We start from the raw sequence: 115,343 nt of genomic DNA on the forward strand, positions 1-115,343 counted from the left end.
TGAAACTCACGATAGAGATATAAATGCAAGTATAAATATATTAAAAGAAGGATTAAGACTAATAACAGTTCAAAATAGATAACTTATGTAAGAACCGTAGGAACTACGGGGATAGCCTGTGGAGAATTGGTAAGACATATTTTAGTATGCAAAATTCTATGAAGCAGGAACCCTGTGACTTTAGTCATGGGAGGTTCAGAAATTAGAAACTCAAATTAAAGAAAATCAACCTAAGTTAATGATGTTTTGTACACCACATAATCCATCTGGAAGGATATGGACGATTGAAGAAATGACAAGAGTAGCAACTATATGTAAAGAAAATAATGTTATTTTGGTTGCAGATGAAGTACATGCAGAGCATATTCATTATGGAAAATTTAATTCAATACTTAAGATTGAAAAAGAGCTTTTAGAAAATGTTATTCTATTGACATCACCAAATAAAGGATTTAATCTTGGGGGATTAAAGACTTCTTATTCAATAGTTATAAATAAGGGTATAAGAGATACATTTAGAAATAAACTAAAGCAAAATTCTATAACTTCTCCAAATGTGTTTGGAATAATAGGATTGATAACTGCTTATAATGAATGTCGTGAGTGGTTAAGTGGTGTAAATGAATATATAAAATCAAATTATGAACTTTTAGAAACTTGGGTAAATAAATATAATAAGATTAAATTGATGAAGATGGAATCATCTTATTTAGCTTGGATGGATATAAGTGGATTAGGTATAAGTGCAAGTGAATTTACAGATAAGTTGGCTATTGATACAGGGGTATTATTAGAAGATGGAAGTCATTTTGTAAAAGATGGTGAAAACTATGTTAGAATAAATTTAGGAACTCAAAAAGAAAATGTAATTGAAGCTTTAAATAGAATGGATTTATTTTTAAAGTCTTTATAAAAATTAGTTGAATTAGTGTTTTATATAGATTTGAACTATTAATATGGTATATACATAAGTACAATTTGTTTTAGACTACTTAGTATATACCATATTTTATATAAAATTTAAATTTGCGTTAGTTATGTGATAACTATTTAAATTCGTGTGTATTTTGTACGTATATAGGTATAGTTATTATTTAAACTCATTATTTATTTAATTTTTCAATAGAAAAAGCTTCATTTGTAAGTTTAAAGTTATCTTTTATACCCTTAGTTAAGTATATTTTTTTATCCTTAGTTATAAATATAGCATCTACATTATCAATTCTATTAATTAAATCCATACCTTTCTCAAGTCCAAGTCCAAATGTAGAAGTAGATAAAGCATCACAATTAATAGATTTATCGGAGATTATCGTAACACTACTTAAGTTGTTTTCAAAAGGATACCCAGTAAATGGATTTAGCATATGATGATATATTTTTCCATCTTTTTCGATAAATCTTTCATAGATTCCAGAGGTAACAACAGATTTATTTGTTGTTTCTATGTTTCCTATAGACTCACCACTTTTACTAGTTGGGTCTTGAATACCTATTTTAAAAGGTTTATCATTTTTACCATTTTCTAAAGTAAATATATTCCCTCCTAAGTTTACTAAACCTTTTTGTACACCTTCTGATTTTAGATAAGCTACAATTTTATCAGCAGCATATCCTTTAGCTATGGCACCTAAATCAATTTTCATGTTTTCTTTGGTTAATTTTATAGATTTATTTTTTTCATCCAAGAGAATGTTTTTATAATCAATAAGAGGCAGAAGATTTTGTATCTCAAAATCACTTGGCACTTTAGCTTTATCTGTACCAATTGCCCATAAATTTGATATTGGACCAACTGTTATATCAAAATATCCATTTGATAATTTGGAATATTGTATGGATTCTTTTACAACGAAAAATGTATCATCTGAAACTTTGACAAATTTCTTACCAGCATTATCATTTATTTTAGAAGCATCACTTCCTGGTATATGAGTACTCATTTTGTTGTCAATATATCTTAAAATTGAATCACATTCATTTAAGATTTTATCACTTTTGGATTCTTTTACATTAAATACAGTAACTTCATTTACTGTACCAAGGTAGTAGCTAGTTTTACTATATTTAGTATTCTGGCTTGAATTCCTAAAAAATGAAAATAAAATTAATGCTAAAATCAATATCACAAAAATAAATGTGATTTTTTTCTTATTCATGGTATATTCCTCCTATGAAATTGTGTTATTATTTTATTATAACATAATTTCATAGGAGGACAAAAAATGAAGAAAAAAGACATTCTTCTTATTTTAGGCATTTTGGTTGTTATTACAGCATGTTATGGGGTAATAAATGTTATAAATTCTAAAAATGCTGGAAATATTGAGATTTATGTAGATAATAAATTGTATAAAACTGTTTCAATAAATGCCAAAGAAGAATTTAAAATAGAGAATAGAGGGGGGTATAACATAGTAAAGATTCATGATAAAGGGGTTGAGATAGTAGATGCTTCATGTCCTGACAAGGTCTGTGTACACACTGGGTTTATAAATAAGCCAAGTCAAAGTATAGTTTGTATACCTAATAGAGTGAGCATAAAAATAAATACAAATGAAAAGAAAGATAATCAAGAAGATATAATTTCTAAATAAAATAATAAAAATAATTGAAAGGAATTGGTGATAATTATGGTTAACTTAGGAAACGATTGGGATGAATTATTGAAAGAAGAATTTGAAAAAGATTACTACTTAAATTTAAGAAAATTTCTTATAGAAGAATATAGAACACGTCAAATTTTTCCAAATATGCACAATATATATGAAGCTTTAAAACACACTTCATATAAAGATACTAAAGTTTTAATACTAGGACAAGACCCCTATCATGGAGATAATCAAGCTCATGGTTTAGCTTTTTCAGTTCAACCACAAGTGAAAACTCCACCATCTCTGTTAAATATGTATAAAGAACTAAAAGATGATTTAGGGTGCTTTATACCCAACAATGGGTATTTAATGCCTTGGGCAGACCAAGGAGTGTTACTTTTAAATACTGCTCTTACTGTTAGAGCGCATGAAGCTAATTCTCATAAGGATAAAGGATGGGAAATTTTTACTGATAGAGTAATCTCTATTTTAAGTGAGCGTGAAGACCCAGTTATTTTTGTATTATGGGGAAGTAATGCACGTAAAAAAGTAGAGTTGATTGATACAAGTAAGCATTATATTTTGGAAGCACCTCATCCAAGCCCATTGTCAGCAAATAAAGGCTTTTTTGGATGTAAACACTTCTCTAAGATAAATAAAATTTTGGAAAAGTTAGGAAAAGAACCTATTAATTGGCAAATAGAAAACATATAAAAGTAAAAGGTAACAAAATGATAACAAAACAACAATAAACAATGACATTGTTGTAACTAATAGAAATATGCTTAAATAGTTGAAAATACTATATATGCATATTTCTATTTTTTTGTCAAGTTGACAACTCTTGAAAAAATAGTTACAATTTAGTTACACAAAAAACACAAATAAAAAAAGAAACTTACAAAGTAGAATTTTATGAAGCAAAATATATAGTGTAAAAAATCTTAGGGAGGAAATTTTATATGAATTTTAAAAAATTGAGTAATGCTAAAGTCTCGGTAATGGCGGTTGTTTTATCAGTTGGAATATTATCGGGATACTCTGCACTTAATAAACAAGTAACATTAGTAGTAAGGGGAGAAGAAAGAACTATATCAACGTTCAGTTCTAATGTAGGAGACCTTTTAGAATCTCAAAACATTAGCTATGATGCAAATGATATAGTTACTTTAGATGAAAATTCAAAGTTATCTAATGGAGATAAAATAGAAGTAATTGATGTAAAGGAAAAAACAGTTGTAGAAACTAAAGACATTCCATTTGAAGTTACAGTTGTTGAAGATGGTTCTTTATTAAAGGGAGATTCTAAAGTTAAAGAAGAAGGAAAGTCTGGTAAGAGTGAATTAATATATAAAGAGACTTATCACAATGGAAAGAAAGTAGAAAAGGAATTTGTGAAAAAAGTTGTTAAAGCTGAGCCAGTAAATAAGGTTGTAAGCAAAGGAACAAAGGTGGAAATGCAAGTAGCTTCATCAAGGGGAGAAAGCTCAAGAAGAACGGCTTCATCATCTAGTAGCAGTAGTAGCAACAATGGTAAAAATATGAGAGTGGTCGCAACTGCATATACTGGTCATAGTATAACTGCAACAGGAACAAAACCTAAGTGGGGAACAATAGCTGTAGACCCTAAGGTTATACCATATGGAACTAAAGTTTATATACCTCAATTTGATATGGTGTTTACTGCAGAAGACTGTGGTGGAGCAATAAAAGGAAATAAAATTGATATCTATATGAATGATTCAAAAACAGTTTATAACTGGGGAAGAAAAACTATAGATATACGTATATTAAAATAGTTAAATAATTTATATTTATACTGGAAATTATATTTTAATTATATAGAGAAGAAACTCTTTATAGATTCTTAAAATATAATTTCCAGTTTTTTAGTTTAGATATACAATAAAAGATGTAAATTTTAACCATGTATAGATAAAAGCTATTTAAATTATAATTTACTACCAGATAAATCTATAAAAATTGTTGCAAAGAGTCAAAATATATGATATTATAGATTTCGTTGAGAAGGATTTCATTATGGGAGTGGATGGGTGCCGGTGTGCCCTCTAGTCTTCAAAACTAGTATGAGGGGTTAAGAGCCTCTTAGGTGGGTTCGATTCCCACGCATTCCCGCCAGTATGTAAAAGGTATCTTTTAATATTAAAAGATACCTTTTTAAATTTATTTTAAGATAATTTACTTTTAATAATATATGATATTTTTGTATTATATAATGTAAATTTTCTAATACTATTATATATTTAGATAAAAGTCTAGGAGAGTGGAAAGATGGAAAATAACTTTACAACAAGAACTAGTTTTTTAGTTGGAGATGATGGGATAGAAAAACTTAATAATTCAAATGTAATAGTATTTGGAGTTGGAGGAGTTGGTAGTTTTACTGTTGAAGCTTTAGCAAGAGCTGGAGTAGGTAAGATTACTATTGTAGATTTTGATGATGTAGATATAACCAATATAAATAGACAAATACCAGCCTTACATTCAACTGTAGGAAGGTATAAAGTTGATGTTATGGAAGAAAGAATATTAGATATAAATCCTAATATTAATATAAAAAAAATAAGAAGTCTTTATAATAAAGATACTAGTGATGAAATACTTACTGAAAGATATGATTATGTTGTGGATGCAATAGACATGGTAAGTTCTAAAATACATCTAATTGAAACTTGTGAAAAAAAAGGATTAAAAGTAATAAGTTCTATGGGGATGGGAAATAAGTTAGACCCAACTAAAATAGTTGTTACGGATATACACAAAACAAGCACTTGTCCTTTAGCTAAAGTTATGAGGAAAGAACTTAGAGATAGAGGTATTAAAAAATTAAAAGTAGTATATTCTACTGAACAACCAATAGAACTTAAAAAGAAAGTAATGAATGGCAGAAAAGTAACGCCTGGTAGTGTATCATTTGTTCCCTCTGTAGGAGGGCTAGTAATCGCATCTGTAATAGTTAATGAACTATTAGGACAATAAGTTTTAAATTTTTTAATTTTATATACCAACTTAAAGGCTAGAAGCATGAATATAAAACAATTTTATATTCATACTTTTAGCCTAATTATTTTACATTACCTTATTTTATGTAGTTGTAGTTTTGTTTTTTATATTATGTATCTATCTCATATTTATGTTTTGTGAATATAATTTCTCCATCACTATAAAAAACAATATCTCCTATTCTGTCTGTTCTATAAATTGATACATGGTTTTGTTTTAGATTATTAATAACTTCTCTGTGTGGATGACCATATTGATTTTTATATCCACATGATATTGCAGCTATATCTGGACTAATTTTTTTTATAAATTCTAAAGATGATGAAGAATTACTTCCATGATGACCTATTTTTATAAAATTAATATTGTTTAATTCAAAAGAGCGTAAGATTTCTTTTTCATTCTGTTCTTCAGCATCGCCCATAAATAAAAAAGAGTTATCATTAAAAGTTAATTTGAAAACTATAGAATTTAAATTAGGTTCTTCTTGTATATATGATGGACTTAATACATATATATTTATATTGCTATCTATGTTTAAAACATCATCTTTGTAGAGGTACTGAATAGATAGGTCTTTATCAGTACAAGAATTTATTAGGTTTTGATAAGATTCACTATCTGTTGATTGTTCGGGCATATACACGGAATTTACATTAAACTTTTTTATAACATTGTCAAGGCTTCCTATATGGTCTGAATCTGGATGTGTAGCTATTATAATGTCAATAGTCTTTATTCTTTTTTGTCTAAGATAACTAATAATTATGTTTTCACTATCTTCATCACCTCCATCAATTAATATATTCTTGTTTGTGGGTGTTTGTACTAAAATACTATCACCTTGACCTACATCAATCATATGTACAGATAGTAGAGATTTTTTGTCACAACCGCTTAAAAGTGATATTATAATAAGTATTGATAAAAAAATTTTATTTCTCAATAAAAAATCACTCCATTCATTACATGTTTATATAAATTTATGATGGGTAATATAAGATATATATGACTTATTATATTTTATATTTTAAACAATATAAATGAAATTAATACCATAACAAAATTGGAGTTTTTATAGATACAAAATAAAATTTTTTAAAAATTAAGCAATAAAAAAAGGTAGGAGGATTTTATGTTTTTCAAAGATATTGAACTAAATTCAAAAAAAGAGTTAGACCCATATTTTGATTTAGTAGATTATGAAGCTTGTGAGTACTGTTTTAGTACTTTATATATGTGGCAACATGTTTATAAGACGGGATATTATATAGGTGAAGATTTTGCTGTTTTAGTTGGGGAGTATGAAGGAGATAGTTTCTCAATATTACCACTTGCTAAAAAAGACAAACTTCCAGAAGTAGTAGATTTTGTACTTGAATATTTTTCTAAAAATAATAAAAAAATATACCTAAGAGGTATTACTACTGAAGTAATAGAATTTTTAAAAGAAAAATATCCAGATAGATTTGAGTATATAGAAGAAAGAGATTTATTTGACTATATCTATGATGCAGAAAGTTTAAGAACTCTAGCTGGCAAGAAGAATCAAAAGAAAAGAAATCATATAAATTATTTCTTAAAAGAGTATGCAGGTAGATATGAAGCCAAGTTATTAGATAAAGAAAACTTTGATGAGTGTTTAGTATTAATGAAAGAATGGGAAAGTAATAAGGAAGAAAATAATGAATTTGATGAAAGTATGGATGATGAATTAATAGGTATCAAAAAGATATTTAACCATTATGATGTATTAAAAGACAAGGTAAAAGTGTTTGGTGTCTATGTAGATGGAAAATTAGAAGCTTTTAGTATAGGAGAACTTTTAAATAAAAATATGGCATTGATTCATATAGAAAAAGCTAATCCTGATATAAGAGGTCTGTACCCATTTATAAATCAGCAATTTTTAGTAAGTGAATTTAAGGATGTTGAATTTGTGAATAGAGAAGAAGATTTAGGTATTGAAGGATTGAGAAAAGCTAAACTTTCTTATCATCCTTGTAGATTTGTTGAAAAGTACAGTGTTAGGGAGGCTTAGTAGACTATATGGAGATTAGATATGCTAAAGAAGAAGAAATAGAAAGTATAAAAGATATTTGGAGCTATTGTTTTAACGACAGCGAGAGTTTTATGAAGTACTATTTTAGTGATAAATATAAATCTGAAAATACTGTAGTGGCTTTAGATGAAGGAAAAATTATTTCCTCTCTTCAGCTAAATCAGTATAAGTTATTACTAAATAATAAGGTATATAATACATCTTATGTCGTGGGAGTTTCTACACTTCCAGAAGGAAGAGGAACTGGGTATATGAGTAAAGTAATTAAATTTACTTTAAACGAATTGTATAAAAGAGGGCAATTAGTGTCTATATTGATGCCTATTGACTATAGACTTTATAGAAGATTTGGATATGAGCATTGTTATGACCAGATTGAATATACTATTAATACAGATGACTTAAAAAATTTTAAGTCAAGTGGAAGAATGATAAAGTCTGATTTATCACAAATTGATGATTTGATACGAATAGATAGAACTTTTTTAAATGAGGTTAATGGTAATGTGTTAAAAGATGAACATTATTATGAAAACTTATTTAAAGAGATTCAAAGTGAAGATGGATTTTTATACATTCATGAAGGAAATGAGAAGGATGGATATATAGTTTATTTTCTTCAGGGAGATAAAATATTTGTTAGAGAGTTATTTTATAAAAATATAGATGCTCTTAAATCAATGCTCAAATTTATATATAATCATAATACTCAATGTAAGATAGCTACTATATCTACTCCTATAATAGATAAGATAAGATTTATATTAGACAACCCTAAGGATAGTGAGATAAAAATAAAACCTTTTATGATGGGAAGAGTTATAAATGTAAAGAAATTTATTGAAGATATAGATACTGATAAGGATATTAATGGTTCAGTTAATTTATTAGTAGAAGACAAGTTTATAGATGAAAATAATGGTCTATTTAAAATTTCTGTACAGAATAAGAAGGTATCTGTACAGCAATTATATAAAAAAGATACAGAAAAGGTTCAAGAAGGTTTTGATATTAAATTAGATATAAATACCTTAACACAGTTAGCATTTTCCTATATAGATGTAAAAGAAGCTCTTTTCTTAAACGATATAAAAGATGTTTCAGAAGAAACGATAGAAATACTTAATTATATTTTCTCTAAAAAAAATAATTATATAAATGAATATATATAAGTAGAATACGTCAAAAGATTTTTATAACTTTTTGACGTATTTTTTTGTTTATATAATAATTTATCTTGTTTAAAAATTTACTATTTGAAAATAATCTAAATAATATGTTTTTATATAGGAGTGATTATAATTCAAATAAGAAGACCTTTATTAATTATATTAATATTTGTGATAGTTATATCATTTATCATAACGAATAATGTGAAAAGTGATGCAGAGCTTAATGATAAGATAATAACTATACAGGGAATAGTTAAAGGGCAAGTTAAAAAGAAAAAATACAATCAATATAAGGTAGGAGTTTTTCTGATAAATGATTATACGAGAAATAAAAATTTGAAAATTGGTCAAGAAGTTAGCATTACAGGCAAATTTAAAAGCTTAGACAAAATGAAGTATGATGATTTTGATTATGGAAGATATATAAAAAGCACTGGCTATAAAGGTATAATATATATAAATAACTATAAAATTATTGGTAAAAATAAAATTTATTCTTTAATAGGAAAAATAAAGTCTTATATTAGTAAGACTTATAGGTATTTATATAAGAAAAACTCAGACTTTATAAATTCTATATTATTAGCAGAAGTTGAAAATTTGACTGACGAACAAAAAGAAATTTTTACTAGAACGGGAACTAGCCATGTAATATCTATATCAGGTCTTCATACAGGTATACTATGTGTAATTATATCCTTTCTATTAAGAGGTATAAATAAATTGTATAAATTATTAATACTGTCGATTTTTACAACTTTATATTGTATAATGGTAGGTGCGTCTCCATCCATAGTTAGGTCTATAACATTTGTTATGGTTTTTTATTTATCAATATTCATTGATAGAAAAAAAGATGGAATATCGGCATTGTCTCTAATAGGGATAGTTTTAATTATGAATAACCCCTATGTTATATATAATGTAAGTTTTCAATTATCTTTTTTAGCTACATTTTCTATATTAATATTCTATAATAAAATAAATAGTATTATAAAATTAAGTATGGTATCATTGACAATATCATCAAATATATTAACTTTGCCTATAATTTATTATACATTTAAAGGTATACCACTGCTTTCAATTATAGGAAATTTAATTATAGTACCATTTGTAGGAGTAATGATGTATTTAAGTATTGCAAGTTTAATAGTATTTAAAATAAGTGTAGTAATAGCTAAAATTATATCCTTTTTTAATAGTACACTGATAGAAAGCATATTTTTTTTACTAGAGAAACTCAGTAATTTAAGCTTTGCATATATTAATATAGAGAATCCTAAATTTTATATTGTAGTGATTTATTACATAGGAGTGTTTTTTTACATATTTTACATAGAAGGAAAAGAGATAAAGGAGCAAGAGAATGAATTACAAGGATATTATAAGGAATGTAAAAGAGAAAAATTTTGAAAAAATGTATCTTTTTTATGGAAGAGAGTATTATTTAATCGAGAATGCAATAAAAGCATTTAAAGATAGTCTAAACGAGGGAATGCTTGATTTTAATTTAGATATAATAGATGGAAAGGAAATAGTCTTAAATCAGCTTATAAGCTCTATAGAAACACTTCCATTTATGGATGATAGAAAAATAGTAATAATAAAAGACTTTGAACTATTAAAGGGAAAGAAAAAGAATTTTACAGATAGTGATGAGAAATACTTAATAGAGCATTTAGACAATACTCCAGACACTACCACTATAGTTTTTGTTGTATATGGGGATGTTGACAAAAGAAAATCTCTAGTTAAGAAAATAGGGAATAATGGAATTGTTTTTGATTGTGACAAGCTTTCTGATATGGATTTATTTAAATGGATAAAAAAATCTTTTGCTTTAAATGACGTTATAATAGAAAATTCTCAAATAATGTATTTTATTGAACAAGAAGGATATAGAGATAAGAGTAGTGAAAAGACTTTATCTGATTTAGAAAACGAAATAAATAAAATAAGTTCATTTGTTGGTAAAGGAAATAACGTAACCAATGATGTAATTGATAAATTATCTCAAAAAAAAGTTGAGAACGATATATTCAAATTAATCGATTATATTGGAGAACAAGATGCTTCTAATGCAATGAAAATATTAAACGATATGATACAGGAAGGCGAGTCTGTTTTAGGTATATTTTCTATGATAGCAAGACAATTTAAAATAATTATGCAAGTAAGACAGTTACAACTTGATGGATATTCAACAAAACTTATAGCTGATAAATTAAAAATGCATCAATTTGTTGTAGGAAAAGCATTAAAGCAAACTAAAAATTTTTCTGATGATATAATTGTAGAAATATTAAATTATATATTAGAAAGTGATTATAAAATAAAGACAGGTCTTATAAGGGATACTTTAGCGGTAGAAATGTTGGTTAGTAAGTATTGTAAGAGAAAAGTTATATAAATTAACAGTATATAAAAAATAAATAGTAGGATTATTGTAGTTTAAAATAAAATAGACTAAATTGAGTTTAAGTATATAATACACTATAATATATCTAACTATTTATTTTTTATTGTATAAATTTTCAAAATAAAAAACCCCTACATAGGGGTCATTATATATAAGAAATATAAACTGGTAATTAAGCGTTCATACCGTTTAGTTTTTGAGCTAATTTAGCTACTTTTCTAGCTGCAGCATTCTTATGTATAGTTCCTTTAGAAGCTACTTGGTATATTCTTTTTTGAGCATATTGGAACTTAGCAACAGCATCCTCTCTGTTTCCAGCTGCAACAGCATCTTCGAATCTTCTTATTGCAGTTTTTATTTGAGATTTTCTAACTCTATTTAAAGCAGTTTTCTTTTCGATAACACTTATTCTTTTCTTAGCTGATTTTATATTTGCCACCGTGTTCACCTCCCTGTATTTTTTTATCATATTCATCGTCAACATATTAGATTTTAACAGAAATAAATCTAAAAATCAAGGATTATTATTTATATATTTTAATAATGTTCTTTATTTTGATTTTTTAGACTGTAGATTGTGTATAAATAATTTGCAATATCTTGTTTTTATGTTAACGTATTTTATTTTTTAAATATTTTAACTCATGTGAATTAATATTTTATTTTTATAACAAATATTTTGAAATAATACAAATTATTAACATACATTTTGATAGTATTTCCAATAATTATAAGATAATACAAGAAATTACTCATTTTTGTAAATTTAATGAAAAATTTATAAAAATATAAATTTATATGCTTAATTAAGATAATTTTTCCAATAATTAAAATGATTTTTTCATTTTATAGTATATTATTTAAGTAGAACTATAATATCTAGGTGGTATTTATATTATGAAAATGTATAAAAAATTATTAACTATGGGAATTTCATTGTCGCTAGTAATTTTTGCTTTTCCAATAATATTAAATGCACTAAGTTCAATTGATAGTATAAAGAGAATAATATGATTGAAGTAGTAAAAGAAAACCGTGTGCGTGGTACTTGAAAAGGTATATGTACTAAAGGAATATACTTATATCTTCTCCACCTATAGTTGATAATGATAAAACAAAATAACATTCATCTCATTTTTATAAAAGGTAGCACCTATATAAATAGTTTCTACTTTTTTATGTTTGTAAATAAATGATAGATATGAAAGTTTACTGGAAAATTACTGACCAAAGTCAATTTTCTTACATTGAAAGCCTTAATTTTACTTGTTTTAAATAAATTTATAGTTTTTTGTTATAAAATACTAAATTTTGTTAACAATTATAATTAGCATTTAATTTATACTGGAGGTTTATATGATTAATGTAAGAACAGATTTAGCTTTAGAAGCTAGTGAAATGTGTGAAAAGTCTCAAGAAGGAAGTAGTATTCCTGGTGTAAAAATAGAAACTAAAGAATTAGAAAATTGTATTGTAACTAAAGTTGAAGTAATAGACGAACAAGGCTCAGAAATAATGAATAAAGATATAGGAAAATATATAACTCTAGAAAGTAATCTTATGAAGTTTGATGATGATGAATCAAGAGAAGAAATGATAAGTTATTTGAAAGATGAATTGGTAGATATATTTGGACAAGACAAAAACAAAAAAACACTGGTAATTGGTCTTGGAAATAGAAATATTACTTCTGATGCATTAGGACCAAAAAGTGTATCAAAAACACTTGTGACTAGACATATCTTTAAAAATTATAATAAAGATTATGATGATGATTTTTCTGAGGTGTCAGCTTTAAGCCCAGGAGTTATGGGAGTTACTGGAATAGAGACTAGTGAAATAGTAAAGTCATTAGTTGAAAAAGTAAAACCAGATAGAGTAGTAGCAATAGATGCATTGGCTTCAAGAAAAATGGAAAGAGTAAACTCTACTATACAAATATCAACAGCAGGAATATCACCTGGTGGAGGTGTTGGCAATACAAGAAAATCTCTAACTAAAGAAACTTTAGGAGTAGATGTTATTGCAATAGGAGTACCAACAGTGGTTGATGCAGCAACTCTTACAATAGATGTTTTAGATATGGCAATAGACAATTTAATAGCTCAATCAGAAGAAACAGAAAGTTTTTATGAAATGTTGAAAAAACTTAAAGAAGAAGAAAAATATCATCTAATAAAAGATTCATTAGACCCATATGACAAGAATTTAATAGTAACACCAAAGGATATAGATGATACAATCGAAAATCTATCTATAATAATAAGCGAAGGTTTAAATAGGTCTTTGCATCCAGGTAGATTGGTATAAATAAGGAGGAACAATTATGTTTAAAAAATGCATTAAAGTAGTAACCTTGATTTTTATATTAGCATGCATTTTACCAGGAAAATCATTAGCTTTGAATCAGGATGATTTTTTAAAGTTTTTAGTAAATTCATCTTATCCAGAAGCTAAAGTCAAAGGAAATGATACAAAAGATAAAAAGAATAATAAAAATAAAGAAACAAGCAAAGAAAATAAGGAAGAAAGTAAAGAAGAAAACAATAAATCTAAAGATGCAAGTAAAGTTGATAATAAAAAAGAGAGTGAAAAAGAATATATAAAACTTTATGTTGGTAAAGAAAATGTTCCAGATATTGAGTCAAAAAATTCAGATACAACTGAAACTAACACGACATCTAGTTCAGATTATAAGGATGATTTAAGGGTAACTAAAGAAAATCCAAGAATCTTGATATATCATACTCATGGATGTGAAACTTATTCAAATTCACCTGCTGGAAACTACCATTCAAGAGATAAGAAAAATTCAGTAATGGAAGTAGGAAGTGCATTAACTAGTGCTTTAGATAGCAAGGGATGGGGTGTAGTTCATACAACTAAGTACCACGACTATCCATCTTATAATAACTCTTATGCAAGTAGCTTAAAAACAATACAAAGTATATTACCTAAATATAATTCAGTGGACATAGCAATAGACTTACATAGAGATGCTAGGGATTTAACTAATCCAGCCACTAAGGAAAAAGACCATTTAAAATATACAACTATGATAAATGGAGAGAGAGTATCAAAGTTCTTCTTTGTTGTAGGAGGCAAAAACACAAATAGAGCACAACTTAGAGCTTTAGCAGAAGATATAACTGCTTTTGCTGAAAAGAAATACCCTGGTTTGGTGTCTCCAATAGTAGAAAAAGACTATGCTAGATTCAATCAATTTGCAGTTAAGAATCATATGTTAGTAGAAATAGGAAATAATGCAACAAGTGTAGAAGAGTCTAAAGCTACTACAAAGTATTTAGCCGAGATTTTGGATGAATATTTTAAACAAAAAAATTAGAGCTTTAAGGTATAATTAGGAGCATGTTAAATGAGCCGATTAGAAAAAAATATAGAAAGTAAAAGTAAATTAAGAAAATACAAGTATATTATGAAAATTATGTTTTTGATTACTATGATTATAGGTACATCAGTTTGTGTATTTATAGTAGACAGTAATGCAAAAAGTATGCTAGGAATGAAACAATATGACTTTCCAAGTATTAAATTTGATATAACAAAATTTGATTTTGATATATAGAACTTTGATATACATGAAATCATCCATCAGAAAATTTAATAAGTAATAATAAGTGAATAAGGTTTATTGATTAAAATAAGCCTTATTTTAGTTATGTATTTTTAATGTATAAAATAAAAATTCATTAACTGTATTTTATAGGATTTACTTTAAGTTTACGATATTATATAATATTTAGTGTTAGACTTGATAATCCACATATAATGTGGATAATTTTGTTTAGTGCCAATTAGTTTATATTTAAAAATTTTAAATTTGGTATATAAAGAGTTTTTATATAATGTAAAATAATAACTATAAGAATAATCAAGAGGAGGGAATTTTAAGGTGGACAATAAACAAAGTAGAACTAGAAATTTTAGTATAATTGCACACATAGACCATGGAAAGTCTACCTTAGCTGATAGATTAATACAACAAACTGGGCTTGTTAGTGAAAGGGACATGAAAAGTCAATTACTTGACAATATGGACCTTGAAAGGGAAAGAGGAATCACTATAAAGCTTCAAAACATAAGATTAATGTATAAAGCGAAGGATGGAAATGAATATTACTTAAATCTCATAGACACACCTGGACATGTAGACTTTAATTATGAGGTATCAAGAAGTTTAGCTGCATGTGAGGGAGCATTATTGGTAGTCGATGCAGCTCAAGGTGTTGAGGCACAAACTTTAGCTAATGTTTATCTTGCTATAGAACAAGATTTAGAAATATTACCGATAATAAATAAAATAGATTTACCAAGTGCAAGACCAGAAGAAGTAAAAAATGAAATAGAAGATTTAATAGGGCTTGACTCAAGTGAAGCACCTCTTATTTCAGCTAAGACTGGTTTAAATATAGAAGATGTCTTAGAAGATATTGTAAAAAATGTTCCTCCACCTAAAGGAGATAATGAAGCTCCATTAAAGGCATTAATATTCGATTCTTACTATGATGCTTATAAAGGTGTTGTAGCTTATGTTAGAGTATTTGAAGGAACTGTTAAAAAGGGTATGACAATAAAAATGATGAATACCAATAAAAAGTTTGAAGTAACTGAAGTTGGTGTCATGGCTCCAGGTCAAACTGAACTTAGTGAATTATCAGCAGGTGATGTTGGTTATATTGCGGCTAGCATAAAAGATATAAGAAGTTGTCGTGTTGGTGATACGATAACAGACTCAAATAATCCTACAGAAGAACCTTTACCAGGGTACAAAAAAGCTACTCCAATGGTATATTGTGGTATATATCCAGGAGAAGGAGAAAAGTATGAAAATGTTAGAGATGCTCTTGAAAAGCTTCAAGTAAACGATGCTGCACTTGAATATGAAGCTGAGACTTCAGCAGCATTAGGATTTGGTTTTAGATGTGGTTTCTTAGGTCTTTTACATATGGAGATAATGCAAGAAAGACTTGAGAGAGAATTTAATCTTGATATAATTACTACAGCGCCATCTGTTATATATAGAGTTACAAAAATGGATGGAGAGGTTGTAATGATACAAAATCCTGCAAACTTACCAGAACCATCTGAGATAAAGATGATAGAAGAGCCAATAGTAAAAGGAGATATAATAGTTCCTAAAGAATATGTAGGTGTTGTTATGGAACTTTGCCAGGAAAGACGTGGAAACATGTTAAATATGGAATATATAGATGAGAGAAGAGTAATGCTTCACTATGACCTTCCTCTCAATGAAGTTGTTTACGATTTCTTTGATGCCTTGAAATCAAGAACTAGAGGTTATGGTTCTCTTGATTATGAGGTTAAAGGTTATGTAGCATCTACACTTGTAAAACTTGATATATTAATTAATAAAGAGCAAGTTGATGCACTTAGTTTTATTGTTCACGAAACTCGTGCTTTCCCTAGAGGAAAGGCAATGTGTGAGAAATTAAAAGGAGAGATTCCAAGACATCAGTTTGCTATACCTATACAAGCTGCTGTTGGTAATAAGGTTATTGCAAGGGAAACAATAAGTGCTCTAAGAAAAGATGTCCTTGCTAAATGTTATGGTGGAGATATATCTCGTAAGAAGAAACTTCTTGAAAAGCAAAAAGAAGGTAAGAAACGTATGAGACAAATTGGTTCTGTTGAAGTTCCTCAAAAAGCATTTATGTCTGTACTTAAATTGGATGAATAAATTTAGATAAAGATATTTAAAAGCTAGAGTGATTTTAGATTTATTTCTAAATTAATCTAGCTTTTTTGTGGTATATTTTAAGTAAACTCATAGAAAATATAAGTAAGAATATATTAAAAAAGAATAAAAAGGTGATATTTATGATTAATATAGAAATTCCTAAAAAAGTAGACTATATAATTAAAGAATTAGAAAAGAATGGTTATGAAGCTTATGTAGTTGGAGGATGTGTCAGAGATTGTTTATTAGAAAGAATTCCAAATGATTGGGATATAACAACTAGTGCTAGACCAGAGGTAGTAGTAGAATTATTTGAAAAAACAATTCCAACTGGTATACAACATGGGACTGTAACAGTTATGATTGAACATGAACCATTTGAAGTAACAACTTATAGAATTGATGGAAATTATAGTGATGGTAGACATCCAGATTCAATAGAATTTACAAATAACATAGTTAAGGACTTATCAAGAAGAGATTTTACTATCAATGCAATTGCATACAATCCAAAGACAGGATTAGTCGACCCATTTGATGGCTATGAAGATATACAAAATAAGTATATACGTTGTGTTGGAAACCCAGTAGATAGATTTGAAGAAGATGCACTTAGAATGCTTAGAGCAGTTAGATTTTCGGCACAACTCAATTTTAAAATAGCTGAAGGTACTAAGCAAAGTATTCATAAAAAATCAGCATTGATAAAAAATGTTTCTATGGAAAGAATACAGACTGAATTTAATAAAATGCTAGTATCTGATTCATCTAAATTAAATTTGTTAAATTCAACAGGTTTGTTGAAATTTATAATTCCTGAAATATGTGAATTAGAAGATGTTACTCAACATAATCCATATCACATTTATGATGTGCAAAAACACACTTTAATAGCCACAGAAGTAATTGAAGATGAACTGTATTTAAAACTTACAATGTTATTTCATGATTTGGGTAAAAAAGTAACTAAAACAACTGACAAAAATGGTATTGACCACTTTTATACTCATAGTAGAGAATCTGTAAAGATTGCAAAGAAGATTTTGAAGAGACTTAAGTATGATAATTGTACTATTAATAAAGTTTTACTATTAATACAATATCATGATTATAGGATAGAACCAAAAAGGAAAATAATTAAAAAGTTATTAAATAAACTAGAAAATGTTGAACTATTTGAAGATTTAATAAAAGTTAATTGGGCTGATACACTTGCTAAAAACCCAAAATATGCGAAAAAAAAGATATTGAACCTTATTGAGTGTGAAAAAGAATTCAAACACATAATAAATCAAAAGGAATGCTTTAATATTAAAGACTTAGCTATTAACGGAAAAGATTTAATGTCTATAGGTGTAAAACCAGGTAAAGACATGGGACATATCTTAAATAAGATGCTTGAAATTGTTATAAATAATCCAGAGTTAAATGAAAAAGAAATACTGAAAGAAAAAGTATTAAATATATACACATTTTAGATTCAAATATAAAAATTTGATTTAATCAATTTAAAAATCAAAAATACAATACTTATTTAGATAAAGTAAATAATTTTTAGAGTCTATTTTAGAAACTAAGATTATACAGTTTTTAAATATGTAGAAACTTAATCTAGAATTAGCAGATTAATATAAAAAAAAACTTTGGGAATACTATAACCATAAATTTATAAAATTAATATTTTATACACTATAAAACAGTGAGGAGGGACAGTATGCGTACTCAACTACAAAAGACTATTGGTCTTTCAGCAGCTCTTTCTACTGTTGTAGGTATGGTTATAGGTTCGGGAGTTTTTTTTAAGCCACAGGCGATATACACTACAACTAATGGAGCTCCAGGTCTAGGTATTATAGCATGGCTTTTAGGTGGTTTTATAACAATAACTGCTGGGCTTACAGCTACAGAAATTTCAGCTGCTATACCAAAAACTGGTGGTATGATGATTTATATCGAAGAGATATATGGAGAAAAATTAGGTTTTTTAACTGGATGGATGCAAACTGTATTATTTTTCCCAGGTACATCAGCAGCACTAGGAGTAATATTTGCTCAACAAGCATCTGAGCTTTTAGGCATGAGCCCAAGTAATATGTCTAATGTACTTCCTATAGCAATTGGAGTTATATTATTTCTAGCAGTACTAAATATAATAGGCTCATCTTTAGGAGGAAAAGTTCAGACAGTGGCCACTATTGGAAAGATGATACCTTTAATTTTAATAATAATATTTGGATTTATTAAAGGGCAAAGTAGTGAAGTATTAAATCCATTTGTAGGAGATGGTGTAAATGCATCAAATGCACTTGGACAAGCATTAATAGCTACTTTGTTTGCATATGATGGTTGGATAAATGTTGGAGCTATATCAGGAGAAATGAAGTCTCCAGAGAAAGATTTGCCAAGAGCAATAGTTGGCGGTTTATCATTAGTTATGGCAGTTTATATTATAATAAATATAGCTTATCTTTGGGTAGTGCCAGCAAGTGAATTAGCAACAGTTACTTCGCCAGCCACATTAGTTGCAACAAGATTATTTGGAAATATAGGTGGAAAAGTGATAACTGTGGGTATATTAATATCAGTATTTGGGACATTGAATGGATACTTATTGACAGGTTCAAGGATACCTTATACATTAGCTGAAATGGGAACTTTACCAGCATCTAAAACTCTTTTAAAAGTAAACTCTGGAGGTTCTCCTGTAAATTCAATACTACTTATAACTGTGTTAGCCTGTGTATATGCATTATCTGGTCAATTTAATCTTTTGACAGACTTAACTATATTTTCAATATGGGTATTTTATGTATTGACTTTTATAGGTGTTATGAGGCTTAGAAGAGAAAAGCCAGAGTTATACAGACCATATAAAGTTCCTTTATATCCAATAATACCAATTATAGCTATATTAGGTGGACTGTTTGTGATAATAAATCAAATAATGACTTCAACAGTAATATCTTTAGGTGGAATATTTATAACACTATTAGGTTTACCAGTTTATTATTATATGAAAAAAAATAACTAATTATTTTAAGTTAAACAAATTTGGATGAAAGTCAAGGCATACTTTTATCCAAATTTGTTGTAGTATTACATAATAAAAGTGTATGATTTCTTACTTGATGTACTATTTTGTTTGATTTATAATTTAGTAATTGCTATTTTAAGATAATTTAAGAAATGAGGAATATAAAATGTTAGGACTTTATGTGCATATTCCATTTTGTGTGAAAAAATGTAAGTATTGTGATTTTAATTCTTATAAAATGGACATAGATTCAAAAAAAAGATATATAGAAGATTTAAAAATAGAAATGGAATTATACAGCAACAAATTATATAAAGATAATAACTATAAGGAGAAAGAAGATTGTAGTTTAAACAAAACAGATACAATAACCAGTATATTTATAGGTGGAGGAACACCTAGCATTTTAACATCTAATGAAATAAGAGAAGTGTTTACAAGTATAAAAGAAGTGTTTAATATAGATGAAAATGCAGAAATAACTATAGAATGTAATCCTGGGACATTGACCCTAGAAAAATTAAAAGTTATGAAAGATGTTGGTATCAATAGGCTTAGTATAGGATTGCAAGCTGTTCAAGAAAAGCATTTGAACTTTATTGGAAGAATACATACTTATGAAGAATTTGAGAAAAACTATAAAGATGCATTAAGTGTAGGCTTTAAAAATATTAATATAGATTTAATGTACAGCCTTCCAAATCAAACTCTATGTGATTGGAAGGAAACTCTTCAAAAAGTTGTAGACTTAAATCCAACACATATATCAGCTTATTCTCTTATACTAGAAGAAGGCACTGAACTATACAATATGCATGAGAGTAATAAATTTGAACTTATAGATGAAAATATAGATATAGAAATGTATGAGTATACAATAAATTATCTAAAGTCAAAAGGGTATAATCAATATGAAATATCAAATTACTCAAAAGAAGGCTATAATTGTGAGCATAATATTTTATACTGGGAATGTGAACATTATATAGGGCTTGGAGCAGGAGCTTCTGGCTATATTGATAATAATAGATACAATAATCTAGAATCTTTAGAAGAATATCATTTAAGTTTGGTAAAAAGAGAAAAACCAATACAAGAAAGTGAAAATCTTTCTATAAAAGATATGATAGAAGAAAAGATATTTATGGGGCTTCGAATGAATAAAGGTATAAAATTTGAAGATTTTAAAAAAAAATTTGGAATAGATTTTAGAGAAAAATACAGCAAGCAAATAGAAATGCTATCGACTAGAAGGCTTATAAATAAAAGCTTTCAGGGTATACAGTTAACTCAAAAAGGAAGAGAAATATCTAATAGTATATTTATAGAATTTATGGAATAATTTTTAAAGTGTTGACAAAATAAATTTATAATGGTATATAATATATATAATCTTTTTAGCACTCGAACTTGGTGAGTGCTAACAGCTAGGAGGTATAATAATATGGAGTTAAATGAAAGAAAATTAAATATCCTCAAAGCTATAGTTAAAGATTATATAGAAACAGCTGAAGCTATAGGTTCTAGAACAATATCTAAAAGACATGATTTAGGTGTTAGTGCTGCTACTATAAGAAATGAAATGGCTGACCTTGAAGAATTAGGGTACTTAATTCAGCCTCATACTTCTGCGGGTAGAGTTCCATCTGAAAAAGGCTATAAGTTATATGTAAACTCTCTTATGAGTAAAAGCGAACTGGATGATAATGATAAGATTCTTATTGAACAGTGTATGAATCACAACATAAATCATATAAAAGAATTGATTCATGAAACTTCTAAGCTATTATCTCAACTAACAAACTATACAACTGTAGCAGTTACCAAGAGTTTAATAAATCAAAGTGTTATAAAGCACATACAGTTGGTTGCTATGAGTGACAATAATATTTTACTTATAGTTGTAACAGATAAAGGAGACTTAAAAAAAGCTAACCTTACAACTAATGTATATTTAGAACAATCTAAGTTAAATTTGATTTCTGATAATCTTACAAGGAAGCTCTTAGGTAAAAGTATAACAGATTTGGATGATAATCTAATTGCTTTTATTAAATATGAAATAAGTGAGTATTCTGGGCTTATAGATGAGCTTTTAAATGCTTTGAACTCAAATATGAAAGAAGAAGATTTTTCTCTATCATTGAATGGAGCTACTAATATATTTAGCTATCCAGAATTTAATGATGTATTAAAAGCAAAGTCATTTTTAAATATGTTAGAAAAAAAGGAAACGATAGCTGACATAATTAAATCAAAGGGAATACAAAAAGACAATCTAAATATAATAATTGGTAGTGATAATGATTGTGAATTGGCACAGGATTGTAGTATAGTTACAGCAACTTATAATGTAGATAGAGACTTGGTTGGGCGAATAAGCTTTATAGGCCCTACAAGAATGGATTATGCTAGAATTTACTCTATAATAAATTATATGAGTTTACTAATTAATAGAAAGTAAAGAAATTTTAAATTGCGAGGTGTAAAGTCTTGGATAAAAAAAATGAACAACAAGAAGTAAGAGAAGAAAATGATACTTCCATTAACCAAGAATCTGAAACTCAAGTAGAGTTAGAAGAAGAAGTTATTAATGAAGAATGTGAAGATTCAAGTGAAAAAACCGATGAAAAAGAAGTTGATGATGAAAATGTAACAGATATAAATTCTAAGTTAGCAGAAAAGAAATTGCAGGATGAACTAGATGAATTAAATGATAAATATCAAAGACTTCAAGCCGAATATGCAAACTACAGAAGAAGAACTCAACAAGAGAAAGAGACAATAGGTGTATTTGCAAATGAAAAGATAATAACTGAGTTAATACCAGTTATAGATAGTATGGAAAGAGCCTTAGATGCATGTGAAGATAAGGAGGATACTATGTATAAGGGTATAAGCCTTGTACATAAACAGTTGATAGACACTTTAGTAAAATTTGGAGTAGAAGAAATAGAAGCAGAATCTAAGGAATTTGATCCAAATTTACATTTAGCAGTTATGCAAGAAAGCGTAGATGGAGTTGAAGCAAATCAAATAGTAATGGTGCTTCAAAAAGGATATAAGCTAGGAACTAAAGTTATAAGACCTTCAATGGTTAAAGTTTCTTGCTAAGTATAGATTAAAGGTTAAAATATTTAACCTAATATAAAATATTCAAATAAGTAAAACTTAATTATATAATTACTCAAGGAGGATTTTAGTCATGGGAAAAATAATAGGAATAGATTTAGGAACAACAAATTCATGTGTTGCAGTATTAGAAGGTGGAGAAGCACAAATAATAGCAAATAGTGAAGGTATGAGAACTACTCCATCAGTAGTAGCATTTACAAAAGATGGTGAAAGAATAGTTGGAGAACCTGCAAAAAGACAAGCAGTTACAAATGCAGATAAAACAATAACTTCTATAAAAACTCATATGGGAACTGATTATAAAGTAAATATAGATGGGAAATCATATACTCCACAAGAAATATCAGCAATAATTTTACAAAAATTAAAATCAGATGCAGAAAGTTACTTAGGACAAACAGTAACAGAAGCAGTTATAACAGTTCCAGCTTACTTTACAGATGCTCAAAGACAAGCTACTAAAGATGCTGGTAGAATAGCAGGGCTTGATGTTAAGAGAATAATAAATGAGCCAACAGCAGCAGCACTTGCTTATGGTATGGATAAATTAGACCAAGAAAAGAAAATATTAGTATTTGACTTAGGTGGAGGAACTTTTGACGTATCTATACTTGAAATAGGAGATGGAACTTTCGAAGTTTTAGCTACAGCTGGTAATAATAGATTAGGTGGAGATGATTTTGACCAAATAGTAATAGATTACTTAGCAGAGGAATTCAAAAAAGCTGAAGGTGTAGATTTAAGAAATGATAAAATGGCTCTTCAAAGATTAAAAGAAGCAGCAGAAAAAGCTAAGAAAGAACTATCATCAACAATGAGTTCAAATATAAACTTACCTTTCATAACTGCTACAGCAGAAGGACCAAAACACTTAAATATAGATTTATCAAGAGCTAAATTTGAGGAATTAACTAGAGGTTTAGTTGAAAAAACTATGGAGCCAACTAAGACAGCTTTACAAGATGCAGGACTTTCTACAGGTGATATAGATGATGTATTATTAGTAGGTGGTTCTACAAGAATACCAGCAGTACAAGAAGCTGTTAAGAAATTTATAGGAAAAGAACCTCACAAAGGTATAAATCCAGATGAGTGTGTTGCAGCAGGTGCTTCTATACAAGCAGGAGTTTTAGCAGGAGATGTTAAAGATTTATTATTACTAGATGTTACTCCACTATCTCTTGGTATAGAAACTATGGGTAATGTAATGACTAAGATAATAGAGAGAAATACTACAATACCAACTAAGAAATCTCAAGTATTCTCAACTGCTGCTGATAATCAAACAGCTGTTGATATACATGTTCTTCAAGGTGAAAGAAGTATGGCTTATGACAATACAACTTTAGGAAGATTCCAATTAACAGATATACCACCAGCACAAAGAGGAATACCTCAAATAGAAGTTACTTTTGATATAGATGCAAATGGTATAGTTAATGTTTCAGCTAAAGATTTAGGTACAGGAAAAGAACAAAAAATAACTATAACATCAAACACTAATTTATCAGAAGCAGAAATAGAGCAAAAGATAAAAGAAGCAGAAATGAATGCAGAAGCTGACAAACAAAAGAAAGAAAAAATAGAAGCATTCAATCAAGCTGAATCTACTATATATCAAACTGAAAAAACTTTAAATGAACTTGGAGATAAAATAAGTTCAGGTGACAAAGAGGATATAGAAAAAGCTATAGCAGATTTAAAAGCTGTAAAAGATAATCAAGATGCTACAGCAGAAGAACTTAAGAAAGCTACAGATGAAGTAATGACTAAGTTCCAAAAAGTATCTCAAGAGATGTACCAACAAGCAGCTCAAGAGCAACAAGCAGCACAAGGTGCAGAACAAGCTCAAGACAATGGACCTAAAGATGACAATGTGGTAGATGCTGACTTTAAAGAAGTAGATGAAGATAAATAAGATATATAATATGTAATACTAAATGATAATTGGAGCATATATGATTTATGAAAATCATATAGTGTTAAAGATATATGGACAATACACATCATAAAGAATATAATATATCATAGATTATATAACTTAAAGTAGAATATAAGAATTAATGATAGCTTGTAGTTTATTATTCTACAAGCTATCGTTTTGTAAAACGAAGGTGGTGTCAATTTTTGAGTACAAAAAGGGATTATTATGAAGTCTTAGGTATCAGTAAAGGTGCGGAAGCCCAAGAGATAAAAAAAGCTTACAGAAAATTAGCAATGAAGTACCATCCAGATAGAAATCCTGGAGATAAAGAAGCAGAAGAAAAGTTTAAAGAGATAAATGAAGCTTATGAAGTGTTATCTGATGATACAAAGAGAAAAACTTACGACCAGTTTGGACATGATGGGCTAAATGGTCAAGGCGGTTTTGGTGGTCAAGGAGGATTTGGCGGTCAAGGCTTTGGTGGTTTTGAAGATATGTTCGGAGATATATTTGGTGACATGTTTGGAGGAAGCTTTGGAGGTGGAAGACAGAGAAGAAGAGGTCCTCAACGTGGTGCAGATATAAGACAAAGCGTTACTATATCTTTTGAAGAAGCTGCATTTGGTAAAAAGATGTCTATAAAATTAAATCGAAGTGAAGAGTGTGAAGAGTGTAATGGAACTGGAGCAAAACCAGGGACATCAAAGAAAACTTGTTCAACTTGTAGTGGAACTGGTCAAGTTAGAACTGTTCAAAGAACTCCATTTGGTAATATAGCAAGTTCAAGACCATGTAGTACTTGTAATGGGACTGGAGAAGTAATTGAATCTCCATGTAGTAAATGTCATGGAACTGGAAATACAAGAAAAGTTAAGACTATAGAAGTAGATATACCTGCTGGTATAGATGATGGTCAAATGATAAAACTTTCTGGTCAAGGTGAAGTAGGAGAAAAAGGTGCTCCAAGAGGAGACTTATATATTGTAGTTAATGTTAAGTCACATCCACTGTTTACTAGAGATGGAAATGATATTTATTTTGAAATGCCAATTACATTTGTTCAAGCAACTTTAGGTGATGAAATAGAAGTACCTACTTTGGATGGAAAAGTTAAATATAGTGTACCAGAAGGAACACAGACTGGAACTGTATTTAGACTTAAAGAAAAAGGAATTCCTAGAATTAGAGGTAATTCAAGAGGAGACCAATATGTTAAAGTTGTAGTTGAAATTCCTAAAAAATTAAATGATAAGCAAAAAGAACTATTGAGAGCATTTGCGAAGGAGTGCGGGTCGAACGTCCACGAAAAGAAGAAAACATTCGGACAAAAAATAGAAGATATGTTTAAGAAAAAGTAGTTAAAATAGCCGATATATAATCATATTTTTGAAGTCTTAGTTATTTATGAGATTTTCAATGAACATATTATGATTTTTATATTGGCTATTTTTGTATAAAAAAATAAAACTGAATATAGATAATTTTCTGAAAAATACTTGTCCTAAAATATATAATGTGTTATAATATAACCAAACAAAAGAAAGGGGTGATTCCAGTGGGAACGGATGTGGCACTGCCAAATGATGAAGAAAACTTTATTGTAATATGTAAGATAAAATTAGATGCTTTTAGTGCTAGATTAAGTACTGGAAAGACTCATAAGCTGGGATAATTATTGTAATTACCTAGACCTAAATTTTTAGCAGTAAAATAGTCATATTATATGGACAAAGCATCTAATTTTTAAATCTTTTGCATGAATTAAAATTTTTATAAAGGATATATCTGATTAGAATTTAGTTAGTGTAACCTAGTTATAAACTACTTTTAGTATATACATGTGTAAAAAGATATGTATGTGGTATTAATTGCTGTGTTAGATATGTATGTAAAGAAATATATATCTGGTTTAGGTATATGCAAATAAATATGCATATATTCTATATAAAGGTTTTAGTATAAATTACTAAAATATGAGATTATTTTTATAGAAAGTTAATTTATGCCAATTAAAAAACATGTTTAAGATTTGTTTGATGTTTAGTTATAAATAATATTGTATATAAAAAATAAGCAGAAACAAAGGTTTAAAATGCTTGCTTTAAATATAGCTTGTTTTGAACACTTGCCAAATTAAAATAATTAATAAAATAGGCATCTTCTCATAGTAAGAATATACTGTGAGAAGATGTTTTTGCTTTGTTTATAAACTTTTATGAAAAATTTGCATAGTATCACATTTTAATATACTATATATATAATAAAATATAGGTAAAAATTAAATAATTCAAAAGAGAAAGGTGAAAAAGGATGTATTATATAGGTGTAGACATAGGAGGAACAGGTATACAAGCCGGTGTAGTTGATAATTATGGGAAGATACTTTTTAGGTCAGAATGTAAAACAGTAATTGAAAAAGGTTTTGAAGGAATACTTTATGACATAAAAGTAATGATTGATAAGTTGTTGGAAGATAACAAGCTTACTATGAGTGACATAAAATCCATTGGATTTGGTGTGCCTGGATTTATAAACAAAGATGGGTTAGTAACTTGTGTAAATTTAAAATGGGATAGAAAAGACTTTAATAAGGAACTAAAAAGAATATTTCCAGATGTTGAAATTCATGGAGAAAATGATGCGACAGTAGCAGCACTTGGAGAAGCAAAGTTTGGAAGTATGAAAGGTGCTAATGTTGGTGTTCTATATACTTTAGGAACTGGTGTAGGTGGAGGAATAATAATTAATCAAAAAGTTTTTTCTGGAGCACATGGACTGGGTTCGGAAATAGGTCATCAAATTATAGGAGAAAACTATTTTAATTGTAATTGTGGAAATAATGGTTGTGTAGAAACTTTTTGTTCAGCAACTGCAATTATAAAGTATTCTCAAAAGCTGATACAAGAAGGAGAAAAGAGTAGTATCTTAGATTTAGCAGAAGGTAATTTAGAAAATATAAATGCAAAGATGGTGTTTGATGCATATAGAGAAGATGACTTAGTTGCAATTAAAGTAATAAATAGGTTTAAAGAGTATTTAGCAAAAACTTTTGCAAATACAATAAATTCTTTAGACCCGGAAATTATATCTATAGGTGGAGGTATTTCTAAATCTAGTGATATAATACTTGATGGAATAGAAGACTTGGTAAGAAAATTTGTATTATACAAAGAAGAAGATATAGCTACAATTACGTGTGCAACTTTAGGTTCAGACGCAGGAATTATAGGAGCAGCTTTTTTATAAGGTAAATAAACTGCTTATTGGAGGCGCGATTATGGGTAAAACAAATGCTAGAAGAACGCTTTTTTTGGTAGCCATAGGTTCAGGAACTATGCTGAACCCTCTTAATTCTTCTATGATTTCACTTGCTTTACATAGTATACAAAATGATTTTCATATTAGTTTTACAACGGTATCTTGGATTGTTTCAGCATTTTATTTAGCTAGTGCTATTGCACAACCAGTTTCAGGTAAGATAGGAGATTTAATAGGTAGAAAAGTTTTATTTTTGAGTGGTTTAATACTTGTAATTTTATCAGCATCTATAGTACCGTTTGTTCAATCGTTCTTTATATTGATTTTTATAAGAGTAATTCAAGCAATTGGAACAAGTACTCTATATCCATCTGGGGTTGCTCTTATACAAAATAATATAAAGGAAAGACAGTCTTCTGCATTAGCAGTTCTAACCATTTTTGCTTCAACTACAGCAGGGTTAGGTCCAACACTTGGAGGATTATTGTTGGATTTAGGAGGATGGCATGCTATATTTCTCGTAAATATACCTATTGTTATGGTTTCTATATGCCTAGGGTATTTTTTATTCCCCAAAGAGGCAAAAGAGAAGACATCTATAAAAGAGACTTTAAAAAGTGTTTTATCAAGATTAGATATTATTGGTATACTTCTATTTTCAATTGCAATGATTTTTATATTGATATTTATGCTATCTATGAAGGAGTCTTTTAATTTGGAACAACTTATATTAGGTATAATATTGATATGTCTTTTTATTTGGCATGAGTTGAAAACAAAATTGCCATTTATAGATATTAAGCTTTTTGTAAGTAACCCTAAATTGTCAAAGGTTTACTTACAGTTTATTATATTAAATTTCTTTAATTATATTTTGTTTTTTGGTCTTCCTAGCTATTTTCAAGATGCATTACATTATAGTGCAAAGTCGACTGGATTATTTATGTTATTTATGTCTGGTATAGGTATATTTATATCTCCATTAACTGGAAAATGGATAGATAAATCTGGAACTAGATTTCCTCTTGTTATGTCATCAATTTTTATGTTTATTAGTGCAGTACTTCTTTCAGTAATTTTTGTTCATATATCAGTAATAGGAAAAGGTATTATTTTATCATTAGCAGGTATTAGTTATGGAGTTGGTAATGTAGCATTACAATCCTCTATGTTTGAAGAAAGTCCTACTGACAGTATAGGGACAGCTTCTGGTCTTTTTCAAACTAGTCGTTATTTAGGCTCTATTTTAGCAACTGTTTTACTTGGAATGGTATTTGAGGCAAATATAACATCAGAACAATTTCAGATATTAGGATATGTGATGGTGGTCTTAGGTACGATAAGTTTTTTATTGAATTTTATATTAAAGAAAGAATTAAGAAAAGTAAAATAGTGGATTTATGAACTTAATAAGTATAATAGTTGATAAGTTTAAAAATACTGTTTGTAAAACATAACTGATTGGATATTTATGAACTCTAAGCTTTGAAGTATAGAGTATTTCATAAGTATACAATATTTTGAATTAAAATTAAGCAGAAATTTGAACTAGTCTTTCAAATCTCTGCTTAATTTAGTAGTTAAATTTTTTTATAGAGAAAATAAGATTTGACACTCAGATAAAAAATCATTGCACTTTCAAAGTTCTTTAAATCAAATCCAAGTATCTCGTTAATTTTTTCCAATCTATATACTAGTGTGTTTCTATGTAAAAACATACTAGTAGATGTCTTAGAAATGTTTAAGTCATTATTTATAAATTTTATTCCTGTATATAGAAGTTCTTCGTCAATAGATTTAATCTTATTAAAATCTATTAATTTATTGAGTATATTATCCTCATTAATTAAATCTAAAGTTTTATATCTAATAAGGTCAAATAAATTTAAAAACTTATTTTCAGCGTTGTCTTTTACAATATGAGGTAGTAAATCAGAACATAACTGTAATCTAAAATCAAAATCAAATTTATTATCTAATTCACCAAGATAAAAAATATAAGTACTTTGATAAGTTTCAGTTTCAATTATATTTTGTGTAGTTACATTGATATCTAAGTCATATTTAGAATTTACCACAATGAAACCATTGAGTTGTATTATATTTATATCATCATATAAGTTATAAAAAATATTTTTTATATATTCAAAGTCTATGTGAGATTGATAAATTAAATAAAAGTTACCTTTTAGATTATCAAGATTATTTTTATCTAGAAAATCAATAACATAAATAGCATTATTGAAAGTAACTAAATGGCTATTAGCATTTAAACGTTGATTTTCATATGGATAGATATTTATTTTTTTATTAAGTTGTTTTTCTAAAAAACCTTTTAACTCTTCCATAAAGTCTCCTTAAAAATAAGATTATATTCTTATCTTATAGCTAAAGTAGTTTCTTTGTCAAATATGTGTATTCTACTATTATCAACTGAAAGTGTTAAGTCATCACCAACATTAATTCTGTTTTTACTATCAAATCTAATTGTTATCGTATTTTCACCTAGTTTTAAGTGAGCATAAGTCTCTGCTCCCATAAGTTCTTTTATTTCAATCTTTGATTTAAAACAAGTATCTGGATTGGATTTAATAAAAGTATCTTCTACATGAATATCTTCTGGTCTAATACCTATAATAACTTCATTATTAATATAATTGTCTTTTATTAAATCATAGTGTTTTTCTTTATTCAATTTAAGCTTAATATTTTCATTTTGTGCATAAATTTCGTTGTTTTCTTCTATTAATGTTACATCAATGAAGTTCATCTGTGGTGCTCCAATAAACCCTGCAACAAATATATTAGCTGGATAGTCGTATACATCTTGTGGAGTTGCAATTTGTTGAACTACTCCATCTTTCATTACTACGATTCTATCAGCCATAGTCATAGCTTCAACTTGGTCATGTGTTACATAGATAAATGTAGTTCCAAGCTGTTGGTGTAGCTTAGTTATCTCTGTTCTCATGGCAGTTCTAAGTTTTGCATCTAAATTGGATAGAGGTTCATCCATTAAAAATACCTTAGGATTTCTAACTATTGCACGTCCTAAAGCAACCCTTTGTCTCTGTCCTCCAGATAGTGTTTTAGGTTTTTTGTCTAAAAGAGGTAGTAAATCTAATATTTTAGCAGCTTCTTTAACTTTTTTGTCTATTTCATCTTTGGGTAATTTTCTAAGTTTAAGTGCAAATGCCATGTTTTCATAAACAGATAAGTGGGGATATAAAGCATAGTTTTGAAAAACCATAGCTATATCTCTATCTTTTGGTTCTATATCATTGACAAGTTTATCTCCAATGTATAGTTCTCCTTCAGAGATTTCTTCAAGACCAGCAATCATTCTAAGTGTAGTCGATTTACCACAACCAGATGGTCCTACTAAGACGATAAATTCTTTATCTTTAATGTCTATGTTTATGTTTTTTACTGCGTTAAATCCATTTGAGTAAAGTTTTGATATATTTTTTAAAATTACTTCTGACATAGTATTCTCCTTAATATTTAAGTTTTAATTATATAGTATCAAATTTTTTTATTATATTAAATGTTTAAAATGACTAAATGTATTTGTATAGTGTGTATATAGAAAATTTAGAATAAGAGTTTTTTTAATTTAAAAAATGTATTTTAATTTAGAAAAGTTTTATGTATAATAGTATATAGCTTTTAGTTCAACAACATGGTATTCAAATGTCAATTTAATTTATATGGAAATAGTATTATATTAATAGTTTAGATTAACAATGAGGAGTATAAAAATAAAATCACATAATTAAAATTATATTGATTCTACATAATTAAATTTTCAATCAAATTAATTATGTAGAAAGATATTTATCCAGTCAATTTAATTATTTAGAAATAACATTGACTCTATGTAAGTAATATCATATAATGTAAATATGATTTAATAAATATAAAAATATAGAGGGGGAATAAATATGAATTTAAACAAAATAAAAGAAATAATTAAGAAAGGGTTAAAAAATTTTATGAAAATAGTAGTAAATTTATTTTGTAATAAATTATCTCATTACATGTTATATGTTATTTCTATTTCAGTAGTAATAAAAATTACAATGGACATAAATTTATACATATCTATTTTAAAATATTAATTATCTTATAAATATAAAAAATTCATAGATACATATATTTATGAATTTTTTATATTACAAACAGAGAATAATGAATTATACTAGAAGGTAGGAGGTGAAGGCATGAGTAGAATTTCAATTTTTATGGAATCATGTAATGGCAAATTTCCAAATGAAAATTCAATGTTGTCAGTTTCCTTTATAAAAAATATTCTAAATGCAGAAAACAAAGATTTTGCTAAAAGCATATTTAACTATGGGGAAGAAGGAAAAAACAATAAGCAAATAAAGGATATAAATACAGCCATTTACATACCAAATCTTATAAGGAGCAAAAATGAGTTACTTGTTGATGGAGATATAATATTTAATATAAGTTTTTATAATTATTCTATGTTCAGTAAATTATACAACGGAATTTTAAAAGTTAAGGAGCTAGAATATAAAGGTTATAGATTTAAAATAAAAAATATAAAAATACATAAAGAACATGAGATAAAAGAAAATGGTGTTATATTTAAAACTATGTCTCCTATAATAGTAAAGAATAAAGAAGGTAAATATTTAGATGTAGAAGATTCAAATTATATAGAATGTTTAAACTATATAGCTAATCTAACTCTGGAGAGTATAAGAGGTAGAGGGCTTATAAAGCCACTAGAATTTATACCTCTTAACTTTAAAAAAAGAGTTTTAAAAGAAAAGATTCGTGGATTTAAAGAAAGAGAATATTACTATATAAATGCTTATGCAGGAACATTTTTTTTAAAAGGAGACGTAAAAGATTTAAATGCACTGTATAAAATGGGTATTGGATATAGAAGGACGGAAAATGCAGGAATGGTTGATATATTAAAGTAGCGAGGTGAGAGCAATAAAAGCTAAATTTTATAGATCAGGTGATATTGTAAGAGATATTGGCATTGTTTACTTTTATGAATTACTAATGGATTTAAAAAACAAACTAGAAAAAAATGATTATAACTTAAAATTTACTTGTGAGTTAAATAGAAATTATTTGTCTTTAGAATATATAGACCCTAAGTACATATCCGACTATATATTAGAAAATCAACTTTTTAAGGTATTTAAAAATGGAAAAAAGGAAACTTTAGAAAAAATATTTAATAATATAGATAATTTGACGTATGTAAATTTTATTGAGGAATTAGATAAAGCTTCTGCAACTGAGAAACAAAAGGAAGGTATTAAAAAAGATTTTAAAAACAGAAGATTTCCATATGTTAGAAATAGTGGTAAATATGGATTAAACACGAGTTTAGAAAACATGGAAACAAATGTAAAAAAAATAGTCGATACTGTAATCAAATCAAATATAGAAATAAATAAAATTGATTTGACACAATATGAAGAAAAAGATAGTGTATGTAATGTTTGTAATATAAATAAAACAACAAAACTAGATATTGATTTAAGAGAACGAAAAGACTCTAAGTATAACTTTTTATTTAGAGGTGCAGAAAAATCAGGCTTTAAAAGAAGTGGACAAGTTGAAAGTAATATTTGTTTTGAGTGTGAATTTTTCAACTTAATGTGTCTTTTATATATAAATTTAAAAAGACCAATGGTTTTTGCATATACGAATGATTTAAGAGAATTAGCATTTTTAAATCATAAGATAATGCTTAAAAGAAAAATGTATTCAGATAAATCATTTTATAAAAAACTTTTGCATGAAAAAATAAGTTCAATTAGACTATATAGGTTTGATATTGATACGAATAAAGGTATAATTCTAAAGTTTGACTCTATTATAGAGTATAAAGAATTACTAAAAAAAATTGAACTTATAGATATTATAGATAATTATAATTTTTCAAGAGAGCCAGGGAATACTAGAAATTTGGGTAAAAAAATGATTGATAATGGGAATTTATCAAATTTAAAAGAATTATTACTTGACAATATAAGTGTTTTAAAGCAATCAACTGGAACTTCTCGAGAAATGGATTTTGTATCTAGCTCATATAATATCGGTTTATATATAAAATTGTGTTGGATTGTAGATGGAAGGGAGGAGTATAAAATGAAAAACTATACAGAAAGTAATTTAATATATTCAAGAGTAGGTAAAGACTTATTTAATAAAATGACAGATGAATCCAGAAGAAAAAATTTTTCTATGAAAGTGATTCAACTACTTAAGTCTAATGATAGAACTCAGCTATTTCAAACTATAATGCATGTGTTAGTTTCTAATGGAATCTTAATAGGAGAGGGGTTTGTAGAAGGTCTAATGCAGAGTTCTGAATTAGAGTTAAATACAAATGTAGGTCTATTTATTCAAGAAATCATGAAATAAAAAAGGGGGAAAATTTAAAATGAATGAAAAAAGAGTAAAAGGAGTAACATTAACTATACTGACAGAAAGCCCAGTTCCACTTTCATATGACCAAGGTTATGGAAATTATACACCAATAAAAAAAGAACAATATAGAGAAAAAATACATGCAAAAACTAGTATAGCCACAATAACATATGATTTAAGAAGAATGCTCCACCAAGAATATGGTTGGAATTTAAGTAATATTATTTTTGGAAAAAAAGGAAATATATATCCATCTATTAAGAAAAATGTAGGATGTGTAGATGAAAATGGATTAGAGACTGATGTATTTGGTTATTTGATACCACTTAAAGATAAAGGTTCTATAAGTAAAGCTTCTCCACTTAGAATAATACCTTTTAGGTCATTAAATCCATATAGAGGTTCAACACAGTTGATAACAAATAGGGGTTTTTTAAGTAGTGAATTTGGTAGAAAATATTATGATGAGAAGGAAGAAAGTGAAGTACCTAGAGATGAAAACTTTCCAACAACACAAGCATTAGCAATAGAAGAGACTTTATCAGATTACTACGTTTATACAATAACGTTGGAACTTGATAGGATAGGAGTAGTAGAAGTAGAAGATGGAAACTTGCTTTTACCAGAAGAAAGAAAATTTATGAGTAAGGAGTTAAGAGAAAAAGCAGTAAAAGATATATTAGATGCAATTACTGTGTTTACAAGAAACATAAAACATTCATCAGTACTATTAAAACCACTTGCAGTAATGGGTGGAGCTTTTGATAAAGTTGTACCGTTTTTTTGGAATGATGTAGATTATAACGCTGATAGTGGTGAGATAAATTTAGAGGGAGTCATAGAAACTATAGAAAGTTATAGCCTTAAAGAAAGTAATACAATACTTGCTATCAATGACAGATTAAAAATTTCTAATAAAAAGGAATTAAATAAGTTTAATTTAAGTAAATACCCTGTAAAAGAGATTAAAAATCTAGCAGATAGATTGGAAATTGGAGAAGATAATATGTGGTATTTAAAAGAGTAGGAGGTTTTTTGAATTATGAAAGTATTACAATGTAAACTTAAGCAACCAACTGCTCACTATAGAGACCCAAAAGTATTTCAAAATGAATATATAAGTACTTTAAATTTACCATCTAAGACCACAATAATGGGAATGATAACGTATTTATGTGATAGAAGATTAAACTCTGATATAGATATAGGAATAATTGGAACACATCATCATAGAGAACTAGAATTTTCAAGAGGAGAGAACATTGATTTTTGGAATGAATATATAAAAATGGGAAAAGGTAAAGATAAAGAAAAGTTTTTGCTTAAAGGAAACTACTATGATTACTATAAAGAGCATAAAGCTCAAAATAGCATATTAAACTATGAAGTTCTTAAAGAAGTAGAACTGACTATATTTATTTCTTGCAAGGATGATGAAGAACTTGAATTTATTAGAAAAAAGCTTGAAAGCCCATGTAAATATGCAAATTTAGGAAGAAAAGAAGATTTTGTAATACCAAGTGAAAAAGGATGTTTTGTAAAAGAAGTTGAGTTAAAAGAGGTTACACCTATGAATACTCGTGATGCTATAAAAGAAAATATAAAACTAAAGAATACATATGTAAGAGTTGACTTAAGAGATAAAGATAATGTCGAGACTATAATAAATCAAGGTTTATTGATTGCATTACCTCATAAATATAAAGATTTAGAAGCAAATAGAGATGATAGAGTTTATGAGTTTTGCCATTATATATATGTTGATAATGATGGTATATATCCTAAAAATATTAAGGTAAATGTGTGTATTGATACAAAAGAAGTTTTTACATGGCTTTAAATTATTTTGAAAGATAGGTGTTTATCATGCAAAAAGAAATATTAGCTAAGTCATACAATTTAAGAACTAATCAACGAGAGCAAACATTAGTTGAACATATTAAGGATTTATTTGAAGTATTAGAATCTATATTAGAGCTAAATTTATATTCAAATAAAGATATAGAGATACTGAAAATATGTTGTGCTTTGCACGATTTAGGAAAAATTAATTCAATTATGCAACGAAAATTAGAGATTAATAATAAAATATCGTCTAGTTGTTCAGAAAAAGAGAGGAAAAAATTAGAGTCTGACAAAAAATCTTTAAAAAAGATAGCAAGACACAATATATTATCTGGAGCATTTTTAAGAGATATATTAGAAAAAATGAACTTGTCAGAAGAAGATAAGTTATATATATATAAAAGTATAATGTTACATCATGGAAACTATGAAGATTATATGAGGTTAAGTACTAGTAAAGTTCAAGAAGAAATTTATGATTATATTGAAAAAGGCATTTTAGAAAAAGAAGAGTTTAATCTGAAAGATATAGAGATTTATATAAAGGACATTTTAAATGTAGATTTTAAATTTAGTGAAGATGTATTGGATTATGATTACATAGATAAATTAAGTGAAAGTATGGTTGTAGACAGTGATTATAACAATGGTCAAATAGAAGATTCAATTTTAAATTATAGAAAGTTTAAGTATATTTTATATAAAGGGATGCTGAACTTAATAGACCATAGTGCATCAAGTAGACAGAAAGGTATAAAATTTTATAACGATTTTACTGATGAAGAAATTGATGAAATGATTCTAACTGAGATATATAAGAGTCATGATAATTTAGACAAAAATAATATAGAATTTAACCCTATACAAAAAAGACTACGAGAACTTTCTGGAAGAAATGTTCTGACTGTTGCATTTACAGGTTCAGGAAAAACAGCTGCAGATTATAGAAAGACTTTTAAAAGAAAATTTTTTTTAGTACCAAATAAAATATCAGCAGAAAGTTTTTATAGAAAAAATATTTTTCAAAATAAAAATGATTTAGATACAAGAAGTAGTAATGATTACATTGGATTACTTCATGGAGATATAAACTTATATTCAGAAAATGAAGATAATGGAGAACATGATTTTGTATTGACATTAAGGGATATAGATTTGAGTATAAATTTTTGTAAACCTTGTGTAATTGCAACAGTTGACCAGTTATTGCTTAGTATGTTTAAATTTCCGGGATATGAAAAAATATTTGCAGCCGTAAAAAATGCATCTATAACTGTTGATGAAGTACATTTATTGGAACCAAAGATGTTTTTGATTTTGATATATTTTATGCAGTTTGCATGCAAGTACTTAGATGTTGATTTTCACTTAATGACAGCTACACTTCCAAAATCATATAAAGAGCAAATGATAAACAAGGGAATTATTTTTCAAGAAGAAAGTAATGAAAATGTTACTGATAAAGGAGAAATAGTTTTTATTGAGAGCAACAAGGAAGAAGAAATTTGTGAAGGTAAAGATGTAAAGGTTTCTTTTATAAAGGAAAAAGAAATCAAGTCAATAGTTGAAGGTGCTTTAGAAAATAAACAAAAAATTCTTATAATAAAGAATACTATTGATTCAGTGAATAGAACGTATGAGTTTTTAAAAGAAAATTTATCAGATAAGTATAGTGGTGTAGATATAGATGTTTTACATAGTAGATTTAAGTTCAAAGATAAAAAAGATAAATATAGTAAAATATTAAATGGAGAGGGTGATATTTGGATATCAACTCAATCAGTAGAAATATCTTTGGATTTGGATTTCAATACAATAATAAGTGATTTAGCAACTATGGATAGCTTGATACAAAGAATGGGTAGATGCAATAGAAATAATAAGTATGAATATGGAAATTTTTATATTCTACCTAGTGAAGATAAAATTTATGATAACAAACTTAAAAACACAACTAAAAACATCTTAAATAATGTGATAAAAACTAACTCTATTTTTACAATGGGAATTAGAAAAACTATTTTAGATGATTACTATGATAATAGTGTAGTTAAAAAATATTTTGAAGAGAATTTTATAAGTTGTGATAAAGAAATTAAAAATATTTATGGCATAAATAAAGAAGTTTTTGATGGATTGGATTTAATTTTCAATTTTGAGCCTTACAAAAATATTGTTGATAGTAAGAAGGAAGCAGTTAAAATTTTTAGAGATGTTGATGTTAGTTATAAAATTATTCTGGAAGAAGATTTTTATAGGGAAGATAGAGATTTACAGCAGGATTCTATTCAAGTATCAAAATTTATATTTAATAGATTATATTATTATGGCTTAATAAGCAAAGTAGAAGGATACATGGTACTAAAATCTAGTAGAAAGTTTGATTATAATAATACTGTAGGCTTAATTTTAAAGTGAGTATATGTTTAATATAATATGCCTTTAGACCTTGAAAATACAAAAAACACTACTGTAGGCTAAGTACAAAAACTATCTTTTAAAAAGAAAAATAAGCTGTGATATAGAGTGTTTCCAATGTGTCTAATAGATAATAAATTTGATGTTTAAGATTAACTAAGTGGATTTTTAAATATTGTGACTATTACCATAAGGAAAATTATTAGCTTGAATTTAAAACTAACAATATAAAACAACAAAATATTATATTTATGATATAATAAAAGTTATGGAAAAATAGGAATATTACTATAAAGAAGAGAGGTAAACTTATGAATAATTGGATAGAAGTAACTATAAAAACAACAACAGAAGCAGTTGAGCCTATAACAAATATACTATATGAACAAGGAGCTGGTGGGGCTGTAATAGAAGACCCAAAAGACTTTTTATTTCAAAAGAAAAATGAACTAGATTGGGATTATGTTGAAGAAGAAGTATTTAAAAAGAATGAGGAAGACGACGTACTTATAAAAACTTATGTTTCAGAAGAAAAAAATGTGATGGAATTTGTCGAAATAATAAAGCAAAAAGTTTTAGGGTTAAAAGATTTTGGTATAGATATAGGTGAAGGAAGTGTATCACTAGACCAAGTAAATGAAGCTGATTGGGCAAATGCATGGAAGGCATACTACAAACCAACAAAAGTGGGACAAAGGGTAGTGGTAAAACCTACATGGGAAGATTATACTATGCAAGAGGGAGATTTAATCATAGAGCTTGACCCTGGAATGGCATTTGGTACAGGGACACATGAGACTACTAGTATGTGCATTAGAGAATTAGAAAAGTATGTGAATAAAGATTCTAAAGTATTTGATATTGGTTGTGGTAGTGGAATTCTTGCAATAGCAGCAGCTAAATTAGGAGCAAAAGAAGTTGTAGCTGTAGATTTAGATGAAGTAGCAGTAAAAGTTGCAAAAGAAAATGTTCTTGAAAATAAAGTTGAAAAAAATGTATCTGTAATGCATGGTAATTTAACCGATGTAATAAAAGATAAAGCTGATGTAATAGTTGCAAATATAATAGCTGATATAATAAAGATACTTGCAAATGATGTGCAAAACTTTATGAAAGAAGATGCTATATTCATATCTTCAGGTATAATTTTGGATAAAGTAGAGGAAGTTAAAGATAGCTTAATTGAAAATAGATTTGAAATAGTTGAAGTTCAAAAATTAGGTGAATGGTCAGCAATAGTTTCTAAGCTTAAAAAATAGGGGATATGGTGACGTATAATGGATAGATTTTTTGTTGAAAAAAATAATATAAATCTACAAGATAGAACTTGCACTATAGAAGGTGAAGATGTAAAACACATTTCAAAGGTTTTAAGATGCAAGCCAGGTGAAAAACTTGAGATATGTGACAAGAATAATAATGAGTATATTTGTGAGATAATGAATATAGATAAGAGTATAGTTAATTTAAATATTTTAGAAAAAGTTGATATAAATAGAGAATCAAAACTTAAAATAAGACTATATCAGGGACTTCCAAAAGCTCCAAAAATGGAGATGATACTTCAAAAATTAACTGAAGTGGGTGTAGAAGAAATAATATTAGTTCAAACTAAGAGAAGTGTCGCTAAAGTTGATGATAAGAAAGAAGATAAAAAATTTGAACGTTGGGAAAGAATAATTTATGAAGCAGCAAAGCAAAGTAAAAGAGGTAAGATACCAAAACTAAGAGGTGTTTTAAGTTTTAAAGAAGCTTTAGAAGATATGAAAAAAAATAATACAAATATTTGCCCTTATGAAAATGAAAGAATCGTTTCAATAAAACATACACTTAGAAAATGTGATTCTAGTATAGATAGCATTGGAATTTTTATAGGTCCAGAAGGTGGATTTTCTGAAGAAGAAATAGAACAAGTACAAAAAAATAATTGTAGTGTTGTATCATTAGGGCCTAGGATATTAAGAACTGAGACAGCTTCTGTTGTAGCATCAACAATAGCTTTGTATGAGCTAAGTGATTTAGGAGGAGAAAAATAAATTGAAAAAAGTAGCTTTTTATACACTTGGGTGTAAAGTCAATCAATATGAAACGGAAGCTATGCTAGAACTATTTGAAAAAGATGGCTATGAACAAGTTAATAGTGAAGAATATGCTGACGTTTACGTTATAAATACATGTACAGTTACTCATATGAGTGATAGAAAATCTCGTCAATACATAAGACGAGTTAAAAAGAAAAATCCAAATGTAATAATAGCCGTTGTAGGATGCTATTCTCAAGTATCACCAGAAGAAATTTTGGATATAGAAGAAGTAAATTTAGTAATGGGTACAAATGATAGAAGAAACATTGTTGAAGAAATTAGAAAGATAGATGCAAATAAAAAAGTTAGTACAGTTGATGATATAATGAAGGTTAAAGCATTTGAAGAAATAGAAATTAGCCAAACTAATGGAAAGACTAGAGCATTTATGAAAATACAAGATGGATGTGATAGATTTTGTACCTACTGTATCATTCCTTATGCCAGAGGACGCGTTAGAAGTAGAGATATTGATAGTATAGTCGATGAAGTGAAAAAATTGGCTAATAATGGCTATAAAGAGGTCGTATTAACAGGAATACATGTTGCTTCTTATGGAAAAGATTTAAAGGATAAGGATATTAAACTTCTTGATGTAATAAAACGAATAAACGAAATAGATGAAATAGAGAGAATTAGACTTAGCTCTGTTGAACCAATTTTATTTACAGATGAATTTGTAAATGAAGTTTTAAAAATGGATAAAGTTTGCCCTCATTACCATTTATCACTTCAAAGTGGATGTGATGAAACTCTAAAAAGAATGAATAGACGATACACAACTTCAGAGTACAAAACTATTGTAGATAGATTGAGAAGTAAAATGCCAGATGTTGCAATAACTACAGATGTAATCGTAGGGTTTCCCGGAGAGACAAATGAAGAATTTAAAAAAACGTATGAGTTTTTAAAAGAAATAGAGCTTTCACAAATGCATATTTTTAAATATTCGCCAAGAAAAGGAACTCCAGCTGCAACTATGGAAAATCAAGTCGACCCTCAAATGAAACATTTTAGAAGTGAACAACTTTTAAATTTAAGTAAAGTAAATTTTAATAAATTTGCAAATAAATTTATTGGTCGTGAGTTGGATGTTTTATTTGAACAAAATCTAGAAGGCAATAAATATGAAGGACTAACTTCAAACTATATAAGAGTTGTTGTTGAAAGTGACAAAAATATACAAGGTCAGATATTAAAAGTGAAAATAAATGATGTAAAAGATGAATATGTAGAAGGAATTTTGCTATAACATGTAGAAATTATAATATTTATAAGATAGGAGGTGGAAAAAATGGATTGTATTTTTTGTAAAATAGCGAACGGAGAAATACCTTCAACTAAAGTTTATGAAGATGATAGAGTCTTAGCGTTTAATGACTTGAACCCAGTTGCTCCATACCATATATTAGTTGTACCTAAAAAACATTATGATAGTTTAATTGATATTCCTGATAAAGAGATGGACATTGTGTCACATATTCATGTTGTTATTAATAAAATAGCTAAAGAGAAAGGTTTTGACCAAACTGGATTCAGAATCATAAATAATTGTGGAAGTGATGGAGGGCAAGAAGTTAAACATTTGCACTATCATATTTTAGCTGGTAAAAAGCTTCCTAATTACGAAGCGGGACAAAACTAAACTAAATTATTGAAAAATTGAGTTTCTTCTTGATAAAAATACTTGATAAAAGTAAAAATTTAGTTTATAATAAACAAAGTGTTAGGTTGTAATGCATATTATGCAAAAAGAACATAGTTACAGTCCCAGCATAATTGCGCTATTGGAGGGAGGGAAAAAGAAATGTCAGAAGTAAGAGTTAGAGAGAATGAAACATTAGACAGCGCTTTAAGAAGATTCAAGCGTCAATGTGCAATGTCTGGCATCATGTCAGAAGTGAGAAAAAGAGAGCACTATGATAAGCCAAGCGTTAAGCGTAAGAAAAAAGCTGAAGCAGCAAGAAGAAAAAACGCTAAGAAATAGTAGTAAATAAGAATAAAGAGGTGAAGGGGATGTCCCTTAAGCAAAAGTTACAAGAGGATTTGAAATCTTCGATGAAAAACAAAGATACAGTGAGAAAATCTGTAGTAACTTTAATAAGAGCTTCTATAAAGCAGTATGAGGTTGATAACAGAGTCGAGCTTGATGAAGATGGAATTATCGATGTAATAGCAAAGCAATTAAAGCAACGTAGAGATGCATTAGTTGAATTTGAAAAAGCTGGAAGAGAAGACTTAATAAAAGAAACAGAAGTTGAAATTGAAGTTTTAAAAGAGTACCTACCTCAACAATTAAGCGAAGAAGAGTTAGAAGAAATTGTAAAATCTACTATATCTGAAGTAGGAGCAACTTCTATGAAGGATATGGGAAAAATAATGTCAGTTATCCAACCAAAGGTTAAAGGAAGAGCTGATGGAAAACTTATAAATAAGTTGGTAAAACAAAACTTACAATAGATTGATATAGCCTAGAGAGAAATCTCTAGGCTTTTTATAGTTTTTGGGAATAACAAGTCATATCTGAGCATATCTATAATCAAAGAAAATTTTGAAAGAAGGGGAAAAATTTGATTATATCAGTAAAAGAAATTAGAAATTTTTTGATAAACATATTGATACCATTAATAATAGGTTACTTAAGTAGCACTTTAGCAATGATTATTAGTGGTACAGATATTTCAACCTACTATTTGCAACTCACAAAGCCAAGCTTTGCACCACCAGCTTTTATCTTTCCTATAGTTTGGACTGTATTGTACATATTGATGGGTATATCTTCATACCTAATATTAAGAAAGGGTTACAATTTACCTAAAGTAAGAGATGCGATTTTTTATTATGTATTACAACTTGTATTAAACTTTACTTGGAGTATACTATTTTTTGGCTTTGGACTTAGATTTACAGCTTTAATAGATATAATAATAATGATTTTAGTTTCTATAATAATGATTTCGAAGTTTTCTAAAATAGATAAGAGATCTGGATACATAAATTTGATTTATTTAATGTGGCTTGTTTATGCAGGATTTTTGAACTATTTTATATGGTTTATTAATAAATAGAATGTAAAGATTTTGTAAATTACCCTGTACTTTTAATAATATCATAACAAACGAAAAATAAATAGACTATTAAAAATAATCATTTTCATATACAATAATATTAATTTAAATACAATAAATTTATAAAAATTGTATTTAAAGATTAACATATTAAAGTATTAGAATTGGAAAGGCTTGAAGGGAGAGGTTTTTATGCAAATAATAGTATCTGGGAGACAAATGAAATTAACTGACGGAATAAAAGGATACGTAGATGGAAAATTAAGTAGGTTAGAAAAATACCTTGATCCTGAATCAGAAGTGAAAGTAACAGTAAGTGCGAAAAAGGATAGACAAAAAGTGGAGGTTACAATAATTCCTATTAATGGGCAAATAATAAGAGCAGAAGATGTAGAAGACGATTTATATGCGGCAATTGACATTGTTTGTGACAAATTAAGTAGACAAGTTGTCAAATATAAAACTAAAGTTAAAGACAAAGGTCAAAATAATAAGAGCATAAGATTTGAAAATGTTGACTTTATAGATAATAGCAATGAATTTGATGATTATGATAATGAAGATGAAAATATAGTTATAGAGAGAAGAAAGAAATTTAATGTAAAACCTATGAGTTCTGAAGAGGCTATACTTCAAATGGAACTAGTAGGACATAATTTCTATATGTTTAGAAATCAAGATAATTTTGAAATAAACATAGTGTATAAGCGTAAAGCTGGTGGATATGGTTTAATAGAACAAGACTAATAAAAAAATTGTATACGTTTTAGATTTTATATAAAAAAATAAAAAGGTAATTATGTTGATTTTTTATCAATATGATTACCTTTTTATTGTTTAAATAATATATTGAATATTAGGCATTTATTATATAAAAATTTTAAAACTAATCTGTTACAACATCAATAAAGTGCATAAATACCTATTTCAAGCATAAAATTAATTAAGGGGGTAATGCTTATGTTAGAAATATCCACTGATTTACAAGTAAATCAACCAGTTATTACTGTTACAAGTAATACGTTTATTAGTATAGAAAATTATCTATCAATATTAGAATATGAAGTTGATTTAATAAGAATAAAGACTAAGGTTAAAACAATTAAAATATCTGGGGATAAACTTTCACTTAAGTATATTACTGATAGTGAGATAGGTATAAAAGGAATTATCTACAATGTTGAGTATGTTGATTAGGAGGAGATACACTTGATAAGTTTTATAAGGGGATACTACGTTATAGTTGTAGAAGGAGTAGGACTCGAACAATTTTTAAATCATCTTATAAGAAATGGTATAAGTGTTTACAATGTAACTAGAATAAAAAATACTAAAATGGAGTTTCATATAGATAGACAAGATATAAAAGAATTTAAGACTGTTTATAGAGGAAGTAAATTTGATATAAAAGTAAAACAAAAAACAGGTGTTCCTTTTATTATCAAAAGAGTTTATAAGCACAAAGGTATGTGGATTTGTGCTGTTGTCTCTTTATTTTTATTGATGTCAACATCACAGTTTGTGACAGATGTATATATACAATCTCCTGAAGGTATAAAAAAAGAAGCTCTTAGAAGTGAGCTTTACAAGGTTGGAGTAAGACCAGGTGTTTACAAGAAGAGTATTGATAGAAAAGAAGTTAGAGACCATATGATGTCTAAATTTAATGATGTGGCATATTTATCTATTAATGTAAAAGGAACAAATATATTTGTTACTGTCACAAAAAAGGCAGAATCCTTAAAATCTACAGACCAATCAAATTATTGTAATGTAATTGCTTTAAAAAATGGTATAATAGAAAAGGTAATCCCTAGAAGTGGTAAATCAGTAATTAAGTCTGGAGATATAGTACAAAAGGGAGATGTCTTATTAAATGGAGCTAATACAAAATCAATACCAGAAGTATGGGCAAGTACTTTTTATGAATCCAAAAAAAAGGCAAGTTATCTAGATACTGTAAATAAAAAGACTGGAGAAAAGAAAAATATATATACACTAAGTTTTTATGATAAAGAATTTACAATGAGAAAAAACATAAAATATAAAGATTATGTTGTTGAAAATAAAGAAAAAAAATTATCAATAGGAGACTATACTTTTCCGATAAAGATAAAGACGAGTACTTTTTATGAAACAAAAAAAGTTGAAGTAAAAAGGAATAAAGAAGAGTTAAAAAAAGAATTATCTGAAAAAGCTTTAAAAGAGTTAGAATACATAATCCCAGCTTCGGCTAGAATAATAGATGTAAAACATAATTTTAAGGTCAATAAAAATATGTTAGAATATTTAATAACAGTTCAAACTAGTGAAAATATTGCTAAAATTTATCCTCTTAGTAAATCAGAAGCAGAAAGGTTTATAAAGGAAGAAAGTAAACCAAATGAAGGTGAAGAGGAAGTTCCTTCCAATCCAGAAAAGAGACCATTAAATGATATAAGAAATGAATTTGATGAGGATAATAAGGATAATAAAGACCAAAACAATACTAGTGAAAATAATAGTAATCAAAATAGTAATAATAATCAAAATAATAATAGCAATAACAACTAATAAAATTAAACTTAAAATTTTAGGAGGACTAATTCAATTGATAATACAAAAGAAATTTACAATAGCAGACGGTAACTTTGAAAGAGAGTTATTTGGCAACTTTGATGAGAATGTAAAATTAATAGAGAAGACTTTAAATATAGATGTAATACTTAGAGAAGGAAATATAATTTTAATTGGAGAAGAAAAGAATGTAGATTCTGCATTAAAGCTTATGAATGAACTACATCAAACTGTATCAAATGGTAAGCATTTAGACAAACAGAGTATTTCTTATTCATTATCTCTTTTACTTGAAGGTAGTGAACAAAAAATAAAAGAACTTGAGGGAACAATTGTCATAACTCAAAGAGGTAAAGCTGTTCAACCTAAAACTTTAGGTCAAAAAGAATATATAAAACTTATAGAAAATAATGATATAACTTTTGGCGTTGGACCTGCTGGAACAGGAAAGACTTATCTTGCTGTTGCTATGGCAGTAAAGGCCTTTAAAAGAGATGAAGTTAGTAGAATTATACTTACAAGACCAGCTGTGGAAGCAGGAGAGAGTCTAGGTTTTTTACCAGGAGACTTAAAGGACAAAGTTGATCCATATTTAAGACCATTATACGATGCACTATTTGAAATGTTAGGTGCTGATAAATTTAATAAATACTTAGAAAGAGGTACTATTGAGGTCGCACCACTTGCATTCATGAGAGGTAGAACACTTGATAACTCATTTATAATATTAGATGAAGCTCAAAACACTACTTCTGAACAAATGAAAATGTTTTTAACTAGACTAGGATTTGGTTCTAAAGCTGTAGTTACAGGTGATGTAACGCAAACCGATTTACCACAAAATAAGAAGAGTGGTCTAATACAAGCTACAGAGATTCTTAAAGGAGTTCCAGGGATTGGGTCTATAATGTTAACAGATAGAGATGTTGTAAGACATGAATTGGTGCAGAGAATAATAAGAGCTTATGAGAAGCACAATAAAAGAGAAGAATTTAAAAAAGAAGAACGTAAAAAAGTGAAAATACAGGAAAAGACTTTCAAAAGAAAGTAAAAGTGTAGTAATATAGATATATAGCATTATTAATGAATAAAAAGTAGGTGTAGTTAATGGATTTGATATTAGATGATAGACAAGATAAATTAGAAGTAAACGAGGAGTTAATTGAAAAGATAAAGGATATAATCTTAGAATGTTTAGATTATGAAGGATATGATGATAATTATGAAGTGAGTCTTTCTTTTGTAGATAATAAAGAGATTCATGAATTAAATAGAGAATATAGAGGAGTTGATAGAGTGACTGATGTTTTATCATTTCCTCTTTTAAGTGATGATTTTGATGATGTTGAGTTAGAGGAAGAATCTCTAGGTGATATAGTAGTATCTCTTGAAAGAGCCTTAGAACAGAGTATAGAGTATAATCATAGTTTTGAAAGAGAAGTATGTTTTTTAATATGTCATAGTATGTTTCATCTTTTAGGTTATGACCACGATACAGATGAAAATGCAAAGGAAATGAGAGAAAAAGAAGAGCACATATTAAATAAGTTAAACATAACAAGGGAGTAGTTTTTATGAAACCAGAAAAAACTCGTCAAGGTATAATTAAAGCGTTTAATGCAGCTATAGAAGGGATATTGTATACATTTAAATTTGAAAGAAACATGAAAATACATTATTTAGGTTCGGTTGCTGTTCTTATAATAAGTTTGTTTTTTAACTTTTCAAAATTAGAAATGATAATGTTACTTATGGCCATATGTTTAGTTGTAGTTGCTGAGATGTTTAATACAGCTATAGAAAAAGCTGTTGATTTAGTAACTGATGAATATCATGTGCTTGCTAAGATAGCAAAAGATGTTGCAGCTGGTGGTGTTTTAGTAGCAGCACTAAACTCAGTAGTAGTTGGGTATATTTTGTTTTATGATAAATTGACAGATATATCTGGGATATTAATTTATAAAATAAGAGAATCAGAATTACATATAACCTTGATATGTATATTATTGGTTCTTATAGCTGTTGTAGTTGTAAAAGCATTGACTTCTACAGGTACTCCTCTAAAAGGGGGAATGCCAAGTGGTCATGCTGCTTTATCATTTGCCATAGCAACTGCAATTACACTTATGACTGAAAGAGTCGTTGCATCTACTCTTGCATATATAATGGCTGTATTAGTTGCCCAAAGTAGGATTGAAGGAAAAATACATACATTTTGGGAGACTATAGCTGGAGCTTTATTAGGTGTATTGATAGCTATATTAGTATTTCAGCTTGGAATGTTCTATAATTAAAATAAATGTACATAAAATATTTAAAATAAAACAAATCTGTGCTAATTAAATTTTTATGATATAATGTAGAGTATTAAATAAAAATAACTTTTAATTATTGTATACAGGAGGAATTGTTGTGGATAACATAGAATTGTTAAGCTTGGCAGAAGATGCCAGACAACATTCTTATTCTCCTTACTCGAGCTTTAGAGTGGGTGCAGCTCTTTTAACTAAGAGTGGTAAAGTTTATACTGGATGTAATATAGAATGTGCATCATTAGGTGGAACAAATTGTGCAGAAAGAACAGCTATTTTTAAAGCAATATCAGAAGGTGATAAGGATATATATAAAATAGCTATAGCAAGTGATAACTCAGAAAATAATGAGCAAACATATCCTTGTGGAATATGCAGGCAGGTAATTATAGAGTTTGGTTCTGATATAAAAATAATAACAGGATATACTAAAGGAGAGGTGTTTGAGCATGATATAAAGGATTTGTTGCCGAACTATTTCTCTGGAAATGATTTAAAATAGATTTAAAAAATATAAATAAATTTAAAGTAATTAAAACAAGAAGATAAAAAGTTAGGAGACAGTTAATGTTTAAATCAGGTTTTGTCAGTATAGTAGGTAGACCAAATGTAGGAAAATCTACTTTAATGAATAATGTAGTTGGAGAAAAAATAGCTATAATGAGTGATAAGCCTCAAACTACAAGAAATACAATACAAGCAGTATATACAGATGAAGAGATGCAGATAGTATTTTTAGATACACCAGGTATTCACAAACCAAAAAATAAATTAGGTGAATTTATGGTAAAGGCAGCAACGGAAGCCTTTAAAAATGTGGATTTAATATTATTTGTAGTTGATGATTCTAAAAAAATAGGTCCTGGAGATAGAAAGATAATAGAGGATTTAAGAAGTGTTAAAACACCAATAATTCTAGTTGTAAACAAAATAGACCAACTAGACCAAAAAGATGAGCTATTTGATATAATCAAAATGTATGATAATGAAGGTATTTTTAAAGAAATAGTACCAATATCAGCATTAAAAGGAAAGAATACGGATACTCTAATAAAAGTTATACAAAATTATTTAGAAGAAGGTCCAAAGTATTTTCCAGACTATATGATTACAGACCAGCCAGAGAGGGTATTAATAGCAGAACTTATAAGAGAAAAAGTTCTTCATTATCTTAATGATGAAATACCTCATGGCGTAGCTGTTGAAATTGAAAAAATGAAAGCAAGAAATGATAAAGAAATAGTAGATGTATCTGCCGTAATATACTGTGAAAGAGATTCACATAAGGGAATAATAATAGGAAAAAATGGTAGGAAACTAAAAGGGATAGGCAAATCAGCAAGACAAGATATAGAATTACTTTTAGGTTCACAAATAAATCTTCAATTATGGGTTAAAGTCAAAGAAAATTGGAGAAATTTACAAAATTATATAAATAATTTTGGATATAATGATAAATAAAGGTGGGTTATATGGATAGGAAACTGGATGCTTCCCAATATTTATTATATGAAGTAAAGTCATTAATTGATAATAATAAAGTATTGGAGTTAAGAGAATTAATAGAGGAATATCATATAATTGATATATTCGATATAATGGAAAATTTAGAGGAAGATATGAAAATTCAATTGTTTGAAGTACTTCCTTTAGACATGGCATCTTCTATATTAGAAGAAGGTAGTGTAGAGTTTTTTATTAGTATTTTATCTAAGCTGGATGTAGAACACTCAAAAAATATACTTGAACTTATGTCTCTTGGAGACATGGCAGACAAGTTAAGTGAACTTGAAGAAGAAGAAAGAGAACATATAATAAATCTTTTGAATCAAGAGAATGCTGATTATGTAAAAGAGCTATTATTCTATGATGAAGATTCTGCTGGTGGAACAATGACTACTGGATATATTTCTATAAATAAAGATATGACAGCTCTTGAGGCGATAGACCATATGAGAGAAGAAGCTGAAGAAGCTGAAACTATTTATTATATATATGTGGTTGATGATGAAGAAAAGCTAGTTGGAGTATTGTCATTAAGAGAATTAATAATAGCTAGAGATGCAAATATAGTAGAAGATTTGATGAGTGAAAATATAATCTCTGTTTATGTAGATGAGGATAGAGAAGAAGCAGTGAGATTAGTATCTAAATACAATTTAATAGCAATTCCAGTAGTAGATAGACAAGAGAAATTAAAAGGGATAATAACAGTAGATGATATAATCGATGTAATGGAAGAAGAAGCAACTGAAGATATGTATAAGTTTGCAGGAAGTTCAGAACATGAAAGAGAAGTTGCTGAAAAAGAAAATCCTACCTTGAAAGAGCAAATAATATCAGCACTTAGAGGAAGATTACCTTGGTTAATTATTACATTAGTAGGAGGATTGTTGGCTTCATTAATACTTTCTAACTTAGACTATGTAATGAATCCTGTATATGCTCCATTGGTATTTTTTATACCTGTAGTAATTGGTATGGGTGGAAATATTGGAACTCAATCATCATCTGTTACAGTAATAACATTATCTAATAAAGATTTGAATTTTAGCAATGTGGTTAGAGAAGGTATTGTAGGAATTATTACAGGTCTTTTATGTAGTATAATAACAGGTATTATAATTTACTTTGTTATGAGAGAGTTAGACATTGTATTAATTGTTTCAATATCATTATTTATAAATATGGTTTTAGGTGCAACAATAGGTGCGTTTATGCCTGTTCTATTAAAAAAAATGGATGCAGACCCATCTACAGTTTCATCACCAATTATATCTACAGCTCTTGATATAACTGGTATAGCAGTTTACTTTATAATAACAACGGCATTATTGTCAAAAATTGTTTAATAACTTTATGTATGATTTATCCTCTTCTTACTAAAAATATAAGTATAAATGTAAGAAGGGGGTTTTTTAAAAATGAACAATATAAGTTGGGAAGTTTTTAAAAAAACAGGTAGTATAGATGCATATTTATATTTCTGTGATTGCAAAAACATACATGAAGAAATTGAAGAAGTAAGGGAGAAAAAAGAAGACGATGATAATCCTGAACACCCAGGGGATAGTACTTAAAGCTATAAGGTATAAGGAAAGTGACATAATACTTACACTATTTACAAGAAAGCTTGGAAAAGTATCTGCAATAGCAAAAGGAGCCAAAAAAAATAAGAGCTCTTTGCTTTCATCATCACAGTTATTTTCTTATAGCAATTTTACCTTAAAAAAACAAGGTAATATGTACAAGGTTACTCAAAGCGAAATAATAAAAAGTTTTTATAATATATCCTATGATATAGAGGCATTTTCTTATGCTACATATATTACAAAATTAGTTGAAAATTCTATACTTGAAAATCAGACTAATAATAGGCTATTTATATTACTTGCACAGACTCTGTATTTGTATACACAGGAGAATACAGATAATAGGTTTATAACAGCAGCATTCGAGTTAAAATTTTTAGACTATATAGGATTTAAACCTATAGTAAATAAATGCATTAATTGTGAATGTAAAATTTTGCAAAACTCTGTGTTTAATATCTACGAAGGTGGTATACTATGTAGTAAGTGTAGTAAACTTTTTGATAATAATATAAAATTAGACTTAACAACTATAAGTCTTATGGAATATGTATTAAGGAATGATATTTTAACATGCAGTAAAGCTAAAGTATCAAAATATATAACACATGAGCTTGAGAATATTCTAGACAAGTATTTAAAAGTTTATGTCGATAATATTAATTTTAAATCATTACACGTATTACAAAGTGTAAAAAATAATAAGGGAGTGGATAATGATGAGTAGTAATATAACTATTGAAATGGTTGATTCAGTCTTTGAAAGAGTTCCAGGAGCAACTTATGCAGAAGCAAAAGAAGCATTAGTAATATGCGATGGAGATGTAATTGAGGCAGTAATATATCTAGAAAATAAAAAAAATACTTGTAATTGTAAAGCAAAATCTGCTAAAGAAACTATGGAAGAAGTGTTTGGTAAAGATGGAGAAAATATAAAATCTCAACTAAAAGAGCTTCTTAGAAAAAGTAGTGTAGTAAGAATAATAGTTGAAAAAGATGGAAAAACTATGATGAATATTCCTTTAACAGTTGGAGTTGTTGGATTAGCTTTTGTGCCATTAGCTACTTTAGTTGGATTGTCAGCTGCTGTTATAAGTAAATATCGTATAAAAGTTCAAAATGAAGAAGATGGAGAACTTGTAGATTTAGGTGAATTGAATGAAGAAAAACTTCATGTTTTGAAGAATATGATAACTAATGCAGCTAAAGATGTGAAGGATGTAGTGGTTGACAAAAAAGAAGATGACAAAGATGTAACTGATGACCTTATGAAAGAAGAATTTGAAAAGAATAAAGAAGACGAAGACGAAAATAAATAGATATAAAGAGACTTAAAAAAATGAAGAGAAGATAATTATAAGAATTATCGGTAACATTGACAAATTTTATAGAATTTGATATTCTAAAAGTTGTAGAAGAACTATTAAAATAGCCTTTCGTGTAGACGAGAGGCTTTATTGTTATAGGAGGGATTTTTATGAATTTTCAAGAGATGATACTGGCGTTGCAAAAATACTGGTCAAAGCAAGGTTGTATCATGATGCAACCTTATGATATTGAAAAAGGTGCAGGAACTATGAATCCTAATACTTTTTTAAGATCATTAGGACCTGAGCCTTGGCAAGTATGCTATGTAGAGCCTTCAAGAAGACCAGCTGATGGAAGATATGGTGAAAACCCAAACAGACTATATCAACATCATCAGTTCCAAGTTATACTAAAACCATCTCCAGATAATATACAAGAGTTATATTTGGAAAGTCTAAAAGAAATTGGAATTGACCCAAGTGAGCATGATATAAGATTTGTCGAAGATAACTGGGAAGCTGCTACAGTTGGTGCATGGGGACTTGGATGGGAAGTTTGGCTAGATGGTATGGAAATAACTCAATTTACGTATTTTCAACAAGTAGGTAATATTGAATGTGAGCTTGAGACAGGAGAAATTACATATGGATTAGAAAGATTAGCTATGTACATTCAAGAAGTTGATAGTGTTTATGATTTAAAATGGAATGATAAAATAACTTATGGTGAAGTATTTAATAAAGCTGAGTATGAAAACTCAATGTATGCGTTTGAATTATGTGATGCAGATATGTTGTTTAATCTGTTTGATATATATGAAAAAGAAGCATTAAGACTTATGGAAAATGGACTTGTAATACCTTCATATGATTATGTGTTAAAATGCTCTCATGCATTTAATACATTGGATGCAAGAGGAGCAATAGGAGTTAGTCAAAGAGCTTCATTTATAGGTAGAGTTAGAAATATGGCAAAGACTGTTGCAGAAACTTTTGTAAAACAAAGAGAAGAAATGGGATTCCCTCTTTTAAAGGAAGGTGACAAATAATGAAAAATTATCTTTTATTTGAAATCGGTGTTGAAGAAATGCCATCAAGATTTGTAGGCAGTACACTGGAACAATTAAAAAACAATCTTAGTAAATTATTTGATGAAAATAGAATATCTTTTGATAGAATAAATGCGTATGGGACACCAAGAAGATTGACTTTGGTAGTTGAAGGATTGAGTGATAGACAAAGTGATTTAGAAGAAGAAATAAAAGGTCCTTCTAAGAAAATTGCTGTTGATGCAGAAAATAATTTAACAAAGCCAGCTTTAGGATTTATAAAAAGCAAAGGATTAAGTGAATCTGATATATACTTTAAACAAGTTGGAAAAGATGAATATATCTTTGCTACTATAAAGCAAGATGGAAAAGAGACTTCAGAAGTATTAAAAGATATATTACCAGAGACTATAAAATCTGTAGTGTTCCCAAAAGCTATGCGTTGGGGAGGAAAAAATCTTAAATTTGCAAGACCTATAAGATGGATAGTTACATTGTTAAATGATAAAGTATTAGAGTTTGATTTAGAAGGAATAATATCTTCTAATATAACAAAAGGTCATAGATTTTTAGGAGAAAGTACAATAGAAGTCAATTCTATAGAAGATTATTTTGAAAAATTAGAAAAAAATTATATAGTTTTAGACCAAAATAAGAGAAAAGAAATTATAAGAAAGCAATGTATAGAAGTAGCAAATTCTTTGGGTGGAGAAGTTGAATTTGATGAAGATTTACTTGAAGAGGTAACTTACTTGGTTGAATATCCAACTGCTTTTTATGGAGAATTTGATACAGATTATATAAAACTACCAAAAGAAGTTGTTATAACTCCTATGAAACAGCATCAAAGATATTTCCCAGTGCTTAAAGACGGAAAACTATTACCTAATTTTATAGCTGTTAGAAATGGCGATTCTTACAAAATAGACAATGTTAAAGCTGGAAACGAAAAGGTTTTAGAAGCAAGACTTGCAGATGCTTTATTTTTCTATAGAGAAGATACTAAGAGAAACTTAGAAAGTTACATAGAAAAATTAAAAACTGTTGTATTCCAAGTAAAACTAGGAACTATTTATGACAAAACTTTAAGACTTGAAAAGTTAAGTGCTGATATACTTGATAGTTTAGGTTTAGTAGATGAAAAGGCAGATACTATAAGAGCTGCTAAACTATGTAAGGCAGACTTGGTTACTGGAATGGTAGGAGAATTTGATGAATTACAAGGTTTTATGGGAAAAGAATATGCAAAAGTTGGAGGAGAAAATGAGGTTGTAAGTGAAGCTATTTTTGAGCATTATCTTCCAAGATTTGCAGGAGATATGCTTCCTAAGACTAATGCGGGGGTTGCCTTATCAATAGCTGATAAATTGGATTCAATAGCAGGTTTCTTTGCTATAGGGATACAACCAACAGGTTCTCAAGACCCATATGCTTTAAGAAGACAAGCTTTAGGTATACTTAGTATACTTATGGATAGAAAAGTTACTGTGGATATAAAAGTACTTATTGAACATGCTTTAGATAATTACTCTGAATTAAATTTTAATAAAGAAAAAGTTGTTGAACAAATAATGAATTTCTTCAATGAGAGAGTAAAAAATCTATTTAAAGATTTAGGAATAAGATATGATGTTGTCGATGCTGTTTTAAGTTCTGATATAAATGATGTTTCTGATATGCATATGAGAGCTTTAGAGCTTAATAATTGGCTAGAAAAAGATGAATTAGTGGAGATGCTTACTGCCTTTAATAGAGTTTCTACTTTAGCCCAAAAAGCAGAAAGCGATAAGGTTGATAAATCTTTATTAAAAGAAGAGGCGGAAATTAAACTTTACAATGAGTTTAAACAAGTAAAGGTAAAAGTCGAGGAATTATTAAAAGATAAAAAATATGGTGTTGCTTTGGATGAATTTGCATCTTTAAGACCAGTAGTTGATAACTTATTTGATTCAGTTATGGTTATGGATAATGATGAAGATGTTAAGAATAATAGACTTGGTCTACTTAAACAAATATATGATACTATGCTAGAGATTTGCGATTTATCTAAAATTGTTTATAAATAAAATTCAAACCATTTATAAAAAATGAGATAGCTTATAACTATCTCATTTTTTATAAGTAAATATAATAAATTATATTTTTCCTAATCTAGTCTTACCTATTTCAAAACTACTTCCAACAAATAATTCAAATGCATCTGTAGATACACCATCAATATTCATCCTTTTACCATTCTTCCTTTTACCACATAAACCTATACTACCAACTTGGTGAACACCACATGAATTTAAACTTCTCCATTTAAAAACTTTGAAGAATATTCTTTAAAATTAGGTAGTTCATTTAATAATATTTTGTTTTATAAAATAAAATTAAGATAAATAGATAATTCATGGTATTATTCTAGAAGCAGGTACTACTGCAAACGTAATACCTGATATGGGAAAAGTAAGACTAGAGATAAGAGCAAAAGAACAAGATTACTTTGATGAAGTAGTAGAAAAAGTGAAAAATTGTACTGGAGGCGTTGCAATAGCTACTGGATGTGAGCTTGAATTTTATTTTAATTTATTTAAAAATCCAGAGTTATTGAAAAAAATGAAAGAAGAGTAGCGTCTAGACTATCTTTAATTTGTAGCACAAAATATCATGAATGATAACAGTTCGAATGATAAAATCAATTATAAGATATATAGAGAAGGAATAAATATATAGGATTTTGTTTTATGTAAAACTAAAATAAAGGGAAACTATGCATATGTAGGCACTACTGTTAATATACATATTGATGAATTTCATAAATTAGAACCACAATCAATGAAAAATTCTATTCATAGATATAAATTAATTAAAGAATATATAAATAACTCTAAAAAAATTGGAGAGAAAGAGTTAATGAATTAATTGTCTTCAAAGTATCCAAATGGCTTATATTGTAATTACTATAAGAAAACTAAAAAATAATTTGATTAAAAAATAGATGCTTATAAAAGGGCATCTGTTTTTTTATTTTTATCAGATTTAGATAATTTTAATAATAAAAGAAATAAAAATAAGTTCTTAAATTTCTAAGAAGAATTTAAATTATAGTCGAAATAAAATTTGTATATTTCTGAAAATTCTAATTAGTACAATTTTTTCCTTTATAAAGTTGAAAAAAGGTGTATTTATTTATCAAAAATATTATATTAAAATGATATTAATAAAAAAACATTTATAATAATATCGTATAGTGCAGAAAAAATGAGTAATTTGTAAAATTTATAGTGAGTAGTAAAATTAAAAATTTAAAAATATTATAGGGAGGTTATAATTTTATGGAAAACGTTATTACAGGTCTAAGTAAAGGTGCAGAGTGGTTTATCGGTTTGTTTCAGAAAGGGGGAGAACAATTTGTAGGTCTTGTTTCAGGTACTCTTCCAACGCTAATTGTATTAATGGTAGCTATTAATTCTTTGATTAAGATAATTGGTGAAGAAAGAGTTAATAATTGGGCTTCTAAACTAGGAAAAAATTCTTTTACAAGATATATTCTACTTCCACTAGTATCAGTATTTTTCTTAGGAAATCCTATGTGTTATACATTTGGTAGATTTTTAAAAGAAGAACATAAAGCTGGATTTTATGATGCAGCAGTTTCATTTGTACATCCAATTACAGGGCTTTTTCCACATGCAAATGCAGGAGAACTTTTTGTATGGTTGGGAATATCAGCAGGTTTGACTACTTTGGGTAAAGAAACTACTACACTGGCATTGTGGTATTTTATAGTTGGTCTAATTGTAATTTTTATAAGAGGTATAATAACAGAAAAAATGTATGCTTTTTTAACAAGAAAAAATAAAGTAACAAATAAGGCTTAGGAGGTAGATAAAATGGAAGAAAATAAAATATTAAAAATAGAAAAGGGAACTTCAGGTTGGGGAGGTCCATTGTATATAAAAAAAGAAGGCAATAGAAATAAGATACTATCAATGACTGCTGGTGGTATCCATGAAGTAACATTAAAAATAAAAGAACTACTGGGTTATGAAATTGTAGATGGATTTAAAACTGGAGTTTCTGATGAAGAAGTGGCAGTAGTTATTATTGATTGTGGTGGAACTGCTAGATGTGGAGTTTATCCAAAGAAAAAAATACCTACAATTAATGTAAATCCAGTTGGAAAAACAGGTCCTTTAGCAAAATTTATAACAGAGGAATATTATGTATCAGATGTTACTCCTAATTGCATAAGTGTTGTAGATGGAGAAAACATGCAAAAAAAATCTCAAGAAAATAAAAGTGAAAATAAGAGTTCTATTAGAAAGCCTGATAATTATGATGAGGTTAAGTCAAAAGCTCAGGGAGAATACGCTAAAAAGAATATAATACTTTCCATTGGTCAAGGGGCAGGACAAGTAGTATCAAAGTTTTATGATGCAGGTCGAGATACTATTCAAATGGTAATGAATAATGTAATACCATTTATGGCATTTGTAAGTATGCTTATGGGAATTATTTTAGCATCTGGATTGGGAGATTGGATTGCAAAAGTCATATCTCCACTTGCTGGTAATATCGGTGGATTATTAATTATCTCAATAATTTGCACACTTCCATTCTTATCACCAATATTAGGACCTGGTGCAGTTATAGCTCAAGTGGTAGGAACTCTTGTAGGTACACAAATTGGTCTTAGTGCAATACCAGCATATTTAGCACTTCCAGCTTTATTTGCAATAAATGGACAAGCTGGATGTGATTTTGTCCCAGTAGGACTAAGTTTAGGAGAGGCAGAACCAGAAACTGTGGAATATGGTGTTCCAGCTTTATTTTACTCTCGTTTAATAACTGGACCAATATCTGTTATTATTGCATATGGAATTGCAGTATTTGCATTGAGATAATATTTAATATCAAGATAAGGTTTGAAATTAATTAATAAAATTGTAAATATAAATTTAAGCTAGTCAAGATTTTTGCTAATGAAAGACTAGCTTTTATACTATTAATTAGCTGTAATTATCGATTTAGATTAATACTAAATTTTCCTTTATTAAAGTGAAATTTTATGTATTAATTTAGTTTCAAATTTGTACTAGAATGAAATCAAGGAGGAGATACAAAATGAGTGTAACTGAGAAAATTCCTTCTATTGACCGTAAGATATTTAAGATATTGATTATGTGTAGTAAAAAAGAGTTTGTAAGTATTAATTCAATAGCAAATGAATTGAATGTCACAACTAGAAGTGTAAGGACGTATATAAAACAATTGAATAAAGATTTAGGTAGTGATATAGCAGTAGTCAAATATATAAAGGGTCAAGGTTATAAACTGGAAATAAAAGATGAGCAGATACTCAATAATATTATTGATATGAATAGAAAAAATGTATTTTCATTAAATTCAAAAGAAGATAGGGTAGAGTTTATACTAAATTATTTGATAGAACTAGATGGATTTATTACACTTGATAGTTTGGCTGATGAGATGTGCGTAGGAAGAACTACTTTAGTAAATGATTTCCAGTATGTAGAAAAAGTTTTGGCTTCATATAATTTAAACTTAATAAAAAAACAGAATACAGGTATGAAATTGAATGGAAATGAACTTGATATTAGGCTTTTTATATTAAATCAGTTGTATAAAAATTCAAGGAAGGATTTCAATAATTCAAAGTATTTTAAGGGAATAAAAAAAGAAGAAATTATAAATTTAGAAGAAAAATTGTTCACTTTATTTAAAAAAAATAATTTTTATGTTACAGATGAAATGTTAAGAGAGGTTATTAACTACATAATAGTTTTAGTCTATAGAGTAAAAGAAACAAAGAAAGTAAAAGAATATGATGTAAAATTTGATTTACTTAAATCATATGATGAATACTTTATTGCTAGGGAAATAAAACATATAATATCAGAAATGTTTGAATGTATTTTAAATGATGAAGAAATTATTTATTTAACTATACCACTAGTGAGTGGAAATGCACCAGCATCAGAATGTGCTTTAAATAGTAGCAGAATTAGCAAAAATATTGATGAGTTGATGGAAAATATATTTAATCAAATATATGTTGATATGGGAATTTCTATAAATGAAGATGAATTAAGAGTAGGATTAGGATATCATCTTAGTTTTACTCTAAATAGGCTATTATTTAATATAAAGTTAAAGAATGTTTTGCTAGAAGAGATTAAGCAAAACTATATACTTCCATTTAAATTAGCACAAATAGCAGGAAGAGTAATAGAGAATAAGTATAACTTAGAAGTTTCAGAAGATGAGATTGGCTATATAGCAATTCACTTCAGTGGATATTTAGAAAGAAATAGTAGTAGGCTCTATTCAATAAAGAAAATCGCAATTATATGTAGTACAGGTCTAGGAACAGCAAAACTATTAAAAATAAGAGTAGAAAAATTGATAGGAAATAATCCTAAAATTGATACGCTTTCAAGTTTTAATTTGAGAAATATTAATTTAGATGAATATGATATAGTTTTTACAACTATTGATTTAGACACATCAAATATAAACACCATAGTATTAAAAATAAATACAATCTTTGATGAAAATAAACTAAGAGAACAATTAAAGACAGTATTGTGTTTGAGAGAAGGAAATATTGATACTACCAATTCTACAAATTTACTAATAAATAATTTACTGGATGAAGATAAATTTATGATATTGAATGAAAAGACTATAATTGGCTCATTAGAAAAAATGATGGATAATCTTATGGCTTTAGGATGTATTGATGATAAGTTTAGAAAAAATATAATCAATAGAGAAGAAAAATCTCCTACAGTCTTTGATAAGGGTCTATTATTCCCCCATTCTGTAAATGAAAAATCAGATAAATTTTTAATGGCAGTCGGAATTTTAGAAGAACCAATAGAATATGCAAATAGAAGTATAAAAATAATTCTTATGACAATGTTTCCATGTGAGAATAAAATAGATTCAGACTTATTGGTGAAAATTTATGAAGAAGTTTTAAAGATAGGACAAGATGTAAAATTGACAAATAAGATAAGTAAATGTAGAAGTTTTTTAGAATTTAAAAAGGTATTACTTAAAAGCCTTATGTAACTATCGTACAGAATTTATAGTTATTGTGCAAAATTAAAAAATAATATGATTTGTGGAAGGTGTATAAATATGAAACTACTTTTGATTTTATTTGTTGCTTATATTCTAAATACTATATTTATAATGAAGCAGAATAAATTGTATTTTAAAACCTTAAATAGAGCTAAAAAAAAGGGTGACATAGTCTCTACAGGTAAAAAGAAAAGATATTTTTCTAAGGGAAGTATAGCTATTATATCTTCAGATTTAGATGGATTTATAAAGTTTGGAGAAATTTTAAAGGGGCGTACAGTAATGGCTAAGTTTAAAAAAATTGAAGAAATAGAAGGATTAGATATATATAGTGCAGAGCAAAAATTTAAAGATGAAGAGAGTATTGTACAAGCTATAGAATTTATAAAAGAAAAAATAAATGTTTCTTTTAATTAACTTAATATAAATATAAATTATCAGGAGGAATGTCATGAAATATGAAGTTAAGATAAGTGGAATAGGTAGTTTAGTTAAAGAGTTAATAGATGAAAGTAATTGTCTTATTATATATGACGAAACAATTAACGATGAAGACTTAAAGGATATATCTGTAATTCATTCAGTATCGAAATTAAAAAGTGATGTTGAAATAGGGGATACACTTACTATAGGAAATAGAGATTATTGTATAGTTTCAGTTGGTGATATTGCTCAGAAGACCCTTAGAGAAATTGGGCACTGTACAATCAAATTTGATGGAAAATGTGAAGTAAACTTACCAGGAGAAATACATGTGGAAATAGGAAATCCAAACATAACTATTGGAGATTTAATAACTATTTCTTAATTTGAAAATAAAATTATTATAACAGGAGGAATTAGTATGTTAGATTTAAACAGAAAACTTGCAAAATTGGAGGAAGAAGGTAAAAAAATAAAAGTAGCTCTTATCGGAGCTGGGCATATGGGAAATGGAATGGTAAGTCAAATGGCAAATATGAAAGGTATCGAGGCTTCTATTGTTGTAGATATAAATTTAGAGTTAGCTCATAAAGCATTTACTGATGCAGGAATAGATGAAGAAATTATAGATAATGTAACAAATGAAAATGACGCAGAAATGAAATTACAAGAAGGAAAAGTACTGACATGTAATGATTTTCTTGTGGCTTGTAAAACTAAGTCAATAGATGTGGTTATAGATGCAACTGGTGGTATTGCAATTGGTGCAGAGATAGCATTAAATTCTATTTTAAATAAAAAACATATAGTTATGTTAAACGCTGAAACTGATTGTGTTGTTGGACCAATACTTAAAAAATTAGCAGATGATGCTGGAGTAATATTTACAGGTTCTGCAGGAGATGAGCCAGGTGCAGTAATGGAATTATTTGATTTTGCAGATGCAATGGGGTTTGAAGTTAGAGTAATAGGTAAAGGCAAAAATAATAAATTAGATTTAGATTGTAATCCTGATACAGTTAGGGAAGAAGCAGAAAGAAAAGGAGCTTCACCTCATATGATAGCTTCTTTTAAAGAAGGGACTAAAACAATGGTAGAAATGGCTTTAATGTGTAATGCAACTGGATTTGTACCTGATGTAAGAGGTGGTCATGGTATTGAGGCTACAGTCGATGAAGTACCTAAGAAATATGCATTAAAAAGCGAAGGTGGAGTATTAGATAATTATGGTGTAGTTGATTTTGTAAATGGTATAGCACCTGGAGTTTTCGTAGTAGTTGCTCATAAATTAAAAGCAGTTAATGATGAACTAAAATATTTAAGTATGGGTGATGGACCTAATTACATATTATATAGACCATATCATTTATGTAGTTTAGAGACTCCTTTATCAGCAGCTATGGCAGTTTTAGAAAATAAGGCTACAATAGTGCCTAAAGCTGGGTTAGTTGCAGAAGTTATGACTATAGCTAAGAAAGATTTGAAAAAAGGTGAATATATGGATGGGTATGGAGCATATACATGCTATGGTACTATAGAAAAATACGATGTAGCAAAAGCTATGAACGCTGTACCTATTGGCTTGATAAGCAAAAATACTAAAGTTGTCAAAGATATTAAAAAAGGTGAAGTTATAACTTATGACATGGTAGAGATAGAAAAAGATACTACTTTATATCATTTAAGACAATTACAAGAAAAAATATTTGGGTAAGATTCAATAGTAATATAAAATAGATATTAGTTAAAAGGGTTGATGGTTGTTTCTAAATCAGCCCTTTTAAATTTTTATATGTTCTTGTTAGGATATTTTCTCTAGAAGTATATTATAGGTTATTTGTAGTTATAAAAATTAATTTAAATTGGTTATGCAATTTTGTATTCATATTAAAATAATATTATTAAAAATTTTAATATAAAATGAATTAAAATGACCAATTATGTATTATAATATTAACTGTAATACTAATATAGTTCTATTAATTAAAGAAATATCCCCCATTAATATATAATAAATATCTTTAAGCGAGAGAACTTAGTAAAAAATATATCGTATTCAATAAAAAATCTGTTTACAGAATGGTATATATAGTTATATAATATACTATATAAGATGCGAAAAGATAAAAAGTATAGCACAATGAAAGAAGGTGATTATTATTCAGCTTAATGAAAGACAACTGAAAATTATAGATATAGTTAAGGAAAATGAACCAATAACGAGTGAAAGTATTGCCTCCAGCTTGAATGTGACTCGTGCTACACTTAGATCTGATTTAGCTATATTGACAATGACAGGAATATTAGACGCAAGACCAAAAGTTGGATATTTTTATTCAGGAGTTAGTGAAATTAACTTAATTGGTAAAAGTATAAAAGAAAAAACAGTAGAAGATATAATGAGCATGCCTGTACTAGCTAAGAAGGACGAAAGTATATATGATGTAATAGTCACTATGTTTTTATCTGATGTAGGGAGTATAGTTATTATAGATGAGAATGAAGAGTTATGTGGAGTTGTTTCCAGAAAAGACTTGTTAAAAGCAACTATAGGAGGTTCTGATATAAATAAGATGCCAATAGGTATGATAATGACAAGAACTCCAAATGTAGTCACTTTGACTAAAGGAGCAAGTGTGTTATTAGCTTCAAGAAAAATAATAGAACATGAAGTAGATTCGATTCCAATTGTTGAATATAAGGGAGAAGACAAAAATCATATGAGAGTTGTTGGGAGAATATCAAAGACCAACATAACTAGGCTATTTTTGGAAATAGTTGACAATTAAGGAGGTATGCTGGTGAAAAACCTAATTATATATGCAGTATCAGATTCAGTAGGGGAGACTGCGCAACAAGTTGCAAAAGCATGTATGTCTCAATTTTATGTAAATGAAACTTATGAAATAAAAAGATTTCCATACATGATTAACAAAGGAGTACTACTTGAAACTTTGGAGAATGCAAAAGCTGAAAACGCTTTGATTGTATATACATTAGTTGATGAAGAATTATGTAGTATTGTTGAAAGGTATTGTGAAAGAGAAGGTCTTAGTTGTATAGACCTTATGACAGATATACTAAGAGAAATAAGCAAGAGAACAGGAAGAAAACCTAAAAGAGAAGCTGGTATAATTAGAAAATTAGATGAATCTTACTTTAAGAGAGTTGAAGCTATAGAGTTTGCAGTAAAATATGATGATGGGAAAGACCCTAGAGGTGTTCTTCAAGCAGACATAATTTTAGTGGGAATCTCAAGAACATCTAAAACTCCTTTGAGCATGTATTTAGCTAATAAAAATATAAAAGTAGCTAATGTTCCATTAGTTCCAGAAATACCAATTCCTAAAGAAGTATTTGAGATAGATACTAAAAAGATAATAGGTCTTACTAATTCACCTGAAAAGCTAAATGAGATAAGAACTCAAAGGTTAAAAGCCTTAGGTCTATCCAGTAAGGCAAACTATGCCAATTTAGAAAGAATACTTCAGGAGTTAGATTATTCAGAAGAGATAATGAAAAGAATTGGATGCCCAGTAATAAATGTTTCAAATAAGGCAATAGAGGAAACAGCAGGTATAATTTTAGACATAATGAAAGAAAATGGCCTAAAGATATACAAAGAAATAGAAATTTAATAATGTCTATTAATAAAAATGATATAAATTAAAATAAAAAGATTAATGGGGGATTTAACAATGGAAACTAAGTATGTTTATAGTTTTAGTGAAGGAAGCAAAGACATGAAATCTTTACTAGGAGGTAAAGGTGCCAATTTAGCAGAAATGACTAAGATAGGTTTACCTGTTCCTCCTGGATTCACTATAACAACAGAAGCATGTAATGATTATTATGTTAACAATGAAAGTATAAGAGAAGATATAATAAAAGAAATAGAAGAGCATTTAGCCACTTTAGAAAAAGAATTAGATAAAACATTAGGATGCAATAAGAATCCATTATTAGTATCAGTTCGTTCTGGTGCAGTATTCTCTATGCCAGGAATGATGGATACAATTCTTAATCTAGGTCTTAATGATAATAGTGTTGTTGGTCTAGCAGAGGCTACACAAAATGAAAGATTTGCATATGATAGTTACAGAAGATTCATACAAATGTTTTCTGATGTTGCTATGGAAGTTCCAAAATATAAATTTGAAAATGTATTAGACAGAGTAAAAGAAGAAAAAGGATACACAGTTGATACAGAACTTACAACTGATGATTTAAAAGAAATAGTAAAAGAATTTAAAGCAATTTACAAAAAAGAAATAAAAAATGATTTCCCACAAGACCCAAAAGAGCAATTAATGCTTGCAATAGAGGCTGTATTTAAATCATGGAATAATCCTCGTGCAATCGTATACCGCAAGTTGAATGATATAGCTCATAACTTAGGAACAGCAGTAAATATTCAATCAATGGTATTTGGTAATATGGGAGAAACTAGTGGTACAGGTGTTGCATTTACTAGAAATCCAGCCACAGGAGAAAATAAATTATTTGGTGAATTCTTAATGAATGCACAAGGCGAAGACGTTGTTGCAGGTATAAGAACTCCTCAAAATATATCAACTCTTGCTGATGTAATGCCAACTGTATTTGATGAATTCGTAAAAATTACTCATATACTTGAAGGTCACTATAAAGATATGCAAGATATAGAGTTTACTATAGAAAATGAAAGATTATATATACTACAAACTAGAAATGGTAAGAGAACAGCAAAAGCAGCAATAAATGTAGCAGTTGATTTAGTTGAAGCTGGAATAATTGATGAAAAAGAAGCTATAATGAGAATTGAGCCTAATCAATTAGACCAATTATTACATCCAAAATTTGAAGATAACGCATTAAAAGAAGCTAAGGTTATAGCAAAAGGTTTACCAGCATCACCAGGTGCGGCAAGTGGTAAAGTTTATTTCAATGCTGATGATGTAGTAAAAGCAAATGAAAAAGGAGAAAAAGTAGTTTTAGTTAGACTAGAGACATCTCCAGAAGATATAGAAGGTATGATTAAAGCTGAAGGAATTCTTACAGCTAGAGGTGGAATGACATCACATGCAGCAGTTGTTGCTAGAGGTATGGGCAAATGTTGTGTTGCTGGATGTGGAGAGATAAAAGTTGATGAGTTTAATAAAGAAATAAGAGCACTTGATGATGTAGTTATAAAAGAAGGAGAATACATTTCTATAGATGGTTCTACAGGAAATGTGTACCTAGGAGATGTTAAGAAAACAGAAGTATCTTTAACTGGAAACTTTGAAAAATTGATGAACTGGGTAGATAAGCACAAATGTATGATGGTTAGAACTAATGCAGATAATCCTAGAGATGCTCGTGCAGCTATAGAGTTTGGTGCTGAAGGTATAGGTTTATGTAGAACTGAGCATATGTTCTTTGATGAAGCTAGATTGCCAGCAGTTAGAGAAATGATATTATCTAATACAGTAGAGCAAAGAGAAAAAGCACTTGAAAAAATATTACCAATGCAAAGAGAAGATTTTGTAGAGTTATTCAAAGTTATGGATGGGAAACCAGTTAATATAAGATTACTAGACCCACCACTACATGAATTCTTACCTCATGATGATGAGACTATAGAAGAACTTGCAGAATCTATGGGAATAAAAGTAAGTGATATTAAGAAGAGAATAGTTGACTTAGACGAATTTAATCCAATGCTTGGACACAGAGGTTGTAGACTTGCAATAACTTATCCTGAAATATGTGTAATGCAATCTAAAGCCATAATACAAGGTGCTATAGAAGCAATTAAAGCAGGTGTTAAAGTTTCTCCAGAGATAATGGTTCCATTAGTTGGAGAAGTAAATGAGTTAAAGATAATAAGAAAAATGATAGTAGAAACTGTTGATGCCATAATAAAAGAGGAAGGCGTAGAAGTTCCTTATACTGTAGGTACTATGATAGAAATACCTAGAGCTTGTTTAACTGCTGATGAAATAGCACAAGAAGCGGACTTCTTCAGTTTTGGTACTAATGACTTAACTCAAATGGCATTTGGATATTCAAGAGATGATGCTGGTAAATTCTTAAGTCAATATGTAGATGAAGAAATACTAGAAAAAGACCCATTCCAAGTACTAGACCAAAATGGTGTTGGTAAATTGGTTAAGATGGGAGCTAAATTAGGTAGAGAAGTTAAACCAGAATTAAAACTAGGAATATGTGGAGAGCATGGTGGAGAACCATCTTCAGTAGAGTTCTGTTATAGTGTGGGGCTTAACTATGTATCTTGTTCACCATTTAGGGTGCCAATTGCTAGACTTGCAGCAGCTCAAGCATCTATAAAAAATCCTAGACAATAATAGATTGTAAAATATATAATCCAAATTAAAATAATATCCCCTATTGTTCAATGTATCAAATTAAGTATTTGTAAGTTGAATATAGGGGATATTTATTATAAAAATTTAACTTATATAGTTGTAAGTGAAACGTATTTAATTATATTGCATATATTATTGTAGAGAGAAATTTTAACTATAATTAAATTGAGTTTACTGGAGGGGATAAAGTTGACAAAGTGTCCTAAATGTGGAAAGGAAGTATCATCACGTCCAGGTAGTGTATGCCCACGATGTGGATTTAAAGTAGCAGATGAAAGTCTAAAAATAAGATGTCCAGAACCTAGCTGTAGGGCTTTGGTATCTAGGAAATTGGACTATTGTCCTAAATGTGGATGCAAACTTAGAGGATATAATATTTCTGAATTTGTTAATATGGTGAGATGCAAAATAGATGAGACATTTGATAAAAGATAATTAAATTTAGAGTTAAGCTTTTGAGGGTGTCTCAAAATGAACTTTTTAGTTCATGAGGCACTCTTTTTTGTGTGAAATCAAATATATTTTTATTATTTAAATAATGAAAAAGAGGCTTATCTCTATTTTGAGATAGCCTCTATCAAAGTATACGGTTTTATAAGTAAATATATCTTTGCTAATCTATTTCTATTATTTGCCTTCTGAATCTTCCATGATTAAAGTTACGAGTGTGCATAGCTATTTTTTAATCAAATGTATGTTAAAGTAATCTTTCTATTTACTAGAATTGTTTCCAGTATTAAGTATCCAAGGCTTCTCTATACCATTTTTTAATGAGTTATAATTCACAATAAGTGTGTCATAGCTATTTTTAGCATCATCATTACTTACCACTTGTTTTTTATAATCAGTTAGAGTAATTAATCCTAAATCATATCTTAATTTAGTATTTTTTAATTGTTTTTCTGATAGTTCAAGTTGCTTTTTAGTAGTCTGAATTGTATCTTCTAAAGCAAGTAATTGAGCATAGCTATCAATTAATCCTTTTTTAAGAGCCTTTTTACTGTCTTCTAATGTTACTAAACCATTTTCAGTCTCATATTTACGTTGAAGATAATTTGCATATGTAGTAAGCTCAACAACATAACTCTTTCTGTATGCATCAACTTCTTTTTCATATTGCTCATAATCTTTTTTATACTTATCCATAAGAACATTATATTCATCATCAGTTAGACTACCTTGTTCTGGTTTTTTAGGAGCAACTGGTCTTGTAGGTCTATCTGGTAAATCTACTTTATTCTCATCATCATCATAAAAACTTTCTTCTGTACGTTCTAAAATCAATTGGTCATATTTTAAATATTTATTAACCTTACCTTCCATATATGAATCAACTGAGCCACCTACTCTAAAAGATTCAAATCTATATTCTTTATCTAATTGATAATTGTTTAAATCTATATTAGTTAACAATTTAAAATAGTCTTGATTATTTTTTAGTTCTTGAAGTTTGGCTTTTTGAGTATTTTGTAAGGTCTGAAGTTCAAGTTCAGCTGACTCAGTTTCTAAAGAGGTTACTAACCCTAAATCCTTTTTTAATTTCATATCTTTAATTTCTTTAGTTTTTATCTCAATATTGTTTTTTATCTTATCTAGTTCATTTTCTCTTGAGACTAAATCATTAAATTTATTAGTAATGTCGTTGGCTATTTGGTCTTCCATAAATTCTTTAGCTTGCTCACTTTGATTTTTAAGAAGTCCCATTTGGTCATATGGAAATGAGTTGTTACCTTCATCATACCTATCAATTTCATCTTGTACTTTTAACTTTTCTTTTAACATTTTTATTTCTTCTGATTTCATTTTTAATTTTTCACTATTTTTAAGTGCAGCACTTACAGTTTCTCTAGCAGTCAAAATTTCCTTTTCAGATGTTCTTTTATTTGATTCACTTACAATGGAATTATCAACTTTATTTATAGAAGAAGTATTATCATCTGCATAAATTGGTATTAGATTGGCTGTTATTATACCAACACCACAGCCAATTGCAACCATTTTGCTAACTCTTTTATTCAATACAATCACCCTCCATTCTATTTAAACTTTAGCTTTCAATTTTGGTTTCTTTATTATCTTGCGCTTTATACTTCCTATTTTATCTGTTATCTTACCAAATATTTTAGGCATTTTGTCTGAAAACTTATTTTCCCATTTATCAAATATTAAGTATATAGTAGGTATAAGTACCAAAGTTATAAGTGTAGATACAGTTAGACCACCCATTATAACTATAGCTAGTGGTTGCATTGTCTCCCCACCTTCACCAAGAGATAGTGCTGTTGGTAACATACCTAAAATTGTTGTTGCTGTAGTCATTAGGACTGGTCTTAATCTTGCTGCACAACCAATTGAAACCAAACCAATTAAATCATTATTACGATTTGCTTTTCTAAGTTGCTCTATGTAGTCAATAAGAACTATACCATTATTAACAACGATACCTATAAGTAAGATTATACCTAGCATACCGACAGTACTTAAACTTTGACCACTAACTAGAAGAGAAAGTACAACTCCAACAAATGCAAATGGAACACAGAACATAATTATAAATGGTTTACTAAATGATTCAAACTGAGCTACCATTACCATATAAACTAATGCTATAGCTATGACCATTGAAAATCCAAGACTCGCCATAGATTCATTCATCATCTCTGTTTCACCACCAACACCTATAGAGTAATCTTTAGGAATTACCATTTTGTTCGTTTTCTCTAATGCTAGTTTTGTAGCAGTACCAGCATCTAAATTGTCAAGTGTAGCAGTTATATTTACAGAAAAGTCTCCATCAGTTCTAGATATAGATTGTAAACCATCTGCCATTTTTATGTCTGAAAAAGCCCCAAGAGGAACTTCTTTTCCAGTTGCCGAATTTACTTTTAATTGCTTAATATCTTCTAGATTATCAATACTATCTGCTTTAAATTTTAGATTTACATCGACCTTGTAATCATCAATTGTGGCAGTAGTAACTGAATCACCATTTATTGCTGTACGTAATAATCCTGCAATTTCAGCAGTATTTACACCATATTCTTGAGCTTTGTGTTTGTCTATTGTAAATTGAGCCTCTTGTGTTGTATCTGCAAGAGACGTTTCAACGTTTCTAAATCCTTTTATAGAACTAAATTCTTTTTCAGCTTCTTTTCCTAATATCTTCAATACATCTAAATCAGGACCTTTCATTTCTAATGTGAAGTCTGCTCCTCCAGCTCCACCCATAACACTACTGTTTTGACTTACGTTTATTTTACAATCTGGCACAGTAGCAACTCTATCAATTATCTCTTTTTCTATTTCATCAGTAGTCCTTTTTCTATTTTTTTGAGATTCTAATTCAATTGCTATATTTGCTATATTATTGTTTGAATCTGATGTTAAAGTTGTTATTAAAGTTTTAACTTCTGGAATATCTGAAACTTTTTTCTCGGTCATAGATACATAGTAATCATTGGATTCTAGGTTAAGACCTTTTGGAAGTTCTATAGAAATAGATAATTCTCCCTTGTCTGCAGCAGGCATAAAGTCCATACCTATGAATCCCATTCCAAATAGGGAAGCTACAAAAATAAGTAAACTTGATATTACAACTAAACGTTGATGTCTCAAACATACACTTAATAATTTTTTATATGCTTCACTTACCTTATCAAATATAGGGCTATCTTTTTCTTGCATCTTTTGGCTATTTTTTCCTCTACTTAATTTTGCAAATACACTAGGAACAAGTGTAATTGCACCTATAAAAGAGAAGGCTAGGGAAGCTATTAGTGTTTTACCCAATGCTCCAAAGGTTATTTTGGCTATACCTTCTGTAAACATAATAGGCAAGAATATTGCTATAGTAGTCAATGTCGATGCAAGTATTGCATTGGTTACAGTTCTTGTTCCCTCAATAGCACAATCGTCAAGACTTAACCTACCACTTTTCCTATATTTAAATATATTTTCAATTACAACTGTAGCATTATCAACAACCATACCAACTGAAATTACCAATGAACTTGCAGTAATAAGGTTTAAACTTTCACCAGTAAAGTAGAGAATTGCTATAGCACCTATTATAGAAATTGGTATTGCAACTGCAACAACTAGTGAAGCTCTTACACTTTTTAGGAAAGCAAATATTACAATAAATGCAATAACAGCACTTATAAGTAAGTTGCTCATTACACTGTTTATTGATTCGCTTATGTATGAACTTGTATCGTTAGCAATTTTAATTTTAAATTGAGGATTTTCTTTATTCAATTCATCCACATATTTATATGCACTTTGCATAACTTTTACAGTATTGGCATCTTGTTGTTTAGAAATATCAATTACTAAACTGTCTTTTCCATTGTATCTATAAATACTGTCTTTGTCTGCGTATCCATAATCTACACTACAAAGATTATCTAATCTAACTGTATTTCCTCCCTTTACAGGAATTTGAATCTGTTTTATGTCATCTAAAGATTCTAGTTTATCAATTGCTCTTAGAACTATTTTATCCTCACCTTGAGTAATTGAGCCATAAGGGAATGTTTTATTACTAGATGATAAAATGCCCTTTATAGTTGATAAACTGACTCCATAATTTGAAAGAACCGCTGGGTCAGCTATTACATTAATTTGTGCTTTTTCTCCACCTTTAAGGTCTGCTGATGTAACACCATCTATAGATTCTATTTTAGGCTGAATTACATCCTCAGCATATTTTCTTAATGCCTGTGAACTATTTTCATTTCCTCCAGATATAACAAGCTGACCTATAGCTTGTGCATTCATATCTAATTTTAGAACTGTTGGTTTAGCTGCATCATCTGGAAGGCTAGTCTGCAATGCATCAACTTTAGACCTAACATCATTCATTATCTCATCTAAATTAGTTCCAAATTCAAATTGAGCCACTACCATAGAAACACTTTCTTGTGAACTTGATATAGTAGATTTTACATTTGAAACAGCTGATAAACTTTCGTCAACTTTTTGACTAATTTGTTCATCGACGTCTTGAGGACCAGCACCTGTCCAAGTAGTCATAACCATTACAACCGGTATTTCTATATCAGGCATTAGGTTTATTGACATTTTCTTATATCCAATACCACCAAAAACTATTAATACTAAAAAGACCATTATGATTGTGAGAGGACGTTTAACGGAAGTATGTGTTAAATTCATAGTCTAATTCTCCTTTTCTACAGGAAATATCTTAGTTCCATCAGAAATAAGACTTATCCCTCCAATAATCACTGTATCTTTATCACTCACACCACTTTTAATTTCTATTTTATCCTCTGTTACAATTCCAGTTTGAACTAATTTTTTCTTTGCTATATTATCTTTGTTTGTTATGTATACATATTTCTTTCCATTTTCTTCAAATATAGCCTTTTTAGGCACTGTAACAGCACCATTTTCTTTTTCGACAATTAAGTTTACTTGAGCAGACATTCCTGCTTTAAACTTGTTGTTTGTATTAGTAACAAGTACTTTAACAGGATATAAAGACGTCTGAGGGTCAACTACTGAGGGTACATAATCTATTTTTCCTAGAACTCTTTGGCCCTCAATCATAACATCTACATTTCCATCCTTCTTAAATTTGCCTATATCTGATTCTGCCACATTTAAATCAACTTCTAATATATTAGGATTAGAAATAATAAAAGCTGGCTGTGATTGTGTTATCATTTCTTTTGAATCAAAGTTTTTAGCCGTTATTGTACCATCTACTGGAGATGTTAATGTTAATTTATCTAAGTTACTCATTGCTAAATTATATGATACTTGAGCCTGATCAAGTTGTTTTTTAGCAAGTGATTTAGATTGAGGTATACTTTTTGAAATTACTGTATCATATGCTCTTTGAGCAGAATCTAGTTGTTGCCTTGATTGTTTCAAAGCAAACACTATTTTTTTTAATTGGTCTAAACTAATTACTTCCTGATCATAAAGAACCTTATTATTGTCATAATTTCTTCGAGATTCGTCATATTGAATCTTTGCATTATCAAGAGCTGTTTTTGCTTGATTTACCTGAGCTTCTAATGAGCCACCAGTGGCACTTGAATAACTTGCTTTTGCTAAATCTAGTGCTGCCTTACTCTGTTTTACACTATTTTCTAGCTCTGGACTGCTTATGCTCAATAATTCATCTCCTTTTCTTACATTTTGCCCAAGTTTTACATAAACTTCTTGAACTGTGCCAACAGTCTGTGCAGTAACAGCTGTTTCATCTTTAACCTTTGTAGTTCCTGAGAAAGAATTTGTGTTTTCAATTTCTCCACCTACTGCTTTTTGAACAGAGACTGCTATTGGTTTCTCAGGTTCAGATTCTTCTGTTTTTCCACATCCAACTAAAAACAGTGAACTACACATTAAGAAAACTATTAAATATCTTTTCATATTTCCTCCTATTATATATTACACACTAGCTTATTGTAGAATTTAAAGTGTCTTATAATTTAAGTTTAGTTTTAGACTAATTAAAAAACTTCCCTTTATTGGCAATTTATAATTCTCTAATTTGATTATAAATTTATAATTATTATGAGTCAATAACTTTTTCTTGTTTTAAATTTATTAATAGTTTATAATTTATACTATATTAAATAACGAATATTTTATTATATTATCTATTGAAGGGATGTTACAAATATGGATAACAACAAGATACTTAAAATAGCGGACTCTTTTTTAGACTTTTTATTTGTACTTGAGAATAATATATTTAAAGAAAGTGATTTGTTAAAAAAATTTCAAAATAACTCGGATATAATGAAAGCGTATTTTGAAGAATGTCCAATGGCTCCATCACATGCTAAGGTAATTCTTTATCTTATGACATCGAATTCATCATCAATCTCTCAAATAGCTTCTAATTTAGGAATTTTAAAATCAAACATGACACCGATTATTGATAGATTAGTGGAACATGGTTTAGTCAATAAATTTCCTGACCCAAAAGATAGAAGAATTCTTAGAGTTGAATTAACAGATAAGGCATTTGAATTATTTGATGTGGTAAAAGCCATTTTCAAAGAATCTCTAGTAAAAAAATTATCGAATCTTTCTGATGAAGAGCTAATTTTATTGGATGAACATACACTAAAGTTATCAGAAATAGTAAAGAAATTAGGTTAGCTATCACTATTTACAAAGTTAAAACTTTGCAAGAAAAGAAATGGCAGTAGCATAATATTCTATATTATACTACTGCCATTTCTTTTCTTATGAGTATTTAGTTATCAAACTCTATTTTCCAATTAAAATAGCCAGTATCTGGGTTTTTATTATATTTTAATGTAGCATCAAATTTATTACCGTTTTTAGCAGTTAAAGATTTTACTCTTGTTTCACCTTTTTTTAAAATATTTTTGACCATTGTTTTGTTAACTTTCTTTTTATAAAGACTTAAGTACTTATCATTTTTCCAAATAACAAATTTACATTCTTTGTGATTTTTACAAGCAAATCCTTTATCAAATTCAAGTACATCACCTTGACAAATAGGACATTTACCAAGGGATTGATTTTCATCATTATTTCTACCTTCTTTTTTAATGTCAGAATCTTTTGATATAGCAACTTCTTTTTCAGCATTAGTCACATCTTTTTTCTGTTTTTTTTCTTTTGTTTTGGTAAATTTTTTAGTTTTTGAATCAAAAGTATATGCTTCTGTATTTATATTTTTTGAAGCGTCTTGTTTTATAATATTTACATTTTGATATATAAAACTAATGATATTAGTAAGATATTCTTTTCTAGTGTATTTTCCTTTTTGAATATCGCTCAAGCTTTTTTCAAGTTTTCCAGTATAATCTACATCAAATAAGTCTTTAACAGGAAAAATTTCAACTAAATTTTTACCAAGGTCTGTTATAGAATAAGATTTTCCTTTTTTCTTTACATATCCTACTTGATTTATCTTATTTAATACATCAGCACGTGTGGCTGATGTTCCAATTGAATATCCAGACAGCACTGTTGTATCTTCTTCAGGCACATTTTTGCCACAATTTTTCATAGCTTTTAAAAGGGTGTCCTCAGTATATGGCTTAGGTGGAGTAGTTTGCTTAGTTAGTGGTTTTATTTCTAATACATCTACAATATCATCTTTATTCACAAGTGGAAGTAAATCGTTTTTTTCTTCCTTATTATATACTTCAAGATATCCTTTTGATTTAAGTACCTTACCTTTTGTTAAGAAAGTGCAATTATCTACTTCAGTCTTAATTTCTGTATTCTCGTATTCAGCAGGAGGCATAAAGTTTGCTATAAATCTATCTTTTATAGCATCATAAACTAATTGTTCATCCTTAGATAAGCTTTTTGGAATTATATAAGTTGGAATTATAGCACTATGGGAGTCTACCTTAGAAGAATCAAAGACCCTTTTAGTTTTGGAAAACTTAATTTTATTTTCGTATTCAAGGCCAACTTTTAACTTATCTAGAGTTTGAGAAGCTTTTGAAGCTAAACTTTCTTCCAAGAAAATAGAATCAGTTCTAGGGTAAGTTATATATCCACCCTTACCATTCCCCTCATAAAGAGATTGACAGACGTTTAAAACCTTGTCAGATGTAAAACTCGAATACTTAGAAGTTATATATCCTTGAAGTGATGTCAAACTAAAAAGTTTTGGTGCATATTCTTTTGACATAGTAACTTTTTTATCTAGTATTTTACCAGTTTCAGACGTAATTGAAGCTATAATTTTATTTGCATCTTCAAGTGTATCAAATTTACTTTCTTTGCCCTTAACATATTTACCTTTGTATTCACCAGTTTCAGCTTTAAAATGACCTTCTATTTCATAATAAGTTTTAGGAACAAAATTTAGTATTTCCATATCTCTATCATAGACTAATTTAACTGTTGGAAGAATTACTCTACCTATATTTAATAATTTTCCATTTCCATATTTTAATGTAGCAACAGAAGTGAAATTTATTCCAATCAACCAGTCAGTAATAAGCCTTGTATATCCAGCAGCTTGAAGATTTCTCATCTCATCTTCGTCCTTTAAGTTTTTTATACCCCTTGTAATATCTTCTGGTGTCCATTCATTTACCAAGATTCTTTTTACTGGTTTTTTATTTTTTGCAAGTAAAAATATTAAAAATGCTATAAGTTCTCCTTCTCGGTCATTATCAGTAGCATTTATTACATATTCCACATCTTTTCTATTTAAAAGCTTTTTTACAGTGTTGAATTGTTTTGTTTTAGAACTATCAATTTTAAATTTAAACTTATCTTCAGGAACAAATGGAAAATTATTCATTTTCCAAGAGCCAGAATATTTATCTTTATCATAATCCTTCATATCATATAATGATACTAAGTGTCCAACCGCATAAGTAATTATATAATCATTTCCTTCAAAGTAGCCATCTTGTCTGGTCTTTGCACCTAAAAATGATGCTATAGTTTTTGCCACAGATGGTTTCTCAGCAAGTACAAGTTTCATAAAAAATCCTCCTTTAAAACACTAATAATTATATTACCACAAAAAAATAAAAAACTTCAAGAGGTCGAAATTTAAGTTATAATATTTATAGAAAGTTGAAAGGAGATATAAAATGTACAATTTGAAAGTAAAAAAACTAAATGATGATGCTATAATACCTAATTTCGCTCATAAAGGTGATGCTGGTATGGATTTGTATTCTATAGAAGAGGTTGTAATACCTTCTGGAGAGACTAAACTTATTAAAACTGGAATATGTATAGAGCTTCCTGCTATGACAGAAGCACAGGTAAGACCTAGAAGTGGGCTTGCCTTAAAACATTCTATTACTGTGTTAAATACACCAGGAACTATTGATGAAGGATATAGAGGAGAGCTTAAGATTATATTAATAAATCATGGGAAAAATGATTTTAAGGTTGAAAAGCATATGAAAATTGCTCAAATGATAGTAAAACCTATCTATGATATTAACATAGAAGAAGTAAAAGAATTAAGTGACTCTGAAAGAGGAAAAGGTGGGTTTGGCTCAACTGGATTTTAAAAAGTTACAAAAAAGTTGAAAAATATAGCCATCTTTTAAAAAGGTAAAAGATGGCTATATTACTAAATTACAGGCTATTAATGATTAAAATTAATTCGTGGTAATTTATGGTAAATAAATATTGCTATAGACAAATAGTTACAAATTTGTAATAATATTAATATAAAAGAAATAATTGATATTTTAATATAGTGTCAATTATTTTTTTATATTTAGAAATGAAATAAAGAGAGTAGAAAAGAGGAGATGAGTGGAAAGTTATGAATTTTAATCAAAAGAGGATAGCAGCCAGTATAATGGCAACTGCGATAATAATGCCTACCATGGGTAACTTAGCATATGCTAATGAGTCCGAAATAGAAAGTGTAAGCATGGAAAGCAGAACAATAACAGGGAATGCGGTAAATTTTAGAAAAGGACCAGGTACAAACCATGAATCAATGGGGAAACTTTACAAAGGTGATAAAGTTGAGTACGTAGGAAAAGATGGTTCTTGGGTAAAAGTTAAATATAATGGAAACACAGGTTATGTGCATGGGAATTATGTAGCAATAAATAACCTTGGAAATAGTAATGAAAGTAACGATGCTTCAGTTAAGTCAACAAAAGTTGTAACAGCAAAGGGATTAAATTTTAGAACAGGGCCAAGTACAAGTAGTTCTAAAATATCTACACTAGGATACGGGACTGAAGTTGGATACATATCTGAGTCAAATGGATGGTCAAAAATAAGTTCTAATGGTAGAGTGGGTTATGTTTCAAGTAAATATTTAGGAACTAGTGTAAATGACTCTACAAATGAAAATGATGGAAACGGTTCAAATGACCTTGTAAAAGATACAAAGGTTGTAACAGCAAAGTCATTGAACCTTAGAACAGGACCAGGTACAGGTCATTCTAAAGTATCTACATTAAGCTATGGTACTGAAGTTGGAAGTATTTCTGAAAATGGAGGATGGACAAAAGTAAGTCATGACAATCAAACAGGATACGTGTCAAGTCAATATCTTGCTGAAAAAGGTTCTGTTGATACTTCAACTCCAGCTGATTCAACTAATTCTCCAAGTCAGGGAGCTGACAGTGTAATAAGTTTTGCAAAAACACTACTTGGAAAACCATATGTATGGGGAGCAGAAGGTCCAAATAGTTTTGACTGTTCTGGATTCACACAATACGTTATGAAAAAATCTGCAGGAGTTAGTATACCAAGAGTATCGAGAGACCAAAGCAAGTATGGAACATATGTAAATAGAGGAGACCTTAGAAGTGGAGATTTAATATTTTTTGATACACAAGGTTCAAACAATGGTTCTGTAAGTCATGTTGGAATATATATGGGAAATGGAGATATGATACATGCATCTTCAGGTTCATCAAAAAAGGTAACAATATCTAATATAAATAGTAGCTACTATTCAAGTAGATATGTAAACGCAAGAAGAGTTTTATAATTATTTTTTATTATGAAACTTAATAAATAGATTTTTCTTTATTGCTTATAATATGAAAGCAGGTACAATATTGATAGTAACATATATTATAATTTATGCTACTATTTGGTTGGTACCTGCTTTTTTTATTTATTTTCTCCGTTTATAGAAAATAAGTTGTATTTATATTTTTTTATAAATTTTAACACAAACAGTAAATTATAAATTATCAAATAGTAGTAGTTTATATAAATAAAAATTTTAGAATATTTTTTGAGATTCTTCTAACTCATAAGCGTCCATTAAAGCTTCTCCAAATCTCTGATAGTGAATTATTTCCCTTTGACCTAAGAATTTTAGTACATTTATAACATCAACATCATCTGTTAGATTTATAAGTTGATAATAAGTTGCAAGTGCCTTTTGTTCAGCTGCCATATCCTCATGTAAATCAGTTACAGGGTTTGACATAACTGCAATAGGTCTTACATCAAATGGAACACCATTTGAATCTGTTGGATAAAGTCCATATCCATTTTGAGCATAATTTGAACCAAGACCTGCAGCTTTTAGTTCTTCAGGGCTTGCATCAGAAGTCAACTGATAAACCATAGCACAGATAACCTCAACGTGAGCTAGTTCCTCTGTACCAATATCTGTTAAAAGTGCACGCATATTACCAGTAGGCATTGTATATCTTTGGCTTAAATATCTCAATGATGCAGCAAGTTCTCCATTTGGTCCACCAAATTGAGTTATAAGAAATTTAGCCATTCTAGGGTCGCAAGTTTTTATATTAACTGGGTGTTGTATAGTTTTCTGATATATCCACATAAATTCTCAATCCTCCAATACTCGATGTCTAATAATTAAATTCTCTGTCCCAAGGCCAAGGTTGGTCAGCCCATTGCCAAGGGCATCTACTTGGAGCATACCCAAAGTTAGTTAAAGGACCGTATTTATTTTCGTAAGCATATCTAGCTTGCGCAAATTGATTACATAATGAATTGTAAGTGTTGATAGCATTTTTATCGTTAGGATGATTGTCTAAATATAAGTTCATATCAACACATGCAAAAGATGTCTCCTGAATTTTTCTCATAAGTTCAGCTCTAGGTGAATCTTTCATTATCTTCTACCTCCTCTATATTTTTTTGGCTTAGCATATAATTCTTTGTTGTACATTTCAGATTCTAATAAGTTTAGTTCTGGGAATATAGTTCCAAATTTTAATGCATCAGAAAGGCAGTACATTTCTGTGAAAATTTGATTGTTAACATATGGTCTAGCCAAAGATGAACCACAATTTTTTTTGATATCTCTAGTTTTATTTTCCAAGATGAAAACCTCCTTGTTGTAAATAGATAGGTAACTCTATCTAGTGTATAATATTCAATCATTTAAAAATCGTTACTCATAATAAAATATTAAATGAGAAAAATAAAAAAGATAATAAAAGAAAGAGGTTATTTATGTTATTATAAGTTTATGTGTTATTGTAAACTATAAATTATTTATTAAAATTAAAGTAAAAATTATAGTATTTTGTGGATGAAGGTAGACTTTTTTGTAAAATATTATTAACATAAATATACGAGGTGATTAAATGAGTGAGCTATCAGGAAAAGGCTGTGAAATTATAGTTCCTTTTGAGGAAAGGCTTCCAGTAAGAGATATAGAAAAAAGTATAATAAAAAAGTATAGAAAAAATTTATGGTCCAAGTTTATGAAGGCAATAAGAGATTATAAATTAGTTGAAGAAGGGGATAAGATAGCTGTAGCAATTTCTGGTGGAAAAGACAGTATTCTTATGGCTAAAATGTTTCAAGAGTTAAAGAAACATGGACAAGTTAATTTTGATGTTGAATTTGTTGCTATGGACCCTGGATACCATGCAAATATAAGACAATTACTTATAGATAATTGTAAATATCTAAATATACCAATACATTTATTTGATTCAAGAATATTTGAAATAGCAGATGAAATAGCAAAAGATTATCCATGTTATATGTGTGCAAGAATGAGGAGAGGAGCATTATATTCAAAAGCAGAAGAGTTAGGATGTAATAAACTTGCATTAGGTCATCATTATGATGATGTAATAGAGACAACAATGCTTAACTTATTGTGTGCTGGCAATTTTAAAACAATGCTTCCTAAACTTAATTCCACTAATTTTGAAGGTATAAAAATCATAAGACCACTTTATTATATAAGAGAAGAACATATTATAAGATTTATTCAACATAGTGGTATATGGCCATTAAATTGTGCATGTATGGTTGCTGCTAAAAAAACAGGCAATAAGAGATATGAGATAAAAGACTTAATAAAGAGTCTAGAACCAAATTTTAAAAATGTAGAAAAGTCTATATTTAAGGCAGCAGAAAATGTAAATCTTGATTCAGTACTTGGATGGCAAAAAGATGGGGAGAAACATTCTTTCTTAGAAAATTTTGAATAAAAGTAATTAAAAAGAATCACTATAAACAATTGGAAAGGGTGTTTATATTGAAAAGAGTATATATAGATTTTGAAATGAATATGCCAAATTCTAAATCAAAGAGAGCAGTATTAAATTCTGATATAATTGCAATTGGAGCAGTTATGTATAATGAAAAAACAAAAAATATTGCTAAATTTAAATCTTTAATAAGACCGGTAAGTAATGATGAATTGTATCCTCATATACAGGAATTAACACATATATCTTCTGAAGAATTGAAGAATGCACCAAGTTATGAAGAGGTCATGAGAAAGTTTAAAAAATGGCTTGGCATATTTTCTGACATTAAAGGGATATATACTTTTGGTAATTTAGATTTGACATGTTTCAATAACACAGATATGAGAAGTTCTAAAAAAAATAATCATCCAAGATTTGTAAATAATATTAGAGATTTATTTGTAGATATAAAAGAAAAATATATAAACTGTGGTATGAGATGTATGAACTATATATCATTGAAAAATTTACTTGAATTTATTAACTTAGAGTTTAGTGGAGATGCTCATGACCCATTAAATGATGCATATAATTTATTTATTTTGGATGAAGCAATCACAAATAATATAGATATACAAAATCTTTTGATAATACGTGATATAATAAGACCACCATTCAATTCTATAAATTGTAATTTAGATAATTGTTTTGATAAATTTAAGGAGTCACTATATAAAAACGAAGGAAATTATAATATTGTAGATTTTTCGATTGAGATAATAAAAACTGTGAGAATGTACTTATCAACAATCATAGATGTAAATATACAAAATTTAGAGGTTGTGAAGGATATAAGTAAAAAATTGGATACTATAGATAAATTGAAAGATATAGCGGAAGGTTATTTTTATTTATTAGAAGATGTGTATTTCGACATGAAAGACATACTAGAAGACTTAATGCTTTATAGAGTGCATGAAGATGAGTATAAGTATGAGGTAGAAAATATAATAAAAATGTTTGATGAGGACTTATATAATGAAAAAATATATATAAGTGAATTTAATAACTTAAATGTTGCTAACAAGGTATAGGAAATTATAAGAGTACATATATTCAAATTTTTAACGATTAGTTTATATATTAAAAAGATGAAGGGTAGGATGAAGTCATGGGTTTTAGAGAAATAAAAATTGAGGAACTACAGTTTAATCCATTTACTAAGATTGGTAAAGAATGGTTACTTATAACAGCTGGTGATTCAGAAAAGTTTAACACAATGACTGCTAGCTGGGGTGGTGTTGGAGTATATTGGAGCAAAAATGTCGTTACAACTTACATAAGACCACAGAGATATACAAAAGAATTTGTAGATAATAATGATACATTTACAATTGCGTTCTTTGATGAAACATACAGAGAAGCTTTAAATATCTGTGGGACTATTTCTGGTAGAGAGATAAATAAAATAGAAAAAGCAGGACTTACGCCATATTTTGTAGATGATACAGTAGCTTTTGAAGAAGCTAATATGATTATGGTATGTAAAAAATTATATCATGGTACTATGCCACCAGAAAATTTTGACGCTAAAGAAAATGATAAAAAATGGTATCCAGAGAAGGATTATCATACTATGTACATTTCAGAAATTATAAAAGTTCTTGTAAAAGAATAAGTATAATAAAAAATATCTGAAAAGAATTCATTATAAGTAAATGACCGTGTTTTTTATCTACTATCTATGTAGGTACTAAGGGCTAAATAGATACTAATTTTAAATAAATATTATTATAAAAAAGATGAACTATATTTACTAGGGTTCATCTTTTTATTTATGTAAAGCTTATATAAGTAGAGATTTATTTGAAATATTTGGGTATACTTTATAAGTATTTTTATGTTAACTAGAAACTCTTAATTTGTTACCTTTATATTTGATTTATTTTAATACAAATAATTTCAAGGTTAATTTTATTCAATATAGTATTATAAAAGTATAAATAGCATTCAATAAAAATATATATTGTATTAGGTATCTTAAATAAATTTTTTAAAGGGTGATTTTTTATGCAAAATATAACTAGTTATTTTAGAACAATACTATGTGTATTTATATGCTTATCATCTATATTTATATTTACTCAACTAGTTAGAGTATTTATTAATAAGAAGAAGGTTAATCAAAAAATTAAATCAAAAAAAGGATTTAGGTATGATAGAGATTTGATTGAAGCTAGAAGAGAAGAAATGCATATAAATAACAACAATAGTAATAAAAATAAGAGTAGCAATAAGAAATTAAAAGAAGAAAAAGTATTTAAATATGATAATGGCGATTTATATAAAGGTGAATTTGTTGATGGGAAGAAAAATGGATTTGGGATATATATTTTTTCAAGTAAGGAAAAGTATGAAGGCTTGTGGAAAGATGATAAGATGCATGGAATAGGAAAATATACTTATAGAGATGGTTCAATATATACAGGTGAATTTAAATACGGATTAAAAAATGGTTTGGGGAAATTAACGTATCCCAATAATGATATTTATAAGGGCTATTTTTTAGATAATAAGAAAAATGGGAAGGGTGTATTATACAAAAATGATGGAAATAAACAGGCAGGAATATGGGAAGATGATGAACAGTGTAAAAGTTTAGATTTTAAAGATTTAAATAATAATAAAATAAGCAAGGTTTATCAAAATAGATTAAATAACAATAAAGCAAAAATTTAGTCATTATAATAAAAAATCTTTATTTATGGCGGAATATAGAATATATCTATGTTGTAATTTGTAAAATCTTTCTATATCATATAAAATTAAGTATTGATTAGTCTATTACATAAATATAGAATATAAATATATCCATTTGATAATAAGGAGAAGAGATATGAAAGAATATGTAGTTGTGGATTTAGAAACTACAGGATTGGATCCATATAAAGGTTGTGAAATAATAGAAATAGGAATAACAGAAATAAAAAATGAACAAATTGTAAAAAACTATTCAAGGTTGATAAAACCTAAAGGAATAATTTCTTCATTTATAACAGAATTGACACATATAAGTAATGAAATGGTAGAAAATGAAGAACCTTTAGAATTAGTTTTACCTAGATTTAGAAAATACATAGGTAATAGAACTATAATTGCACACAATGCGAAATTTGATTTAAAGTTTTTAAATTACTATCTTAGAACATTAGATTTAGAACCAATAAACAATTATATATGTACGCTAGAGTTATTAAAAAAGTGTAAAAGTTATAAAGGAAAAAATAAGAAGCTTGAAACAGCTTGTGCTTATTACAATATAGAGAATATAAATGCTCATAGAGCTGACAGTGATACTTTAGCAACTGCAAAACTATTTTTGAAAATAAAAGATGAATATTAATCATAAATATAGAGAAAATTAGTGAAAATATGTTTTATAAAATTTGACCCTTAAGCTTACAATTTTGTTCTTTGATTTATTTTGTAGAACAATGTATAATGTACCTTATATGAGGAAGGGAGACTAAAATGGGTTATTACAACGATGATGATAATAATAAAATAAGACGTAAAAAAGTCAGCAACAGTAAAGATAGTAATAAAAAATCTAAACATTCTAAGACAAGTTCTAGCAAAAGAATAAGTGAAAAAGTAGATTCACAGAATCTTATAAAAAGAGATAGAGATAGTTTTACAAGAGATAATGTAAGACCTTTAAATACAGATTATAATCAAAGAGAAAGAAGAAGAGGCGAGTATAAAGAAAGAGAGAAAAAATTAAAAAGTAAAAAAAGAAAAAAACAAAAAAGGATTAAAATAGTTAGGGCATTGTTATCTATTATGCTAGTTGCACTGATTGTATTTTCAGTGGTAGGTGCAGTATTTACAGTTTCAGCTATAAAAGGGTCACCTGAAATTACTAAAAAATTAATTAGGTCTAAATATATAAGTAGTGAGGTTGTAAGTATAAAGCAAATGCCAAATGATTTAAAGCACGCAATAGTTTCTATAGAGGATGAGAGATTTTATAAGCATAAAGGAGTAGATGCTATTTCTCTAGTTAGGTCAGTACTAAATAATGTGTTTACAGATACAACTCAAGGTGGAAGTACTATAGATATGCAAGTTTCAAAGAATCTGCTTACTAGTGATGATAAAAATATGAAACGAAAAATAAGAGATATGTATAATGCTAAGCAGATGAATAAGATTATGACTAAGGATGAAATTCTTGAAGCTTATTTAAATAATATGTATCTAGGCAAAAATGCATATGGAGCTGCAAAGGGAGCTGAAGTCTACTTTGGTAAAAAAGTTAGTGAATTAAATCTAGCTGAATGCGCTATGTTGGCTGGTATGACAAATAACCCTGCAAGGTATATTGACCATGGAGAGGCTAAGAAGAGACAGGTGATTGTATTGTATAAGATGCATGAGCTTGGTTATATAACTGATAAGGAGTATAGAATAGCAAAAGCTGATGACACTCCATTTAAATCTGAAATTGATTAAAAATGTAAAGAATACAGTGTTTTCAATAGATTGAATAGCTAGAGATATAACAAAATAGGTGATTTGTCACCCATTTGACACCGTAATTACAATCTGGTGGCAAATTGTTTTAATATATAAATTGGATAATAGAGTCTTGTTTTAAATACTATATTATGATAAAATTTATTTGTATTTTATCAATTAAAAAACATATAGTTTAGTTTTCTAGGGTTCCGCATTTTATAATGGTCAGGTCCAAGAGAAAACGCACAATTATTGTGTACACGGAAGGATAAAAGCCTGGGAGATATTTAATAATATTTCTATAGGCTTTTTTATTTTTACATATTTTAAATTTGAGGAGGTTTTCTAATGAAAAAATTTGTTGTTGAGGATGCGTTTTGGAATATATTTCCTAGTGCAAAGATTGGGGTTGTTATCTGTCAAGATATAGATAACTTTATAAAAGATGAAGACTATAAGAAAATAATTTTGCAGGGAGAAGAAGAAGCATTAAAACACTTGGAGAATTCAGAATTTAGCAACAACCAAGTGATTAAAGTATGGAGAGAAGCATTTAAAAAATTTAAAACGAAAAAAGGAGCAAGGTCGTCTATTGAGGCATTATTAAAAAGAGTCCATAATGGAAATCATATAGGAACTATTAACCCCTTAGTGGATATCTACAATTTTATCTCATTAAAATATGCATTACCTTGTGGAGGAGAAGATATAGATAAATTTATAGGAGATATTAGGCTAACTAGAGCAATTGGCAATGAGGAATTTATTCCACTAGGGACAGATGAAAATTCATCTCCATATGAAGGAGAGATAGTTTATAAAGATGATGCTGGAGCAATTTGTAGATGTTGGAATTGGCGTGAAGCAGTGAGAACTATGCTTACTGAAAATACTAACAATGCCTTTTTATGTATTGAATTAGTAGATGAAAGTAGATTTAAAGAATTTGAAAATGCTTTAAATGAATTAGCTAAAATAGTTCAAGAAAAACTAGGTGGGAGATGTAAAATTTCAATTTTAGATATTGACAATAGAGAAGTATCAATAAATTAATTTGGGGATGATGTTTGTAATTGGTTATTTTAGTTATAAAGATATTTATATTGAGGATGGGAAAATTTATTTTAGGTATAACGATTATCAAAGGATATAATGATGATGAGGATTCTATTGATAAGATAAAAAGTATTGTTTACAAATTATCTCAAGATAAAATAATTGTTGAAAGAATAAATGATGAAAAGTTTAAGAAAAAGCTTGGTTCATTTGACGAAAGATTTGAAGAAATTTCAAAGGAATTGTGTAATATTAAAAACATTTAAAAGCAAGAAACAATTAAGTATTGATATGACTAATTATGAATATGGTGAGATTTGATGTTGTAAGGGAAAGAAAGCTATAAGTTTAAAATGATTTATAGACATTATATCCTATTAAAGAAAATAAAAATCTAGAATATAATAAAAGCCTTTAAAATAATGAATGTATTTTAAGGGATTTTTATTATGTTCTTTTTTTAGAGGATAATGATTTAACTATTTAGGAGCTATGCCATGTCAATTATAGTTAATTTAGATATGTTTGTAAATAATCAATATAAAATAGATATTTTAATTAAGGTAAAGTGAAAATAAGGAGATTATTAAAATTTATTATATATTGCCCTAGTTTATTTTAAAAAAAAGTATTATAATATCCCTTGTGTGAAAATAACATTCTACACTATTATAACTAAATATATAAAAAGTAGAATATTTAAGCAAATATATTTTAAAATCTAACTTTTAATATTTTAATAAATTAGAAAATTAACAAAAAATACAAAAATTCACATTTTTTTCATAAAGTGTTTGACTATGAAATTCACATGTTGTAGAATTAAGATAGTAAAAGTTTTGAGGGAGGTGCAAATGATGATAAAGAAAATACCACAAGCAGAACTAAAAGTAATGAAATTCATTTGGAGAGTAGATGCTACAGTGACATCAAAAGAGGTTATTGAAGCTATGGGAAAAAAATATGGCTGGAAACAAACTACTACACTGACACTTTTATCGAGACTAGTAAAAAGAGGATTTTTAGATGCTCAAAAAATAGACAGATATACACATTACACAATAGTTATAAAACACAAAGAATATTTAAGTTTTGAGACAAAGGATTTCCTAACTAATATACATGATGACTCTTTGAAAAGCTTAATTGTAGCATTACATGATAATGAAAACATAGGTAAAGACACGCTGAACTTTTTAGAAAGTTATTTTGAAAATTTGAAGGATGAATAATTGTATGATATATATCTTTGAAAATCTTATACAGACAACTATTATATGTAGTATTGGTATTTGTCTGTTATTATTTTTGAAAAGATATGTGTTTAAAAAGTTTAGTAAGAGATTCAATTATTATATTTGGTTGGTAATAGTTTTTAGAATGTTACTTTTTCTATTTAATTATACTGTAACTTATGAAGTAAAGAAGAATAACAGAAATACAGTAGGAAATAGTATTACACAAATTGATATTCCTAAAGATAATAATCTTATGCTATATGTAGCTTATTTATGGGTATTTGTAGCAATAGTTATTGCAGTTTATACATTTATAAAGTATACAAGGTTTAAAAATCTTGTTGTTGATGTATCTTATGATATTGAGGATAATGATGTAAACTATCTCTATAAAAATTTATTAGAAGAATTAAACATAAAAAAGAAAATTGAGCTAAGAGGTTCTGATGAATTGATAAGCCCAGCAGGTATGGGATTATTTAAGTCATACATATTTTTACCAGATTATCCTTATAGTAAGGATGAGTTAACTTGGATTTTAAAACATGAATTGATGCATTTTAAAAACAAAGATATTCTAATAAAGTTTTTAGTGTTGTCTGTCAAAATAATATACTGGTTTAATCCACTTGTTTATATAATGAGCAGTAAAGTAAATCTAGATTGTGAATTATGTTGTGATGAGAGTGTTTTGACGGATTGTTCCTTAAAAGATAAGAAAGAATATGCATTAGCACTTATAAAGTCAATTAAGCTTAGTAAGAATTATAATAGTGGTATTTTGACAACAGAGTTTAATAAGACCAGTTTAGAAATGAGACTTAATAGTATCATTAAGAAAAAAGGTAGAAATGGCATTTTCATAGCATTTATTCTGATTTGTATATCTTTAATAACCTATTTTAATTTTGAAACAATCAGTTTTAATAACTTTAATACTTTAGGAACAATGGGAATCATCAATGATAAAAAAGCTAAGCCTAAAGGTGATAATGTATTAAATCGTAAGGTTATTTATTCAAGATACTAAATTAAAAAGTAAATATTTATATTTAATGTTTTTTATAAAGAACAGTAAGAAAATTTGTATACTCAAAAAACATATATTCGTATACCTTATACAATAATCATTAAACAAAAGAAATTTTTAAATATCAAATTAAAAGGATTTCTTAAGTAATATATAATAATTTTTGAAATGTTGAACTTAAGTATTACATGAAAAGAAGATATAAGCTGTATCTATTAAAAAGATATTTTATAATCTAGGGGATGAGCAATTATATGTTATATATCTTTGAAAAACTTATACAGTCAACTATTATATGTAGTATTAGTATTTGTATATTATTATTCTTAAAAAAATATTTGTTTAAGAATTTTAGTAATAAATTTAATTATTATATTTGGTTGATAATAATCTTTAGAATGTTATTTTTTCTGTTTAGTTATACAATAACATATGAAGTAAAAAAATCTAAAAGTAATTTTTTTGAAAAAAATATTGAACAAATCAATGTTTCTATAGATAATAATCTCATATTTTATCTAGCATGTTTATGGATAATTGTAACTATATTTATAGCAGTTTACACATTTATAAAGTATATGAGGTTTAAAGATTTTGTTGTTGATGTATCTTATGAGATTGAAGATGATGATATAAATTATATATATAAAAGTCTGTTAAAAGAGTTAAATTTAGGAAAGAAGATTATATTAAGAGGTTCTGATGAATTGATAAGTCCAGCAGGTATGGGATTATTCAAGTCATACATATTTTTACCAAACTATTCTTATAGTAGAGATGAATTAATTTGGATTTTAAAGCATGAATTAATGCACTTTAAAAACAAGGATATTCTAGTAAAGTTTCTAATGTTGTTTGTGAAAATAATATATTGGTTTAATCCACTTGTCTATATAATGAGCTATAGAGTAAATTTGGACTGTGAATTATGTTGTGATGAAAGTGTTTTAAATAACTGTTCTTTAAAAGATAAGAAAGAATATGCGTTAGCACTTATAAAGTCAATTAAGTTAAGTAAAAATTATCAAAGTAGGATTTTAACAACAGAGTTCAATAAAACAAATTTAGAAAAGAGACTGGATAGTATTGTTAAGAAGAAAGGTAAAAGTGGTATTCTAATAGCGTTAATTTTAATTTGTATGTATTCAATAACCTATTTTAATATTGAAAAAATTAGTTTTGATAATTTTAATACTTTAGGAACAATGGGAATTATCAATGATAAAAAAGCCAAGCCTAAAGGTGATAATGTATTAAATCGTAAAGTTATCTATTCAAAATATTAAGTTTAAAAGTAAATATTTATATTTAATATTTTTATAATAAAAACACTAAGGAGGGTAAAAGATTGAAAAAAATAACAAAAACTTTAGTAATTGCAAGTTGTCTAACTTTTGCATTTAGTAATATTGTGTTTGCAAATTCAGACAATAAAAATTCTAGCTATGTAAAGGTAGAAAATGAACAATCTGATGTAAAATCATTTATGGTATCAGGTTATGAATTTACTTATCAAAATGCACCAGAAGAAGTTAAGAAAGATTATGAGAAGAGTTGTGAGGAATTTAATATAAATCCTTCTCCAGATAACTTAATTTTTGTACCTGATTCAAATGCAAGTGCTTATGATTTAGACCAATATCAAGATGTTAGAAGTTTGTATGATATTGAGTATAATAAAAATGGTTACTTTAGAGTTCTTGGAAATGGTAAGAACTATACTGTAAGTACAAGTGTTACCGTAGGTTATGGGTATGTTCAATCTGGGAATCCTGTACATTTAGTTCAGATTTTATGTAATGAAATAGCCAATACTGATATTAAACCTGATAGCCAATTTGGAAGTAATACATATAATGCAGTGAAGAAATTGCAAGGTAAGCTTGGTTTAACACAAGATGGAATTGTAGGGAAACAAACTTGGGAAGCTGCAGCAAAAAGACTTCCATAAAGGTAAATTAAAGAAATAATAAACCTATAGGTTTATTATTTCTTTTTAAATTATTGAGTTGTATAAAGTAATATTAACAATTTACATTAAGTATCAATCATTTCCATATAACTCTACCATCTATATCCTTAACATTTTGACATCCAGTCAAAATCATAGTCTCACACAACTCATTTCTAATCTTGTCTATAAAAGACTCCACACCATCAATACCACCACCAAAAGAAGCAGTAACAAAAGGTCTCCCTATCAAAACAGCATCAGCACCTAAACCAAGCATCTTAACAACATCAATACCAGTTCTAACACCACCGTCAACAAGTATTGTTATATTTCCCTTTACAGCCTTAGCTATATCTGGAAGTACATCACAAGTACCAGGAGTATAATCAAGCACTCTTCCACCATGATTTGAAACTATAATAGCACTGGCACCAGATTCTACAGCCATCAAAGCATCATCTACAGTCATAATTCCTTTTATAATAAAAGGTAATCTAGTAGACTCAACCAATTCTCCAATTTCATCAATTGTCTTAGGAGAAAAAGGATTTTCTTGATGCTGTTTGTTGATTAATCCACAAGCATCAAGGTCTACACCAACTGCAAAAGCACCTGCTTTTTCAGACAATTTAATCTTTTCTATTATCTTTGAATTTTTCCAAGGCTTTATAAATACAATCCCATCTCCACCATTATCTTTTAATACATCTAAATTATCCAATAAAAAAGTATCTACATTAGTATCACCAACCATGGCATAAATTCCAGAATTGGAGCAACCTCTAACAACAGGTTTTATGTATTCTTTTTCAGAAACTTTACCGCCCATATTCAATATAGTACCTGATATGGGTGCAGCGAATATAGGAGAACTCATTTTTTTACCAAACAATTCTATAGATGTATCTGGATTTGAAACATTATGTATTACTCTCATATTTATCTTTATTTTTTCTAGACTCTTTCTATTCTCAATAAAAGATGAGCCACTTCCTTTACCACCCATACCAGGAACATTTCCAGCACAAGCTAATCCATTACAAATTTTACATACTTTACATGTTCCATTAAAGTTTTCTCTGGCTGATTTTAGCAGGTCATTATAATTCATATAAAAACTCTCCTTTTCATAATATTAAAATTGAGTATTACTATGTTGAAAATATCTTAATTGTAAATGTAGAGGTGATATTATGATGAGTTAAACTAGATAATACATATTAGATATTTTTATTCTTGTAGATACTTAAATTATAGCATATGAGATAGGTAAATTTTAGAAAAAATTAATTTATTTAAGTATACATTTTGAGAAAATTTAAAAAGGCTATATATAGATTTTTAGAGAATTCTATATATAGCCTTTAAGTTTGTGTCAATCTTTTTTATTAATGAATAAATAATATGGAATACAATATACAAAAAAGTTTCTTAAAATGCTAGGATAATCCCCACTTACAGAGTAACTTCATTATGCTGTGTAAATTTGAATCAACAATATTTTCACCATATCTAACCATAAAATCCTCTAGCTGTGTGTCAATAAATGAATAATATCCACTTAGACTATCAATGTATGCAGTCATTAGGTGCATACACTCATCACTCTTATCTTTATACATATATATCTCCCCCTATATACAATATATAAATTTAGATACTAAATCGTATCATATTAAATAGTTAAGTGTGTCACATCTATACAGTTCTATATTTATATCCTTATATTAATAGTTAAATTAAGTTTTGACAATAGGTTTTGGGAAACTGGATGCTTAAAACGCAAACTTGGATTTTAAAAGAATTAAGTTAGATGTATAGCAATATTTGTATATATGACTTAATTAATTGGAAAGATTATAAACAATTACTTTTATTAAGTTTGTTTAAGTGGTAGAATAACTTGGGGATTAATAATTATAAGGAGGATATAATATGAGTTTATACAAATTTATATATAATGATAAGGAATATTTATTAAAAGAGGATAACTGTAGCGCTTTAATAAATGATGAAGAAAATCCAGTTCAAGGAGTAAGTATTTCAAAAATAATTGATATACTTAATGAAGCAGAAGAAGTTGATTTTGATATAGAATATTATCAAGAAGCATGTCCACTGTGTTTAGAAGGAGTAAAAGAAAAGAAAAAATTCTTTCCATTTTTAGAATATCATTTTTATATTTTCAGTAAAGATGGAGAATACGTAATAAGTAATATATCTATTGATTATAAAGGATTATCTTTTAATAAATTATCAAGGGCAAATAAGGTTGATAATAGTTATATTGTAAGTGTGATAATTTGTGAGAATTGTCAGGATTATATAGTTCAGATAGAAAATTGTATAGTTTAGTATAAAGTATGTCTTAATTTAAGAGAAATCTCTAAATTGAGACATGGACTTTTTTTAAAATAGTATGGAAAATTACTAAATTTGTGAGATAATGTAAGTCGGAGGCGAGTTACAAGTTATCAATTAAACTAATAAGCGAAAACCAAGTTATAGTTATTGTAGATTTATAGGTAAATAATATAGTGAAAAATCATAAGCTAGAGAAAGCTATAAGTGAAGTAAGTTGGTCTGAGTTTAGAAGAATGTTAGAATATAAAACCAAATGGTATGGTAGAGAAGTTATAGTGTAAGATAAGAATCTTGCATCTAGTCAGTTATGTTCAGAGTGTGGTTATAAAAATCCAGTAGTAAATAACCTAGGTATAAGAAAATGGTAATGTCCAGAATGTAGAGCAATCTATGATAGAGATACTATAATTTAAAATTGAGGTGATTTTGTTGCGAAAAAAAATAGGAATTATAGCCTCTGATATTGAATTAAAAGAGAGAATAGAAGAATTATATAGAGAAGATGTAGAAAATGGAACTATAATAATTGACATACTTAATCTAGACTTAATGGAAAATCAAGGACGTATACTTGTTGAAAAAGGTGCTCAAGCTATAATTGGTAGAGGTGGAGGTTATAGTCTAGTAATAGATACAGTAAATGTACCTGTTATACCAATGAATATGAAATCAACTGACCTCTTAAGGGCAATAGAATTAGCAAAACAGTATTCTAAAAAAGTAGTATTAATTCTTGGGGATAACGAAGTTTCTTTTGATTATGTTGGCTGGAGAAATGTTATAAGTACTGAAATAACTGAAGAATGGTTTGAATCTAAGTATGAGATAAGAAGTAAAGTTGTAAAATATATAGACCAAAAAGATGAAGTAGTAATCGTAGGTGGAGGTCTAGCTTGTTCTTTTGCAAGACAATATGGCATTGATAGTGTATTTGCAACTGCTAGTGATGAATCTATAAGAGAAGCTGTTGAGTATTGTAAGAAATTATTGGATACATTAGGTGAAGAAAAATTTAATAATGAAGTGTTGCGAAATATACTCGATGGTATAAAAGATGGAGTAATTGCGATAGATAGTAATGGTAGTATAATTTTGTACAATGAAAGTGCAAAAAATATGCTTAAAGTAGAGAGAAAATGTGCACTCAATAAATACATACTAGATGTGTTCCCAAAAATGGAGTGGATGTTAGATTGTTTACATGAAAAAGAGGATGTAGAAGATAGAAAGATAAGAAATATAAATAACTTAATTGTTAATACTAGAACGACATTGATAAAAGTTGATAATAGTACTTACGGGGTTTTAGGGATAATACAAGATATAACTAAGCTACAAAACTTAGAAAGAAAAATAAGATTTGATTTAAATCAAAAAGGTCTCTATGCTAGATATACTTTTGATGATTTTTTATTTAAAGATAAATTAACTAAAGAGTTTATTGAAGAAGCTAAGAAAATTGGAAAAAGCGACTATACAACTTTACTCTATGGAGAAAGTGGGTCTGGTAAAGAAATTATAGCCCACAGTATACACAATATAAGTAAAAGAAAAGACAGACCTTTTGTTGCCATAAACTGTGCTACTATAGCAGAGAACTTGCTTGAAAGTGAACTTTTTGGATATGAAGAAGGTGCATTTACTGGTGCTAGAAAAGGTGGAAAAAGAGGGTTGTTTGAACTTGCTCATGGGGGGACACTTTTTTTAGATGAAATAAACAGCCTATCTTTTAATATTCAGACAAAACTATTAAGAGTAATAGAAGAACGCCAAATAATGAGAATTGGTTCTGATTATATAATACCTTTAGATATAAGAATTATTGCAGCAACGAATGAATCTTTGACTGAAAAAATAGTTATGGGTACATTTAGAGCAGATTTATTTTATAGGTTGAGTAGTTTGGAAATAAAGATTCCTCCTCTAAGGGATAGAAGAGAAGATATAATACCTTTGTTTAAAAATTTTGTAAATGAAGTATTAAAGGATGATGGTCTTAATGGAATAAACAGCATAGATGAAAATTTTGTTTTGACTAAAGATGAAATGGATAAACTATATAATTATAGTTGGCCTGGAAATGTAAGAGAGCTAAAGACAATAGCTCAAAAATATGTTGTGACAGGTAAAATTAAATTAAGACAAGATAGAAATTTTAAAACTAAAAAAGTACTTCCTAGTTCTGAGATAGACAAATTTAATTCTGAAACGACAGCAAGTGTAGAAGTCCAAGATGAGTCTATAGATATAAGTAAGATAAATGATGGTAAGGTAAGTATAGATATAAAAGAAGTAAATAAGTATGTTGAAGAAAAAATAATAAGCATGCTTTTTGCTCAGGGACTTTCTAAAAATGAAGTTGCACAAGTTCTTGGAATAAGTAGGACATCTTTATGGAAAAAATACAACAAAAATATTTAGATATAACTACATATAGATTATTTTGAAAGTAATGTTAATTTTTTTAAACAAATGTTAAGAAAAATTAACGTTATTTTTTTGCAAATTTTTGTTTTTTTAGACAAGCATATATATTTATAAGAAAAACAACAAAAATACTTAATTTAATAATGAAAAAAATCAGAATTCTAAACAAAATCAGTTTTACCTAAAGTAAACTTTATTGGCATGGTAATTGCTTAATATATAATGCAAGAGTAAATACAATTTTAGGGGTGATGGTATGAGTCAAAGTATGGTTGGCAAGCATGCAATATGGCCAAAAGAAAATGATGTTATATTTAGCATATCTGGTAGAGCTCAAGCAGTAGAGAAGACTTTAGGTATGGATAATGTAATAAATGCAACAATAGGTGCTCTAATGGATGACTCAGGAAAATTAATAACAATGAAAACTGTATATGAAGAATATAAAGCATTAGATAACTGTGAGATAGGTGCATATGCGGCTCTTGAGGGTCAACCAGAGTACTTAGAAGCAGTTAAAAAAGTATTTTTCAGAGATTACTTACCAGAAGGACATATAAGAGTATTAGCTTCACCAGGAGGAAGTGGTGCAATAAAATTGTCTGTATGGAACTATACTAATGAAGGAGATGAGGTCTTAACATCTGATTGGTTCTGGAGTCCATATGTAAGTATAGCTGAAGAAGCTAATAGAAAAGTAGTTAATTACCAGCTGTTTGATGAAAATAGAAGGTTTAATTTTGAGTCATTCAAAGAAAATTTTGTAAATATAGCTCAAAAACAAGATAGAGTTTTTACAATTATAAACACACCAGCTCACAATCCAACTGGATATAGTGTTGCAGATGATGAATGGGATAAAATATTAGACTTATCAAAAGAAGTTGCAAAAGATAAAGATAAAAAGATAATATTTTTCGTAGATTCAGCATATATTGACTTTGCAGGTGATGATGATGTCTGTAGAAAGTTTTTTAAGAAGTTTTCTAATCTTCCTGAAAACGTTCTTGTATTGGTTGGGTTCAGTATGTCAAAAGGATTTACAGCTTATGGTATGAGAATGGGGGCTATAATTTGTATATCTTCAAGTGAAGATGTAGCTGAAGAGTTCTATTATTCATGTGTTCATTCATGTAGAGCAAACTGGTCAAATTGTAATAGAAGTGCCATGGCAGTATTATCTAACATTGTAAATGACCCTAAAAAATTCAAAGAATATGAAGATGAAAAAGAAATATACAAAAAAATGCTAACTAGAAGAGCAGATGTATTTGTAAAAGAAGCTGAAAGAGTAGGCTTAGAAATTCTTCCATATATAGCAGGATTCTTTGTAAGTATACCATGTGATAATCCAAGAGAAGTATGTGAAGAATTGACTAAACACAATTTATTTGCAGTTCCATTAAAAATGGGCATAAGATTTGCAGTTTGTGCAGTTTCAGAAGGAAAATGTAAGAAAGCCCCAAGTATTATAAAAGAAGTACTTGATAGTTTAGAAGTAAAAATAAATAATTAATTTCATTGAACAAATTGGGTGGACTATGAATTTAATAATTGTAGATGGAGGGAATTTTATATGAAACAATTGATGACAGGTAATGAAGCAATTGCACGTGGAGCTTATGAGGCTGGTGTTAAATATGCATCTGCATATCCAGGGACTCCAAGTACAGAAATACTAGAAAATATAGCAACATATAAAGATGCGATAGTTGCAGAGTGGGCTCCAAACGAAAAGGTAGCACTTGAGGCTGCTATAGGGGGTTCAATTGCAGGAGCAAGAACAATGGCTTCTATGAAACATGTTGGTGTGAATGTTGCAGCTGATCCAATATTTACTTATGCATATACAGGCGTAAATGGTGGTATGGTACTTATTACAGCAGATGAACCGGGAATGCATTCATCTCAAAATGAGCAAGACAATAGGATGTATGCAAAATTTGCAAAGATACCTCTATTTGAACCATCAACTAGCCAAGAAGCTAAAGATATGATAAAAGAAGCTTTTGAAGTTAGTGAAAAATATGATACACCAGTTTTATATAGAGTTACAACAAGACTCTGTCATTCAAAAGGATTAGTAGAATGCTATGATAGAGAAGAAGTTGAAATTAAAGAGTATGTTAAAAATGCTAAGAAGATGGTAACTGTTCCAGCAAATGCTCAAATAAGAAGAGGCGTTGTTGAAGAGAGAATGGAAACTCTTAAAAAATTCTCAAATGAAACTGATTTAAACTACTATGAGATAAATGATACAAAAATAGGTGTTATAGCTTCAGGTATGTGTTGTAATTTTGCTAAAGAAGTCTTTGGAAAAAATGCATCATATATGAAGTTAGGATTTACAAATCCACTACCTTATGAAAAAATAAAAGAATTTGCAGATAAAGTTGATAAAATATATGTTATAGAAGAAAATGACCCATTTATAGAAGAACAAATAAAAGCGTATGGAATAGATTGTATTGGAAAAGATGTAATACCTCCATATGGAGAAATGACACCAGATGTTTTAAGAAAAGCTATATTTGGAAAAACAAATGATACTATAGAATACAAATCTGAATTAGTAACACCAAGACCACCGAGTTTCTGTGCAGGATGTCCACATAGAGGATTCTTCTATGAGCTTGGAAAGAGAAAAAATTTAATAGTTGGTGGAGATATAGGATGTTATACTCTTGGATTTGCTCCTCCATATAATGGAATAGATTATGTTGTTTGTATGGGTTCGGCTTTTGGAACTGCACATGGAGCTCAAAAAGTTCTTAATATGAAGGATGGTAATGAAAAAAGATTAGTAGGTGTACTTGGAGATTCAACATTCTTCCATACAGGAATAAATGGACTTTTAGATGTAGTTTACAATAGAGGTAATTCTATATCAGTTATATTAGACAATAGAATAACTGGAATGACAGGTCACCAAGAAAACCCAGGTTCAGGATATACTTTACAAGGTGCTAAAACTAAAGAAGTTGATATAGAAGGATTAGTTAAAGCTTGTGGAATAGAACATGTAAGAGTTATAGACCCTAACAATTTAAAAGAAGTAAATGAAGCACTAGATTGGGCTTTAGCGATAGAAGATGAACCATCAGTAATAATAACAAGATGGCCATGTGTACTTAAAAAATTCTCTAAAGAAGATATAGAAGAGTTTAATAATCCATTTAAGACTAAGTGTAAGGTTGACTATGATAAATGTATAGGATGTAAATTATGTTTGAAAACTGGATGTCCAGCTCTATCATTTGATAAAGAGAATAAATTATCAAATATAGATAGAAATCAGTGTGTAGGATGTGGAGTATGTTCACAAGTTTGTCCAAAACAAGCAATAGTTAAGGAGGAAAAATAATATGACTAAGAGTATACTTTTGGTAGGTGTAGGAGGTCAAGGAACTATACTTGCTAGTAAATTATTAACTATGGGATTGATGGAAGCTGGATACGATGTAAAAATGAGTGAAATACATGGAATGAGTCAAAGAGGAGGTTCAGTTTCTTCACAAGTTAGATATGGAGATTGTGTTCATTCTCCAGTTATAGAAATTGGTGGAGCAGACATATTAGTATCTTTTGAAAAAATGGAAGCTTTAAGATGGTTCAATTATTTAAAACCAGAAGGAAAAGCTTTAGTAAATAATCATAGAATAGATTCTATGACTGTTTTAATCGGAGGAGCTGAATATCAAGAAAGTGATATAGATGAAGAGTTAAATAGATTAAATGCAAAAGTTATAAATGCAGCTGATAAAGCTGAAGAGCTAGGAAATTCAAAAATAATGAATGTTATTTTATTAGGATGTCTAGTTAAATCTATGCAACTAGAGTCTATTGATTGGGAAAAAATTATAAGTGAAAATGTTAAACCAAAATTTGTTGAATTAAATATAAAAGCTTTCCATGAAGGCATGGAAATGGTTAGCAAATAGTTTATAATAGATATAAGTAGACTATAGAAATTAAGGTGAAAGGAAGAAAATTATGACTTACAGAATATTAGCCATAAATCCAGGCTCTACTTCTACAAAAATAGCAGTATATGATGGAGAAGAACAAATTCTTGTGAAGACAATAGACCATCCAGCTGAAGAAATTGCAAAATATAATACTATACAAGACCAATTTGAAATGCGTAAGGAAGCAGTTTTGAATATTCTTAAAGAAAATAGTATAGATTTAAAGTCTCTTAGTGCAATAGTAGGAAGAGGTGGAGTTTTACCACCAGTAAAATCAGGAGCGTATTTAGTAAATGAAGAAATGATTGATGTACTTAGACATAGACCGGTGCTTGAACATGCTTCAAATTTAGGCGCTGTTGTGGCACATGCAATATCAGAACCTCTTGGAATAAACTCATATATTTATGATTCTGTTGCAGTAGATGAGCTTATAGATGTAGCAAGAATATCTGGGCTTTGTGGGATGGATAGAGCAAGTGCAGGGCATGCATTAAATACTCGAGCAATGGCTTTAAAATATGCTAAAGATAATGGAAAAGATTATAAGAGCTTAAACTTAATAGTAGCTCATATTGGTGGAGGAGTAAGTATTTATCTTCATGAAAAAGGAAGAATGGTTGATATGCTATCTGATGATGAAGGGCCATTTTCTCCAGAAAGGTCAGGAAGAGTACCTGCTACAAAATTAGTGTCTGCTTGTTATTCAGGTCAATATTCAGAAAGAGAAATGACTAAAAAGATAAGAGGTAAAGGTGGTATAGTTTCATATCTAAATACTGTAGATGCTAGAGAAGTTGAAAAAATGATAGCAGAAGGAAATAAAGAAGCAAAAATTATTTATGAAGCAATGGCTTATCAATTGGCAAAAGGTATTGGAGAACTAGCAACTGTAGTAGATGGAAAAGTAGATGCTATAATTATAACAGGTGGAATTGCATATTCTGAAATGTTTACCTCAATGGTTAAAAAGAAAGTTGAATTTATAGCACCTGTAGAAATTATGGCAGGAGAAAATGAATTAGAATCGCTTGCTTTTGGAACTTTAAGAGTACTAAATGGAGAAGAAGAAGCTAGAGTTTACAGTGAAAATTAATAAGAAAAACTAAAAATGTTTATATACTAAAAAAGTGGTATATCCGTTTTTATACACAAAAGCTTAGAGTATAGGTGAAAATGTATAAAATGTGGATTGCCACTTTTTTATAATTAAAATTTTATCTTAAGCTAATGAAGAATTCTGTAAAATTTCGTATTTATATATATATTTTATTGGTATTTATTGTTATTATTATTATGAGGAGTGATTTTTGATGGGAAAAATAAATTTAAAAAGTATGATAAGATTATTTTCGGGTTTCTTTATATTTGCAATTTCTTCTGTGCTTATGATTAATGCACATGTAGGCCTTATGCCTTGGGATGTACTTCATCAAGGTTTATCTATAAAACTAGGTATAACTATAGGTCAGGCTTCTATAATGGTAGGAGTTATAATCGTTGTATTGGATGCAGTTTTTGGTGAAAATATAGGATGGGGTACACTATTTAACATGACATTTATAGGGATTTTTATTGATTTAGTAATATTTTCTGGAGCGATACCTCACGCAAGTAACACTTATGTAGGTGTATTTATGGTTGTTATAGGAATTATTTTGGCAGCTATAGCAAGCTTTCTATATTTAGGTGTTTGTCTTGGAAGTGGACCGAGAGATGGGCTTATGATTGCTCTTCAGAAAAGAACCAATAAATCTGTACGTCTTGTCAGAACAATTCTTGAAATACTAGCATTGATTGTTGGTTGGTTATTAGGAGGTTCTGTAGGTATTGGTACGCTTGTAAGTGCTTTAGGCTTAGGATATGTATTACAAATAGTGTTTAGAATATTTAAATTTGATACAAAGTCGCTGAAACATAGATTTATTATAGATGACATAAGAGAGTGGAAGGAAAAGAAAAGTGAGGAACGTAAATGTAAATCAGGTATTGCAATAAAAAATGAGCAGAACTAATTATACTAAAATATATTTGTAGTTTATCTAATTTATAGTAAATGTAAGGAGATTTTGAAATGGAATTATGGGATTTATATAATTCCGATGGAGTTAAAACAGGAAAGGTTATAAAAAGAGGTAATTCTATTGAAGAAGGTTATTACCATTTAGCAGTTGAAGTATGGATTTTAAATAGTGACTCTCAAATTTTAATATTGTTTTATGAAAAATTAATAAGTTATTTTTAATATTTTTCTACTCGTTTTTATTATTTTACTTGTAGGAGAGTACTATTTAGGTGTATGGGGATTATTAATTGGAGTTCCAATATTCATGCTCCTTATGGATATTCTAGGTGTTAAATTTACCTCTAGGTAATATATAAAATAATAATTTATTTGTATATATGGATTATGATTTACTTTAAAAAAGAACCTATAATTAGACATCATTAATAAAGACGTCTATTTGATAGGTTCTATTTTGATTTTTGTAAATACTATAAAGTTAAATAAAAAGAAATTTACTTCATTTCAAAAGTTTCACAACTTGCATTTTTTTCATTTATATGAACTTTTTCAGCTTTACAAAGTTCATTTTTATTGTATTTACATTTTACAGCTTCACAATAAATGTTATCTGTATCAACTTGGTTAGTTTCATTAGAACGACTAGTTATTCCAGACGTATATTTGTCTTCAAAAGAAGCACAATAAGTATTTTCTGTAGTAGTTGCTTGCTTTCCGTCTACTTTTATGCTACCAGCATAGCAGTATCCGCTAGTATTATAAGCACAATTAGTGGCAGCACAATTTAAATTATTATTTTTCATAAATAACCTCCTAAGTTTTATTTAAACTTATTATGTGAAGTTATTTAAATTTTATACACTTATTTACAATTACATTTAATACATTTAACAACTACATCTTTGGAAGTTTCCCTTCCTAAATTTTTATTAACATGATACACATCAACATTTTCAGTTGAGCCACATATAGAACACTTAAAATTATTTTCTAGTAAAGTTCTTTCCTTAAATAACTTCCAGTACATAGAATTGATGTAATCATTATAATTTACCTTGAGGCATGTCTCAAGAAAGTTTATGTATAGATTGTCTAAATCTCCTGTATTTAACTCTGTATATTCTGGTTCAAAATATTCACAACATCCTCTAAAGTCAGGTTTTGTATCTGAAATAACACATCTAATATCATATCTATAGTCTAGGCTAGGCCCCTTAAATGAAAGATGTGTGCAAAAAGAGCAAGATGTTTCTGGTAGATTTTTTTCAAGTTCATATAATTTATTATTCATAAGTATTCCTCCAAAAAAATTTATTTTAAGTATATAAATAAATAGATTGTTTTAAAACTTTTATTTATTTATATTATAAATATAGGATAAATATTCCAATAAAGAGGAAACACTTAAATATTTATTGCTGTATTAAATGAAAAAGAGGTCAATCTCTAACTTGAGAAAACCTCTTTTTCGTTACTTTTTTTAATTTAATTTAAATGTGATTTTATTTATTTTTAGTCAGCTAATTTAGTATCTGCTTTGCTTTTTAACTTTTTACCAGAGCGTACAGTTAAGACAGCATATAATACAGTAAATATAGCAGCTAAAGCATATGATATATTTATGTTTAAGTTAAATCCAATTTGAGCATTAAATATATAACTGAATATAACAAAAGAGTAAAACATACCTGGAATTAAGCTTATAATATAATTCTTTTCTTTTATTATAAGGTAAACTGTAATCATTGCAAATGCAAATATAGCTATAGTTTGATTACTCCATGAGAAGTATCTCCACAATATATTAAATCCAGAAGCACTAAGCTTTGCAAATACGAGGATGGCTATTACAGGAATAAATATACAGATTGATAATATAACACGATGTTTCTTTTCCTTTTGGTCATAATGAAAGTAATCTGCAAGCATTAATCTTAAAGATCTTAAAGCTGTATCTCCAGAAGTTATTGGTAAAACAATAACACCTATTATGGCTATGATACCACCAATAGAGCCAAGTAAATCTCTTGCAACTAAACCTATTACATCAGGAGAACCTATTAATTCCTTAGGTATTCCTTTATTATAAATACCCATAGCAGCTGCAGCCCAAATCATTGCAATTAGACCTTCTAAAATCATCATGTTATAAAAAGTAGCTTTTCCTTCTTTTTCACTTGAAACTGATCTTGCTATAAGAGTAGCTTGAGTTGAGTGGAATCCAGAAACTATACCACAAGCAACTGTAACGAAGAATGTAGGGATAAGAGGAATTCCGTCAGGATGAATACCTTTCCAATTTGCAAGACTTAGATTAGCTAGATCATAACCTTGTGTAAATATACCGATTCCAACACCAATAGCAGATAAAAGTAAGATAGCTCCAAATATTGGATATATTTTTCCTATGATTTTATCAATTGGAAATAGTGTTGCACATAAGTAATATAGAAAGATAATTCCGTAAACTATCCAGACAACTGGATTATTTATAGTTGATTTCATATTTAAGATTTGAGTAACAACTAAATCTCCAGGTGTGTAAATAAAAACTGCACCAACTAAAAGCATTAAAAGACAAAGGAATATATTATAGACTTGAAATACTTTGTTACCTAAAAATCTACTGATAAGGGAAGGCATCTGTGATCCTTTTTCTCTTATACTAATCATTCCACTCATATAGTCATGTAAAGCTCCTCCAAATACACAGCCAATAGGTATTAGTATAAATGCTATTGGACCAAACAATATACCTTGGATAGGTCCTAGAATTGGACCTGTACCAGCTATATTAAGCAACTCAATTAGACTATTTTTCCATTTTTTCATTGGAACATAATCTACTCCGTCGCTTTGAGCAAGTGCAGGTGTTTTTCTGTCGTCTGGGCCAAATACTTTTTCGCAATAAGCACCGTATAAAACACCTCCTATTAGTAATATAGCCAAGCCGATTAAGAATGTTGTCATAATATCACCCCATTTATAAAAAATTTTGGACTCTGTATATATATCATCTAAATGTGTAGGTTTACATAAAATTTAATTCTAGAAAACCTACAAGTTCTATAAAATACTAAAACTAATATAATTTCATAAATAAATACATATACATAACCATGTACTTAGTATACATGTATTTGGCAAAATTTTCAATATTATAGTAATAAAGAATACAAATAAAATTATGGTAATATTTTAAAAAAAATATAAAAAATATTTTAAATAGGTAAGGAAAAATAGAGATTAATTTATACTGTAAATATCTATATATTAACAATATTAAGAGTTCTAAAATTCTTGAAGAAAAAATAGTCAAGTGATATAATGAGTTTACAGGTGTATATACACTAGTACATATAGAAAGCGGTGCAATTATGGATAAAGATTTAACATATCAAATCAAAGAGTTAAAGAAAGAAAAAAATGCAATAATACTTGCCCATTTTTATCAACCACCAGAAATACAAGAATTAGCAGATGCAGTTGGCGACTCATATTATTTAAGTGAAATTGCTAGAGACTGTAAAGAAGAAGTGGTTGTATTTTGTGGAGTGAGATTTATGGGAGAAAGTGCTAAGATATTATCACCTGAAAAAACTGTATTGATGCCAGTAAGTAATGCTGGGTGTGCTATGGCAGATATGGTAGATGAAGAAGGTGTGATAAAACTAAAACAACAGTATCCAAATGCTTTGGTTGTATGTTATATAAACTCTACAGCTAAAGTTAAGGCGCATTGTGATGTTTCAGTTACATCGTCTAGTGCAATTAAAATATTAGAAAACATAGATAATAGAGAAATCATATTCCTTCCAGATAAAAATTTAGGAGGATATATTGCAGAGAAATTTCCAGATAAAGACTTTATATTTTGGGATGGATATTGTAAATACCATAACAATATAAAGACTGAAGAAATAATTGAATTAAAAGATAAGTATAAGGATGCAGAAGTATTGGTACATCCAGAATGTAAAAAAGAAATAAGAGATTTAGGAGATTATGTAGGTAGTACATCAGGAATAATAAAGTATACTACTAATAGTGAAAATAAAGATTTTATAATAGCAACTGAAGAAGGTATATTGCACGAATTAAAGAAAAAGAATCCTAATAAAAACTTTTATATTCCTGGTGGGAAAATACTATGTACAGATATGAAAAAGACAACATTAGAAAATCTATACAGTACGCTTAAAAATATGGAAAATGAAGTTATTGTAGAAGACAAAATTATGGAAAAGGCTTTAAATTCACTGCTTAACATGCACCAATTAGCAGAAGGATAGAGGGATAGACTTATGAATTTAAAACAAGATGTTTTAATAGTTGGAAGTGGCGTTTCAGGATTATATTGTGCATTAAATTTAGATAAAAATTTAAATGTGTTAGTAGTATCGAAATCAACAATTGAAAACAACAATACATATCTTGCACAAGGTGGAATTTCAACTGCTAGAAATATTGATGATATAGAGTCTTTTGTAGAAGATACAATGAAGGCTGGACAGTATAAAAATAGAGTTGAAGCAGTCCAAGTTCTTGCAGATGAATCTATAGAAAATGTAGGTCAGATAGTAGAGTATGGTATGCATTTAGATAAAGAAAACGGAGAGATAGATTACACAAGAGAAGGAGCTCATAGTGTAAATCGAATAGTTCATAGCAAGGACAATACTGGAGAAGTTGTTTTTAAGACTTTATTAAAAGAAGTTAAAACTAGAGAAAATATAACTCTTATAGAAAATGCCTATCTTTTGGATATATTAAAAGATGGCAATAAATGTATCGGAGCTAGAATTTTTAAGTCTAAAAAAGAGATTCATGTTTTTTCAAAAATAGTAGTTTTAGCCACAGGTGGAATTGGTGGGCTTTTTAAAAATTCTACTAACCAAAGACACCTTACAGGTGATGGAATTGCAATAGCTTTAAGAAATAATATAAAAATAGAAAATTTAGAATATATTCAAATACATCCTACAGCATTTTATGAAGAGAATAGTGAAGGTAGGAGAATGCTTATATCTGAATCATTAAGAGGGGAGGGAGCTAGGCTTTTAAATAAAAATAAAGAAAGATTTGTAGATGAACTTCTTCCTAGAGATGTAGTTTCAAAAGCAATTTTTGAACAAATGGAAAAAGATAATTTACCTTATGTGTATTTAGATGCAACGCATCTAGATAATGAGTATTTAATTAATAGGTTTTCCTTCATTTACAATGAATGTTTAGCTAGAGGAATAGATATAACCAAAGAATATATAAAGGTATCTCCTGCACAACATTATTTTATGGGTGGGATACATGTAGATTTGGATTCAAAAACATCTATGGAAAATTTATATGCAGTTGGTGAAATTAGTTGTACAGGTGTTCATGGAGCAAATAGATTGGCAAGTAATTCATTACTTGAAGGGCTTGTATTTTCAAAGAGAGCAGCTAAAAATATAAACTCAGCTATAGATAATATAAAAGTTAAATTTATAGATACACCAGATATGAATATAGATATAGAACAGATAAAAAAAGAGAATAAAATATTAGTTATAAAAGAAATTGAAAGAACAAGTGAGGATTTTGGCGATGAATTATTTGATTATTGATAGAATGATACAGGATGCTTTAATAGAAGATGTTCCAAGTGAAGATATAACAACTAATTCTATTGTAGATAAAAATTCTAAATCTACTGTAGATTTAATTTGTAAAGAAGAGGGCATAATAGCTGGTCTAGGCGTATTTAAGAGAGTTTTTGATATACTTGGAGGTGTAGATGTAGAATTATATAAAAATGATGGTGATATGGTAAAGAATCGTGAAAAGATAGCTGTATTAACTGGCAATACTAGAAACTTACTCGTAGGAGAGCGTGTAGCATTAAATTATTTACAGAGAATGAGCGGTATAGCCACTGTTACAAGTAAGTATGTCAAAAAGCTTGAAGGCACAAATACAAAGTTATTAGATAGTAGAAAAACGATACCTAATCTTAGAATATTAGATAAGTATTCTGTTAAAGTAGGTGGAGGATGCAATCATAGATTTAATTTATCTGATGGAATATTGCTTAAAGACAACCATATTGGGGTTGCTGGTGGCGTTAAGAATGCAGTTGAATTAGCTAGAAATAACACTTCTTTTGTCAGAAAAATAGAAGTAGAAGTGGAAACTTTAGATATGGTAAAAGAAGCTATAGAAGCCAAAGCAGATATAATAATGTTGGATAATATGAGCTTAGAAATGGCAAAACAAGCAGTAGATATTATAAATGGAAGAGCAATTGTAGAATTTTCTGGAAATGTAAATTTAGAGACTATAGAATCTATAGGAAAAATTGGTGTGGATGTTGTTTCTGTAGGAGCACTTACACATTCTGTCAAAGCTCTCGATATAAGTATGAAAAATCTGAGAAATATATAAATTTTATATTGATATAAATTTAATTAAAATAGACTTCTTAAATTTACTTAATAAATTTAAGAAGTCTATTTTTTATTTATTAAAATTAATAAGAATAGAAAAACGTTAATCAATAACTTAATAAATATAGATAAATACTATATATACTTTTAATGATATAGCTATTATCTATTTTACATATAAATACAGAAGAACTTATAATATAATTGTATATGTAAAAATTTGTATAAAATTTAGGAAAAAAATGGATGGAGGAATAAAAATGAAAGTAGCATATATCTTTAATAGTACTAATGTACATAAGATTTTAGACAAAATGATAATACCACAATTAGAACAAGGAACTCATGGAGTAGATGTTCTAGGGATGTTTTTCTTTATGGATAATACATTATTCTTATCTAAAGGAAATCCAATAGGAGAAAAACTAAGTGAATTACATAAAAAAACGGATATGATAATAATGGCTTGTGACCAATGTGCTATAGAGAGAGGTATAGAGAATAACTTGGTTGATGGGGCTACGATTGGATGCTTTCCAAACTTATATGCTTGTTTAGGTAGTGCAGGTGTAGACCAAGTCATAACATTATAAAGCAGTTTGGTATACAATCCATGGGAAAACTTATTTTCTGTGGATTATTTTAAGTCAAGGATAAATTGTTTGAGTAGGGGATGAACAAATGTCTAAAGTTTTAGTTGAATTTATAAATACTTGACCATCTTGTGATGAGCATGGAGTGTTTATAAAAAAAATGTCAGAAAAGTATACTGATAAATTGGAAGTGAAACTGTATCAAGCAGGCAAAGATTTTTCATATGTAAAAAAATATGGAATTATAACAAAAGGGACCTTAATAATAAATCAGAAAAAAAAATATGATAGATTAAATAAAGATACAATTGAAAAGGCAATAGTAGAAGCTATAAATAACAGTTAAAAGTTTAAAAATTAGGAGTAGCAAAAATGAACATATTAGAAATTGTTTTAAATGGAGTTAAAGAGACTATAGTAGCTTCTATAGCTACATTGAATGGAGCATCAGGATGGCTTATGATAAGTTTTATATTGGCAGGTATACTCCACAATGTTTTAACTCCAAAAAGGTTTCAAAAACAACTTGGAAATAAGAAATTTTCTTCTTTGATTAAAAGTACTATCTCAGGCATGTTTTTACCAATATGTAGCTGTGGGGTAATCCCACTTGGTATAAGTATGTATTATTCAGGAGCATACTTAGGACCAGTACTTGCTTTTATGACATCAACTCCAATAATAAATCCAATAGCTGTAGTTCTTTGTCTAGGTCTTTTAGGACCTAAAATTACAATTATTTATCTAATAGCTGGTTTTTTAGTTCCATTTTTAGTAGGATTTTTAGGAAATTGTTTTGGAAAAGAAGAATTATATTTGCATAATGATTCAGGCGAAGATGTAATAGAATTAGAAGAAGAAAAGAGAAGTTTTATAGAAAATATGATTGATGGACTTAAATGGTCTTTTGGTGAGTTAGCTCTTACCATTAGTAAATATGTAGTAATGGGAATGATTTTTGCAGGCTTTATAACAGCGATTTTTCCAAATAGTATAATTCAAAGATATTTAGGTAATCCAGGATTGTTGTCTCTTGGAAGTATAACAATACTTGCATGTGTTATGTATGTATGTGCTGTAGGACATATTCCATTTATAGCAGCCCTCGTTGCAAGTGGAGCATCTCCTGGGATAGCGATAACATTTTTAATAGCTGGAGCAGCTACAAATTTACCAGAACTTATAAGTATATTTAAACTTATTGGGAAAAGAACTGTTATTATATATTCAGTAACTTTGACACTATGTTCAATAGTAATTGGATACATAACAAATCTACTTTTAGTAAATAACAATTCAGTAAATTTAGACACAACAAATTCTTCAATACAGTTGGCGAATAAACTAATGTTAAATATACCAGGTCGTTTTGAATATGTATGCACGATTGTAATTATTTTATTTGCATTTAAATCAATAATACCAAAAATGAAAGAGGTCATAGGAAATCATGCTTAAAAAGATAGTTATAATATCCTGTATAGTAGCCGTATTAATAGTTTTATCAAAAATGGTGGATGATAACCTTGAAGAAGATGCCTCTATTCCAAATGTGAATAAAGAAACATTAGAGTATTTTAGAAAAAATTATAAAGAAGATATAATAACTTATGCTGAAGAAGATTTAAATAATGATGGAAAAAAAGATTTAGTAGTTATATATAAAAAAGGTAATAATTCAAATGAAATGGTAGTGGTAGTTTCTGACAAAAACAGTCATTATATAACAAAACCAATACCAGCACCTATAGAGAATCAAACTATAACTTTTAAAAATATTGATGATAAGCTACCAGTAGAAGTAATAGTGTCAGGTTCTAAGAATGGTAATGTAGGGTATGCAATTTACAGGGTAGAAGGCAACAAATTTGTTGATTTATTTGGGGAAGATATGGACAAATGTTGTTAAAAATAAAAATAATACATAAAAGGTGGGAAATTTAGGTGAGAGTATCTAAGAAGGTTCAAGCATTAATTTTAGTTAGTGTAATGGGGGCATCTATACTAACAGGCTGTAGTAGTAAACCAAAAGAGAAAGAAGAAGCAAAAGTTGGAAAGGATGATTATACAATAACAGTAGGGTATTATAACTGTGACCATATGACTGCTGGACCAGTAGCAGAAGCAGCAGGAATATATAAAGACTTAGGCCTTAATGTAAAAACTGTTGGAAATGGTAAAGTTCCTGAAGCTATGGCAGCAGGAAAAATGGATGCAGGTTACATAGGAACTAAAGGTTTAGTTGGAGCAATACCTAAAGGTTCACCAATAACAATAGCAGCTAACAATCATACTGGTGGTTCTGAATATTTAATAGTTTCAAAAGATATAAAAGAACCTAAAGATTTAATTGGTAAAAAAATTGCAACGGATATGAGTGATTTCTTATGGACAAGTGATTATGGTCCAGAAACAGGTCTACCAACTGACCCATCAAAATATGAAGTTGTAAATATGGATTCAGACAAAGATAAATATTTAGCTCTTAAAACTGGGAAAATTCAAGCTTTTACATCTTGTGACCCTTGGGGTTCTGTGGCTGAAAATGATGGTGTAGGAAAAATAATAGCATCTACTCAATATAAAGAAAAAGTTAATAGTAAAGAATATAACTGTTGTTCATTCTCATTAAACAAAAACTTTATAAAAGAACATCCAGATTTAGCAAAAAAATTGGTTCTAGCTCATACAAAAGCAATAGAATACATATATACAAATCCAGCTGAAGCTGCTAAGATATTTGCAAAATATTATAATGTAGAAGAAGAAGTTGCACTTAGAACTATTTATAAAAAGACAGTTGGAGAAGGTAGAACGCTTACTTGGAAAGTTACAGGAGAAGAATATAAAAATAATTTACAAATGTATAAAGATTTAAAAGCATTAGATGATATACCTAAATATGAAGATACAATTGATACAAGTTTATTGGATTCTTGTGGAGCAGATGATTTTGATAAATTTATAAAAGAAAAAGTTAGTCCAGAGTTTCCTGAAGGTATGAGTTATGAAGATTGGAAAGCAAAGGTATTATAAATAAATGGAGAATATAAAAAATATAATAATACTTTTTATTATTGTTTTGGGAAGTATATTTATAATATTTTTTAATTTTGAAGATAAAGAAGAAATAGAGGGAAAACTAAGAATAGGGGTATCTGATGATACCTCTGGTTTTGTAATAAATTATATGGTAAATAGAGACTACTTTGAAGATATAAAAGTAAGTGATATAATGGATATTTTTACAATTAATGATTGCTGAGCAAGTACAATGCAATGGGCTCTGAGTTCAGAGGAAATAGATATAGCAATTATATGTAAAGATGCTGCAAAACAATATGTAAATGTAAATAGTGGATTTGAAATTGTTGGTACTGTAGTTCAAAATTCTGATATATTTCTATTAAGTGATAATAATCCTAAAAAGATGGGAGTCATTCAAAATAGAGATTACCAGTCAGAATTGGTTAAAAAATACTACAAGAATGTGGAAGTAGCTCCCTTATTAGGGACTGCACTAGCATATGGATTAGAAAGTAATTTAGTAGATGGTGTTGTAATAGATTGTATAAAGTCAATTGGGTTAGAGGGTAAAAGAAAATCTACAACTAAATTAGGAGATTATGATACCTATGTATTAGTTGTAAGTAAAGAGTTTAAAAAAAGTAAAGCATATATTGACTTTATAACACTTTACAATAAAAGTGTTGATGCTTTAAAGAATAAAGCTACATTTAAGAAAGCATTAAAAGAGTACAGGAATATAAGAAATATAGATATGGAGGAAATAAGAAATTGGAAATTAAAATTTCTAAAGATAAAAGAGATAGATTAACTAAGAAAAAATCTGATAGTAGTATGGATATTTTATACAAGATAATACTCTTAGTCATTATATTTTCAGTTTGGCATTTTACAGCAAAAGATATAGGAAGTTCTTTATTACTTCCAATGCCAATAGATGTGATAAAAGGTTTCTTTTATTGCATAACAGACGTAGAGACAGTTACTAATCTTTTTATAACATTACAGAGAGTACTTAAAGGTTTTATGTACGCACTATTATTTGGACTTTCAATAGGGTTTATCATGGGATTTTCTAAAACTTTTGAAAAAGTTTTATCTCCAGTAGTAGATTCTGTAAGACAGGTTCCTATAATGGCATGGGTGCCTCTTACTATAGTATGGTTTGGTATAGGAGATGGTCCAACAATATTTTTAATAGCTTTTTCAGGAGTTTTTCCTATAATCTTAAATACTATCCAAGGTGTAAGAGCAATATCAAAAGATTATTATAATGCAGCTAGAAGTATGGGGGCATCACCAGTTGTGATATTTACAAATGTAATAGTACCAGCGTCTCTTCCTGATATACTAACTGGTTCGAGAATAGCTATAAGTACAGGTTGGATGTCTGTTATCTGAGCAGAGTTCATAGCTACGAGTGCCGGTCTCGGTTACTCAATGGTACAAGCTCAAACATTAATGCATACAGATGTATTAATTGGGCTTATGATATTTGCAGCTTTAATAGGATTTATAATAGATAGAGTATTAAAGTTTATAAATAAAATCCTTTGTAGATGGAGGTTTGCAGATTAATGAAGTTAAGTGTAAGAGATATAAATAAAACATTTGTAAATAATAAAGTACATACAAAGGTTTTAGAAGATATAAGTATGGATATAGAAAATGGTCAATTTGTTTGCCTTTTAGGTCCATCAGGGTGTGGAAAAACTACTCTACTTACTATAATAGGTGGATTTCAAAAATCAGAAAGTGGAGATGTTTTTATAAATGATAAAAAAGTTAAAAAACCAGGTATAGATAGAGCTTTTATATTCCAAAATTATGCTTTATTTCCTTGGAAAACTATAAGAGGCAATGTTTTATTTCCTATGAAACAGCAGAAAATACCAAAGGAAAAGAGAGAAGAAATGTTAGAAGAACTTTTGGTTATGTCAGACTTGAAAGGAAAAGAAAGACTGTTTCCCCATCAATTATCAGGAGGAATGAAACAAAGAGTGGCCATGATAAGAGCTTTAGCATGTAATCCTGAGGTGTTACTAATGGATGAACCATTAGGAGCCGTGGATTTTCAAATGAGACAAAACTTACAAGAAGAACTAGAAAGAATATGGATAAAAAAGAAAATAACTGCATTAATGGTAACTCATGATGTTGATGAAGCTGTATATATGAGTGATAGAGTTATAGTAATGTCGAGAGATAAAGGAAGAATTATTGATGACATAAATATAGATATTCCAAGACCTAGAATTAGAGGAAGTCAAAAATATGAAGAGTACAAAAATAAATTAACTGATACTTTATCAAAGTGTTATGAGGTTTAAAGAGGAGTAGATATGAGTCAAATAGAAAAATACAATAGCTTGGATAACACACAACAAAAAATAAGAATCTCTATTATGGATATGATAATAGATAAAGGTTCTAGTATTACATTTCAAGAA

Annotated in this window: 111 protein-coding genes, 1 tRNA gene, 1 pseudogene and 1 riboswitch (1 of these 114 running past the window's edge); of the genes and pseudogenes, 96 read left to right on the top strand and 17 right to left on the bottom strand. The window is 28.2% G+C overall.

The window, feature by feature from the left end; genetic code table 11:
• Nucleotides 1-205: 205 nt before the first annotated feature.
• Nucleotides 206-913 (top strand): annotated as a pseudogene (locus tag IR152_RS00010) (aminotransferase class I/II-fold pyridoxal phosphate-dependent enzyme); the annotation flags it as partial.
• A 190-nt stretch (nucleotides 914-1,103) separates the two neighbouring features.
• On the opposite strand, the gene IR152_RS00015 reads toward IR152_RS00010, so the two are convergent.
• Complete coding sequence (locus tag IR152_RS00015) at nucleotides 1,104-2,159, bottom strand: FAD:protein FMN transferase (RefSeq protein ID WP_227449804.1); 1,056 nt, start codon at nucleotides 2,157-2,159, stop codon at nucleotides 1,104-1,106.
• Nucleotides 2,160-2,225: 66 nt separating this feature from the next.
• On the opposite strand from IR152_RS00015, the gene IR152_RS00020 reads away from it, so the two are divergent.
• From IR152_RS00020 to IR152_RS00040, 5 genes are all read left to right on the top strand, one after another.
• Nucleotides 2,226-2,597, top strand: a complete 372-nt coding sequence (locus IR152_RS00020; protein ID WP_227449805.1) for a NusG domain II-containing protein — start codon at nucleotides 2,226-2,228, stop codon at nucleotides 2,595-2,597.
• A gap of 36 nt (nucleotides 2,598-2,633) precedes the next feature.
• On the top strand, nucleotides 2,634-3,308 hold the full coding sequence (locus IR152_RS00025; protein ID WP_227449806.1) for a uracil-DNA glycosylase: 675 nt from the start codon (nucleotides 2,634-2,636) through the stop codon (nucleotides 3,306-3,308).
• A 248-nt stretch (nucleotides 3,309-3,556) separates the two neighbouring features.
• Entirely contained in the window at nucleotides 3,557-4,393 is an 837-nt protein-coding gene (locus tag IR152_RS00030) for a G5 domain-containing protein (protein WP_227449807.1), read from the top strand.
• Between the two features lie 243 nt (nucleotides 4,394-4,636).
• Nucleotides 4,637-4,733, top strand: a tRNA-Sec gene (locus IR152_RS00035).
• A gap of 153 nt (nucleotides 4,734-4,886) precedes the next feature.
• Nucleotides 4,887-5,594: a ThiF family adenylyltransferase gene (locus IR152_RS00040; protein WP_227449808.1), complete on the top strand. Its 708-nt coding sequence runs from the start codon at nucleotides 4,887-4,889 to the stop codon at nucleotides 5,592-5,594.
• A 133-nt stretch (nucleotides 5,595-5,727) separates the two neighbouring features.
• Here IR152_RS00040 and IR152_RS00045 read toward each other — a convergent pair whose 3' ends face one another.
• A complete protein-coding gene (locus tag IR152_RS00045) occupies nucleotides 5,728-6,564 on the bottom strand; it encodes a ComEC/Rec2 family competence protein (protein ID WP_227449809.1) in 837 nt (278 codons plus the stop codon).
• 189 nt (nucleotides 6,565-6,753) lie between these two features.
• On the opposite strand from IR152_RS00045, the gene IR152_RS00050 reads away from it, so the two are divergent.
• From IR152_RS00050 to holA, 4 genes are all read left to right on the top strand, one after another.
• The gene (locus tag IR152_RS00050) at nucleotides 6,754-7,659 is read left to right on the top strand and encodes a DUF2156 domain-containing protein (RefSeq protein ID WP_227449810.1); all 906 of its coding nucleotides are present in this window, start codon (nucleotides 6,754-6,756) and stop codon (nucleotides 7,657-7,659) included.
• A gap of 8 nt (nucleotides 7,660-7,667) precedes the next feature.
• Nucleotides 7,668-8,852: an enhanced intracellular survival protein Eis gene (gene eis, locus IR152_RS00055; protein WP_227449811.1), complete on the top strand. Its 1,185-nt coding sequence runs from the start codon at nucleotides 7,668-7,670 to the stop codon at nucleotides 8,850-8,852.
• 114 nt (nucleotides 8,853-8,966) lie between these two features.
• Nucleotides 8,967-10,268 carry a ComEC/Rec2 family competence protein gene (locus IR152_RS00060; RefSeq protein ID WP_227450230.1) on the top strand — a complete coding sequence of 434 codons (1,302 nt, stop codon included), beginning with the start codon at nucleotides 8,967-8,969 and terminating at the stop codon, nucleotides 10,266-10,268.
• A complete protein-coding gene (holA, locus tag IR152_RS00065; protein WP_227449812.1) occupies nucleotides 10,222-11,265 on the top strand; it encodes a DNA polymerase III subunit delta in 1,044 nt (347 codons plus the stop codon). The genes IR152_RS00060 and holA overlap by 47 nt, the downstream gene beginning before the upstream one ends.
• Before the next feature lie 181 nt (nucleotides 11,266-11,446).
• On the opposite strand, the gene rpsT is transcribed toward holA, so the two are convergent.
• On the bottom strand, nucleotides 11,447-11,713 hold the full coding sequence (gene rpsT, locus IR152_RS00070; protein WP_009890686.1) for a 30S ribosomal protein S20: 267 nt from the start codon (nucleotides 11,711-11,713) through the stop codon (nucleotides 11,447-11,449).
• Nucleotides 11,714-12,630: 917 nt separating this feature from the next.
• Between rpsT and gpr the strand changes: the two genes are divergently transcribed.
• The 13 genes from gpr to IR152_RS00135 all read left to right on the top strand — a co-directional run bounded on the left by gpr (nucleotide 12,631) and on the right by IR152_RS00135 (nucleotide 29,737).
• Nucleotides 12,631-13,584, top strand: coding sequence for a GPR endopeptidase (gpr, locus tag IR152_RS00075; protein WP_227449813.1), 954 nt, complete (start codon nucleotides 12,631-12,633; stop codon nucleotides 13,582-13,584).
• Nucleotides 13,585-13,600: 16 nt separating this feature from the next.
• Nucleotides 13,601-14,620, top strand: coding sequence for a stage II sporulation protein P (gene spoIIP, locus IR152_RS00080; RefSeq protein WP_227449814.1), 1,020 nt, complete (start codon nucleotides 13,601-13,603; stop codon nucleotides 14,618-14,620).
• A gap of 30 nt (nucleotides 14,621-14,650) precedes the next feature.
• Nucleotides 14,651-14,860, top strand: coding sequence for a hypothetical protein (locus IR152_RS00085; RefSeq protein WP_227449815.1), 210 nt, complete (start codon nucleotides 14,651-14,653; stop codon nucleotides 14,858-14,860).
• 327 nt (nucleotides 14,861-15,187) lie between these two features.
• Entirely contained in the window at nucleotides 15,188-16,993 is a 1,806-nt protein-coding gene (lepA, locus tag IR152_RS00090) for a translation elongation factor 4 (RefSeq protein WP_227449816.1), read from the top strand.
• Between the two features lie 140 nt (nucleotides 16,994-17,133).
• A complete protein-coding gene (locus tag IR152_RS00095; protein WP_227449817.1) occupies nucleotides 17,134-18,471 on the top strand; it encodes a CCA tRNA nucleotidyltransferase in 1,338 nt (445 codons plus the stop codon).
• A 236-nt stretch (nucleotides 18,472-18,707) separates the two neighbouring features.
• The gene (locus IR152_RS00100) at nucleotides 18,708-20,024 is read left to right on the top strand and encodes an APC family permease (protein ID WP_227449818.1); all 1,317 of its coding nucleotides are present in this window, start codon (nucleotides 18,708-18,710) and stop codon (nucleotides 20,022-20,024) included.
• A gap of 169 nt (nucleotides 20,025-20,193) precedes the next feature.
• Nucleotides 20,194-21,369 carry a radical SAM family heme chaperone HemW gene (gene hemW, locus IR152_RS00105; protein ID WP_227449819.1) on the top strand — a complete coding sequence of 392 codons (1,176 nt, stop codon included), beginning with the start codon at nucleotides 20,194-20,196 and terminating at the stop codon, nucleotides 21,367-21,369.
• Nucleotides 21,370-21,471: 102 nt separating this feature from the next.
• Nucleotides 21,472-22,491: a heat-inducible transcriptional repressor HrcA gene (gene hrcA / locus IR152_RS00110; RefSeq protein ID WP_227449820.1), complete on the top strand. Its 1,020-nt coding sequence runs from the start codon at nucleotides 21,472-21,474 to the stop codon at nucleotides 22,489-22,491.
• Between the two features lie 29 nt (nucleotides 22,492-22,520).
• Entirely contained in the window at nucleotides 22,521-23,141 is a 621-nt protein-coding gene (gene grpE / locus IR152_RS00115; protein ID WP_227449821.1) for a nucleotide exchange factor GrpE, read from the top strand.
• A gap of 91 nt (nucleotides 23,142-23,232) precedes the next feature.
• Nucleotides 23,233-25,080 (top strand): molecular chaperone DnaK, encoded by a 1,848-nt coding sequence (gene dnaK, locus IR152_RS00120; RefSeq protein WP_227449822.1) that lies wholly within the window; start codon nucleotides 23,233-23,235, stop codon nucleotides 25,078-25,080.
• Nucleotides 25,081-25,289: 209 nt separating this feature from the next.
• Nucleotides 25,290-26,444, top strand: a complete 1,155-nt coding sequence (gene dnaJ / locus IR152_RS00125) for a molecular chaperone DnaJ (RefSeq protein ID WP_227449823.1) — start codon at nucleotides 25,290-25,292, stop codon at nucleotides 26,442-26,444.
• Between the two features lie 952 nt (nucleotides 26,445-27,396).
• The gene (locus IR152_RS00130; RefSeq protein WP_227449824.1) at nucleotides 27,397-28,332 is read left to right on the top strand and encodes an ROK family protein; all 936 of its coding nucleotides are present in this window, start codon (nucleotides 27,397-27,399) and stop codon (nucleotides 28,330-28,332) included.
• A 31-nt stretch (nucleotides 28,333-28,363) separates the two neighbouring features.
• Nucleotides 28,364-29,737 carry an MFS transporter gene (locus tag IR152_RS00135; protein WP_227449825.1) on the top strand — a complete coding sequence of 458 codons (1,374 nt, stop codon included), beginning with the start codon at nucleotides 28,364-28,366 and terminating at the stop codon, nucleotides 29,735-29,737.
• A gap of 187 nt (nucleotides 29,738-29,924) precedes the next feature.
• Here the strand turns inward: IR152_RS00135 and IR152_RS00140 are convergent, their stop codons facing one another.
• Nucleotides 29,925-30,692, bottom strand: a complete 768-nt coding sequence (locus IR152_RS00140) for a PucR family transcriptional regulator (protein WP_227449826.1) — start codon at nucleotides 30,690-30,692, stop codon at nucleotides 29,925-29,927.
• Between the two features lie 29 nt (nucleotides 30,693-30,721).
• Entirely contained in the window at nucleotides 30,722-31,831 is a 1,110-nt protein-coding gene (locus IR152_RS00145; RefSeq protein WP_227449827.1) for an ABC transporter ATP-binding protein, read from the bottom strand.
• Nucleotides 31,832-32,288: 457 nt separating this feature from the next.
• Between IR152_RS00145 and IR152_RS00150 the strand changes: the two genes are divergently transcribed.
• The 38 genes from IR152_RS00150 to IR152_RS00335 all read left to right on the top strand — a co-directional run bounded on the left by IR152_RS00150 (nucleotide 32,289) and on the right by IR152_RS00335 (nucleotide 68,810).
• Nucleotides 32,289-32,465 (top strand): hypothetical protein, encoded by a 177-nt coding sequence (locus IR152_RS00150; protein WP_227449828.1) that lies wholly within the window; start codon nucleotides 32,289-32,291, stop codon nucleotides 32,463-32,465.
• 102 nt (nucleotides 32,466-32,567) lie between these two features.
• On the top strand, nucleotides 32,568-33,305 hold the full coding sequence (cas6, locus tag IR152_RS00155; RefSeq protein ID WP_227449829.1) for a CRISPR-associated endoribonuclease Cas6: 738 nt from the start codon (nucleotides 32,568-32,570) through the stop codon (nucleotides 33,303-33,305).
• Nucleotides 33,306-33,309: 4 nt separating this feature from the next.
• Complete coding sequence (locus tag IR152_RS00160; RefSeq protein ID WP_227449830.1) at nucleotides 33,310-34,767, top strand: hypothetical protein; 1,458 nt, start codon at nucleotides 33,310-33,312, stop codon at nucleotides 34,765-34,767.
• A 19-nt stretch (nucleotides 34,768-34,786) separates the two neighbouring features.
• On the top strand, nucleotides 34,787-35,800 hold the full coding sequence (locus tag IR152_RS00165; RefSeq protein WP_227449831.1) for a DevR family CRISPR-associated autoregulator: 1,014 nt from the start codon (nucleotides 34,787-34,789) through the stop codon (nucleotides 35,798-35,800).
• Between the two features lie 15 nt (nucleotides 35,801-35,815).
• The gene (gene cas5 / locus IR152_RS00170) at nucleotides 35,816-36,613 is read left to right on the top strand and encodes a CRISPR-associated protein Cas5 (RefSeq protein ID WP_227449832.1); all 798 of its coding nucleotides are present in this window, start codon (nucleotides 35,816-35,818) and stop codon (nucleotides 36,611-36,613) included.
• 26 nt (nucleotides 36,614-36,639) lie between these two features.
• Nucleotides 36,640-39,036: a CRISPR-associated helicase Cas3' gene (cas3, locus tag IR152_RS00175; RefSeq protein ID WP_227449833.1), complete on the top strand. Its 2,397-nt coding sequence runs from the start codon at nucleotides 36,640-36,642 to the stop codon at nucleotides 39,034-39,036.
• Nucleotides 39,037-39,347: 311 nt separating this feature from the next.
• Complete coding sequence (prmA, locus tag IR152_RS00180; RefSeq protein WP_227449834.1) at nucleotides 39,348-40,295, top strand: 50S ribosomal protein L11 methyltransferase; 948 nt, start codon at nucleotides 39,348-39,350, stop codon at nucleotides 40,293-40,295.
• 18 nt (nucleotides 40,296-40,313) lie between these two features.
• Complete coding sequence (locus tag IR152_RS00185; RefSeq protein WP_227449835.1) at nucleotides 40,314-41,072, top strand: 16S rRNA (uracil(1498)-N(3))-methyltransferase; 759 nt, start codon at nucleotides 40,314-40,316, stop codon at nucleotides 41,070-41,072.
• 1 nt (nucleotide 41,073) lies between these two features.
• A complete protein-coding gene (mtaB, locus tag IR152_RS00190; RefSeq protein ID WP_227449836.1) occupies nucleotides 41,074-42,372 on the top strand; it encodes a tRNA (N(6)-L-threonylcarbamoyladenosine(37)-C(2))-methylthiotransferase MtaB in 1,299 nt (432 codons plus the stop codon).
• Between the two features lie 42 nt (nucleotides 42,373-42,414).
• A complete protein-coding gene (locus tag IR152_RS00195; RefSeq protein ID WP_227449837.1) occupies nucleotides 42,415-42,765 on the top strand; it encodes a histidine triad nucleotide-binding protein in 351 nt (116 codons plus the stop codon).
• A gap of 162 nt (nucleotides 42,766-42,927) precedes the next feature.
• Nucleotides 42,928-43,107, top strand: coding sequence for a 30S ribosomal protein S21 (rpsU, locus tag IR152_RS00200; RefSeq protein ID WP_003416618.1), 180 nt, complete (start codon nucleotides 42,928-42,930; stop codon nucleotides 43,105-43,107).
• 29 nt (nucleotides 43,108-43,136) lie between these two features.
• Nucleotides 43,137-43,580: a GatB/YqeY domain-containing protein gene (locus IR152_RS00205; protein WP_054274448.1), complete on the top strand. Its 444-nt coding sequence runs from the start codon at nucleotides 43,137-43,139 to the stop codon at nucleotides 43,578-43,580.
• A 110-nt stretch (nucleotides 43,581-43,690) separates the two neighbouring features.
• Nucleotides 43,691-44,188, top strand: a complete 498-nt coding sequence (locus IR152_RS00210) for a TspO/MBR family protein (RefSeq protein ID WP_227449838.1) — start codon at nucleotides 43,691-43,693, stop codon at nucleotides 44,186-44,188.
• A gap of 192 nt (nucleotides 44,189-44,380) precedes the next feature.
• Nucleotides 44,381-44,935, top strand: a complete 555-nt coding sequence (gene hpf / locus IR152_RS00215; RefSeq protein ID WP_227449839.1) for a ribosome hibernation-promoting factor, HPF/YfiA family — start codon at nucleotides 44,381-44,383, stop codon at nucleotides 44,933-44,935.
• 213 nt (nucleotides 44,936-45,148) lie between these two features.
• Nucleotides 45,149-45,385: a YabP/YqfC family sporulation protein gene (locus tag IR152_RS00220; RefSeq protein ID WP_009890653.1), complete on the top strand. Its 237-nt coding sequence runs from the start codon at nucleotides 45,149-45,151 to the stop codon at nucleotides 45,383-45,385.
• 12 nt (nucleotides 45,386-45,397) lie between these two features.
• Nucleotides 45,398-46,741 carry a sporulation protein YqfD gene (yqfD, locus tag IR152_RS00225; RefSeq protein ID WP_227449840.1) on the top strand — a complete coding sequence of 448 codons (1,344 nt, stop codon included), beginning with the start codon at nucleotides 45,398-45,400 and terminating at the stop codon, nucleotides 46,739-46,741.
• Between the two features lie 37 nt (nucleotides 46,742-46,778).
• Nucleotides 46,779-47,795, top strand: coding sequence for a PhoH family protein (locus IR152_RS00230; protein WP_227449841.1), 1,017 nt, complete (start codon nucleotides 46,779-46,781; stop codon nucleotides 47,793-47,795).
• Nucleotides 47,796-47,851: 56 nt separating this feature from the next.
• Nucleotides 47,852-48,313, top strand: a complete 462-nt coding sequence (gene ybeY, locus IR152_RS00235) for an rRNA maturation RNase YbeY (RefSeq protein WP_227449842.1) — start codon at nucleotides 47,852-47,854, stop codon at nucleotides 48,311-48,313.
• 5 nt (nucleotides 48,314-48,318) lie between these two features.
• Entirely contained in the window at nucleotides 48,319-49,038 is a 720-nt protein-coding gene (locus IR152_RS00240) for a diacylglycerol kinase (protein ID WP_227449843.1), read from the top strand.
• Between the two features lie 118 nt (nucleotides 49,039-49,156).
• A complete protein-coding gene (locus IR152_RS00245) occupies nucleotides 49,157-49,558 on the top strand; it encodes a cytidine deaminase (RefSeq protein WP_227449844.1) in 402 nt (133 codons plus the stop codon).
• Between the two features lie 65 nt (nucleotides 49,559-49,623).
• Nucleotides 49,624-50,517 carry a GTPase Era gene (gene era / locus IR152_RS00250; RefSeq protein WP_227449845.1) on the top strand — a complete coding sequence of 298 codons (894 nt, stop codon included), beginning with the start codon at nucleotides 49,624-49,626 and terminating at the stop codon, nucleotides 50,515-50,517.
• Nucleotides 50,518-50,528: 11 nt separating this feature from the next.
• Nucleotides 50,529-51,908 (top strand): magnesium transporter, encoded by a 1,380-nt coding sequence (gene mgtE, locus IR152_RS00255; RefSeq protein ID WP_227449846.1) that lies wholly within the window; start codon nucleotides 50,529-50,531, stop codon nucleotides 51,906-51,908.
• Nucleotides 51,909-51,980: 72 nt separating this feature from the next.
• Nucleotides 51,981-52,136 carry a YqzL family protein gene (locus IR152_RS00260; RefSeq protein ID WP_003416649.1) on the top strand — a complete coding sequence of 52 codons (156 nt, stop codon included), beginning with the start codon at nucleotides 51,981-51,983 and terminating at the stop codon, nucleotides 52,134-52,136.
• Entirely contained in the window at nucleotides 52,102-52,875 is a 774-nt protein-coding gene (gene recO, locus IR152_RS00265) for a DNA repair protein RecO (protein WP_227449847.1), read from the top strand. The genes IR152_RS00260 and recO overlap by 35 nt, the downstream gene beginning before the upstream one ends.
• Complete coding sequence (locus tag IR152_RS00270; protein ID WP_227449848.1) at nucleotides 52,868-53,467, top strand: DUF4342 domain-containing protein; 600 nt, start codon at nucleotides 52,868-52,870, stop codon at nucleotides 53,465-53,467. The genes recO and IR152_RS00270 overlap by 8 nt, the downstream gene beginning before the upstream one ends.
• 158 nt (nucleotides 53,468-53,625) lie before the next feature.
• Nucleotides 53,626-54,504, top strand: a complete 879-nt coding sequence (gene glyQ, locus IR152_RS00275; protein ID WP_227449849.1) for a glycine--tRNA ligase subunit alpha — start codon at nucleotides 53,626-53,628, stop codon at nucleotides 54,502-54,504.
• Entirely contained in the window at nucleotides 54,504-56,570 is a 2,067-nt protein-coding gene (gene glyS, locus IR152_RS00280) for a glycine--tRNA ligase subunit beta (RefSeq protein ID WP_227449850.1), read from the top strand. Before glyQ ends, glyS begins: the two co-directional genes overlap by 1 nt.
• Before the next feature lie 376 nt (nucleotides 56,571-56,946).
• Entirely contained in the window at nucleotides 56,947-57,120 is a 174-nt protein-coding gene (locus IR152_RS00285) for a hypothetical protein (protein WP_227449851.1), read from the top strand.
• A 704-nt stretch (nucleotides 57,121-57,824) separates the two neighbouring features.
• Entirely contained in the window at nucleotides 57,825-58,370 is a 546-nt protein-coding gene (locus IR152_RS00290) for a PTS glucitol/sorbitol transporter subunit IIC (protein WP_227449852.1), read from the top strand.
• Nucleotides 58,371-58,382: 12 nt separating this feature from the next.
• Nucleotides 58,383-59,396: a PTS glucitol/sorbitol transporter subunit IIB gene (locus tag IR152_RS00295; protein WP_227449853.1), complete on the top strand. Its 1,014-nt coding sequence runs from the start codon at nucleotides 58,383-58,385 to the stop codon at nucleotides 59,394-59,396.
• A 220-nt stretch (nucleotides 59,397-59,616) separates the two neighbouring features.
• Entirely contained in the window at nucleotides 59,617-61,590 is a 1,974-nt protein-coding gene (locus IR152_RS00300) for a BglG family transcription antiterminator (protein ID WP_227449854.1), read from the top strand.
• Nucleotides 61,591-61,659: 69 nt separating this feature from the next.
• Complete coding sequence (locus tag IR152_RS00305) at nucleotides 61,660-62,019, top strand: transcriptional regulator GutM (RefSeq protein ID WP_227449855.1); 360 nt, start codon at nucleotides 61,660-61,662, stop codon at nucleotides 62,017-62,019.
• 34 nt (nucleotides 62,020-62,053) lie between these two features.
• The gene (locus IR152_RS00310) at nucleotides 62,054-62,410 is read left to right on the top strand and encodes a PTS glucitol/sorbitol transporter subunit IIA (RefSeq protein ID WP_227449856.1); all 357 of its coding nucleotides are present in this window, start codon (nucleotides 62,054-62,056) and stop codon (nucleotides 62,408-62,410) included.
• A gap of 36 nt (nucleotides 62,411-62,446) precedes the next feature.
• Nucleotides 62,447-63,739, top strand: a complete 1,293-nt coding sequence (locus IR152_RS00315) for an NAD(P)H-dependent oxidoreductase (protein ID WP_227449857.1) — start codon at nucleotides 62,447-62,449, stop codon at nucleotides 63,737-63,739.
• A gap of 436 nt (nucleotides 63,740-64,175) precedes the next feature.
• Nucleotides 64,176-64,814 (top strand): helix-turn-helix transcriptional regulator, encoded by a 639-nt coding sequence (locus IR152_RS00320; RefSeq protein WP_227449858.1) that lies wholly within the window; start codon nucleotides 64,176-64,178, stop codon nucleotides 64,812-64,814.
• A 6-nt stretch (nucleotides 64,815-64,820) separates the two neighbouring features.
• A complete protein-coding gene (locus IR152_RS00325) occupies nucleotides 64,821-65,663 on the top strand; it encodes a pyruvate, water dikinase regulatory protein (protein ID WP_004454708.1) in 843 nt (280 codons plus the stop codon).
• A gap of 60 nt (nucleotides 65,664-65,723) precedes the next feature.
• A complete protein-coding gene (ppdK, locus tag IR152_RS00330) occupies nucleotides 65,724-68,354 on the top strand; it encodes a pyruvate, phosphate dikinase (protein ID WP_227449859.1) in 2,631 nt (876 codons plus the stop codon).
• Nucleotides 68,355-68,564: 210 nt separating this feature from the next.
• Complete coding sequence (locus IR152_RS00335) at nucleotides 68,565-68,810, top strand: zinc ribbon domain-containing protein (RefSeq protein WP_227449860.1); 246 nt, start codon at nucleotides 68,565-68,567, stop codon at nucleotides 68,808-68,810.
• A 276-nt stretch (nucleotides 68,811-69,086) separates the two neighbouring features.
• Here IR152_RS00335 and IR152_RS00340 read toward each other — a convergent pair whose 3' ends face one another.
• The 3 genes from IR152_RS00340 to IR152_RS00350 are packed head-to-tail and all read right to left on the bottom strand — an operon-like array spanning nucleotide 69,087 to nucleotide 74,777.
• Entirely contained in the window at nucleotides 69,087-70,394 is a 1,308-nt protein-coding gene (locus tag IR152_RS00340; protein ID WP_255624268.1) for a TolC family protein, read from the bottom strand.
• 21 nt (nucleotides 70,395-70,415) lie between these two features.
• Nucleotides 70,416-73,550, bottom strand: coding sequence for an efflux RND transporter permease subunit (locus tag IR152_RS00345; RefSeq protein ID WP_227449862.1), 3,135 nt, complete (start codon nucleotides 73,548-73,550; stop codon nucleotides 70,416-70,418).
• A 3-nt stretch (nucleotides 73,551-73,553) separates the two neighbouring features.
• Nucleotides 73,554-74,777, bottom strand: coding sequence for an efflux RND transporter periplasmic adaptor subunit (locus IR152_RS00350; RefSeq protein ID WP_227449863.1), 1,224 nt, complete (start codon nucleotides 74,775-74,777; stop codon nucleotides 73,554-73,556).
• 252 nt (nucleotides 74,778-75,029) lie between these two features.
• Here IR152_RS00350 and IR152_RS00355 point away from each other — a divergent pair, with 252 nt between their 5' ends.
• Entirely contained in the window at nucleotides 75,030-75,515 is a 486-nt protein-coding gene (locus IR152_RS00355) for a MarR family winged helix-turn-helix transcriptional regulator (RefSeq protein WP_227449864.1), read from the top strand.
• 97 nt (nucleotides 75,516-75,612) lie between these two features.
• Here the strand turns inward: IR152_RS00355 and IR152_RS00360 are convergent, their stop codons facing one another.
• The gene (locus IR152_RS00360; protein WP_227449865.1) at nucleotides 75,613-77,841 is read right to left on the bottom strand and encodes a type IA DNA topoisomerase; all 2,229 of its coding nucleotides are present in this window, start codon (nucleotides 77,839-77,841) and stop codon (nucleotides 75,613-75,615) included.
• 112 nt (nucleotides 77,842-77,953) lie between these two features.
• Between IR152_RS00360 and dut the strand changes: the two genes are divergently transcribed.
• Together dut and IR152_RS00370 are read left to right on the top strand one after the other, a co-directional pair.
• Nucleotides 77,954-78,385 carry a dUTP diphosphatase gene (gene dut, locus IR152_RS00365; protein ID WP_054271009.1) on the top strand — a complete coding sequence of 144 codons (432 nt, stop codon included), beginning with the start codon at nucleotides 77,954-77,956 and terminating at the stop codon, nucleotides 78,383-78,385.
• Nucleotides 78,386-78,645: 260 nt separating this feature from the next.
• Nucleotides 78,646-79,836: a C40 family peptidase gene (locus IR152_RS00370; protein ID WP_227449866.1), complete on the top strand. Its 1,191-nt coding sequence runs from the start codon at nucleotides 78,646-78,648 to the stop codon at nucleotides 79,834-79,836.
• A gap of 240 nt (nucleotides 79,837-80,076) precedes the next feature.
• On the opposite strand, the gene IR152_RS00375 is transcribed toward IR152_RS00370, so the two are convergent.
• Genes IR152_RS00375 through IR152_RS00385 form a run of 3 tightly spaced genes read right to left on the bottom strand, consistent with a single transcriptional unit; the run spans nucleotide 80,077 to nucleotide 81,153 of the window.
• Nucleotides 80,077-80,649, bottom strand: coding sequence for a manganese catalase family protein (locus IR152_RS00375; RefSeq protein WP_227449867.1), 573 nt, complete (start codon nucleotides 80,647-80,649; stop codon nucleotides 80,077-80,079).
• 28 nt (nucleotides 80,650-80,677) lie between these two features.
• Entirely contained in the window at nucleotides 80,678-80,944 is a 267-nt protein-coding gene (locus IR152_RS00380) for a spore coat protein CotJB (protein WP_227449868.1), read from the bottom strand.
• Nucleotides 80,944-81,153 (bottom strand): spore coat associated protein CotJA, encoded by a 210-nt coding sequence (locus tag IR152_RS00385; protein WP_227449869.1) that lies wholly within the window; start codon nucleotides 81,151-81,153, stop codon nucleotides 80,944-80,946. The genes IR152_RS00380 and IR152_RS00385 overlap by 1 nt, the downstream gene beginning before the upstream one ends.
• 268 nt (nucleotides 81,154-81,421) lie before the next feature.
• Here IR152_RS00385 and IR152_RS00390 point away from each other — a divergent pair, with 268 nt between their 5' ends.
• The 12 genes from IR152_RS00390 (at nucleotide 81,422) to IR152_RS00445 (ending at nucleotide 92,060) form a co-directional block, all read left to right on the top strand.
• On the top strand, nucleotides 81,422-82,282 hold the full coding sequence (locus tag IR152_RS00390) for a tRNA 2-thiocytidine biosynthesis TtcA family protein (RefSeq protein WP_227449870.1): 861 nt from the start codon (nucleotides 81,422-81,424) through the stop codon (nucleotides 82,280-82,282).
• Between the two features lie 47 nt (nucleotides 82,283-82,329).
• Nucleotides 82,330-83,358 (top strand): 3'-5' exonuclease, encoded by a 1,029-nt coding sequence (locus IR152_RS00395; RefSeq protein WP_255624272.1) that lies wholly within the window; start codon nucleotides 82,330-82,332, stop codon nucleotides 83,356-83,358.
• A 77-nt stretch (nucleotides 83,359-83,435) separates the two neighbouring features.
• A complete protein-coding gene (locus IR152_RS00400) occupies nucleotides 83,436-83,942 on the top strand; it encodes a flavin reductase (RefSeq protein ID WP_227449872.1) in 507 nt (168 codons plus the stop codon).
• Nucleotides 83,943-84,334: 392 nt separating this feature from the next.
• On the top strand, nucleotides 84,335-85,003 hold the full coding sequence (locus IR152_RS00405; RefSeq protein ID WP_227449873.1) for an MORN repeat-containing protein: 669 nt from the start codon (nucleotides 84,335-84,337) through the stop codon (nucleotides 85,001-85,003).
• A gap of 157 nt (nucleotides 85,004-85,160) precedes the next feature.
• A complete protein-coding gene (locus IR152_RS00410) occupies nucleotides 85,161-85,667 on the top strand; it encodes a PolC-type DNA polymerase III (protein ID WP_227449874.1) in 507 nt (168 codons plus the stop codon).
• A 128-nt stretch (nucleotides 85,668-85,795) separates the two neighbouring features.
• Nucleotides 85,796-86,779 carry a biosynthetic peptidoglycan transglycosylase gene (locus IR152_RS00415; protein ID WP_227449875.1) on the top strand — a complete coding sequence of 328 codons (984 nt, stop codon included), beginning with the start codon at nucleotides 85,796-85,798 and terminating at the stop codon, nucleotides 86,777-86,779.
• A gap of 196 nt (nucleotides 86,780-86,975) precedes the next feature.
• A riboswitch (guanidine-I (ykkC/yxkD leader) is annotated at nucleotides 86,976-87,070 on the top strand.
• 63 nt (nucleotides 87,071-87,133) lie between these two features.
• Nucleotides 87,134-87,838 (top strand): B3/4 domain-containing protein, encoded by a 705-nt coding sequence (locus tag IR152_RS00420; RefSeq protein WP_227449876.1) that lies wholly within the window; start codon nucleotides 87,134-87,136, stop codon nucleotides 87,836-87,838.
• A gap of 20 nt (nucleotides 87,839-87,858) precedes the next feature.
• Nucleotides 87,859-88,107 (top strand): hypothetical protein, encoded by a 249-nt coding sequence (locus tag IR152_RS00425; RefSeq protein ID WP_413927455.1) that lies wholly within the window; start codon nucleotides 87,859-87,861, stop codon nucleotides 88,105-88,107.
• Nucleotides 88,108-88,695: 588 nt separating this feature from the next.
• Nucleotides 88,696-89,073: a BlaI/MecI/CopY family transcriptional regulator gene (locus IR152_RS00430; RefSeq protein ID WP_227449877.1), complete on the top strand. Its 378-nt coding sequence runs from the start codon at nucleotides 88,696-88,698 to the stop codon at nucleotides 89,071-89,073.
• Nucleotides 89,066-90,109, top strand: a complete 1,044-nt coding sequence (locus tag IR152_RS00435; protein ID WP_227449878.1) for a M56 family metallopeptidase — start codon at nucleotides 89,066-89,068, stop codon at nucleotides 90,107-90,109. Before IR152_RS00430 ends, IR152_RS00435 begins: the two co-directional genes overlap by 8 nt.
• 242 nt (nucleotides 90,110-90,351) lie before the next feature.
• On the top strand, nucleotides 90,352-91,395 hold the full coding sequence (locus tag IR152_RS00440; RefSeq protein WP_227449879.1) for a M56 family metallopeptidase: 1,044 nt from the start codon (nucleotides 90,352-90,354) through the stop codon (nucleotides 91,393-91,395).
• A gap of 62 nt (nucleotides 91,396-91,457) precedes the next feature.
• Entirely contained in the window at nucleotides 91,458-92,060 is a 603-nt protein-coding gene (locus IR152_RS00445; protein ID WP_227449880.1) for a peptidoglycan-binding domain-containing protein, read from the top strand.
• A gap of 97 nt (nucleotides 92,061-92,157) precedes the next feature.
• Here the strand turns inward: IR152_RS00445 and IR152_RS00450 are convergent, their stop codons facing one another.
• Together IR152_RS00450 and IR152_RS00455 are read right to left on the bottom strand one after the other, a co-directional pair.
• Nucleotides 92,158-93,174 carry an alpha-hydroxy-acid oxidizing protein gene (locus tag IR152_RS00450; protein ID WP_227449881.1) on the bottom strand — a complete coding sequence of 339 codons (1,017 nt, stop codon included), beginning with the start codon at nucleotides 93,172-93,174 and terminating at the stop codon, nucleotides 92,158-92,160.
• A gap of 328 nt (nucleotides 93,175-93,502) precedes the next feature.
• Complete coding sequence (locus tag IR152_RS00455) at nucleotides 93,503-93,685, bottom strand: hypothetical protein (protein WP_227449882.1); 183 nt, start codon at nucleotides 93,683-93,685, stop codon at nucleotides 93,503-93,505.
• A gap of 313 nt (nucleotides 93,686-93,998) precedes the next feature.
• Here IR152_RS00455 and IR152_RS00460 point away from each other — a divergent pair, with 313 nt between their 5' ends.
• From IR152_RS00460 to IR152_RS00500, 8 genes are all read left to right on the top strand, one after another.
• Nucleotides 93,999-94,418 carry a DUF3785 domain-containing protein gene (locus tag IR152_RS00460; RefSeq protein WP_227449883.1) on the top strand — a complete coding sequence of 140 codons (420 nt, stop codon included), beginning with the start codon at nucleotides 93,999-94,001 and terminating at the stop codon, nucleotides 94,416-94,418.
• 429 nt (nucleotides 94,419-94,847) lie between these two features.
• Nucleotides 94,848-96,848 carry a sigma 54-interacting transcriptional regulator gene (locus IR152_RS00470; protein WP_227449884.1) on the top strand — a complete coding sequence of 667 codons (2,001 nt, stop codon included), beginning with the start codon at nucleotides 94,848-94,850 and terminating at the stop codon, nucleotides 96,846-96,848.
• Between the two features lie 262 nt (nucleotides 96,849-97,110).
• Nucleotides 97,111-98,370, top strand: coding sequence for a pyridoxal phosphate-dependent aminotransferase (locus IR152_RS00475; RefSeq protein ID WP_227449885.1), 1,260 nt, complete (start codon nucleotides 97,111-97,113; stop codon nucleotides 98,368-98,370).
• Between the two features lie 60 nt (nucleotides 98,371-98,430).
• Nucleotides 98,431-100,218, top strand: coding sequence for an indolepyruvate ferredoxin oxidoreductase subunit alpha (gene iorA, locus IR152_RS00480; protein WP_227449886.1), 1,788 nt, complete (start codon nucleotides 98,431-98,433; stop codon nucleotides 100,216-100,218).
• 1 nt (nucleotide 100,219) lies between these two features.
• The gene (locus IR152_RS00485; RefSeq protein WP_227449887.1) at nucleotides 100,220-100,795 is read left to right on the top strand and encodes an indolepyruvate oxidoreductase subunit beta; all 576 of its coding nucleotides are present in this window, start codon (nucleotides 100,220-100,222) and stop codon (nucleotides 100,793-100,795) included.
• A gap of 52 nt (nucleotides 100,796-100,847) precedes the next feature.
• Nucleotides 100,848-101,918: a butyrate kinase gene (gene buk / locus IR152_RS00490; RefSeq protein WP_227449888.1), complete on the top strand. Its 1,071-nt coding sequence runs from the start codon at nucleotides 100,848-100,850 to the stop codon at nucleotides 101,916-101,918.
• A 217-nt stretch (nucleotides 101,919-102,135) separates the two neighbouring features.
• Nucleotides 102,136-102,837, top strand: a complete 702-nt coding sequence (locus IR152_RS00495) for a YczE/YyaS/YitT family protein (RefSeq protein WP_227449889.1) — start codon at nucleotides 102,136-102,138, stop codon at nucleotides 102,835-102,837.
• 59 nt (nucleotides 102,838-102,896) lie between these two features.
• Nucleotides 102,897-103,067, top strand: a complete 171-nt coding sequence (locus tag IR152_RS00500) for a hypothetical protein (RefSeq protein WP_227449890.1) — start codon at nucleotides 102,897-102,899, stop codon at nucleotides 103,065-103,067.
• 275 nt (nucleotides 103,068-103,342) lie between these two features.
• Here the strand turns inward: IR152_RS00500 and IR152_RS00505 are convergent, their stop codons facing one another.
• The 3 genes from IR152_RS00505 to IR152_RS00515 all read right to left on the bottom strand — a co-directional run bounded on the left by IR152_RS00505 (nucleotide 103,343) and on the right by IR152_RS00515 (nucleotide 105,818).
• Nucleotides 103,343-103,651, bottom strand: coding sequence for a DUF1540 domain-containing protein (locus tag IR152_RS00505; RefSeq protein ID WP_227449891.1), 309 nt, complete (start codon nucleotides 103,649-103,651; stop codon nucleotides 103,343-103,345).
• 59 nt (nucleotides 103,652-103,710) lie between these two features.
• Nucleotides 103,711-104,139 (bottom strand): hypothetical protein, encoded by a 429-nt coding sequence (locus tag IR152_RS00510; protein ID WP_227449892.1) that lies wholly within the window; start codon nucleotides 104,137-104,139, stop codon nucleotides 103,711-103,713.
• Nucleotides 104,140-104,360: 221 nt separating this feature from the next.
• Nucleotides 104,361-105,818, bottom strand: a complete 1,458-nt coding sequence (locus IR152_RS00515) for a carbon starvation protein A (RefSeq protein ID WP_227449893.1) — start codon at nucleotides 105,816-105,818, stop codon at nucleotides 104,361-104,363.
• 407 nt (nucleotides 105,819-106,225) lie between these two features.
• Here IR152_RS00515 and nadA point away from each other — a divergent pair, with 407 nt between their 5' ends.
• The 12 genes from nadA to saoL form a co-directional block, all read left to right on the top strand.
• The gene (gene nadA, locus IR152_RS00520) at nucleotides 106,226-107,140 is read left to right on the top strand and encodes a quinolinate synthase NadA (protein WP_227449894.1); all 915 of its coding nucleotides are present in this window, start codon (nucleotides 106,226-106,228) and stop codon (nucleotides 107,138-107,140) included.
• A 12-nt stretch (nucleotides 107,141-107,152) separates the two neighbouring features.
• On the top strand, nucleotides 107,153-108,454 hold the full coding sequence (locus IR152_RS00525) for an L-aspartate oxidase (RefSeq protein WP_227449895.1): 1,302 nt from the start codon (nucleotides 107,153-107,155) through the stop codon (nucleotides 108,452-108,454).
• The gene (nadC, locus tag IR152_RS00530) at nucleotides 108,435-109,271 is read left to right on the top strand and encodes a carboxylating nicotinate-nucleotide diphosphorylase (RefSeq protein ID WP_227449896.1); all 837 of its coding nucleotides are present in this window, start codon (nucleotides 108,435-108,437) and stop codon (nucleotides 109,269-109,271) included. Before IR152_RS00525 ends, nadC begins: the two co-directional genes overlap by 20 nt.
• Before the next feature lie 262 nt (nucleotides 109,272-109,533).
• Nucleotides 109,534-109,866: a DsrE-related protein SaoD gene (gene saoD, locus IR152_RS00535; protein WP_021385110.1), complete on the top strand. Its 333-nt coding sequence runs from the start codon at nucleotides 109,534-109,536 to the stop codon at nucleotides 109,864-109,866.
• Nucleotides 109,867-109,954: 88 nt separating this feature from the next.
• On the top strand, nucleotides 109,955-110,212 hold the full coding sequence (gene saoT, locus IR152_RS00540; protein WP_243192668.1) for a thioredoxin-like (seleno)protein SaoT: 258 nt from the start codon (nucleotides 109,955-109,957) through the stop codon (nucleotides 110,210-110,212).
• Nucleotides 110,213-110,238: 26 nt separating this feature from the next.
• Nucleotides 110,239-111,324, top strand: coding sequence for an efflux transporter SaoE (gene saoE, locus IR152_RS00545; RefSeq protein WP_227449897.1), 1,086 nt, complete (start codon nucleotides 110,239-110,241; stop codon nucleotides 111,322-111,324).
• On the top strand, nucleotides 111,317-111,775 hold the full coding sequence (gene saoC / locus IR152_RS00550; protein WP_227449898.1) for a Cys-Cys-COOH (seleno)protein SaoC: 459 nt from the start codon (nucleotides 111,317-111,319) through the stop codon (nucleotides 111,773-111,775). The genes saoE and saoC overlap by 8 nt, the downstream gene beginning before the upstream one ends.
• Nucleotides 111,776-111,810: 35 nt before the next feature.
• A complete protein-coding gene (gene saoX, locus IR152_RS00555) occupies nucleotides 111,811-112,902 on the top strand; it encodes an ABC transporter substrate-binding subunit SaoX (protein WP_227449899.1) in 1,092 nt (363 codons plus the stop codon).
• A gap of 13 nt (nucleotides 112,903-112,915) precedes the next feature.
• Nucleotides 112,916-113,704 carry an ABC transporter substrate-binding (seleno)protein SaoB gene (saoB, locus tag IR152_RS00565; RefSeq protein WP_311315417.1) on the top strand — a complete coding sequence of 263 codons (789 nt, stop codon included), beginning with the start codon at nucleotides 112,916-112,918 and terminating at the stop codon, nucleotides 113,702-113,704.
• Nucleotides 113,705-113,727: 23 nt separating this feature from the next.
• Nucleotides 113,728-114,471, top strand: coding sequence for an ABC transporter permease subunit SaoP (gene saoP, locus IR152_RS00570; protein WP_413927460.1), 744 nt, complete (start codon nucleotides 113,728-113,730; stop codon nucleotides 114,469-114,471).
• Nucleotides 114,471-115,223: an ABC transporter ATP-binding protein SaoA gene (gene saoA / locus IR152_RS00580; protein ID WP_227449903.1), complete on the top strand. Its 753-nt coding sequence runs from the start codon at nucleotides 114,471-114,473 to the stop codon at nucleotides 115,221-115,223. Before saoP ends, saoA begins: the two co-directional genes overlap by 1 nt.
• Before the next feature lie 12 nt (nucleotides 115,224-115,235).
• A protein-coding gene (saoL, locus tag IR152_RS00585) for a MerB-like organometallic lyase SaoL (protein WP_255624282.1) crosses the window boundary here: on the top strand, nucleotides 115,236-115,343 show its beginning. 534 nt of this gene lie beyond the right edge of the window; 108 of the gene's 642 nt are visible here — the first part of the coding sequence; its start codon is at nucleotides 115,236-115,238; its stop codon lies off the right edge, out of view.

The sequence above is a fragment of the Clostridioides sp. ES-S-0108-01 genome, assembly GCF_020662285.1.
In the GTDB taxonomy this organism is placed as follows: Bacteria; Bacillota; Clostridia; order Peptostreptococcales; family Peptostreptococcaceae; genus Clostridioides.

Excerpts from the sequence above, each read along its gene's own strand:
- IR152_RS00015 (WP_227449804.1), bottom strand. The coding sequence starts at position 2,159 with ATGAATAAGAAAAAAATCACATTTATTTTTGTGATATTGATTTTAGCA.
- IR152_RS00020 (WP_227449805.1), top strand. The coding sequence starts at position 2,226 with ATGAAGAAAAAAGACATTCTTCTTATTTTAGGCATTTTGGTTGTTATT.
- IR152_RS00025 (WP_227449806.1), top strand. The coding sequence starts at position 2,634 with ATGGTTAACTTAGGAAACGATTGGGATGAATTATTGAAAGAAGAATTT.
- IR152_RS00030 (WP_227449807.1), top strand. The coding sequence starts at position 3,557 with ATGAATTTTAAAAAATTGAGTAATGCTAAAGTCTCGGTAATGGCGGTT.
- IR152_RS00040 (WP_227449808.1), top strand. The coding sequence starts at position 4,887 with ATGGAAAATAACTTTACAACAAGAACTAGTTTTTTAGTTGGAGATGAT.
- IR152_RS00050 (WP_227449810.1), top strand. The coding sequence starts at position 6,754 with ATGTTTTTCAAAGATATTGAACTAAATTCAAAAAAAGAGTTAGACCCA.
- eis (WP_227449811.1), top strand. The coding sequence starts at position 7,668 with ATGGAGATTAGATATGCTAAAGAAGAAGAAATAGAAAGTATAAAAGAT.
- holA (WP_227449812.1), top strand. The coding sequence starts at position 10,222 with ATGAATTACAAGGATATTATAAGGAATGTAAAAGAGAAAAATTTTGAA.
- gpr (WP_227449813.1), top strand. The coding sequence starts at position 12,631 with ATGATTAATGTAAGAACAGATTTAGCTTTAGAAGCTAGTGAAATGTGT.
- spoIIP (WP_227449814.1), top strand. The coding sequence starts at position 13,601 with ATGTTTAAAAAATGCATTAAAGTAGTAACCTTGATTTTTATATTAGCA.
- IR152_RS00085 (WP_227449815.1), top strand. The coding sequence starts at position 14,651 with ATGAGCCGATTAGAAAAAAATATAGAAAGTAAAAGTAAATTAAGAAAA.
- IR152_RS00095 (WP_227449817.1), top strand. The coding sequence starts at position 17,134 with ATGATTAATATAGAAATTCCTAAAAAAGTAGACTATATAATTAAAGAA.
- IR152_RS00100 (WP_227449818.1), top strand. The coding sequence starts at position 18,708 with ATGCGTACTCAACTACAAAAGACTATTGGTCTTTCAGCAGCTCTTTCT.
- hemW (WP_227449819.1), top strand. The coding sequence starts at position 20,194 with ATGTTAGGACTTTATGTGCATATTCCATTTTGTGTGAAAAAATGTAAG.
- hrcA (WP_227449820.1), top strand. The coding sequence starts at position 21,472 with ATGGAGTTAAATGAAAGAAAATTAAATATCCTCAAAGCTATAGTTAAA.
- dnaK (WP_227449822.1), top strand. The coding sequence starts at position 23,233 with ATGGGAAAAATAATAGGAATAGATTTAGGAACAACAAATTCATGTGTT.
- IR152_RS00130 (WP_227449824.1), top strand. The coding sequence starts at position 27,397 with ATGTATTATATAGGTGTAGACATAGGAGGAACAGGTATACAAGCCGGT.
- IR152_RS00135 (WP_227449825.1), top strand. The coding sequence starts at position 28,364 with ATGGGTAAAACAAATGCTAGAAGAACGCTTTTTTTGGTAGCCATAGGT.
- IR152_RS00140 (WP_227449826.1), bottom strand. The coding sequence starts at position 30,692 with ATGGAAGAGTTAAAAGGTTTTTTAGAAAAACAACTTAATAAAAAAATA.
- IR152_RS00145 (WP_227449827.1), bottom strand. The coding sequence starts at position 31,831 with ATGTCAGAAGTAATTTTAAAAAATATATCAAAACTTTACTCAAATGGA.
- IR152_RS00150 (WP_227449828.1), top strand. The coding sequence starts at position 32,289 with ATGAATTTAAACAAAATAAAAGAAATAATTAAGAAAGGGTTAAAAAAT.
- cas6 (WP_227449829.1), top strand. The coding sequence starts at position 32,568 with ATGAGTAGAATTTCAATTTTTATGGAATCATGTAATGGCAAATTTCCA.
- IR152_RS00165 (WP_227449831.1), top strand. The coding sequence starts at position 34,787 with ATGAATGAAAAAAGAGTAAAAGGAGTAACATTAACTATACTGACAGAA.
- cas5 (WP_227449832.1), top strand. The coding sequence starts at position 35,816 with ATGAAAGTATTACAATGTAAACTTAAGCAACCAACTGCTCACTATAGA.
- cas3 (WP_227449833.1), top strand. The coding sequence starts at position 36,640 with ATGCAAAAAGAAATATTAGCTAAGTCATACAATTTAAGAACTAATCAA.
- prmA (WP_227449834.1), top strand. The coding sequence starts at position 39,348 with ATGAATAATTGGATAGAAGTAACTATAAAAACAACAACAGAAGCAGTT.
- IR152_RS00185 (WP_227449835.1), top strand. The coding sequence starts at position 40,314 with ATGGATAGATTTTTTGTTGAAAAAAATAATATAAATCTACAAGATAGA.
- IR152_RS00195 (WP_227449837.1), top strand. The coding sequence starts at position 42,415 with ATGGATTGTATTTTTTGTAAAATAGCGAACGGAGAAATACCTTCAACT.
- rpsU (WP_003416618.1), top strand. The coding sequence starts at position 42,928 with ATGTCAGAAGTAAGAGTTAGAGAGAATGAAACATTAGACAGCGCTTTA.
- IR152_RS00205 (WP_054274448.1), top strand. The coding sequence starts at position 43,137 with ATGTCCCTTAAGCAAAAGTTACAAGAGGATTTGAAATCTTCGATGAAA.
- hpf (WP_227449839.1), top strand. The coding sequence starts at position 44,381 with ATGCAAATAATAGTATCTGGGAGACAAATGAAATTAACTGACGGAATA.
- IR152_RS00220 (WP_009890653.1), top strand. The coding sequence starts at position 45,149 with ATGTTAGAAATATCCACTGATTTACAAGTAAATCAACCAGTTATTACT.
- ybeY (WP_227449842.1), top strand. The coding sequence starts at position 47,852 with ATGGATTTGATATTAGATGATAGACAAGATAAATTAGAAGTAAACGAG.
- IR152_RS00240 (WP_227449843.1), top strand. The coding sequence starts at position 48,319 with ATGAAACCAGAAAAAACTCGTCAAGGTATAATTAAAGCGTTTAATGCA.
- era (WP_227449845.1), top strand. The coding sequence starts at position 49,624 with ATGTTTAAATCAGGTTTTGTCAGTATAGTAGGTAGACCAAATGTAGGA.
- mgtE (WP_227449846.1), top strand. The coding sequence starts at position 50,529 with ATGGATAGGAAACTGGATGCTTCCCAATATTTATTATATGAAGTAAAG.
- IR152_RS00260 (WP_003416649.1), top strand. The coding sequence starts at position 51,981 with ATGAACAATATAAGTTGGGAAGTTTTTAAAAAAACAGGTAGTATAGAT.
- recO (WP_227449847.1), top strand. The coding sequence starts at position 52,102 with ATGATAATCCTGAACACCCAGGGGATAGTACTTAAAGCTATAAGGTAT.
- IR152_RS00270 (WP_227449848.1), top strand. The coding sequence starts at position 52,868 with ATGAGTAGTAATATAACTATTGAAATGGTTGATTCAGTCTTTGAAAGA.
- glyQ (WP_227449849.1), top strand. The coding sequence starts at position 53,626 with ATGAATTTTCAAGAGATGATACTGGCGTTGCAAAAATACTGGTCAAAG.
- glyS (WP_227449850.1), top strand. The coding sequence starts at position 54,504 with ATGAAAAATTATCTTTTATTTGAAATCGGTGTTGAAGAAATGCCATCA.
- IR152_RS00285 (WP_227449851.1), top strand. The coding sequence starts at position 56,947 with ATGGGAAAAGTAAGACTAGAGATAAGAGCAAAAGAACAAGATTACTTT.
- IR152_RS00290 (WP_227449852.1), top strand. The coding sequence starts at position 57,825 with ATGGAAAACGTTATTACAGGTCTAAGTAAAGGTGCAGAGTGGTTTATC.
- IR152_RS00295 (WP_227449853.1), top strand. The coding sequence starts at position 58,383 with ATGGAAGAAAATAAAATATTAAAAATAGAAAAGGGAACTTCAGGTTGG.
- IR152_RS00300 (WP_227449854.1), top strand. The coding sequence starts at position 59,617 with ATGAGTGTAACTGAGAAAATTCCTTCTATTGACCGTAAGATATTTAAG.
- IR152_RS00305 (WP_227449855.1), top strand. The coding sequence starts at position 61,660 with ATGAAACTACTTTTGATTTTATTTGTTGCTTATATTCTAAATACTATA.
- IR152_RS00310 (WP_227449856.1), top strand. The coding sequence starts at position 62,054 with ATGAAATATGAAGTTAAGATAAGTGGAATAGGTAGTTTAGTTAAAGAG.
- IR152_RS00315 (WP_227449857.1), top strand. The coding sequence starts at position 62,447 with ATGTTAGATTTAAACAGAAAACTTGCAAAATTGGAGGAAGAAGGTAAA.
- IR152_RS00325 (WP_004454708.1), top strand. The coding sequence starts at position 64,821 with ATGCTGGTGAAAAACCTAATTATATATGCAGTATCAGATTCAGTAGGG.
- ppdK (WP_227449859.1), top strand. The coding sequence starts at position 65,724 with ATGGAAACTAAGTATGTTTATAGTTTTAGTGAAGGAAGCAAAGACATG.
- IR152_RS00345 (WP_227449862.1), bottom strand. The coding sequence starts at position 73,550 with ATGAATTTAACACATACTTCCGTTAAACGTCCTCTCACAATCATAATG.
- IR152_RS00350 (WP_227449863.1), bottom strand. The coding sequence starts at position 74,777 with ATGAAAAGATATTTAATAGTTTTCTTAATGTGTAGTTCACTGTTTTTA.
- IR152_RS00355 (WP_227449864.1), top strand. The coding sequence starts at position 75,030 with ATGGATAACAACAAGATACTTAAAATAGCGGACTCTTTTTTAGACTTT.
- IR152_RS00360 (WP_227449865.1), bottom strand. The coding sequence starts at position 77,841 with ATGAAACTTGTACTTGCTGAGAAACCATCTGTGGCAAAAACTATAGCA.
- dut (WP_054271009.1), top strand. The coding sequence starts at position 77,954 with ATGTACAATTTGAAAGTAAAAAAACTAAATGATGATGCTATAATACCT.
- IR152_RS00370 (WP_227449866.1), top strand. The coding sequence starts at position 78,646 with ATGAATTTTAATCAAAAGAGGATAGCAGCCAGTATAATGGCAACTGCG.
- IR152_RS00375 (WP_227449867.1), bottom strand. The coding sequence starts at position 80,649 with ATGTGGATATATCAGAAAACTATACAACACCCAGTTAATATAAAAACT.
- IR152_RS00380 (WP_227449868.1), bottom strand. The coding sequence starts at position 80,944 with ATGAAAGATTCACCTAGAGCTGAACTTATGAGAAAAATTCAGGAGACA.
- IR152_RS00390 (WP_227449870.1), top strand. The coding sequence starts at position 81,422 with ATGAGTGAGCTATCAGGAAAAGGCTGTGAAATTATAGTTCCTTTTGAG.
- IR152_RS00400 (WP_227449872.1), top strand. The coding sequence starts at position 83,436 with ATGGGTTTTAGAGAAATAAAAATTGAGGAACTACAGTTTAATCCATTT.
- IR152_RS00405 (WP_227449873.1), top strand. The coding sequence starts at position 84,335 with ATGCAAAATATAACTAGTTATTTTAGAACAATACTATGTGTATTTATA.
- IR152_RS00410 (WP_227449874.1), top strand. The coding sequence starts at position 85,161 with ATGAAAGAATATGTAGTTGTGGATTTAGAAACTACAGGATTGGATCCA.
- IR152_RS00415 (WP_227449875.1), top strand. The coding sequence starts at position 85,796 with ATGGGTTATTACAACGATGATGATAATAATAAAATAAGACGTAAAAAA.
- IR152_RS00420 (WP_227449876.1), top strand. The coding sequence starts at position 87,134 with ATGAAAAAATTTGTTGTTGAGGATGCGTTTTGGAATATATTTCCTAGT.
- IR152_RS00430 (WP_227449877.1), top strand. The coding sequence starts at position 88,696 with ATGATGATAAAGAAAATACCACAAGCAGAACTAAAAGTAATGAAATTC.
- IR152_RS00435 (WP_227449878.1), top strand. The coding sequence starts at position 89,066 with ATGAATAATTGTATGATATATATCTTTGAAAATCTTATACAGACAACT.
- IR152_RS00440 (WP_227449879.1), top strand. The coding sequence starts at position 90,352 with ATGAGCAATTATATGTTATATATCTTTGAAAAACTTATACAGTCAACT.
- IR152_RS00450 (WP_227449881.1), bottom strand. The coding sequence starts at position 93,174 with ATGAATTATAATGACCTGCTAAAATCAGCCAGAGAAAACTTTAATGGA.
- IR152_RS00455 (WP_227449882.1), bottom strand. The coding sequence starts at position 93,685 with ATGTATAAAGATAAGAGTGATGAGTGTATGCACCTAATGACTGCATAC.
- IR152_RS00460 (WP_227449883.1), top strand. The coding sequence starts at position 93,999 with ATGAGTTTATACAAATTTATATATAATGATAAGGAATATTTATTAAAA.
- IR152_RS00475 (WP_227449885.1), top strand. The coding sequence starts at position 97,111 with ATGAGTCAAAGTATGGTTGGCAAGCATGCAATATGGCCAAAAGAAAAT.
- iorA (WP_227449886.1), top strand. The coding sequence starts at position 98,431 with ATGAAACAATTGATGACAGGTAATGAAGCAATTGCACGTGGAGCTTAT.
- IR152_RS00485 (WP_227449887.1), top strand. The coding sequence starts at position 100,220 with ATGACTAAGAGTATACTTTTGGTAGGTGTAGGAGGTCAAGGAACTATA.
- buk (WP_227449888.1), top strand. The coding sequence starts at position 100,848 with ATGACTTACAGAATATTAGCCATAAATCCAGGCTCTACTTCTACAAAA.
- IR152_RS00495 (WP_227449889.1), top strand. The coding sequence starts at position 102,136 with ATGGGAAAAATAAATTTAAAAAGTATGATAAGATTATTTTCGGGTTTC.
- IR152_RS00500 (WP_227449890.1), top strand. The coding sequence starts at position 102,897 with ATGGAATTATGGGATTTATATAATTCCGATGGAGTTAAAACAGGAAAG.
- IR152_RS00505 (WP_227449891.1), bottom strand. The coding sequence starts at position 103,651 with ATGAAAAATAATAATTTAAATTGTGCTGCCACTAATTGTGCTTATAAT.
- IR152_RS00510 (WP_227449892.1), bottom strand. The coding sequence starts at position 104,139 with ATGAATAATAAATTATATGAACTTGAAAAAAATCTACCAGAAACATCT.
- IR152_RS00515 (WP_227449893.1), bottom strand. The coding sequence starts at position 105,818 with ATGACAACATTCTTAATCGGCTTGGCTATATTACTAATAGGAGGTGTT.
- nadA (WP_227449894.1), top strand. The coding sequence starts at position 106,226 with ATGGATAAAGATTTAACATATCAAATCAAAGAGTTAAAGAAAGAAAAA.
- IR152_RS00525 (WP_227449895.1), top strand. The coding sequence starts at position 107,153 with ATGAATTTAAAACAAGATGTTTTAATAGTTGGAAGTGGCGTTTCAGGA.
- nadC (WP_227449896.1), top strand. The coding sequence starts at position 108,435 with ATGAATTATTTGATTATTGATAGAATGATACAGGATGCTTTAATAGAA.
- saoD (WP_021385110.1), top strand. The coding sequence starts at position 109,534 with ATGAAAGTAGCATATATCTTTAATAGTACTAATGTACATAAGATTTTA.
- saoE (WP_227449897.1), top strand. The coding sequence starts at position 110,239 with ATGAACATATTAGAAATTGTTTTAAATGGAGTTAAAGAGACTATAGTA.
- saoC (WP_227449898.1), top strand. The coding sequence starts at position 111,317 with ATGCTTAAAAAGATAGTTATAATATCCTGTATAGTAGCCGTATTAATA.
- saoA (WP_227449903.1), top strand. The coding sequence starts at position 114,471 with ATGAAGTTAAGTGTAAGAGATATAAATAAAACATTTGTAAATAATAAA.